This window comes from Streptomyces sp. NPDC004721 (assembly GCF_053601495.1).
In genome coordinates, this window is sequence record NZ_JBSGBZ010000030.1 from 1 (window position 1) to 102,590 (window position 102,590).

At 71.8% G+C, this 102,590-nt stretch carries 93 protein-coding genes, 2 tRNA genes and 1 pseudogene; 59 read left to right on the plus strand and 37 right to left on the minus strand.

What is annotated here, in order from left to right; translation table 11 throughout:
- Nucleotides 1-238 (plus strand): annotated as a pseudogene (locus ACWEK3_RS25675) (IS982 family transposase); the annotation flags it as partial.
- Nucleotides 239-426: 188 nt separating this feature from the next.
- Here the strand turns inward: ACWEK3_RS25675 and ACWEK3_RS25680 are convergent.
- The 3 genes from ACWEK3_RS25680 to ACWEK3_RS25690 all read right to left on the minus strand — a co-directional run bounded on the left by ACWEK3_RS25680 (nt 427) and on the right by ACWEK3_RS25690 (nt 2,421).
- Nucleotides 427-500, minus strand: a tRNA-Pro gene (locus ACWEK3_RS25680).
- 33 nt (nt 501-533) lie between these two features.
- Nucleotides 534-1,367 (minus strand): Pr6Pr family membrane protein, encoded by an 834-nt coding sequence (locus ACWEK3_RS25685; protein WP_453250674.1) that lies wholly within the window; start codon nt 1,365-1,367, stop codon nt 534-536.
- Nucleotides 1,368-1,494: 127 nt separating this feature from the next.
- Nucleotides 1,495-2,421: a metallophosphoesterase gene (locus tag ACWEK3_RS25690; protein ID WP_453250675.1), complete on the minus strand. Its 927-nt coding sequence runs from the start codon at nt 2,419-2,421 to the stop codon at nt 1,495-1,497.
- A gap of 151 nt (nt 2,422-2,572) precedes the next feature.
- Between ACWEK3_RS25690 and ACWEK3_RS25695 the strand changes: the two genes are divergently transcribed.
- On the plus strand, nt 2,573-3,037 hold the full coding sequence (locus ACWEK3_RS25695; RefSeq protein ID WP_390724546.1) for a GatB/YqeY domain-containing protein: 465 nt from the start codon (nt 2,573-2,575) through the stop codon (nt 3,035-3,037).
- 130 nt (nt 3,038-3,167) lie between these two features.
- On the opposite strand, the gene ACWEK3_RS25700 is transcribed toward ACWEK3_RS25695, so the two are convergent.
- Nucleotides 3,168-5,414 carry a transglycosylase domain-containing protein gene (locus ACWEK3_RS25700; protein WP_450539628.1) on the minus strand — a complete coding sequence of 749 codons (2,247 nt, stop codon included), beginning with the start codon at nt 5,412-5,414 and terminating at the stop codon, nt 3,168-3,170.
- Nucleotides 5,415-6,054: 640 nt separating this feature from the next.
- Between ACWEK3_RS25700 and ACWEK3_RS25705 the strand changes: the two genes are divergently transcribed.
- On the plus strand, nt 6,055-6,393 hold the full coding sequence (locus tag ACWEK3_RS25705) for a WhiB family transcriptional regulator (protein WP_172632898.1): 339 nt from the start codon (nt 6,055-6,057) through the stop codon (nt 6,391-6,393).
- Nucleotides 6,394-6,567: 174 nt separating this feature from the next.
- Here ACWEK3_RS25705 and ACWEK3_RS25710 read toward each other — a convergent pair whose 3' ends face one another.
- Both ACWEK3_RS25710 and ACWEK3_RS25715 read right to left on the minus strand, forming a co-directional pair.
- Nucleotides 6,568-7,944 carry an ArsA family ATPase gene (locus ACWEK3_RS25710; protein ID WP_376608529.1) on the minus strand — a complete coding sequence of 459 codons (1,377 nt, stop codon included), beginning with the start codon at nt 7,942-7,944 and terminating at the stop codon, nt 6,568-6,570.
- Complete coding sequence (locus ACWEK3_RS25715; protein WP_390724543.1) at nt 7,941-8,918, minus strand: ArsA family ATPase; 978 nt, start codon at nt 8,916-8,918, stop codon at nt 7,941-7,943. The genes ACWEK3_RS25710 and ACWEK3_RS25715 overlap by 4 nt, the downstream gene beginning before the upstream one ends.
- 106 nt (nt 8,919-9,024) lie before the next feature.
- On the opposite strand from ACWEK3_RS25715, the gene ACWEK3_RS25720 reads away from it, so the two are divergent.
- The 4 genes from ACWEK3_RS25720 to ACWEK3_RS25735 all read left to right on the plus strand — a co-directional run bounded on the left by ACWEK3_RS25720 (nt 9,025) and on the right by ACWEK3_RS25735 (nt 11,459).
- Nucleotides 9,025-9,183 carry a DUF4177 domain-containing protein gene (locus ACWEK3_RS25720; RefSeq protein WP_009189813.1) on the plus strand — a complete coding sequence of 53 codons (159 nt, stop codon included), beginning with the start codon at nt 9,025-9,027 and terminating at the stop codon, nt 9,181-9,183.
- Nucleotides 9,180-9,644, plus strand: coding sequence for a RidA family protein (locus tag ACWEK3_RS25725; protein ID WP_225076967.1), 465 nt, complete (start codon nt 9,180-9,182; stop codon nt 9,642-9,644). The genes ACWEK3_RS25720 and ACWEK3_RS25725 overlap by 4 nt, the downstream gene beginning before the upstream one ends.
- 71 nt (nt 9,645-9,715) lie before the next feature.
- Nucleotides 9,716-10,585, plus strand: a complete 870-nt coding sequence (locus ACWEK3_RS25730) for an NUDIX hydrolase (RefSeq protein ID WP_376397874.1) — start codon at nt 9,716-9,718, stop codon at nt 10,583-10,585.
- Between the two features lie 43 nt (nt 10,586-10,628).
- The gene (locus ACWEK3_RS25735; protein WP_450539634.1) at nt 10,629-11,459 is read left to right on the plus strand and encodes an MBL fold metallo-hydrolase; all 831 of its coding nucleotides are present in this window, start codon (nt 10,629-10,631) and stop codon (nt 11,457-11,459) included.
- Nucleotides 11,460-11,554: 95 nt separating this feature from the next.
- On the opposite strand, the gene ACWEK3_RS25740 is transcribed toward ACWEK3_RS25735, so the two are convergent.
- Entirely contained in the window at nt 11,555-12,229 is a 675-nt protein-coding gene (locus ACWEK3_RS25740) for a Crp/Fnr family transcriptional regulator (protein ID WP_100568471.1), read from the minus strand.
- 308 nt (nt 12,230-12,537) lie between these two features.
- On the opposite strand from ACWEK3_RS25740, the gene nth reads away from it, so the two are divergent.
- The 3 genes from nth to ACWEK3_RS25755 all read left to right on the plus strand — a co-directional run bounded on the left by nth (nt 12,538) and on the right by ACWEK3_RS25755 (nt 15,586).
- Nucleotides 12,538-13,500, plus strand: coding sequence for an endonuclease III (gene nth / locus ACWEK3_RS25745; protein ID WP_450539636.1), 963 nt, complete (start codon nt 12,538-12,540; stop codon nt 13,498-13,500).
- Nucleotides 13,501-13,582: 82 nt separating this feature from the next.
- Nucleotides 13,583-14,287 carry an NUDIX hydrolase gene (locus tag ACWEK3_RS25750; protein ID WP_225076963.1) on the plus strand — a complete coding sequence of 235 codons (705 nt, stop codon included), beginning with the start codon at nt 13,583-13,585 and terminating at the stop codon, nt 14,285-14,287.
- A gap of 99 nt (nt 14,288-14,386) precedes the next feature.
- On the plus strand, nt 14,387-15,586 hold the full coding sequence (locus ACWEK3_RS25755; RefSeq protein WP_450539638.1) for a MarP family serine protease: 1,200 nt from the start codon (nt 14,387-14,389) through the stop codon (nt 15,584-15,586).
- A gap of 21 nt (nt 15,587-15,607) precedes the next feature.
- Here ACWEK3_RS25755 and ACWEK3_RS25760 read toward each other — a convergent pair whose 3' ends face one another.
- From ACWEK3_RS25760 to ACWEK3_RS25785, 6 genes are all read right to left on the minus strand, one after another.
- Nucleotides 15,608-15,787, minus strand: a complete 180-nt coding sequence (locus ACWEK3_RS25760; RefSeq protein WP_361414150.1) for a hypothetical protein — start codon at nt 15,785-15,787, stop codon at nt 15,608-15,610.
- A gap of 127 nt (nt 15,788-15,914) precedes the next feature.
- Entirely contained in the window at nt 15,915-16,865 is a 951-nt protein-coding gene (locus tag ACWEK3_RS25765; protein WP_361414153.1) for an alpha/beta fold hydrolase, read from the minus strand.
- Nucleotides 16,862-17,356, minus strand: a complete 495-nt coding sequence (locus tag ACWEK3_RS25770; RefSeq protein ID WP_390724538.1) for a phage holin family protein — start codon at nt 17,354-17,356, stop codon at nt 16,862-16,864. Before ACWEK3_RS25770 ends, ACWEK3_RS25765 begins: the two co-directional genes overlap by 4 nt.
- A 121-nt stretch (nt 17,357-17,477) precedes the next feature.
- Nucleotides 17,478-18,920, minus strand: a complete 1,443-nt coding sequence (nhaA, locus tag ACWEK3_RS25775; protein WP_450539643.1) for a Na+/H+ antiporter NhaA — start codon at nt 18,918-18,920, stop codon at nt 17,478-17,480.
- Between the two features lie 222 nt (nt 18,921-19,142).
- Nucleotides 19,143-21,107: an acetate--CoA ligase gene (gene acs, locus ACWEK3_RS25780; protein WP_450539644.1), complete on the minus strand. Its 1,965-nt coding sequence runs from the start codon at nt 21,105-21,107 to the stop codon at nt 19,143-19,145.
- Between the two features lie 129 nt (nt 21,108-21,236).
- The gene (locus tag ACWEK3_RS25785) at nt 21,237-23,642 is read right to left on the minus strand and encodes a SulP family inorganic anion transporter (protein WP_453250676.1); all 2,406 of its coding nucleotides are present in this window, start codon (nt 23,640-23,642) and stop codon (nt 21,237-21,239) included.
- Between the two features lie 319 nt (nt 23,643-23,961).
- Between ACWEK3_RS25785 and ACWEK3_RS25790 the strand changes: the two genes are divergently transcribed.
- Entirely contained in the window at nt 23,962-25,224 is a 1,263-nt protein-coding gene (locus tag ACWEK3_RS25790; protein WP_453250677.1) for a hypothetical protein, read from the plus strand.
- A 6-nt stretch (nt 25,225-25,230) separates the two neighbouring features.
- Here the strand turns inward: ACWEK3_RS25790 and ACWEK3_RS25795 are convergent, their stop codons facing one another.
- The gene (locus ACWEK3_RS25795; RefSeq protein ID WP_450539650.1) at nt 25,231-26,211 is read right to left on the minus strand and encodes an ATP-binding protein; all 981 of its coding nucleotides are present in this window, start codon (nt 26,209-26,211) and stop codon (nt 25,231-25,233) included.
- Between the two features lie 100 nt (nt 26,212-26,311).
- Between ACWEK3_RS25795 and ACWEK3_RS25800 the strand changes: the two genes are divergently transcribed.
- Nucleotides 26,312-27,175, plus strand: coding sequence for an oxidoreductase (locus tag ACWEK3_RS25800; RefSeq protein WP_450539652.1), 864 nt, complete (start codon nt 26,312-26,314; stop codon nt 27,173-27,175).
- A gap of 370 nt (nt 27,176-27,545) precedes the next feature.
- Here the strand turns inward: ACWEK3_RS25800 and ACWEK3_RS25805 are convergent, their stop codons facing one another.
- Nucleotides 27,546-28,379: an HAD family hydrolase gene (locus ACWEK3_RS25805; RefSeq protein WP_453250678.1), complete on the minus strand. Its 834-nt coding sequence runs from the start codon at nt 28,377-28,379 to the stop codon at nt 27,546-27,548.
- Nucleotides 28,380-28,960: 581 nt separating this feature from the next.
- Between ACWEK3_RS25805 and ssd the strand changes: the two genes are divergently transcribed.
- The 7 genes from ssd (at nt 28,961) to ACWEK3_RS25840 (ending at nt 34,279) form a co-directional block, all read left to right on the plus strand.
- Nucleotides 28,961-30,064: a septum site-determining protein Ssd gene (gene ssd, locus ACWEK3_RS25810; protein ID WP_453250679.1), complete on the plus strand. Its 1,104-nt coding sequence runs from the start codon at nt 28,961-28,963 to the stop codon at nt 30,062-30,064.
- Nucleotides 30,065-30,150: 86 nt separating this feature from the next.
- Nucleotides 30,151-31,326, plus strand: a complete 1,176-nt coding sequence (locus ACWEK3_RS25815) for a TadA family conjugal transfer-associated ATPase (protein WP_450539657.1) — start codon at nt 30,151-30,153, stop codon at nt 31,324-31,326.
- Complete coding sequence (locus tag ACWEK3_RS25820; RefSeq protein WP_450539659.1) at nt 31,319-32,194, plus strand: type II secretion system F family protein; 876 nt, start codon at nt 31,319-31,321, stop codon at nt 32,192-32,194. Before ACWEK3_RS25815 ends, ACWEK3_RS25820 begins: the two co-directional genes overlap by 8 nt.
- 29 nt (nt 32,195-32,223) lie before the next feature.
- Complete coding sequence (locus tag ACWEK3_RS25825; RefSeq protein ID WP_450539660.1) at nt 32,224-32,991, plus strand: type II secretion system F family protein; 768 nt, start codon at nt 32,224-32,226, stop codon at nt 32,989-32,991.
- 116 nt (nt 32,992-33,107) lie between these two features.
- The gene (locus tag ACWEK3_RS25830; RefSeq protein WP_384174881.1) at nt 33,108-33,299 is read left to right on the plus strand and encodes a DUF4244 domain-containing protein; all 192 of its coding nucleotides are present in this window, start codon (nt 33,108-33,110) and stop codon (nt 33,297-33,299) included.
- Nucleotides 33,286-33,696 carry a TadE family type IV pilus minor pilin gene (locus ACWEK3_RS25835; RefSeq protein ID WP_453250680.1) on the plus strand — a complete coding sequence of 137 codons (411 nt, stop codon included), beginning with the start codon at nt 33,286-33,288 and terminating at the stop codon, nt 33,694-33,696. The genes ACWEK3_RS25830 and ACWEK3_RS25835 overlap by 14 nt, the downstream gene beginning before the upstream one ends.
- 16 nt (nt 33,697-33,712) lie before the next feature.
- Entirely contained in the window at nt 33,713-34,279 is a 567-nt protein-coding gene (locus tag ACWEK3_RS25840) for an Rv3654c family TadE-like protein (protein WP_453250681.1), read from the plus strand.
- Here ACWEK3_RS25840 and ACWEK3_RS25845 read toward each other — a convergent pair.
- Nucleotides 34,276-36,765 carry a DEAD/DEAH box helicase gene (locus ACWEK3_RS25845; protein ID WP_453250682.1) on the minus strand — a complete coding sequence of 830 codons (2,490 nt, stop codon included), beginning with the start codon at nt 36,763-36,765 and terminating at the stop codon, nt 34,276-34,278. The two genes, ACWEK3_RS25840 and ACWEK3_RS25845, sit on opposite strands and share 4 nt — an antisense overlap.
- A gap of 82 nt (nt 36,766-36,847) precedes the next feature.
- Here ACWEK3_RS25845 and bldG point away from each other — a divergent pair, with 82 nt between their 5' ends.
- The 14 genes from bldG (at nt 36,848) to ACWEK3_RS25915 (ending at nt 58,316) form a co-directional block, all read left to right on the plus strand.
- Nucleotides 36,848-37,189: an anti-sigma factor antagonist BldG gene (gene bldG / locus ACWEK3_RS25850; RefSeq protein WP_009189842.1), complete on the plus strand. Its 342-nt coding sequence runs from the start codon at nt 36,848-36,850 to the stop codon at nt 37,187-37,189.
- Between the two features lie 106 nt (nt 37,190-37,295).
- Nucleotides 37,296-37,727 carry an ATP-binding protein gene (locus ACWEK3_RS25855; RefSeq protein ID WP_450545575.1) on the plus strand — a complete coding sequence of 144 codons (432 nt, stop codon included), beginning with the start codon at nt 37,296-37,298 and terminating at the stop codon, nt 37,725-37,727.
- Between the two features lie 313 nt (nt 37,728-38,040).
- Entirely contained in the window at nt 38,041-40,446 is a 2,406-nt protein-coding gene (locus ACWEK3_RS25860) for a sodium-translocating pyrophosphatase (RefSeq protein WP_450545573.1), read from the plus strand.
- Nucleotides 40,447-40,637: 191 nt separating this feature from the next.
- Complete coding sequence (locus ACWEK3_RS25865) at nt 40,638-41,255, plus strand: small secreted protein (RefSeq protein WP_450545571.1); 618 nt, start codon at nt 40,638-40,640, stop codon at nt 41,253-41,255.
- Nucleotides 41,256-41,360: 105 nt separating this feature from the next.
- Entirely contained in the window at nt 41,361-42,914 is a 1,554-nt protein-coding gene (locus tag ACWEK3_RS25870; RefSeq protein ID WP_453250683.1) for a DUF7059 domain-containing protein, read from the plus strand.
- 323 nt (nt 42,915-43,237) lie between these two features.
- A complete protein-coding gene (locus tag ACWEK3_RS25875) occupies nt 43,238-43,435 on the plus strand; it encodes a hypothetical protein (RefSeq protein WP_453250684.1) in 198 nt (65 codons plus the stop codon).
- 248 nt (nt 43,436-43,683) lie between these two features.
- The gene (gene topA, locus ACWEK3_RS25880) at nt 43,684-46,518 is read left to right on the plus strand and encodes a type I DNA topoisomerase (RefSeq protein ID WP_453250685.1); all 2,835 of its coding nucleotides are present in this window, start codon (nt 43,684-43,686) and stop codon (nt 46,516-46,518) included.
- A gap of 124 nt (nt 46,519-46,642) precedes the next feature.
- Nucleotides 46,643-49,969: a dTMP kinase gene (tmk, locus tag ACWEK3_RS25885; RefSeq protein ID WP_453250686.1), complete on the plus strand. Its 3,327-nt coding sequence runs from the start codon at nt 46,643-46,645 to the stop codon at nt 49,967-49,969.
- A gap of 140 nt (nt 49,970-50,109) precedes the next feature.
- Nucleotides 50,110-51,315, plus strand: coding sequence for a DNA polymerase III subunit delta' (locus tag ACWEK3_RS25890; RefSeq protein ID WP_450545563.1), 1,206 nt, complete (start codon nt 50,110-50,112; stop codon nt 51,313-51,315).
- A 116-nt stretch (nt 51,316-51,431) separates the two neighbouring features.
- On the plus strand, nt 51,432-53,051 hold the full coding sequence (locus tag ACWEK3_RS25895) for an alpha/beta hydrolase (RefSeq protein WP_453250687.1): 1,620 nt from the start codon (nt 51,432-51,434) through the stop codon (nt 53,049-53,051).
- Nucleotides 53,052-53,168: 117 nt separating this feature from the next.
- Nucleotides 53,169-53,245, plus strand: a tRNA-Thr gene (locus ACWEK3_RS25900).
- Nucleotides 53,246-53,498: 253 nt separating this feature from the next.
- Nucleotides 53,499-55,805 carry a SpoIIE family protein phosphatase gene (locus ACWEK3_RS25905; protein WP_453250688.1) on the plus strand — a complete coding sequence of 769 codons (2,307 nt, stop codon included), beginning with the start codon at nt 53,499-53,501 and terminating at the stop codon, nt 55,803-55,805.
- Between the two features lie 175 nt (nt 55,806-55,980).
- On the plus strand, nt 55,981-57,150 hold the full coding sequence (locus ACWEK3_RS25910; protein ID WP_453250689.1) for a hypothetical protein: 1,170 nt from the start codon (nt 55,981-55,983) through the stop codon (nt 57,148-57,150).
- A 272-nt stretch (nt 57,151-57,422) separates the two neighbouring features.
- The gene (locus tag ACWEK3_RS25915) at nt 57,423-58,316 is read left to right on the plus strand and encodes a glycosyltransferase family 2 protein (RefSeq protein WP_453250690.1); all 894 of its coding nucleotides are present in this window, start codon (nt 57,423-57,425) and stop codon (nt 58,314-58,316) included.
- Nucleotides 58,317-58,437: 121 nt separating this feature from the next.
- Here the strand turns inward: ACWEK3_RS25915 and ACWEK3_RS25920 are convergent, their stop codons facing one another.
- Nucleotides 58,438-60,132 (minus strand): bifunctional 3'-5' exonuclease/DNA polymerase, encoded by a 1,695-nt coding sequence (locus tag ACWEK3_RS25920; protein WP_453250691.1) that lies wholly within the window; start codon nt 60,130-60,132, stop codon nt 58,438-58,440.
- 59 nt (nt 60,133-60,191) lie between these two features.
- Complete coding sequence (locus tag ACWEK3_RS25925; RefSeq protein WP_453250692.1) at nt 60,192-60,959, minus strand: Clp protease N-terminal domain-containing protein; 768 nt, start codon at nt 60,957-60,959, stop codon at nt 60,192-60,194.
- A gap of 125 nt (nt 60,960-61,084) precedes the next feature.
- Here ACWEK3_RS25925 and ACWEK3_RS25930 point away from each other — a divergent pair, with 125 nt between their 5' ends.
- On the plus strand, nt 61,085-62,206 hold the full coding sequence (locus tag ACWEK3_RS25930) for a DUF2786 domain-containing protein (protein ID WP_450546722.1): 1,122 nt from the start codon (nt 61,085-61,087) through the stop codon (nt 62,204-62,206).
- Nucleotides 62,207-62,216: 10 nt separating this feature from the next.
- On the opposite strand, the gene ACWEK3_RS25935 is transcribed toward ACWEK3_RS25930, so the two are convergent.
- From ACWEK3_RS25935 to rpmB, 4 genes are all read right to left on the minus strand, one after another.
- Nucleotides 62,217-62,750 carry a DUF4232 domain-containing protein gene (locus tag ACWEK3_RS25935; protein ID WP_390872781.1) on the minus strand — a complete coding sequence of 178 codons (534 nt, stop codon included), beginning with the start codon at nt 62,748-62,750 and terminating at the stop codon, nt 62,217-62,219.
- Nucleotides 62,751-62,839: 89 nt separating this feature from the next.
- Nucleotides 62,840-63,367, minus strand: coding sequence for a hypothetical protein (locus ACWEK3_RS25940; protein ID WP_453250693.1), 528 nt, complete (start codon nt 63,365-63,367; stop codon nt 62,840-62,842).
- A gap of 75 nt (nt 63,368-63,442) precedes the next feature.
- Entirely contained in the window at nt 63,443-63,748 is a 306-nt protein-coding gene (gene rpsN, locus ACWEK3_RS25945; RefSeq protein ID WP_453250694.1) for a 30S ribosomal protein S14, read from the minus strand.
- Between the two features lie 50 nt (nt 63,749-63,798).
- The gene (rpmB, locus tag ACWEK3_RS25950; RefSeq protein WP_450546719.1) at nt 63,799-64,035 is read right to left on the minus strand and encodes a 50S ribosomal protein L28; all 237 of its coding nucleotides are present in this window, start codon (nt 64,033-64,035) and stop codon (nt 63,799-63,801) included.
- A gap of 62 nt (nt 64,036-64,097) precedes the next feature.
- Here rpmB and rpmG point away from each other — a divergent pair, with 62 nt between their 5' ends.
- The 8 genes from rpmG to ACWEK3_RS25990 all read left to right on the plus strand — a co-directional run bounded on the left by rpmG (nt 64,098) and on the right by ACWEK3_RS25990 (nt 67,723).
- A complete protein-coding gene (gene rpmG / locus ACWEK3_RS25955; protein WP_122616828.1) occupies nt 64,098-64,262 on the plus strand; it encodes a 50S ribosomal protein L33 in 165 nt (54 codons plus the stop codon).
- Between the two features lie 8 nt (nt 64,263-64,270).
- Nucleotides 64,271-64,525 carry a type B 50S ribosomal protein L31 gene (locus ACWEK3_RS25960; RefSeq protein WP_450546718.1) on the plus strand — a complete coding sequence of 85 codons (255 nt, stop codon included), beginning with the start codon at nt 64,271-64,273 and terminating at the stop codon, nt 64,523-64,525.
- Nucleotides 64,522-65,706, plus strand: a complete 1,185-nt coding sequence (locus ACWEK3_RS25965) for a CobW family GTP-binding protein (RefSeq protein WP_450546717.1) — start codon at nt 64,522-64,524, stop codon at nt 65,704-65,706. The genes ACWEK3_RS25960 and ACWEK3_RS25965 overlap by 4 nt, the downstream gene beginning before the upstream one ends.
- A 4-nt stretch (nt 65,707-65,710) precedes the next feature.
- Entirely contained in the window at nt 65,711-65,944 is a 234-nt protein-coding gene (gene rpsR, locus ACWEK3_RS25970; protein WP_450546716.1) for a 30S ribosomal protein S18, read from the plus strand.
- Between the two features lie 82 nt (nt 65,945-66,026).
- Nucleotides 66,027-66,401, plus strand: a complete 375-nt coding sequence (locus tag ACWEK3_RS25975) for a VOC family protein (protein WP_376397984.1) — start codon at nt 66,027-66,029, stop codon at nt 66,399-66,401.
- A gap of 28 nt (nt 66,402-66,429) precedes the next feature.
- Nucleotides 66,430-66,777: an ArsR/SmtB family transcription factor gene (locus ACWEK3_RS25980; protein ID WP_365430422.1), complete on the plus strand. Its 348-nt coding sequence runs from the start codon at nt 66,430-66,432 to the stop codon at nt 66,775-66,777.
- A gap of 68 nt (nt 66,778-66,845) precedes the next feature.
- Nucleotides 66,846-67,310, plus strand: coding sequence for an SRPBCC family protein (locus ACWEK3_RS25985; RefSeq protein ID WP_453250695.1), 465 nt, complete (start codon nt 66,846-66,848; stop codon nt 67,308-67,310).
- Nucleotides 67,311-67,456: 146 nt separating this feature from the next.
- Nucleotides 67,457-67,723 (plus strand): DUF397 domain-containing protein, encoded by a 267-nt coding sequence (locus tag ACWEK3_RS25990; RefSeq protein WP_384444274.1) that lies wholly within the window; start codon nt 67,457-67,459, stop codon nt 67,721-67,723.
- A gap of 94 nt (nt 67,724-67,817) precedes the next feature.
- On the opposite strand, the gene ACWEK3_RS25995 is transcribed toward ACWEK3_RS25990, so the two are convergent.
- Nucleotides 67,818-68,303 (minus strand): ATP-binding protein, encoded by a 486-nt coding sequence (locus ACWEK3_RS25995; protein WP_450546714.1) that lies wholly within the window; start codon nt 68,301-68,303, stop codon nt 67,818-67,820.
- A 354-nt stretch (nt 68,304-68,657) separates the two neighbouring features.
- Here ACWEK3_RS25995 and ACWEK3_RS26000 point away from each other — a divergent pair, with 354 nt between their 5' ends.
- The 3 genes from ACWEK3_RS26000 (at nt 68,658) to ACWEK3_RS26010 (ending at nt 71,748) form a co-directional block, all read left to right on the plus strand.
- A complete protein-coding gene (locus ACWEK3_RS26000) occupies nt 68,658-69,482 on the plus strand; it encodes a helix-turn-helix domain-containing protein (RefSeq protein WP_453250702.1) in 825 nt (274 codons plus the stop codon).
- Nucleotides 69,483-69,629: 147 nt separating this feature from the next.
- The gene (locus ACWEK3_RS26005) at nt 69,630-71,090 is read left to right on the plus strand and encodes an aldehyde dehydrogenase family protein (protein ID WP_453250696.1); all 1,461 of its coding nucleotides are present in this window, start codon (nt 69,630-69,632) and stop codon (nt 71,088-71,090) included.
- A 16-nt stretch (nt 71,091-71,106) separates the two neighbouring features.
- Complete coding sequence (locus tag ACWEK3_RS26010) at nt 71,107-71,748, plus strand: PadR family transcriptional regulator (protein WP_361414253.1); 642 nt, start codon at nt 71,107-71,109, stop codon at nt 71,746-71,748.
- Nucleotides 71,749-71,774: 26 nt separating this feature from the next.
- Here ACWEK3_RS26010 and ACWEK3_RS26015 read toward each other — a convergent pair whose 3' ends face one another.
- Together ACWEK3_RS26015 and ACWEK3_RS26020 are read right to left on the minus strand one after the other, a co-directional pair.
- Nucleotides 71,775-73,187, minus strand: coding sequence for a glutamate decarboxylase (locus ACWEK3_RS26015; protein WP_450546712.1), 1,413 nt, complete (start codon nt 73,185-73,187; stop codon nt 71,775-71,777).
- 145 nt (nt 73,188-73,332) lie between these two features.
- A complete protein-coding gene (locus ACWEK3_RS26020) occupies nt 73,333-74,616 on the minus strand; it encodes an ion channel protein (RefSeq protein ID WP_453250697.1) in 1,284 nt (427 codons plus the stop codon).
- Between the two features lie 109 nt (nt 74,617-74,725).
- Here ACWEK3_RS26020 and ACWEK3_RS26025 point away from each other — a divergent pair, with 109 nt between their 5' ends.
- Nucleotides 74,726-75,487: a MerR family transcriptional regulator gene (locus ACWEK3_RS26025; RefSeq protein WP_450546074.1), complete on the plus strand. Its 762-nt coding sequence runs from the start codon at nt 74,726-74,728 to the stop codon at nt 75,485-75,487.
- A gap of 41 nt (nt 75,488-75,528) precedes the next feature.
- Here ACWEK3_RS26025 and ACWEK3_RS26030 read toward each other — a convergent pair whose 3' ends face one another.
- The gene (locus ACWEK3_RS26030) at nt 75,529-75,894 is read right to left on the minus strand and encodes a YbjQ family protein (protein ID WP_361414259.1); all 366 of its coding nucleotides are present in this window, start codon (nt 75,892-75,894) and stop codon (nt 75,529-75,531) included.
- 161 nt (nt 75,895-76,055) lie between these two features.
- Here ACWEK3_RS26030 and ACWEK3_RS26035 point away from each other — a divergent pair, with 161 nt between their 5' ends.
- Nucleotides 76,056-77,012: a DedA family protein gene (locus tag ACWEK3_RS26035; RefSeq protein ID WP_453250698.1), complete on the plus strand. Its 957-nt coding sequence runs from the start codon at nt 76,056-76,058 to the stop codon at nt 77,010-77,012.
- Nucleotides 77,013-77,035: 23 nt separating this feature from the next.
- Here ACWEK3_RS26035 and ACWEK3_RS26040 read toward each other — a convergent pair whose 3' ends face one another.
- On the minus strand, nt 77,036-78,775 hold the full coding sequence (locus ACWEK3_RS26040; protein ID WP_450546070.1) for a threonine/serine ThrE exporter family protein: 1,740 nt from the start codon (nt 78,773-78,775) through the stop codon (nt 77,036-77,038).
- A 120-nt stretch (nt 78,776-78,895) separates the two neighbouring features.
- Nucleotides 78,896-79,387: an inorganic diphosphatase gene (locus tag ACWEK3_RS26045; RefSeq protein WP_141366388.1), complete on the minus strand. Its 492-nt coding sequence runs from the start codon at nt 79,385-79,387 to the stop codon at nt 78,896-78,898.
- Between the two features lie 79 nt (nt 79,388-79,466).
- Here ACWEK3_RS26045 and dacB point away from each other — a divergent pair, with 79 nt between their 5' ends.
- The 6 genes from dacB to folE all read left to right on the plus strand — a co-directional run bounded on the left by dacB (nt 79,467) and on the right by folE (nt 87,311).
- Nucleotides 79,467-81,083 (plus strand): D-alanyl-D-alanine carboxypeptidase/D-alanyl-D-alanine endopeptidase, encoded by a 1,617-nt coding sequence (gene dacB, locus ACWEK3_RS26050; protein WP_450546068.1) that lies wholly within the window; start codon nt 79,467-79,469, stop codon nt 81,081-81,083.
- 102 nt (nt 81,084-81,185) lie between these two features.
- Nucleotides 81,186-82,334 (plus strand): zinc-dependent metalloprotease, encoded by a 1,149-nt coding sequence (locus tag ACWEK3_RS26055; protein WP_390724499.1) that lies wholly within the window; start codon nt 81,186-81,188, stop codon nt 82,332-82,334.
- 202 nt (nt 82,335-82,536) lie between these two features.
- Nucleotides 82,537-83,724: a tRNA lysidine(34) synthetase TilS gene (gene tilS, locus ACWEK3_RS26060; RefSeq protein ID WP_450546067.1), complete on the plus strand. Its 1,188-nt coding sequence runs from the start codon at nt 82,537-82,539 to the stop codon at nt 83,722-83,724.
- 76 nt (nt 83,725-83,800) lie between these two features.
- Nucleotides 83,801-84,361: a hypoxanthine phosphoribosyltransferase gene (hpt, locus tag ACWEK3_RS26065; RefSeq protein ID WP_361414339.1), complete on the plus strand. Its 561-nt coding sequence runs from the start codon at nt 83,801-83,803 to the stop codon at nt 84,359-84,361.
- Nucleotides 84,362-84,545: 184 nt separating this feature from the next.
- Complete coding sequence (gene ftsH / locus ACWEK3_RS26070) at nt 84,546-86,585, plus strand: ATP-dependent zinc metalloprotease FtsH (RefSeq protein ID WP_361414271.1); 2,040 nt, start codon at nt 84,546-84,548, stop codon at nt 86,583-86,585.
- A gap of 120 nt (nt 86,586-86,705) precedes the next feature.
- Nucleotides 86,706-87,311, plus strand: a complete 606-nt coding sequence (gene folE / locus ACWEK3_RS26075; protein ID WP_361414273.1) for a GTP cyclohydrolase I FolE — start codon at nt 86,706-86,708, stop codon at nt 87,309-87,311.
- Between the two features lie 56 nt (nt 87,312-87,367).
- Here the strand turns inward: folE and ACWEK3_RS26080 are convergent, their stop codons facing one another.
- From ACWEK3_RS26080 to ACWEK3_RS26105, 6 genes are all read right to left on the minus strand, one after another.
- On the minus strand, nt 87,368-87,856 hold the full coding sequence (locus ACWEK3_RS26080) for a DUF3180 domain-containing protein (protein ID WP_365425821.1): 489 nt from the start codon (nt 87,854-87,856) through the stop codon (nt 87,368-87,370).
- Nucleotides 87,857-87,921: 65 nt separating this feature from the next.
- Nucleotides 87,922-88,533, minus strand: coding sequence for a 2-amino-4-hydroxy-6-hydroxymethyldihydropteridine diphosphokinase (folK, locus tag ACWEK3_RS26085; RefSeq protein WP_450546064.1), 612 nt, complete (start codon nt 88,531-88,533; stop codon nt 87,922-87,924).
- Entirely contained in the window at nt 88,530-88,889 is a 360-nt protein-coding gene (folB, locus tag ACWEK3_RS26090) for a dihydroneopterin aldolase (RefSeq protein ID WP_141359598.1), read from the minus strand. The genes folK and folB overlap by 4 nt, the downstream gene beginning before the upstream one ends.
- A 248-nt stretch (nt 88,890-89,137) precedes the next feature.
- Nucleotides 89,138-89,641, minus strand: a complete 504-nt coding sequence (locus ACWEK3_RS26095) for a nuclear transport factor 2 family protein (protein ID WP_450546062.1) — start codon at nt 89,639-89,641, stop codon at nt 89,138-89,140.
- The gene (gene folP / locus ACWEK3_RS26100) at nt 89,638-90,594 is read right to left on the minus strand and encodes a dihydropteroate synthase (RefSeq protein WP_450546060.1); all 957 of its coding nucleotides are present in this window, start codon (nt 90,592-90,594) and stop codon (nt 89,638-89,640) included. Before folP ends, ACWEK3_RS26095 begins: the two co-directional genes overlap by 4 nt.
- 101 nt (nt 90,595-90,695) lie before the next feature.
- The gene (locus tag ACWEK3_RS26105; RefSeq protein ID WP_453250699.1) at nt 90,696-92,507 is read right to left on the minus strand and encodes a phosphatidylglycerol lysyltransferase domain-containing protein; all 1,812 of its coding nucleotides are present in this window, start codon (nt 92,505-92,507) and stop codon (nt 90,696-90,698) included.
- Between the two features lie 226 nt (nt 92,508-92,733).
- Between ACWEK3_RS26105 and ACWEK3_RS26110 the strand changes: the two genes are divergently transcribed.
- A complete protein-coding gene (locus ACWEK3_RS26110) occupies nt 92,734-93,861 on the plus strand; it encodes an alpha/beta hydrolase (protein ID WP_450546058.1) in 1,128 nt (375 codons plus the stop codon).
- 183 nt (nt 93,862-94,044) lie between these two features.
- On the plus strand, nt 94,045-95,391 hold the full coding sequence (locus ACWEK3_RS26115; protein ID WP_453250700.1) for a hypothetical protein: 1,347 nt from the start codon (nt 94,045-94,047) through the stop codon (nt 95,389-95,391).
- 99 nt (nt 95,392-95,490) lie between these two features.
- Here the strand turns inward: ACWEK3_RS26115 and ACWEK3_RS26120 are convergent, their stop codons facing one another.
- Nucleotides 95,491-96,828 carry a PH domain-containing protein gene (locus ACWEK3_RS26120; RefSeq protein WP_453250703.1) on the minus strand — a complete coding sequence of 446 codons (1,338 nt, stop codon included), beginning with the start codon at nt 96,826-96,828 and terminating at the stop codon, nt 95,491-95,493.
- Between the two features lie 98 nt (nt 96,829-96,926).
- Nucleotides 96,927-97,433, minus strand: coding sequence for a PH domain-containing protein (locus tag ACWEK3_RS26125; RefSeq protein ID WP_450546054.1), 507 nt, complete (start codon nt 97,431-97,433; stop codon nt 96,927-96,929).
- A 31-nt stretch (nt 97,434-97,464) separates the two neighbouring features.
- Here ACWEK3_RS26125 and ACWEK3_RS26130 point away from each other — a divergent pair, with 31 nt between their 5' ends.
- Complete coding sequence (locus ACWEK3_RS26130) at nt 97,465-98,616, plus strand: NADH-quinone oxidoreductase subunit D (RefSeq protein WP_450546052.1); 1,152 nt, start codon at nt 97,465-97,467, stop codon at nt 98,614-98,616.
- Here ACWEK3_RS26130 and ACWEK3_RS26135 read toward each other — a convergent pair.
- Entirely contained in the window at nt 98,581-99,561 is a 981-nt protein-coding gene (locus tag ACWEK3_RS26135) for an SAM-dependent methyltransferase (protein WP_453250704.1), read from the minus strand. The two genes, ACWEK3_RS26130 and ACWEK3_RS26135, sit on opposite strands and share 36 nt — an antisense overlap.
- A 267-nt stretch (nt 99,562-99,828) precedes the next feature.
- On the opposite strand from ACWEK3_RS26135, the gene ACWEK3_RS26140 reads away from it, so the two are divergent.
- The 3 genes from ACWEK3_RS26140 to ACWEK3_RS26150 all read left to right on the plus strand — a co-directional run bounded on the left by ACWEK3_RS26140 (nt 99,829) and on the right by ACWEK3_RS26150 (nt 102,504).
- Complete coding sequence (locus tag ACWEK3_RS26140) at nt 99,829-101,034, plus strand: sensor histidine kinase (RefSeq protein WP_450546050.1); 1,206 nt, start codon at nt 99,829-99,831, stop codon at nt 101,032-101,034.
- Nucleotides 101,035-101,131: 97 nt separating this feature from the next.
- On the plus strand, nt 101,132-101,803 hold the full coding sequence (locus ACWEK3_RS26145; RefSeq protein ID WP_361414295.1) for a response regulator transcription factor: 672 nt from the start codon (nt 101,132-101,134) through the stop codon (nt 101,801-101,803).
- 32 nt (nt 101,804-101,835) lie between these two features.
- Nucleotides 101,836-102,504 (plus strand): AAA family ATPase, encoded by a 669-nt coding sequence (locus ACWEK3_RS26150; RefSeq protein WP_453250701.1) that lies wholly within the window; start codon nt 101,836-101,838, stop codon nt 102,502-102,504.
- Nucleotides 102,505-102,590: the final 86 nt, after the last annotated feature.

Genomic DNA, 102,590 nt, shown 5'->3' on the forward strand with positions numbered 1-102,590 from the left:
CCGCAAGAAGGAAGTCATGCGGGCCGGCGAGCCGATGCTCAAGAAGGTCCGCCAGCTCATCGAGTCGGTCAACGACACCCTCAAAGGCCAGCTCGGCCTGGAACAACACGGCGCACGCACCGTCGAGGGCGTCGCGATCCGGGTCGCCCAGCGCGTCCTGGCCCTGGCTGCCGCCATCTGGCACAACTTCCAGACAGGCCAGGCGGTCAGCCGCTCACTGACCGCCTATGACCACTGACCGTATTCGGACAGACTCGTCTAGGAGGTCTACCGCAAGCAGATCCGCCCCGTGATCCAGACCGGCGCCGTGGTCATGGACGGCATCTTCAAGCGGGATCCGGAGCGGTAGTCACGCAGATGGACACGGAGACGAAACAGGTGAGGCACCTACCAATACTGGTAGGTGCCTCACCTGGTGTTTCACTGTCGGGGTGGCGGGATTTGAACCCACGACCTCTTCGTCCCGAACGAAGCGCGCTGCCAAGCTGCGCTACACCCCGATGTCGCTGCTTGTCGCGGCGACGACGTTTACTTTAGCCCACTGGTGGCCAGAGGCGAAATCCGGTTTTGGTGCGGCGGCGGATCGGGTTCGGGCGGGTGTGGTCGGCGGCTACGAGGAGGAGGGCCAGGGCGTAGAAGGCGAGGCCCAGGAGGAGGGCGTTGGCCAGGACGTGCTTGTAGCCGTGCTGGGAGACGTCCAGGAAGGGGTGGAGGTAGCGGTCGGGGGCGTCGGCGGGGAGCAGTTCGCCGCGAGTGAGGGAGAAGGCCAGGTAGGCCAGGGGGTAGAGCAGCCACGGTGCGGCCTGGCTCAGGTGGAGGCGGTCGGGCTCGGTGAGCAGGAGCCAGTCCAGGAGGGCGGCGGCCGGGGCCGCCGTCAGGAGGATCACGGTGGCCGCCTTCTGCCAGAGCGGGTGGGTGCCGGGCTCGCCCGTGATCGAGAACGCCGGCGATGTGCGGGCCAGGATCGCGTGGTGCACGAGGGCCGTGATCAGGGCGTAGAGCACGGTCGCTCCGGTCAGCGTGGCCGGCAGGGGCTGGCGGGCCGCCCGGGCCCTGCGGGCCGAGAGGAAGAGGACCAGCGCCAGGAGGATGTTGCTCTGGATCGCGAACACGCTCAGGACGCGCGCCGGGGAGCCGAGGTGCAGTTCCACGGCCACCGCGGCCGTGATCACCGCGGCGGTGATCAGGCGGTAGGCCGCCGCCCCGGGGTGGCGGGTGGGCGCCACGACGGCGGTCGGGGGGACGAAGGAGGAGGGCATCAGCTTGACGATGCCCGGGACTGCGGGAAGCTCCGGTATGTCCCGAGGTATGGAAGGCGTCGGAGGTATCTCCGGCACCTCGGGCAGTTCGGGGGTCTCGGCGGCCATGCCCTCACGGTAGGGAGGGCGGACATAGGGGGCGATTCGGGTAGCCCGTATGGGTTACGTGGGTTACGGATTGCCGTGCGGTGAGAAACCGCCGCCGCCCCGCCCCCAGGCCCGTACCGCTACCGCGTCACTCCCGCCCCACCAGCGTCAGCAGCGTCGCCTCCGGCGGGCAGGCGAAGCGGACCGGGGTGTAGCGGTTGGTGCCGCAGCCGGCCGAGACGTGCAGGTAGGACGTGCTGCCCTCGGCGGTGTGGGTGGACAGGCCCTTCACCCGGTCGGTGTCCAGGTCGCAGTTGGTGACCAGGGCGCCGTAGAAGGGGATGCAGAGCTGGCCGCCGTGGGTGTGGCCGGCCAGGATCAGGGGGTAGCCGTCGGCCGTGAAGGCGTCCAGGACGCGCAGGTACGGGGCGTGCACCACGCCCATCGAGAAGTCCGCCGCGGTGGACGGGTCGCCCGCCACCCTGGCGTAGCGGTCCCGCTTGATGTGCGGGTCGTCCAGGCCCGTCAGCTCCACCGAGAGGCCCTCGAGCTTCAGGGTGCCGCGCGTGTTCGTCAGGTTGAGCCAGCCGGCCGCGTCGAAGCCGTCCCGCAGGTCCTCCCACGGGTTGTGGATCACCCCGACGGCGGGCGCGTTGCCGTTCAGGCCGTGCCGGCCGCTCGCCTTCTCCAGCAGGTAGCGGGCGGGGTTGCGCAGCTTGGGGCCGTAGTAGTCGTTGGAGCCGAAGACGTACGCGCCCGGGAACTCCATCAGCGGGCCGAGGGCGTCGAGGACCTCCGGCACGCCTTCCGGGTCGGACAGGTTGTCGCCCGTGTTGATCACGAAGTCGGGGCGCAGTCCGGCGAGCGAGCGCAGCCAGCGCTGCTTCTTGCGCTGGCCGCCGACCATGTGGATGTCGGAGACCTGGAGGACACGCAGGGGGCGCATGCCGGAGGGCAGGACCGGGACCGTCACCCGCCTCAGGCGGAAGGAGCGGGCTTCGAACCCCGCCGAGTAGAGGAGACCGGCGGCCGCGACCGCCGTGATGCCCAGGGGTACTCCGTATCGCGCGCGCATGTGTCCATCGTCTCAGGCCCATGCCGTGCCGCGGAAATCGCCCGTGGGCCGCCACGGCGTCAACGCGCGGGCTCCGCTCGGGGATCGGCGTGCCGCCGGGCTCCGTAAACCGGCGCGCGGGAGCCTTGCCGTACCTGCGACAATCAAACTCATGACCACGCTCAAGTCGAAGCTGCACGATGACCTCAACGCCGCGATCAAGGCGCGTGACGAGCTCCGCTCCTCGACGCTCCGGCTGACGCTCGCCGCGATCACCAAGGAGGAGGTCGCGGGCAAGGAGAAGCGTGAGCTCTCCGACGACGAGGTCCTCAAGGTGATCACCAAGGAGGCCAAGAAGCGCCGGGAGGCGGCCGAGGCCTTCGCGCAGGGTGGTCGCGCCGAGTCGGCCGAGCGGGAGAAGGCGGAGGGCGAGGTGCTCGCCGCGTACCTGCCCAAGCAGCTGTCCGACGAGGAGCTGGACCGGATCGTCGCCCAGGCCGTGGAGGAGGCGAAGGCCGCCGGTGCGGAGGGGCCGCGGGCCATGGGCGCGGTCATGAAGATCGTGAACCCCAAGGTCGCGGGCCAGGCCGAGGGCGGCCGTGTCGCCGCCGCGGTCAAGAAGCTTCTGGCCGGCTGACCCGGCCGGTCCTCGGGGACGGACCCGGGTACGTACGACGAAGGAGCGCCGGCCATCCGCCGGCGCCCCTTCGCTGTGGCCGAGGTGCGGGACGGCATCCCCGCCGCCCGCCCGTCAGGCCACCTGCCCGTCAGCCGCGGCGTCCTCCGTTGCCGTTGCCCCGCGGTCCGCCGTTCTGGCCCTGGAAGAAGCCCTCCGGGATCGTGATGGACGGGTTCGGGAAGGGGTTGTTCCCGCCGTTGTCGCCCCCGTTCCCGTGCCCGTCTCCCCGGTCCCTGCCCTTGTGCTTGTCCTTATTCTTGTCCTTCTCGGGGTCCGGGATGTTCACGAGGTTGAAGGACGGGGCGTCCTTGCCCGCCAGCGCACCCGACATCATGTCGCGCCAGATGGGGCCGGGGACCTGGCCACCGAAGACCTTCTCATAGGGGGTGCCGCCGATGGTGATGTTGACCATGCGCCGCTCGTGCGCCGGGTCGCCGACCCAGACCGCGCCCGCCATGTTCGGCGTGTAGCCGACGAACCAGGCCGCGAAGCGGAAGTCCGTCGTACCGGTCTTGCCGGCGCTGGCACGGTCGCCGAGGCCGGCCTGCGTGCCCGTACCGTCCTCGACCACACCCTTCAGGAGCGTGTTGACCGTGTCGGCGGTGGTCTCCGACATCGCACGCGAGCACGTCGACTTCGGGACGGTCAGGGTCTTCTTCTGGTTGCCAGTGGTCTGAGTGATCGACTCTATGGCGATCGGTGTGCAGTACGTGCCGCGGGAGGCGAACGTGGCGTACGCGCTCGCCATGGTCAGCGGCGACACCTCCTGGGTGCCGAGCGCGATCGAGGGGTTCTGCTCGATCGGTGTGCCGTCCGCGCGCCGCACGCCCAGCTTGCCGGCCATGTTCTTCACCGGGCAGATGCCGATGTCGCTGATCAGCTGCACGTAGTAGGTGTTGACCGACTTGGCGGTCGCCTCCTTCATGCCGTACGGGCCGACCTCCGACTCGTTCTCGTTGGTGAGATCGAAGCCCTTCGTGTTCACCCAGTTCTTGCCGTCGCAGGCGGCGACCGGGCTCGGGTACGGCATCTTGTAAGGCGAGGAGTACTCCTGAGTCGCGGGCTTGCCGCCCTCGATGGCGGCCGCGGCCACGATCGGCTTGAACGTGGAACCGGGCTGGTAACCCGCGCCGCCGCCCATGGCCTTGTCCACCGAGAGGTTGATCTGGGTCTCGTTCTTGCCGAAGCCGTACGGACGCGACTGGCCCATGGCGAGGATCTTGCCGGTGCCGGGCTCGACGATGGTTGCGGCCGTGGCCACGGCGTCGCTCGCGTTGACGTGGTCGCGGACGGCCTTCCCCAGGGAATCCTGCGCCTGAGGGTCGAGCGTCGTGCGGATCGTCAGACCACCGCGGTTCCAGATCTTCGCCCGGTCCGTCCGGGTCTTACCGAACACCGGGTCGTTCATGAACACTTCGCGGACGTAGTCGCAGAAGAAGCCCGCGCCCTTGGTCGCCGTGATGCAGCCGTTGCGCGGCTGGGTGACCTTCAGGCCCAGCGGTTCCTTCTTGGCCTTGTCGGCCTCCGCCTGTGAGATGTCGCCGACACTGGCCATGCGCTGCAGGACGACGTTGCGCCGCTTGGTGGCCTCGGCCTCGTCGTTGACCGGGTCGTAGCGGCTCGGGGACTGGACGAGGCCGGCGAGAAGCGCCGCCTCGGGCAGGGTCAGGTCCTTGGCGTGCTTGGAGAAGTAGCGCTGGGAGGCGGCCTCGACGCCGTAGGCCTGCTGGCCGAAGAACGTGATGTTCAGGTAGTTCTCGAGGATCTTCTTCTTGCCCAGGTCCTGCTCGACCTGGATCGCGAACTTCAGTTCCTTGATCTTGCGGCCGATGGTCTGCTGGGTGGCCTCCGCGACCTTCGTCGGGTCGTCGCCGGCCTCCTCGACGAAGACGTTCTTCACGTACTGCTGGGTGAGCGTGGAGGCGCCCTGGGAGACCCCGCCGCTCTGCGCGTTCTTGTTGAGCGCGCGCAGCACGCCCTTCAGGTCGATCGCGCCGTGCTCGTAGAAGCGCGAGTCCTCGATCGCGACGAGCGCCTTCTGCATGTACGGCGAGATGTCCTTCAGCTGGACCACCGTACGGTCGCGGGAGTAGACCTGGGCGATCTGCTCGCCCTTGTTGTCCAGGATCGTGGTCCGCTGACTGAGCGGCGGACGCTTGAGGTTGGCCGGGATGTCGTCGAACCCCGTGGCCGATCCCTTGGCGGCCAGGCCCAGCGCGCCGGCCGCGGGCAGTGCGATGCCCGCCATCACGGCTCCCGCGAGCACACTGACACCGAGGAACTTGGCGGCCTGCTGCGTTGACGACAGACCACCGCCCGAGCGCTTCTTTGGCATGGGGGCAGCCTAATCCGTAGTGATGTGCGATCCGACGGAGCGGGGCTCCTCGGAATGTTCGAATACAGGATCGTGACATCCGAGGGTCGCCGGGCAGGCAACACCTCAACGCGCACGGTGACCTCGCGGGCGCAGTTCGCCACCCCGGCTGTCGAACACGGCCCCCGGTGCCGCGTGGGGCGTAGCAACGTGAGGCGTCTACGTTCTCATTCGCCGGACACGCGTATATGCCTTGGCCTAAGCTGCTCTCGACTGTCACAGCGGTGCGGCCACGTATCAGTACGTCCGGCAGCTCCGAAACGTTCTGGCTCCGCTCGACTTTTCTGGTCGGGTGGTCCGGGTGGTGTCGGGGCGCGCGGTCGGGGCGTGTGGGATGCGTGCCTGAATTCGCCCTGTGTGTCACCTGGTGTCCATTGCGGCACACCGTAACTGCCCTATTGCGCCCGGAATGTCGCGCATGTCGCCAGCTCACTCCCCCGGGTGATCTGCCGCTTACCCATAGTCCGTTCGGACCATTCAAGATTGGGCCCGCTGGGGGTGTTGCGCCGTGCCCACCTTCCGTAACGTCCTCAACTGGCGGCGGTGAATATGCCGCTGCCGCCGTGGGGGAGCCTCGATTTCGGGAGAGGACGGCGCCGGTATGGGCTGGGTAACCGACTGGAGTGCGCAGGCGGCCTGTCGCACTACCGATCCGGATGAACTGTTCGTTCAGGGAGCAGCGCAGAACAGGGCCAAGGCGGTGTGCACCGGATGCCCGGTTCGCACCGAATGTCTCGCCGACGCGCTCGACAACCGCGTCGAGTTCGGCGTCTGGGGGGGAATGACGGAGCGTGAGCGCCGCGCACTGCTGCGCCGGCGGCCGACCGTGACTTCCTGGCGCCGGCTGCTGGAGACCGCGCGCATGGAGTACGAGCGGGGCGCGGGACTGGTGTCCCTCGCCGACGACCAGGTGTACGAGGACTACGCGGCGGTGGGCTGAGGGGGCTGGCTGAGGCGTCGTCCTTTCTGGGCGGCGGGCCCTCCCTCCTGGGCGGTCTGCCTTCGGGGGCGGCTGAGCCGTCCCTCCTGGGCGGGCCGCGGTTGTCCGTGTGTTCGTGAGTCCGTGGCCGTCCCGCCGCGGGGAGGGGCTGCGGAAGCCCCCGGCGGGCGCGCGTCAGGCGCCCGGCTCGGGCAGCTCGCGGCGGTGTTCCGCGAGCCGGTTTCCGATGTCCCGCAGCCCCGTGAGGTCGTGTACGTCCCCGGGCAGCGCGGCCACTTCGGCCACTGCCACCTCGGGATGCAGGGCGGTGAAGCGGTCACGCGTGCGCTGCTCACGGGAGAGCAGCTGCATGCGCTCGGCATGCAGCCTCAGCAGGCCCGCGGTGACCTGGTCGACGGACGACTCCGGCTCGAAGTCGTCGTCGGCGGGCGCCTCGGGGTCCGCGGGAGGCGCACCGGAATCGGGATGAGCAGCGGGAGAGTCTGAACTTCCGTACGTTTCGGGAGAGTTACGAATTCCAGCTTTCCCGTCCCGCTGATCCACAATGCGGGACTCCTCAAGATTTTCCGCGGCGGCGAGCGCCCGCTCGGCCGACAGTTCACCGGCGCCGCTGCCGTGCACCCGGTTGAGCACCAGACCGGCCAGCGGCATCTTCTCCGCGGCCAGTCGCTCCACGAAGTACGCGGCCTCGCGCAGCGCGTCCCGCTCCGGGGCCGCGACCACCAGGAACGCGGTTCCCGGCGCCTGGAGCAGCTTGTACGTCGCGTCCGCGCGGGTGCGGAAGCCGCCGAAGGTCGTGTCCATCGCGGCCACGAACGTCTGGACGTCCTTGAGCAGTTGACCGCCCAGCAGCTTGCCGAGCGTGCCGGTCATCATCGACATCCCGACGTTCAGGAACTTCATCCCCGCGCGCCCGCCCAGCTTCGCCGGGGCCGTCAGCAGCCGGATCAGCCGGCCGTCGAGGAAGGAGCCGAGCCGCTTGGGCGCGTCCAGGAAGTCCAGGGCCGAGCGGGACGGCGGGGTGTCGACGACGATGAGGTCCCACTCGTCCCGGGCCCGCAGCTGGCCCAGCTTCTCCATCGCCATGTACTCCTGCGTGCCCGCGAAGCCGGCGGAGAGCGACTGGTAGAAGGGGTTGGCCAGGATCGCGGCCGCCCGCTCGGGGTCCGCGTGCGCTTCGACGACCTCGTCGAAGGTGCGCTTCATGTCGAGCATCATGGCGTGCAGCTCGCCCTCGCCCTCGGTGCCCTTCACCCGGCGCGGGACGTTGTCCAGGGAGTCGATGCCCATGGACTGGGCGAGCCGGCGGGCCGGGTCGATGGTCAGGACGACCACCTTGCGGCCGCGCTCGGCGGCGCGCAGGCCGAGGGCCGCCGCGGTGGTGGTCTTGCCGACCCCGCCCGAGCCGCAGCACACCACGATCCGGGTCGTCGGGTCGTCGAGCAGCGGGTCGACCTCGAGCGCGCGCGTGGGTGCCAGATGGCGGACGCCGTCGTGCGCGGGGGCGGAGGTGCGCGCGGTCTCCCGCGCGGGTGCCGGGTCCGGGCTCATGACATCCCCTGCTTCCGCAGCTCGGTCGCCAGTTCGTACAGGCCCGCCAGGTCCATGCCCTCGGCGAGCAGCGGCAGTTCGTGCAGGGGCAGACCCAGCTCGCTCAGCACCGACCGCTGCTCCTCCTCCAGCGTGTAACGCTCGGCGTACTCCTCGGCCTGCTCCAGCAGCGGACCCACCAGCCGCTCGGCGTTCTGACCGCGTTGTCCTCCGCCGAGCCCGGCGGAGGACAGCGACCGGGCGAGCGCGGTGCGGGAAGCGGTCCGTACGAGTTCCAGGTCGCCCGCGTCCAGCACCTGCGGGCGCTCCATGTTCACGATGATGCGCCCCACCGGCAGCCGGGCGGCACGCAGTTCGGCGATGCCGTCGACGGTCTCCTGGACCGGCATCTCCTCCAGCAGCGTCACCAGGTGCACGGCGGTCTCGGGCGACTTCAGCACCCGCATCACCGCCTGGGCCTGATTGTGTATCGGGCCGATCTTCGCCAGGCCCGCCACCTCGTCGTTGACGTTGAGGAAGCGGGTGATGCGCCCGGTGGGCGGCGCGTCCATGATGACGTAGTCGTAGATGAATTGTCCGTTGCGGTCCTTGCGCCGCACCGCCTCGCACGCCTTGCCGGTCAGCAGGACGTCCCTGAGCCCGGGAGCGATGGTGGTGGCGAAGTCGATGGCGCCGAGCTTCTTCAGAGCCCGGCCGGCACCGCCCAGCTTGTAGAACATCTGGAGGTAGTCCAGCAGGGCCAGTTCGGGGTCTATGGCCAGCGCGTACACCTCCCCGCCCCCGGGAGCGACGGCGATCTTCCGTTCCTCGTAGGGCAGCGCCTCCGTCTCGAAGAGCTGTGCGATGCCCTGCCGGCCCTCGACCTCGACGAGGAGCGTCCGCTTCCCCTTCGTGGCCAGGGCCAGCGCGAGGGCGGCGGCGACCGTCGTCTTTCCGGTCCCGCCCTTGCCGCTGACGACCTGGAGCCTGCTCACGTATTCGAGACTAACCAGTTCGCGCTCGGGTCACGCGGGAGGCTGTGGACAACCGGCGTCGTGGTCGCCCCGTGGCCCGCCGGCGGCAGCGGATACAGTCGGCCACATGACCAAGTGGGAATACGCAACCGTGCCGCTGCTCGTCCATGCCACGAAGCAGATTCTGGACACCTGGGGCGAGGACGGCTGGGAGCTCGTCCAGGTCGTGCCCGGACCGAACCCCGAGCAGCTGGTGGCCTACCTGAAGCGGGAGAAGCAGGCATGAGCGCGGTCGAGGCGAGGCTGGCGGAGCTGGGTCTGAGGCTGCCGGAGGTCGTGCCGCCGCTGGCCGCCTACCAGCCCGCGGTGCGGTCCGGCGTGTACGTCTACACCGCCGGCCAGCTGCCGATGGTGGACGGAAAGCTCCCGGTCACCGGCAAGGTGGGCCTGGAGGTCACCCCGGAGGAGGCCAAGGAGCTGGCGCGCACCTGTGCGCTGAACGCCCTGGCGGCCGTCAAGTCCGTCGCGGGCGACCTGGACCGTGTCGCGCGCGTGGTGAAGGTCGTGGGCTTCGTCGCCTCGGCGGCGGACTTCACCGGCCAGCCGGGCGTCGTCAACGGCGCCAGCGAGCTGCTGGCCGAGGTCCTCGGCGACAAGGGCGTGCACGCGCGCAGCGCGGTCGGTGTGGCGGTGCTGCCGCTGGACGCCCCCGTGGAGGTGGAGATCCAGGTCGAGCTGGAGCCGTAGGCGGAGCCCGGAACCGGCTCTGACCTCGGTCACCTCTCGAACATTCGCGCACCACGGGATAGCCTCCGCCCATGGCGAATGGGCAGTGGTTTCCCCCGGACTGGCCGGACCGTATCCGCGCGCTCGCGGACGGCAGCCTCACACCGGTCGCGCCGAAGCGCGCGGCCACCGTCATGCTCCTGAAGGAGACCGGTTCCGGCCCCGCGGTGCACATGCTGCGCAGACGCGCCTCCATGGCCTTCGCCGGAGGCGCGTACGCGTACCCGGGCGGTGGCGTCGACCCCCGTGACGACGACCACCACGTCCGCTGGGCGGGGCCCTCGCGCGCGTGGTGGGCCGACCGCCTCGGCGTCGACGAGAAGGCGGCCCAGGCGATCGTCTGCGCCGCCGTCCGCGAGACGTACGAGGAGGCCGGCGTCCTGCTCGCCGGCCCCGACGCGGACAGTGTCGTCGGCGACACCACGGGTGCCGACTGGGAGGCCGACCGCGCCGCCCTGGTCGCCCGTGAGCTGTCGTTCGCAGAGTTCCTGGACCGCAGGGGCCTGGTCCTGCGCTCGGACCTGCTGGGGGCCTGGACCCGCTGGATCACCCCCGAGTTCGAGTCCCGCCGCTACGACACCTGGTTCTTCGTGGCCGCGCTGCCCGAGGGCCAGCGCACCCGGAACGCCTCCACGGAGGCCGACCGCACGGTGTGGATCGCGCCCGCGGAGGCGGCGGCCGGGTACGACCGGGGCGAGCTGCTGATGATGCCGCCCACCATCGCCACCCTGCGCCAGCTGGTGCCCTGCGGCAGCCCCGCCGAGGCGCTCACCGCCGCGCGGTCCCGCGATCTGACCCCCGTGCTCGCGCGGGCCCGCCTGGTGGCCGGCGAGGTGGTCCTGACCTGGCCGGGGCATGACGAGTTCACCAAGCACATCCCGAGCGGCACGGCCCGCGCGTGAGCCGCCGCTCCCGCCCGGCCGACGTCGAGGAAGGCCCTCTCGCATGACGGACGCAGCAGCGCTACCAGGTCAGCCCCGGGGCGGTGTACTGGCCGGCCCCGCCACCGCGCGGGCCGTCAACGTCCTCGCGCCCAACGCGTCTCCCATGACCCTGGACGGCACCAACACCTGGATCGTCTCGGAGCCCGACTCCGACCTGGCCGTGGTGGTGGACCCCGGGCCGCTGGACGAGGGCCACCTGGCCCAGGTGGTCGCCGCCGCCGAGGAGGCGGGCAAGCGGATCGCGCTGACCCTGCTGACACACGGCCACCCCGACCACGCCGAGGGTGCCGCCCGCTTCGCCGAGCTGACCCGCACGCGTGTGCGTGCGCTCGATCCGGCCCTGCGGCTGGGCGACGAGGGCCTGGGCGCGGGTGACGTGATCAAGGTGGGCGGGCTGGAGCTGAGGGTCGTACCGACCCCCGGCCACACCGCCGACTCCCTCTGCTTCCACCTGCCGGCCGACCGCGCCGTGCTCACCGGCGACACGATCCTGGGCCGGGGCACGACCGTCGTCGCGCATCCCGACGGCCGTCTGGGCGACTACCTGGACTCGCTGCGGCGGCTCAGGTCCCTCACGGTCGACGACGGCGTCCACACGGTCCTGCCCGGCCACGGACCCGTCCTGGAGGACGCCCAGGGCGCCGTCGAGTTCTACCTCGCCCACCGGGCCCACCGGCTCGCCCAGGTCGAGACGGCCGTCGAGTCCGGCCACCGGACCCCGTCCCAGGTCGTCGCCCACGTGTACGCCGACGTGGACCGCTCCCTGTGGCCGGCGGCCGAGCTCTCGGTGCGCGCCCAGCTGGAGTACCTCCGGGAGCACGGTCTCATCTGACGGCCGACGACGAGCCCCGTCTTGCGGCCGACGACGAAGGCCCACGACGAGGGCCCCGTCCCGGCCGGGAACGGGGCCCACACGACCGCGACGGGTCAGCGCGAGCGCTTCGCGAGGCGCTCCACGTCCAGCAGGATCACCGCGCGGGCCTCCAGGCGGAGCCAGCCGCGCTGGGCGAAGTCGGCCAGGGCCTTGTTCACGGTCTCGCGGGAGGCGCCGACCAGCTGGGCCAGCTCCTCCTGGGTGAGGTCGTGCACCACGTGGATGCCCTCCTCGGACTGCACGCCGAAGCGGCGGGAGAGGTCCAGCAGAGCACGGGCGACACGGCCCGGGACATCGGAGAAGACCAGGTCCGACATCTGGTCGTTGGTCTTGCGCAGGCGCCGGGCGACGGCGCGCAGCAGGGCGCCGGCCACCTCGGGCCGTACGTTCAGCCAGGGCTGGAGGTCGCCGTGGCCGAGGGCCAGCATCTTGACCTCGGTCAGCGCGGTCGCGGTCGCGGTGCGCGGGCCCGGGTCGAACAGCGACAGTTCACCGATGAGCTCGCCGGGGCCCACGACGGCCAGCATGTTCTCGCGACCGTCCGGGGACGTGCGGTGCAGCTTGACCTTGCCTTCGGTGACCACGTAGAGCCGGTCGCCCGGGTCGCCCTCGTGGAACAACGAGTCGCCACGTGCGAGTGTCACCTCCGTCATGGAGGCGCGGAGCTCCGCGGCCTGCTCGTCGTCGAGCGCCGCGAAGAGCGGATTGCGCCGCAGAACGTCGTCCACGAGTTCTCTCCTTGTCGACCTGCTCAGAGGATCTTGCTCCCCCGTGTGCCAGGGGTCCGTGTTCCCCATTTTGCCGGACGGTCCAAACAGTGTGATCTGTCACAAGGATGCCGCACAGGTGTGCCCGTTTACGCGGCAGGGGGCCAATCGGGGTCCGATCTCGGGGGTCCGGAGCGGATGTCGGTGCTGGGCTTTAGGCTGGCCGGGTGTCCAAATCGCCGGTGAGAGCGCAGGCCGAGGGGGCTGGGCGGGTGGTTGTACGTGAGGATTCCGCTGTGGGCGAACAAGGGCCCGACGATGGAACGAACATGGCAAAAGCGGCGAAAAAGGCACCCGTGAAGAAGGCAGTACCTGCGAAGAAGGCAGCACCTCGGAAGAAGACGGCCCCCGCCAAGAAGGCCGTGGCCCCGAAGAAGGTGACGGTCGCGCCGAAGAAGGCCAGTGCCGCCGTCGAGAAGGTCGCGCCGGCGAAGACGCTCGCCGCGAAACCGCCGAAGAACGAGTCGCGCACGGCCCTGGTCCGCCGGGCCCGCCGTATCAACCGCGAGCTCGCCGAGGTGTACCCCTACGCCCACCCCGAGCTGGACTTCGAGAACCCCTTCCAGCTGCTGGTCGCCACGGTCCTGTCGGCCCAGACCACGGACCTGAGGGTCAACCAGACCACGCCCGCGCTGTTCGCCAGGTACCCCACCCCCGAGGACCTCGCCGCCGCGAACCCCGAGGAGGTCGAGGAGATCCTGCGGCCCACCGGCTTCTTCCGGGCCAAGACCAAGTCGGTGATAGGCCTGTCCAAGGCCCTGGCGGAGGAGTTCGGAGGCGAGGTCCCGGGGCGGTTGGAGGACCTCGTCAAGCTTCCCGGCGTCGGCCGCAAGACCGCCTTCGTGGTCCTCGGCAACGCCTTCGGCAGGCCCGGACTGACCGTGGACACGCACTTCCAGCGGCTGGTGCGGCGCTGGCAGTGGACCGAGGAAACCGACCCCGACAAGATCGAGGCCGCCGTCGCCGCTCTCTTCCCCAAGAGCGACTGGACGATGCTCTCGCACCACGTGATCTTCCACGGCCGCCGTATCTGCCACGCCCGCAAGCCCGCGTGCGGCGCCTGCCCGATCGCCCCGCTCTGCCCGGCCTACGGCGAGGGCGAGACGGACCCGGAGAAGGCGAAGAAGCTGCTCAAGTACGAGAAGGGCGGCTTCCCGGGCCAGCGCCTCAAGCCGCCGCAGTCCTACCTGGACGCGGGCGGCAGGCCGGCACCGCCGCTGGGGGCCGGATGACACCGGGGCCGGAGGACGCGGAACGATCTCGGTGCCGTCGGGCGTTGGACACGGCAGGACGGCGAGGGGAACGGGGGTGGCGATGACGCGGGCGAGTGAGGCGAGCGGGACGCAGGGCGGCTCGGTGGCGCTCAGCACGGAGGGGCTGCCCGGCTGGCTCGGGCCGGTCGTGCGCGTGGCCGAGACGGTCCGGCCGGTCCAGCTGAGCCGCTTCCTGCCGCCGGAGGACGGCGCGGGGCGCCAGTCCGCCGTCCTGATCCTCTTCGGTGAGGCCGAGCGCGGCCCCGAGCTGCTGCTCATGGAGCGGGCCGGCTCCCTGCGCTCGCACGCCGGCCAGCCGGCGTTCCCCGGCGGGGCGCTCGACCCCGAGGACGGCGACCCGCAGGGCGAGGGCCCGCTGCGGGCCGCGCTGCGCGAGGCCGAGGAGGAGACCGGGCTCGAGCCGGGCGGCGTCCAGCTGTTCGGCGCGCTGCCCCGGCTGTACATCCCGGTCAGCGGCTTCGTCGTCACACCCGTGCTCGGCTGGTGGCGCGAGCCCAGCCCGGTCGGTGTCGTCGACCCGGCGGAGACCGCACGCGTGTTCACCGTGCCCGTGGCGGATCTCACGAACCCCGACAACCGGGCCACGACCGTCCACCCCAGCGGCCATCAAGGTCCGGCATTCCTGGTCGAATCGGCCCTCGTGTGGGGCTTCACCGCCGGGATCATCGACCGCCTGCTCCACTACGCGGGCTGGGAGCGGCCCTGGGACCGCGGCAAGCAGGTCCCGCTCGACTGGCGGTCGTGACAGGGTGGGCACCGCGTCGGTGCTGCCGGGGGGCGGAACTCCAGGAGGACACAGGCCGACCTGGGGTGATCGAAACATGATGAGGCGAGGCTCGACGCGGTGAACATGCTGGACATCCTGCTGCTGATCGCCGCGGCGTGGTTCGCGGTCGTGGGCTACCGCCAGGGATTCGTCGTCGGCATCCTGTCGGTGATCGGCTTCCTGGGCGGCGGACTCCTCGCCGTGTACACGCTCCCGGTCATCTGGGACGCGATGACGGACAACACGCCGGTCAGCACCACCGCGGCCGTCGTCGCGATCATCGTCGTGATCGTCTGTGCCTCGGTCGGCCAGGCACTGACCACCCACCTCGGCAGCAAGCTGCGCGTGTACATCACCTGGTCCCCGGCCCGCGCCCTGGACGCGACCGGCGGTGCCCTGGTCAACGTCGTCGCCATGCTGCTGGTCGCCTGGCTGATCGGCTCGGCCCTCGGCGGGACGACGATACCGACGCTGGGCAAGGAGGTGCGCAACTCCCGGGTGCTGCTCGGGGTCTCCGAGGTGCTGCCCGCGCAGGCCGACACCTGGTTCGCGGACTTCACCTCCGTCCTCGCGCAGAACGGCTTCCCGCAGGTCTTCAGTCCGTTCGCCAACGAGCCCATCACCGATGTACAGCCCCCGGACCCAGCGCTGGCGAACAGCGCCGTGGCCCTGCGCGCCAAGCAGTCCGTCGTCAAGGTCATGGGCACCGCGCGCAGTTGCGGCAAGGTGCTGGAGGGCAGCGGCTTCGTCTTCGGAAACCGCCGCGTCATGACCAACGCGCACGTCGTGGGCGGGGTCGACGAACCCACCGTCCAGATAGGCGGCGAGGGACGGAAGTACGACGCCAAGGTCGTCCTGTACGACTGGCACCGCGACATCGCCGTGCTGGACGTGCCGGACCTGAAGGCGCCGGCCCTGAAGTTCACCGGCACGGACGCGCGCAGCGGCGACGGCGCGATCGTCGCCGGCTTCCCGGAGAACGGGTCGTACGACGTCCGTGCCGCGCGCGTGCGCGGCCGCATCACGGCCAGCGGCCCGGACATCTACCACCGCGGCACCGTGCGCCGTGACGTCTACTCGCTGTACACGACCGTGCGCCAGGGCAACTCCGGCGGCCCGCTGCTCACGACCGACGGCAGGGTGTACGGCGTGGTGTTCGCCAAGTCCCTCGACGACGCCGACACCGGCTACGCGCTCACGATCGACGAGATCCAGCAGGACATCGCGCAGGGGCGTACCGCGAACCAGCAGGTGGGCAGCGACGACTGCGCGCTGTAGGCCGTGCCGGCCGGTGCCGGGTCAGCCGCGGCTGTGACGCAGGCGTACCGAGACCCAGCGCGCTCGGCGGCGCAGGATGCGGGGAATGCCCACCCGTGGATCCGTGTCCGTCAGCGGCGGAGCTCCGCGCTGATGGGAGTTGGGACCGCTCACCGAACGGCGGGTGCCTGCTACGTCGTTGTAGTCGTGCGTCCAGCCCATACCGGGACGTCTGCCCCCGCCCCAAGGTCGATAACCGCCCGCGGACTCCCCAATTGGCCTATGCGCCGGGCAATTGGCAGTTCGCAGGACAGGTGTTCACGTTCGGATACCGGGCGCATCGTCCGGGTCACCGATCCGGTTCGGGGTCTTTCAGCCAGTTGACCAGCTCCGTCGAGAAGGCCACCGGATCCTCCTCGTGAGGGAAGTGGCCGAGGCCGTCGAAGAGGCGCCAGCGGTAGGGGGCTTCGACGTACTCGCCCGAGCCGGCCGCGCTGCGGGTGCGCTGGACAGGGTCGAGGGAGCCGTGCAGGTGCAGCGTCGGCACGCGCACGGGCCGCTTCATCCGGCGGTAGAACTGGATGCCGTCGGGCCGGGCCAGCGAGCGCACCAGCCAGCGGTACGGCTCGACGGAGCAGTGCGCCGTCGAGGGGATGCACATGGCGCGGCGGTACGTCTCCACCGCCTCGTCGTCCGGCAGCCGCGGCCCTGACCAGTCCCGTACGAGCCGGGCCACCAGGGCGCCGTTGTCGGCGGTGAGCTGCCGCTCGGGGATCCAGGGCCGCTGGAATCCCCAGATGTACGAATTCGCCGCCGTCTGCCGGACGTCCCCGAGCATCGCCGAACGCCAGCGCCTGGGGTGCGGCATCGAGGCGACCGCGAGCCGCCGTACCAGCTTGGGGCGCATCGCGGCCGCCGTCCACGCCAGGTAGCCGCCGAGGTCGTGGCCGACCAGCGCGGCGTCCGGCTCGCCGAGCGAGCGGACCACTCCGGTGATGTCGAGGGCGAGGTTGGCCGGGTCGTAACCGCGGGGCGTACGGTCGCTGCCGCCCACACCGCGCAGGTCCATCGCGACGGCCCGGAAACCGGCGTCGGCGAGGGCGACCAGCTGGTGCCGCCAGGTCCACCAGAACTGCGGGAAGCCGTGCAGCAGCAGGACCAGCGGTCCGTCGCCGAGCTCGGCGATGTGGAAGCGGGCGCCGTTGGCCGCGACGTCCCGGTGCGTCACCTTCCTGCCGCCGGGCAGGTCGATCCGGACGACCGGCGTCGATTGCGCCGAAGGGGTGGCGGGCTCCGTCATGAGGTCGAGCGTGCCACAGCCTCGATGGCCGCGGGGGAGCGGTCCTCCAGGGCGGCCGGCTCCGGGCGCGGGTGCGGCTTGGCGTTCTGGAGCACCCCGGCCGTCGCCTTCATGGACGCGGCGACCTTCTGCGGGCCCTGGCTCTTCTTCGTCTTCTTCCCGAGGAGCACACCGATCAGCGCCAGTACGCCGGCGATCAGGAAATTGGCCGCGAAGGAGAGCAGGAAGCAGAGGGCGAGGTTCCACTTGGTCCAGGTGTGAATGCCGTACGCCAGCGCGAAGTTGAGCATCGGCAGGGAGAACAGCAGCAGCGCACCGGCCAGGCCCAACACGCTGCCGCTGGCCGCGCCGCGCCTGACGTCCTTGCGCAACTGGGCCTTCGCCAGTGCGATCTCGTCGTGCACCAGGGCCGACATCTCGGTGGTCGCCGAGGCGAACAGCTGGCCGATGCTGCGTTCGGTGCCGACCGGGCTGCCGTCGGGTGCGCTCATCGCGGTTTTCCTCTCCTGCCTGACTTCGGACTGCGTTCCGTCCGGTCTCTGTCCGGCTGCTGTCAGTGCCTGACTTCTGCCCGACTGGGAACGCTCCTGTCATTTGTACCGTCCCGTCAGATCATGCCGGACCGCCGTCCTGCTCGCCTGCCCTGTCCGGCACTTCGGCAAGCCGCCCGTCCTGTTCGGCGGTCTTCGCCTCGGCGAGCCGGCGGTGCTCGGCGGCCTTCCGTTCGTGAATCTCGGCCATGCGCAGGTGGTAGGCGGGGTCGTCCTGCTCGTAGACGTCCGGGATGCCGTCGAGATCGTCGTCCCGCTCCTCGGACTCGCACAGCCTCCGGTACCGGGCGTTGCGGATCTTCAGCAGGACGGTCGCCAGAATCGCCGCGATGAGGGAGCCGGTGAGGACGGAGGCCTTGACCTCGTCGGTGAGCGCCGCGTCGCCGGTGAAGGCCAGTTCGCCGATGAGCAGGGAGACGGTGAAGCCGATCCCGGCGAGGGTCGCCACGGCGAACAGGTCGGCCCAGGCGAGGTCCTCGCTGAGCGACGCCCTGGTGAAGCGGGCGGTGAGCCAGGTCCCGCCGAAGATGCCGACCGTCTTGCCGACGACGAGTCCGAGGACGACGCCGAGTGTCTCGGGCCGGGTGAACACGTTGGCCAGCGCCCCGCCCGAGACGGAGACGCCCGCGCTGAACAAGGCGAACAGCGGCACCGCCAGACCGGCCGAGAGGGGCCGTACGCGGTGTTCGACGCGCTCGCCGGGGGAGGTCTTCTCGCCCTCGTGGGGGGCGCAGCGCAGCATCAGGCCCATCGCGACGCCCGCGATGGTGGCGTGTACGCCGCTGTTGTACATCAGCGCCCAGATGACCAGGGCGAGCGGCACGTACACGTACCAGCCGCGCACGCCCTTGCGCAGCAGCAGCCAGAAGACGACGAGGCCGGCCGCCGCGCCGCCGAGCGCGGCGAAGTTCAGGTTTCCGGTGAAGAAGACGGCGATGATCAGGATCGCGAACAGGTCGTCGACGACGGCGAGTGTCAGCAGGAAGGCGCGCAGGGCGCTGGGCAGCGAGGTGCCGATGACCGCGAGCACGGCGAGCGCGAAGGCGATGTCCGTCGCGGTCGGCACCGCCCAGCCGCCGAGCGAGCCGTCCGAGACGAGGTTGGTCAGGGCGTAGACGACGGCCGGTGCCGCCATGCCGCACAGCGCGGCGATCACCGGCAGGATCGCGGCTCTGGCGTCCTTGAGGTCTCCGGCGACGAGTTCGCGCTTGAGCTCGATCCCGGCGACGAAGAAGAAGACGGCGAGCAGTCCGTCGGCGGCCCAGTGCTCCACGGAGAGGTTCAGGCCGAGGGAGGCGGGGCCGAGGTGGAAGTGTCCGACGCTCTCGTAGCTGCCGCGCAGGCCGGGGATGTTCGCCCAGAGCAAGGCGGCGACCGCAGCGAGCAGGAGGATCACACCACCGACGGTCTCGGTGCGCAGCGCGTCCGCCACGAAGTTCCGCTCGGGCAGGGACAGACGTCCGAGGAACTTGCGGGCTGGGGTGTCGGTGCGGGGCGCGGCCACGGGAACCTCCGGTCGGTGGGCATGACGGATCACATGCCGACCAGACTTCCCGGCGCACCTGAGGGATTTTTCCGTTGTGTTGTCCCGCCCACCTTACCCAAGGCGGGGCCGAGCAGGTCCCGGTGTCCGCCCGGGATGCGGAAGGGGCACCCGGCGCGTGTCCCGCCGAGTGCCCCTTGAAGGCCGTACTCAGTCCTCGTCCGTCTTCCGGGCGTTCCCCGCTCAGTCCTCGCTGGGCGACGCGGGGAGCTTGGCCTGGATGAGGTCCATGACGGCGGAGTCGGTCAGCGTCGTGACGTCTCCGAGCTGCCGGTTCTCCGCCACGTCGCGCAGCAGGCGCCGCATGATCTTCCCGGAGCGGGTCTTCGGCAGCTCCGCCACCGGCAGGATCCGCTTGGGCTTGGCGATCGGGCCGAGCGTCGAGCCGACGTGGTTGCGCAGCTCGGCGGCCAGGTCCTCGGTCTCGGTGACCGCGCCGCGCAGGATCACGAAGGCGACGATCGCCTGTCCGGTCGTCTCGTCCGCCGCGCCGACCACGGCCGCCTCGGCGACCGAGGGGTGGGAGACGAGGGCGGACTCGACCTCGGTGGTGGAGATGTTGTGCCCGGACACGAGCATCACGTCGTCGACGCGGCCGAGCAGCCAGATGTCGCCGTCGTCGTCCTTCTTGGCGCCGTCACCGGCGAAGTACCGGCCTTCGAACCGCGACCAGTAGGTGTCGATGAACCGCTGGTCGTCGCCCCAGATGGTGCGCAGCATCGACGGCCACGGCTCGGTGAGCACCAGGTAGCCGCCGCCGCCGTTGGACACCTCGTTGGCCTCGTCGTCCACCACGGTGGCGGAGATGCCGGGCAGCGGCCGCTGGGCCGAGCCGGGCTTGGCGGCGGTCACACCCGGCAGCGGGGAGATCATGATTCCGCCGGTCTCGGTCTGCCACCACGTGTCGACGACCGGGGTGCGGTCGCCGCCGATGTTCTTGCGGTACCAGATCCACGCCTCCGGGTTGATCGGCTCGCCGACCGAGCCGAGGATGCGCAGGGAGGACAGGTCGAACTTCGCGGGGATGTCGTCGCCCCACTTCATGAACGTACGGATCGCGGTCGGCGCCGTGTAGAGGATCGTGACGCCGTACTTCTGCACGATCTCCCAGAAGCGACCCTGGTGCGGGGTGTCCGGCGTGCCCTCGTACATCACCTGCGTCGCGCCGTTGGCCAGCGGCCCGTACACGATGTACGAGTGGCCGGTGACCCAGCCGACGTCGGCGGTGCACCAGAACACGTCGGTCTCCGGCTTGAGGTCGAAGACCGCCCAGTGCGTGTACGCCACCTGCGTGAGGTAGCCGCCGGAGGTGTGCAGGATGCCCTTCGGCTTCCCCGTCGTGCCCGAGGTGTAGAGGATGAACAGCGGGTGCTCCGCCTCGAACGCCTCCGGCGTGTGCTCGGCGGACTGCCGGTCGACGATCTCGTGCCACCACAGGTCCCTGCCCTCGGTCCAGTCGACCTCCTGGCCGGTGCGGCGGACCACGACCACGTGGTCGACGTTGTCCACGCGCTCGACCGCCTCGTCGACGGCCGGCTTGAGCGCCGACGGCTTGCCGCGCCGGTAACCGCCGTCGGCGGTGATGACGACCCTGGCGTCGGCGTCCTGGATGCGGGTGGCGAGCGCGTCCGCGGAGAAGCCGCCGAAGACCACCGAGTGCGTGGCACCGATCCTGGCGCAGGCCAGCATCGCGACCGCGGTCTCCGGGATCATCGGCATGTAGATCGCGACTCGGTCGCCCTTCCGGACGCCGAGTTCGAGCAGTGCGTTCGCGGCCCTGGACACCTCGTCCTTGAGCTCGGCGTAGGTGAGGGCGCGGTGGTCGCCGGGCTCACCCTCGAAGTGGATCGCGACGCGGTCGCCGTGCCCGGCCTCCACATGCCGGTCGACGCAGTTGTACGCCACGTTGAGAGTGCCGTCCTTGAACCACTTGGCGAACGGCGGGTTCGACCAGTCGAGCGTCTCGGTCGGCTCCACGGCCCAGGTCAGCCGGCGGGCCTGCTCGGCCCAGAATCCCAGCCGGTCGGCCTTGGCCTGCTCGTACGCGTCCGCCGTGACGTTGGCGTTCGCGGCCAGGTCGGCGGGCGGCGCGAAACGTCGCTCCTCCTTCAGGAGGTTGGAGAGTGAAGAACGCTCGTTGTCTGCCATCGTCGCACACCGTCCCAGTGGTTTAGACCAATCAATGTGCCCGATTCTCCGAGGGCCCCAGGGTGTCGGTCAACCCCCTCATCCTGACACCCGCTCATCCACGGGTCACGCACGACGATCGCCTGAGGTTCACTCCTGGAATGCTTTCTCGCTGAGAGTGCCTGACGTGTCGCTCAATGTGAGGGATGGTGCCGTCGCCTGCGGAGTCTCCGTCGCTTCGACCCGGGTGAAGGTCTCCTCGCCGTCCGCCCCCGTGAGCAGGTACGCCTCGGCCTCGCCCACGTGGAAGTACATCCCGTGCAGCTCCAGCGCCCCTTCCCGCAGGGCGCGGGCCACCGAGTCGTGGGCGCGCAGGTGCTCCAGCTGCTGGACCACGTTGGTGAGGCACAGCCGCTCGACCGCGTCGGCGGGCGGCCGTCCGGCCGGCCGGGGGCCGGGGCGGCCGTCGTCCGCCATCCGCTCCAGACTGGGCAGCCCGTGCCGCAGCCACCGTCCGAGCGGCGTAGGAGTGTGTCCGGAGCCGGAGCCGGAGCCGGTGCCTGAGGCGAAGTCAGGGCCCGAGGCGAGGAGGGCCTGCATGGCCCCGCACCCGGAGTGGCCGCACACCGTGATGGAGCGCACACCGAGCACGTCCACCGCGTACTCCACGGCCGCCGCCACCGAGTCGTCGTCGCCCTGCCCGGGCGGCGGCACGAGGTTGCCCACGTTCCGCACGACGAAGAGGTCGCCGGGACCACTGGAAGTGATCATCGACGTGACCAGTCGCGAGTCGGCGCAGGTGAGGAAGAGTTGGGACGGGCGCTGTCCCTCCCGCGCCAGCCGCGCCAGTTCCTCGCGCACCAGGGGAGCCGTGCTGTGCTGGAACGCGCGGATGCCGTGCGCCAGCCGGTGGCCGCGGTCGCCGGGTGCCGTGCTCCCGCACTGGTGGTTGCGCCACGGCGTCCAGGGCCGGCAGCGGCACCGGGCGCCGTCCGGCGCGGCGGGCTCGGCGATGCGGACTCCGGCACGACGGCCGGTGAGTTCGACCGAGCCGCCCTGCGCGGTGTGCGTCCGCTGCCAGTCCTGCAGTGCCTCGTACGCCGCGTGATCCATGAACGAGCCGTCCAGCCGGACGACTACCGCGGCTCCCGGCGGCACGAGGTGCAGGGCCCGGCTGAGCCGCGGCACCGCGAGGAACGTCAACTGCCCTCGTACATGGACGTGATGGACTCCTTTCCGCTCTTCGTGCGTGATGCGGGTGCGGGTGAGGCGGCGCAGGGCGACGGCGACGGCCACGGCGATGCCGAGGGCCACGCCCTGGAGGACGCCGAGGGCCGCCACGCCGAGGGCGGTGGCGGCGTACACCGGCACCTCCTGGTGGCGGGTCACCGTGCGGATGTGGTGCGGGGACACCATCTGGATGCCGACGGCCATCACCAGGGCGGCGAGCGAGGCGAGCGGGACGAACTCCAGCACCGGGACCATCAGCAGCGCGGCGATCACTACGAGAGCGCCGTGCAGCATCGTGGAGTTCCGGCTCACGGCACCCGCGCGCACATTCGCCGTACTCCGCACGGCCACCCCGGCGACCGGCAGGCCGCCGAGCGCGCCGGAGACGACGTTGGCGGCGCCCTGGCCGAGCAGTTCCCGGTCCAGGTCCGAGCGGCCGGCCCGGGTGGCCGGCCCGGCGCGGCCCGCGACCAGCTTGTCCACGGCGACCGCGCCGAGCAGCGACTGCACGCTGCACACCAGCGTGGTGCCGAGCACTGCGGCGACGAGCCCGAGCACCTGCCCCTGGGGCAGTCCGGCCAGGGCGTGGCTGCGCCAGGCCGGCAGATCGACCCTGGGCAGCACCAGCCCGGTGAGGGAGGCGACGGCGGTGGCCGCGGTGACGGCGACGAGCGCGGCCGGCACCCTGCCCAGCAGGCGCCCCGCCCGGCCGGGCAGGCGTGGCCAGGTCAGCAGCACCGCCAGGGTCAGTGCGCTCACGGCGAGGGCCGCCGGGTCGAGGCCGGTCAACTGGGCGGGCAGGGCGCGGAGGTTGTCGAGCACGGAGCTCTGCGGGCTGCCGCCGAGGACGATGTGCACCTGGGCGACGGCGATGGTCACCCCGATCCCGGCGAGCATGCCGTGCACGACGGCGGGACTGACGGCGAGCGCGCCGCGGGCCACGCGCAGGCAGCCGAGGGCGAGTTGGGCGAGACCGGCGAGAACGGTGACGGCGCAGGTCGTACGCCATCCGTAGCGCTGGATCAGATCGGCGGTGACGACGGTGAGTCCGGCGGCCGGGCCGCTGACCTGGAGCGGTGAGCCGCCGAGCCGTCCGGCGACGAGTCCGCCCACCGCTGCGGCCACGAGGCCGGCCCGTAGCGGGGCGCCGGTGGCCAGGGCGATACCGAGGGAGAGGGGCAGGGCGATCAGGAAGACCGCGACGGAGGCCGACAGGTCGGCCCCCGCGAGGCGGAGGCGACGCGGTCGCCGGGGCGGGCTGTGCGGCGGGTGGGAACGCTCTGTGCGGGCGGACTTCGCGGTGTGGGGCGGGACGCAGGCCGGCATGTTTCCCGTCTCCTCGGGGTGGCGCGGTCGCGGAACTTTCGGCTGACTCGACTTTCGGCTGACTCAGCGGGACTGAACGGGAACGGCGAAATCAGCGCTGAGTAAAGCGATCGTAATGCCGAGTAAAGGCCATGCCTGAATTGTCAACTCAAATGGGGCAGCAAATCACCTCGTTGAGTGAAGTGAGATTTTTATTGGCTTGTCATACTAATTCCTTCTTCCGTCCATGCGATCTTGACGGCGTTGTCGGCCCGTCCGGCACACCACCAGCACACGCCGTCCCGGCGTCGGACGAGAGAAGGAAGAAGGTGGGCGAAACATGGCCGCCACCCAGAGGATCGCCGCGGGCGTCGCCGTCGCCGCGCTCTGCGCCTCGTCGCTCGCCGGTTGCGCGAGCGGCCCCGAGGCGCCCAGGCGGGGCGCGCCAGGCGCCCCGCAGAAGGGCCCGCAACTGCCCGGGAACATCGTCCGCCTGATCGGCGACGGGTCCACCGCGTACACCGGAGCGCAGCCGCACCTGGCCAGACCGGAGCGGCTCAAGGCCGGCGAGAAGCCACCTCAGTTCGTCGTGTTCTCCTGGGACGGGGCGGGGGAGGACAGCCAGAAGCTGTTCTCCCGCTTCCGCGAGGTCGCCAAGGCCAACAACGCGACCATGACCTACTTCCTCAGCGGCGTGTACCTGCTCCCGCAGGGGAAGCGGGACCTGTACCGCCCGCCGCGGCACGCCCCGGGCAGCTCCGAGATCGGCTTCAACGACGCCCAGGGCATCGCCGACACGGTCGAGCAGGCGCGTCTGGCGTGGCTGGAGGGCAATGAGATCGGCACGCACTTCAACGGTCACTTCTGCGGCCTCGACGGCGGGGTCGGAAAGTGGTCGGTCGACGAGTGGAAGAGCGAGATCGCCCAGGCCAAGCAGTTCGTGAAGTCCTGGAAGACCAACACCGGCATGAAGAACACCGCTTCGCTGCCCTTCGACTACGACAAGGAACTCGTCGGCGGCCGCACCCCGTGCCTGGAGGGCCAGAAGAACTTCGTCAAGGCGGCGAGCCAACTGGGCTTCCGCTACGACAGCAGCGGTGTCAACAACCAGGTGTGGCCCAAGAGGCGGGACGGCCTGTGGGACCTGTCGATGCAGCTGGTGCCCTTCCCCGGGCACACCGACGAGCAACTGGCCATGGACTACAGCTTCATGGTCAACCAGTCCGGCACGCAGACCCAGGGCGACCCCGCCAAGTTCGGCTACTGGGGCAACCAGATGCGCCACGGTCTGCTCAAGGGCTTCTACCGGGCCTACGACGGCAACCGGGCCCCGCTGGTGATCGGCAACCACTTCGAGTCCTGGAACGGCGGCACCTACATGCGCGCCGTCGAGGACGTCGTGAAGGAGGTGTGCGACAAGCCCGACGTGCGCTGTGTCTCCTTTCGGCAGCTGGCCGACTGGCTGGACGCCCAGGACCCACGGACCCTCGCCGAGCTGCGGACCCTCAAGGTCGGCGAGGCCCCGCCGCGGGGCTGGGCGTCCTTCCTGCCGAGCCACCCGGCCCCGGCCCCCAAGGGCGTACCCGGGGCGCCCAAGCCGTAGCGGTGCTCACGCCGGGGCGGTGACACCCTCGCCGAGGACGAAGCCGGGGTCGATCTGCGCCGCGAGGTCGGCCCCGGTCCGCTCGTTTCCCCACGAGGCGGCGTTCTTCAGGTGGAAGTGCACCATCTGGCGGGTGTAGCGGTTCCAGTCGCGCAGCTCGTACGTGGCGTCGGCGGCGACCTGGAGCAGGCGCAGCGCGCGGCGGTTGGCGTCCTCCAGGAACTCGAACCGGGGCGGCCGGCCCTTCTCCATGGCGCGCACCCAGTCGGAGTGCCCGATGGTCACGAGCAGGTCGTCCCCGACCTCGGCGCGCAGGAAGTCGAGGTCGTCCTGGCCCTGCACCTTGTTGCCGACGACGCGCAGGACGACCCCGTAGTCGCGGGCGTACTCCTTGTACTGGCGGTAGACGGAGACCCCCTTCCGGGTCGGCTCGGCGACCAGGAACGTGATGTCGAAGCGGGTGAACATGCCGGAGGCGAAGGAGTCCGAGCCCGCCGTCATGTCGACCACGGCGTACTCGTCGCGGCTGTCCACCAGGTGGTTCAGGAACAGCTCCACCGCCCCGGTCTTGGAGTGGTAGCAGGCGACCCCCAGGTCGGCGTCCGTGAAGGGGCCGGTGACCATCAAACGCGCGGCATCGCTGCCGAGTTCCACCGGGTGCGCGCAGGCGTCGTAGAGCGGGTTGTCCTCGCACAGGCGCAGCAGGCGCGAGCCCTCGCCCGGCGGGGTCGTCTTGATCATCGTCTCGGTGGAGGCGATGCGCGGGTTGGTGCCGCGCAGGTAGTCCTTGATCAGCGGCAGCCGGTCGCCCATCGCCGGCAGCGCGGCGGCCTGCGCCTCCTCCAGGCCGAGCGCGGCCCCCAGGTGCTGGTTGATGTCGGCGTCGATCGCGACGACGGGCGCGCCGGTGGCCGCGAGATGGCGGATGAACAGGGAGGACAGAGTGGTCTTGCCGCTGCCGCCCTTTCCGACGAAAGCAATTTTCATGTTCACGAAGCGTAGAGCCCTGATTGCTCAGCGTGGAGGGGTGCGTGAAGAAGACCACTCCTTCGTGGGGCGGGGTGCCCGGGCCCGTAGGGTCGTACTCATGAGTACGACAGGAGCGGCCGCCGATCCTCCCCCAAGCTCTCGAACGAGCGCGAGCAGGGAGGACCCCCTTGCGGCCCTGGGTGCGCTGCCCGGTGTGGCCGAGTCCGTGGAGTCCGTGCGCAAGGCCGTGGACCGCCTGTACGGGCACCGGGTCATGCGGCGCCGGAGCAACGAGATCACCTCCGAGGCGGCGCTGCGCGGTGCGCGCGGCTCCGCGGCGCTGTCCGGTGCGGACTGGGCCCTGGAGGAGGTGCGCCGGCGCTCCGACTTCAGCGGCGACGACGAGGCGCGGGTGATGGGCGCCGCTCTGAGGCTGACGGCCGAGGCCGGCCAACTGCTGTCCATCTGGCGGCAGTCGCCCCTGCGGGTGCTGGCCAGGCTGCATCTTGTGGCCGCCGCGAGCCAGGAGGACGCGGTCGGACGGCCGCGTCAGGAGGGTGAGGACGTCGGCGAGCCACTGATCGAGCTGGCGCCGCCGAGCGCCGCAGAGGTGTCCGGACGCCTGGAGGGACTGTCGGAGCTGATCATCGCCGGCAGCTCCGCGCCCGCCCTGGTGACGGCGGCCGTGGTGCACGGCGAACTCCTGGCGCTGCGCCCCTTCGTCTCTCACAACGGCCTGGTCGCCCGGACGGCCGAGCGCATCGTCCTGGTCGGCAGCGGTCTCGACCCCAAGTCGGTCTGCCCCGCCGAGGTCGGCCACGCCGAACTGGGCCGCGCGGCCTACCTGGCCGCCCTCGACGGCTATGTCTCCGGCACCCCGGAGGGCATGGCGGCCTGGATCACCCACTGCGCAAGGGCGGTTGAGCTGGGTGCGCGCGAGTCCACGGCAGTGTGCGAGGCGCTCCAGCGCGGGGCGGCGTGACGGCCCCGGACACAGGGTTGCGGCGGTACGAGAATTCGTACCGCCGCTGGCATGACCACCGAGTTACCAAGCGTCCTCGATATGTCGCCCATCAGGTCGGGATCTTTGCCCGTCACCTGGTGCGGCTGGCCCGTAATCGACGGGTCGACGTCGCGTGGGTGCTCCGTGTTCATGCTCGGTCCGTGGGGCCAATTGAGCTTTAAGGGTGATCCTTTCGGATGTCCTTTGGTCTCGCGGGCCGTCGAGTCCTTTGTACTGCAAGCCGGGAGTAAGCGGAACCCCTGGCTGCACTTCTTTACTTTCAGGTTCAAACAGGAGCTAAAAGGGCGCGCGAGTGCCGCGCGGGTTTTTCCGGCGGCCGGGCGGCGGATCAGGCGATCGAGTTCCGGCGCCGGCTCGTGTACCAGACGAGCCCCGCGGTGGCCGCCGCCGCGCCTATGGCCGCCGCCGCGACCAGGGCCGGACGCGGCGGTACGGAGAACGCGGGCCGCCGTTGCTTGAGCCGCACCGGCCGGTGGAAGTCGAGAATCGGCCACGCGCGCGCGACGGCCTCCCGGCGCAGCGCCCGGTCCGGGTTCACGGCGTGCGGATGCCCGACCGACTCCAGCATCGGCAGGTCGGTCACCGAGTCGCTGTAGGCGTAGCAGCGGCTGAGGTCGTACCCCTCGGACTCGGCCAGGTCGCGGATCGCCTCCGCCTTGGTCGGGCCGTAGGCGTAGTACTCCACCTCGCCGGTGAAGCAGCCGTCCTCCCCCACCACCATCCGGGTGGCCACCACGCGGTCCGCGCCCAGCAGTTCGCCGATCGGCTCGACCACCTCCGCGCCCGACGTGGACACGATGACCACGTCGCGGCCGGCGGTGTGGTGCTCCTCGATGAGGGACGCGGCCTCGTCGTAGATGATCGGGTCGATCAGGTCGTGCAGCGTCTCGGCGACGATCTCCTTGACCTGCCGCACGTTCCAGCCGCGGCACAGCGCGGACAGATACTCGCGCATGCGCTCCATCTGGTCGTGGTCGGCGCCGCCGGCGAGGAAGACGAACTGGGCGTACGCCGTTCGCAACACGGCCCTGCGGTTGATCAGTCCGCCTTGGTAGAAGGACTTGCTGAAGGTGAGCGTGCTCGACTTCGCAATGACCGTCTTGTCCAGATCGAAGAAGGCCGCTGTGCGGGGCAAGGAGTGGTTTTCCACGCCCCTGAGCATAGGGGCAGCCCATTCGGCGTAAGGTGGGCGCGTGGGTTTGCCTGAGAGGGCTCTCGGGTACACCATGGAAGTCACGGATCGTTCGCGACCGTGCCAACCCGGTCCGACTCCTCCCCCCCCGAGTCGGCCGTGGAGACGACCCCCGCTCTCCCCCCCGGCGGGGGTCGTCGCATGTCCGGGTGGGTTTCTCCCTTTCTGTCCGTGGTTGCCGCGCCGGATCGGCCGCACCGCGCGGGTTTCAAGAGATTTCCATGATCCGTCACGTTGTGTAGTGGTGGCGCTGCTCTGTGGAAGTCGTACGGGAACCAGTACAGGGGTCACCGGTATGGGTGATGGCGATATTCACAGCCATCGAGTTGTCCACAGTTTTTGACCAAGATCCACACGATTTCCCGGATCACTGCACCCTGATTCCGACGCGCACCGTTCCCGGCGAGTTCATGGCCGGTTCCGATTGTCCGGGCGCGTGCGGCCGGTTCGTATCGGCTGCCCAAAGGAAGGCCGGTCGCCGGTTCTTCTCACGTTCGGGATTCGCGGGGCCGCACGGGCCGCGCGCAAGAAGCAGCGAAGGGGGTTCGACCGTGGCCGGAACCGTCACACACGATCCACCGCCCGATGCCGGAGGGCTCCAGGGCAGACCACTGATCGTCACCGAGGACGCCGGGCTTCTCGACGACCTGCTGCGCCTGTGCGCGGCGGCCGGCGCCACACCCGAGGTCCACCACGGCCTGCCCGAGCGCAGAGGCGGCTGGGAGGCGGCGCCGCTGGTGCTGGTCGGCGACGACGCCGCCCGGCGGGTGCGCGGGGCGGCGCGCCGGCGCGGAGTGGTGCTGGTCGGCCGCGACCAGGACGACTCCGGGATCTGGCGGCGCGCCATCGAGATCGGCGCCGATCACGTGCTGGTGCTGCCCGACGGCGAGCAGTGGCTGGTCGACCGCATCGCCGACGTCGCCGAGGGCGTCGGCCGTCCCGCGCTCACCGTGGGCGTCATCGGCGGCCGCGGCGGAGCGGGCGCGTCCACGCTGGCCTGCGCGCTCGCCGTCACCGCCGCGCGGGCGGGCCTGCGCACCCTGCTCGTGGACGCCGATCCGCTGGGCGGCGGCCTCGACGTCCTGCTGGGCGGGGAGACGGCCGAGGGGCTGCGCTGGCCGGCGTTCGCCGCCTCGCGCGGGAGAGTCGGCGGCGGCGCCCTGGAGGAGTCGCTGCCCGAACTGCACTCGCTGCGCGTGCTCAGCTGGGACCGCGGCGACTGCGTGGCCGTCCCGCCGCAGGCCGTCCGGGCGGTGCTGGCCGCCGCCCGGCGGCGCGGCGGTGCCGTGGTGGTCGACCTTCCCCGCCGCGTCGACGAGGGGGTCGCCGAGGCCCTCGCCCAGATCGACCTCGGCCTGCTCGTGGTCCCCGCCGAGCTGCGCGCCGTGGCGGCCGCGGCACGCGTGGCGTCCGCGGTCGGCATGGTCCTGCGCGATCTGCGGGTGGCGGTCCGGGGGCCGTACGCGCCCGGGCTCGACGACCGTGAGGTGGCCCGGCTGCTCGGTCTGCCGCTGGCGGGCGAGGTTCCCGCGGAGTCCGCGTTGCGGCGCTCCGGCGAGGGCAGGACCCCGCCCGGGGCGGTGGCGCGCGGACCGCTCGCCCGCTTCTGCACCGCCTTCTGGGAGCGGGCGCTGATCGAGGCGGCCGCCGCATGAGGACGGTTGCCGAACACCTGCGAACGGACCTGCGGACGGCCCCGGTGGATGCGCCCCGCGAGCCCGCGCCTGCCAACGGATCCCGGATGCCCGCGGAGTTGCTGGACGGTGTACGGCAGTGGCTCGCCGAGAGCGGGGCCGAGCCGACGCCCGCGCGCGTCGCGCAGGCCTTGCGCGAACAGGGCCGTGTGCTCGGGGACGCCGAAGTGCTCGGCGCGGCCGAGCAGTTGCGCTCCGAGCTGATCGGTAGCGGTCCGCTGGAGCCGTTGCTGGCCGATCCGTCGGTGACCGACGTCCTCGTGTCGGCCCCGGACCGGGTGTGGGTGGACCGGGGCGGCGGACTGGAGCGGACCGCCGTCGCCTTCCCCGACGCGGCGGCCGTACGGCGCCTCGCACAGCGCCTGGCCGCCGTGGCGGGCCGCCGGCTGGACGACGCCCGGCCATGGGTGGACGCCCGGCTGCCCGACGGCACCCGGCTGCACGCGGTCCTGCCTCCCGTCGCAGTCGGTTGCACCTGCCTGTCCCTGCGGGTCGTACGGCCGCGCGCGTTCACGCTGGAGGAACTGGTCGCGGCGGGCACGGTGCCGCCCGGCGGGGACCGCGTGCTGCGGGCGCTGATCGAGGCCCGGCTGTCCTTCCTCATCAGCGGGGGGACCGGAACCGGCAAGACCACGCTGCTCAGCGCGCTGCTCGGGCTGGCCGGACCGGGCGAGCGGATCGTCCTCGCCGAGGACTCCGCGGAGCTGCGACCCGACCATCCGCACGTCGTCCGCCTGGAGGCCAGGCCCGCCAACCAGGAGGGCGCGGGCCTGGTCACCCTCGAGGACCTGGTGCGGCAGGCACTGCGGATGCGGCCGGACCGACTGGTCGTGGGCGAGGTGCGCGGCGGCGAGGTGGTCCATCTGCTGGCCGCGCTGAACACCGGCCACGAGGGCGGATGCGGCACGGTCCACGCCAACGCGGCGGCGGACGTCCCCGCCCGGCTGGAGGCGCTGGGCACCGCCGCAGGGCTCGACCGGGCGGCGCTGCACAGCCAGTTGGCGGCCGCGCTGTCGGTGGTGCTGCACCTCGTGCGGGACCGCTCCGGGCGGCGGCGGATCGCCGAGGTGCGGGTGCTGGAGCGGGACGCGTCGGGACTGGTGCGGACCGTGCCGGCGCTGCGCTGGGGCGCGGAGGCGTTCGTGGCGGAACGGGGGTGGGAGCGGCTGCGGGGGCTGCTTCGGACGGAGAGCGGGAGAGGGGGCGACGACCGCCATGGATGAGGGGTTCTCGGGCTCGGCCTGCGTGGCCGCGGGCGCGGTGTGTGCCGGGGCGGCCGTGTGGCTGCTGGGCGGCCGGCAGTCCGCGGCACGGCGGGCGCGGTCGCTGCTCGCCGGCGGCGGGCCGGAGGGCACGGGGCCGCCGCTCTCGGGCCGGGTCCTTCGCGGACTGGCCCAGGTTCGAGGGCGGTTGCACGCCGAGTGGTGGGCGCCGGCCGCCGGGATGGTGCTCGCGGTGCTGGGTGCCTCGGTGCTGCCGGTCGTCGCGGGGGCGGTCGGGGTGCCGCTGCTGCGCCGTACCCGGCTTGCCCGGGCGGCGCGCCGACGGCAGGAGCGGCGGGCGGACGCGGTGATCGCCCTGTGCGGGGCGTTCGCCGGAGAGGTGCGGGCCGGGCGGCAACCGGGCGAGGCGCTGCTGTGCGCCGCGCGGGACTCGGGTGGGCTCGGCGACGCCCAGGCGGCGGTGCTGGCGGCGGCCCGGTTCGGCGGCGACGTGCCCGCGGCGCTCGCCGCGGCGGCCCGGCAGCCGGGCGCCGAGGGCCTGCGCGGCCTCGCGGCCTGCTGGCGGGTGGCGGTGGACCAGGGCGCAGGCCTGGCGGCCGGGCTGGACCGGCTCGAAGGCGCGCTGCGGGTGGAGCGCGACCAACGCGCCGATCTGCGGGCCCAGCTGTCGGGTGCCAGGGCCACGGCCGTCATGCTCGCCGGCTTGCCGGTCCTCGGACTCCTGCTGGGCACGGCCATGGGAGCCGATCCCTTGCGGGTGCTGCTGCACACGGGAGCGGGACTGGGCTGCCTGGCCATCGGTGGCGTGCTGGAGGGCGCGGGGCTGTGGTGGGCCCTGCGGATCGTGCGAGGGGCGGAGGCGATGTGAGCGCGGGTGGTGTTGTCCACAGGTTGGGGATGGTCGCGGGGGTGGCGGTGCTCCTGTGGCTGTCGGTGAGATGGCTGGCGGCGATGGGCCGGGAGCGGAGCGCGCGGCGGCGGATGGCCGCGCTGCTGGGGACGGAACGTTCGGCGGAAGAGGCATGGCGCTCGCGCTCACGGCTCCTCGCGGCCGGTGCCGTGCGGCGGTGGCTGCCGGCGGTGGGCGTGGCCGGGGCCGGGTGGGTGCTGGTCGGCGGGCTCACCGGGCTCGCGCTCGGGCTGGCCGGGGCGGCCGGGATGTGGCAGTGGCGGCGGCGTACGGCCGGCCGCCCCGAAGCGGAGTCCGGCGCGGCCGAAGCCGCCCGTCAACTCCCGCTCGCGGCCGACCTGCTGGCGGCCTGCATCGCGGCCGGTGCCGGTCCGGTGATCGCCGCCCAGGCCGTCGGGGAGGCCCTGGGCGGCCCCGTCGGGGACGCACTGGCCCGGGGCGCCGCCCAGGTGCGGCTCGGCGGGCAGCCGGCCGACGCCTGGCGCGGACTCGCCTCGATACCGGGTGCCGCGGCCCTGGCACGGCTGCTGGAGCGGGCCGACGAGTCGGGCCTTCCCGCCGCCGGACCGGTGGCCCGGCTCGCGGCCGATGTCCGCGCCGACCGGGCGCGCACCGCGACGGCCCGGGCGCGCCGGGCGGCCGTGCTGGTCACCGCGCCGGTGGGGCTGTGCTTCCTGCCCGCCTTCGTCGCGGTGGGCGTGCTGCCCGTGCTGATCGGCCTCGCGGGCGGAGTGCTGAGCGGAGGTGGTGGCTGAGGCACCGGCGGAACGGATACGGGAGCAGCGAGTCGAGAACCAGCAGACAACCAGCGGACAACAGCCAACTGACAGACAACAGCAAACCAACAGACCAAGGCCTTACGGGGGTTGAGATGTACGGAAAGGTGTGGGCACGGCTGCGTGCCCTGGCGCGCAGGGACGCGGGAATGGTGACGTCCGAGTACGCGATGGGGATCATCGCGGCGGTGGCGTTCGCCGTGCTGCTGTACGAGGTGGTGACGAGCGGCCAGGTCAAGACGGAGTTGCAGAACATCGTGAAGCGAGCGCTCAGTGCGCGGATGTGAACGGGCACGGGCGCACCGGGCCGAACGGCAAGACGCCGACGCGGGGTTCGTGACGGCGGAGGCGGCCATGGTCCTGCCCGTGCTGGTGCTGGTGGTGACGACGCTGGTCTGGGTCCTGCTGGTCGTGCTCGCGCAGATCCAGTGCGTGGACGCGGCCCGGGCAGGGGCCCGGGCCGCCGCCCGCCAGGACCCGGACGGTGCGGTCACCCGAGTGACCCGGGACGTGGCACCGCACGGGGCGAAGGTCACGGTGACCCGCCGGGGAGACCACGTGCACGTGGTCGTCGTGGCCGACCCGCCGGGCCTGGGGGTGCTGCCTTTCCGGCTGAGGGAGGAGGCCGTGGCGGAGGCGGAGGACATGCTCGGGACGCGCGCACAGCGGGGGACGGGGACATGAAGCGGAGGACGGGGACATGAGGTGCCGCATTCCGGTTCTCCGCGGCTTTCGTCGCCTCATCGGTGGCGGACGTGGCGGACGCCGTCGGTCCGACCGCGGTTCCGCCACCGTGTGGAGCGTCGGGGCGATCGCCCTGCTCTGCGTGGTGTTCGGCATCGGTCTCGCCCTGGGGCAGGCGGTGGTCGACCGGCACCGAGCGGCCGGGGCCGCCGACCTCGCGGCGCTGGCGGCGGCGGGCCACTGGGCGGAGGGCGGTGCCGCCGCGTGCGCCCGGGCGGACGAGGTGGCCCGGGCACAGGGCACCCGGCTCGTCCGGTGCGCCATCGTGGGCGACACCTCGGACGTCACGGCGGCGGCGGAACGGGGACCCTTCACCGCGGCGGTGAGGGCGAGAGCGGGGCCGACGGCCCAGGCAGACGCCCCGGTGGGCCCGGCGGGGCCGGTGGGGCCCGGGGAGCCCACGGCAGGGTCTGTAGGGCCTGGAGGGCCCATGGCAGGGTCTACGGCCTCCGCGGGATCCATAGCGGGGGCTACGGCTTCCACAGGGCCCATGGCGCCCGTGCCTTTCACCCGCGTGGGCTAAGCCTCCGCATCCATCTCCGCCTCCGCCTGCATCTCCGCCTCCGGGGCCGCCTTCAGCAGCACCGTCAGCAGGCGCACGGCCCCCCTCTTGTGCAGCGGGTCGTTGCCGTTGCCGCACTTGGGGGACTGGATGCAGGACGGGCAGCCGGAGTCGCACTCGCAGGAGGCGATGGCCTCGCGGGTGGCCGAGAGCCAGGCGCGCGCGGTGTGGAAGGCGCGTTCGGCGAAGCCCGCGCCGCCCGGATGGCCGTCGTAGACGAAGACCGTGGGTTGCAGGGTGTCGGGGTGCATCGGGACGGAGACGCCGCCGATGTCCCAGCGGTCGCAGGTCGCGAACAGGGGCAGCATGCCGATCGACGCGTGCTCGGCGGCGTGGAGGGCGCCACCGAGGATCTCCGGGTTGATCCGGGCCTCGTCGAGCTGGTCCTCGGTGACCGTCCACCACACCGCGCGGGTGCGCAGCGTACGAGGAGGGAGGTCGAGCTTCGTCTCGCCGAGCACTTCACCGGTGATGACACGTCTGCGCAGGAAGGAGACCACCTGGTTGGTGACCTCGACGGAGCCGTAGCACAGGCGGCCGTCGCCCCAGGGCACCTCGACGTCCGTCTCCAGGACGGAGATCGCCGTCGTGTCGCGGGCGACCGTCGTGTACGGCGGGGCGGCCTCCTCGACCAGGGCGACCGAGTCGTCCAGATCGAGGGAGCGCACCAGGTACGTACGGCCCTGGTGCAGATGGACCGCGCCCTCGTGGACCGTCGTGTGCGCGGCGCCCGCGTCGACCGTGCCGAGCAGCCGGCCGGTGCCGGCCTCGACGATCTGCACCGGTCGTCCGCCCTCGCCGCGGATGTCGGTGAGGTCCGCGGCCCGCTCCCGGCGGGTCCAGTGCCAGGCCTTCGTCCGGCGGCGCAGCAGCTTCGCGGCCTCCAGCTGCGGCAGCAGCTCCGCGCAGGCCGGGCCGAACAGTTCGGTGTCCTCCTCGGTGAGCGGAAGCTCGGCGGCGGCCGCGCACAGGTGCGGGGCGAGGACGTAGGGGTTGTCGGGGTCGAGGACTGTGGACTCGACCGGCTGGTCGAACAGGGCCTCGGGGTGGTGGACGAGGAAGGTGTCCAGCGGGTCGTCGCGGGCGACCAACACCGCCAGGGCGCCCTGACCGGAGCGCCCCGCGCGGCCCGCCTGCTGCCACAGGGAGGCGCGGGTGCCCGGGTATCCGGCGATCAGCACGGCGTCCAGGCCGGACACGTCCACGCCCAGCTCCAGGGCCGTCGTGGCGGCCAGGCCCAGGAGCTCGCCGGAGTGCAGGGCGCGTTCGAGTGCGCGGCGCTCCTCGGGCAGGTAGCCGCCCCGGTAGGCCGCGACGCGCCGGGACAGCGGCCGGTCGATCTCGGCCAGCCGCTCCTGGGCGATCACCGAGATCAGCTCGGCGCCGCGCCGGGACCGTACGAAGGCGACCGAGCGCACGCCCTGGAGGGTGAGGTCGGTCAGCAGGTCGGCCGTCTCGGCGGTGGCGGTGCGCCGGACGGGCGCGCCCCGTTCGCCCCGCAGCTCGGTCAGCGGGGGCTCCCAGAGGGCGAACACCAGTTCACCGCGGGGCGAGGCGTCGTCGGCCACCTCCACCACGGGCAGCCCCGTGAGGCGGCGCGCGGCCACAGCGGGCTGCGCGGCGGTCGCCGAGGCCAGCAGGAAGACCGGAGAGGCACCGTAGCGCGCGCACAGCCGGCGAAGGCGGCGCAGGACCTGGGCGACGTGGGAGCCGAAGACGCCCCGGTAGGTGTGGCATTCGTCGACGACCACGTACTTCAGGGCGCGCAGGAAGGAGGACCAGCGCGGGTGGGAGGGCAGGATCCCGCGGTGCAGCATGTCGGGGTTGGTCAGCACGTGGTTGGCGTACTGGCGGATCCACTCGCGTTCCTCGGGCGGGGTGTCGCCGTCGTACACCGCGGGGCGTACGGCCTTGCCCAGGGGCCGGGCGAGTTCCTTCACCGCACGGCACTGGTCGGCCGCGAGGGCCTTGGTGGGGGCCAGGTACAGGGCGGTGGCGCCGCGGCCGTTGGCCGCCTCGGAACCGTCCAGCAACGTCGAGAGCACCGGGACGAGGTAGGCCAGCGACTTGCCGGACGCGGTGCCCGTGGCGACGACGACGGAGTCGCCGTCCAGGGCGTGTTCCGCGGCGCGCGCCTGGTGCGCCCACGGGTGCTCGATCCCGCACGCCTGGACCGCCGCGATCACCTCCGGCCGAATCCGGTCGGGCCAGACGGCATGGCGCCCCGCGCGCGGGGGCAAGTGCTCCGTATGAGTGATGCGCGCAGCCCGGCTCTGCCCCGCGGCGAGCCGGTCGAGAACCGCGCCCGGCGCCAGGCGGGTTGCGGGGCCGGCCGGGGATCGATCGGATCGGTGATTCTTGGCCATCGGCACCGAGTCTGTCACCGACGTGCAGGACAATGGGACCAAGGCGTCGTGCACGCCTGCCGGTAAGTGATTGAATGCCATCGCGGCTGGCGAACCGTCCCGGGGGCTTCAAGCCGAGGTGTCCTGAGGGGCGACCGCTCGATAGCAAGGTGCTGGAGGATCCGTGGACCTGTCCCTGTCGACCCGTACCGTCGGCGATCGTACGGTCGTCGAGGTCGGTGGCGAAATCGACGTATATACCGCGCCCAAGCTGCGCGAGCAGCTGGTCGAGCTGGTGAACGACGGGAATTTCCACCTCGTCGTCGACATGGAGGGCGTGGACTTCCTCGACTCCACCGGGCTCGGCGTGCTGGTCGGTGGCCTGAAGCGCGTGCGTGCCCACGAGGGCTCGCTGCGCCTGGTGTGCAACCAGGAGCGCATTCTCAAGATCTTCCGTATCACCGGTCTCACCAAGGTGTTCCCGATCCACACCTCGGTGGACGAAGCGGTGGCGGCGACAGACTGACCACCGGCCCCGGCCAGGTGACCGGGGCGGAAGAGCCCAAACGGGGGGCCGGGCATTTCGGCGGCCCGGTCCTCCTACAGCACGCCCGTAGCTCCGAGGGGGATGCATGGCCACCGTCGAACTCCGTTTCAGCGCGCTGCCCGAACACGTCAGGACCGCCCGTCTGGTGGCGGCAGCGGTGGCGCGCAGGGCCGGAGTGGACGAGGCCGTCCTCGACGAGGTCAGACTCGCCGTCGGCGAGGCCTGTTCCCGGGCCGTGGGGCTGCATCGCAACAGCGGGATCTCGGCACCGGTGAAGGTGATGCTGACCGAGGAGGAGAAGCAGTTCTCCATCGAGGTCGGCGACGAGGCCCGGCACGCGCCGTACCACGCCGGGGACGCCCCGGGCGCGGCGGACGAGGCGGAGACCGAAGAGGACGAGATGGGCCTCGCGGTCATCAGCGGCCTCGTCGACGACGTGGAGGTTTCGGCAGGGGAGCACGGCGGGTTGATCAAGATGACCTGGCCGACCACACCGCCGGTCGCGACGCTTCCCTGACGCACCTCACCCGTTCGGCGCACCACACGAGGGCCCTGCTTCGCAGGGCCCTTCTTGTTGCACGGCCGCCTCCACCAGGTACATTTGAATTCGTGAATGAATTCACGACCGGTCGGCAGATCATTTGATCAAGCAGTGATCGAGGGTCAATGGTTTTGAACCGTTACCTCTTTCGGGTTCCGTGGCGTGACGTCGATCATTTGCTGAAGAGCAGGTGAAGGGCAATTCGGTTTGCCGCGCTCTGTTTTGATCAGGTTCCGCTACCTACAATCCGTCCACATCTTGAGCTCAGCCCAAGCGTCAAGGAGGACGAATGGCGGGGCTTTCTACCCCTCATCAGTTGGGCCACCCCACAACCTTCGCAGCTGCAGTGCTGACCAACGACAATCGGATCATCGTGGCGGCCATCGCGGCCGTCGCGCTGGCCGCTCTCGTGGTCGCAGGCGTCCTGGTGCGCCAGGTGCTCGCGGCGGGCGAAGGTACCAGCAGCATGAAGGAGATCGCTGAAGCGGTCCAGGAAGGCGCGAACGCCTATCTGGGCCGCCAGTTGCGCACGCTCGGCGTATTCGCCGTGGTCGTGTTCTTCCTGCTCATGCTGCTGCCCGCGGACGACTGGAATCAGCGCGCCGGACGATCGGTGTTCTTCCTGATCGGAGCCGCCTTCTCGGCGGCCACCGGCTATATCGGCATGTGGCTCGCCGTGCGCAGCAATGTACGTGTCGCCGCGGCGGCCCGTGAAGCGACCCCTGCGGAGGGTGAGCCGGAAAAGGATCTCACCGCCGTCTCGCACAAGGCAATGAAGATCGCATTTCGCACCGGCGGCGTCGTCGGCATGTTCACGGTGGGGCTCGGCCTGCTCGGCGCCTCCTGTGTGGTGCTGGTGTACGCGGCCGACGCGCCGAAGGTCCTGGAGGGCTTCGGCCTCGGTGCCGCGCTGATCGCGATGTTCATGCGTGTGGGCGGCGGCATCTTCACCAAGGCCGCCGACGTCGGCGCCGACCTGGTCGGCAAGGTCGAGCAGGGCATTCCGGAGGACGATCCGCGCAATGCCGCGACCATCGCCGACAACGTGGGCGACAACGTCGGCGACTGCGCGGGCATGGCGGCCGACCTCTTCGAGTCGTACGCCGTCACGCTGGTCGCCGCGCTGATCCTCGGCAAGGCGGCCTTCGGCAACGACGGGCTCGCCTTCCCGCTGCTCGTGCCGGCCATCGGTGTGATCACCGCCATGATCGGGATCTTCGCGGTGGCGCCGCGCCGCGCCGACCGCAGCGGCATGAGCGCGATCAACCGCGGTTTCTTCATCTCCGCGGTGATCTCACTCGCCCTGGTCGCGGCCGCCGTCTTCGTCTATCTGCCGTCGTCGTACGCCGGTCTCACCGGTGTCACCGACGCGGCGATCAGGGGCAAGGACGGCGACCCGCGGATCCTCGCCCTGGTCGCGGTGGGGATCGGCATCCTGCTGGCCGCCGTGATCCAGCAGCTCACCGGCTACTTCACCGAGACCAACCGGCGTCCGGTCAGAGACATCGGCAAGACCTCGCTCACCGGTCCGGCCACCGTCGTCCTCGCCGGTGTCTCCGTGGGTCTGGAGTCCGCGGTCTACACCGCCCTGCTGATCGGCCTCAGCGTGTACGGGGCCTTCCTGCTCGGCGGTACGTCGATCATGCTGGCGCTGTTCGCGGTGGCGCTGGCCGGCACCGGACTGCTCACCACGGTCGGCGTGATCGTCGCCATGGACACCTTCGGCCCGGTCTCCGACAACGCCCAGGGCATCGCCGAGATGTCCGGCGACGTCGAGGGCGCGGGCGCCCAGGTGCTCACCAACCTGGACGCGGTGGGCAACACCACCAAGGCCATCACCAAGGGCATCGCCATCGCCACCGCCGTTCTCGCGGCCTCGGCGCTCTTCGGGTCGTACCGGGACGCCATCACCACGGGCGCGCGCGACGTCGGGGAGAAGCTGACCGGTTCGGGTGCGCCGATGACCCTGATCATGGACATCTCGCAGCCCAACAACCTGGTCGGCCTCATCGCCGGCGCGGCGGTCGTCTTCCTGTTCTCGGGGCTGGCGATCAACGCGGTGTCCCGGTCGGCGGGTTCGGTGGTGTACGAGGTGCGCCGGCAGTTCCGTGAGAAGCCCGGCATCATGGACTTCAGCGAGAAGCCGGAGTACGGCAAGGTCGTCGACATCTGCACCAAGGACGCCCTGCGCGAGCTCGCCACACCCGGGCTGCTCGCCGTCATGGCGCCCATCTTCATCGGGTTCACGCTCGGGGTCGGTGCGCTCGGCTCCTATCTCGCGGGCGCGATCGGCGCGGGCACGCTGATGGCGGTGTTCCTCGCCAACTCCGGTGGCGCCTGGGACAACGCCAAGAAGCTGGTCGAGGACGGCAACCACGGCGGCAAGGGCAGCGAGGCCCACGCGGCCACGGTGATCGGGGACACGGTCGGCGATCCCTTCAAGGACACCGCCGGCCCCGCGATCAACCCGCTGCTCAAGGTGATGAACCTGGTGTCGCTGCTCATCGCGCCCGCGGTCATCAAGTTCTCCTACGGCAGCGACAAGAGCCTCGGCGTACGGATCGTGATCGCGGTCCTGTCGCTGGCCGTGATCGTCGGCGCGGTCTACATCTCCAAGCGGCGTGGTATCGCCGTGGGCGACGACGACAACGCCGAACGGGTTTCCAAGTCGGCCGATCCCGCGGTGGTTTCGTAGGCGGTCTCATCCCGGGCCCAGCTCAGGAGACGGGCGGGCGGCGCGTACGACGCGTCGCCCGCCCGCCGTGTGTGCGGATGCTCTCCGTGAGCCTTCTCTCGCTTGGTGCAAATGGTCGCAAGACACCACACAAGGGGCGACCGACTCCCGGGTGTGGCCGACACGGCGTGTATGTTCCGGGGCCGAGAGCCATGGAAGGGACCAACCCGGTGAACAAGAAGCTCGCGGCCGCACTGTCCGGCGGTGCGGTACTCGTACTGGCACTGACGGGCTGCACCAGCAGCGCTGCCGACAGCAAGAACGACGCGCTGAACACCTGGGCCAAGCAGGTGTGCGACGCGGTGCAGCCGCAGGCGAAGAAGATCGAGGCCGCCAACGCCGCCATCCAGAAGGAGACCTCGGACAACAGCGAGCCGGCCCAGGTCCAGAAGACCGACGCGCAGGCGTTCCAGGACATGGCCGACGCCTACAGGGCCATCGGCCAGGCCGTGAACACCGCCGGCGCACCCGAGGTCGACAACGGCCGGAAGAAGCAGCAGGACGCGGTCAAGGAGCTCAACGGCCTGGCGGCCTCGTACACCTCGCTGAAGCAGCAGGTGGACAAGCTCGACACCAAGGACCAGGCCAAGTTCGCGGACGGCCTCAAGGAGGTCGCCACCCGGCTGGACAAGCTGAGCCGGACCGGGAGCGACGCGCTGAAGAACCTCGAGGAGGGCGACGTCGGCAGGGCGATGGCCCAGCAGCCGAGTTGCAAGTCCGCGTCCGCCACCCCGTCCACCTCGGGCTCGTCCCCGGCGACGAGCGGCTGACGCACGCAGGCAGGCGCTCGGACAGGCACGCAGAGACGCATGCGGGCACGCGGGCAGACACACGCAGGCACACGCGCGCGTGCGCTGTCGGAGTGAGCCGACACAATGGGGGGCGTGAGTGACACCAGCCTGCCCGCACTGCCCGCCTCCGACCGACCGGACGTCGCCGCCCGGCTCCGGGACGCCCTGCTCGGCGCCTCCTTCACCGCCGACGGACTGCTGGAGCTGCTCGGCGCGCCCGCGTACGCGGCGCTGGCGCGCGCCGAGACAGTGCCCGCGCTCCGGGCCACGCGCGGCGACACGCCGCTGCAACTGCTGGTCCGGCTGTTCCTGCTCCAGCAGCCGGTGCCGTACGCGCGCGTGGCGGGAGTCCTGCCCGTCGAGGCGTGCCTGGAGACCGGCTGGCTGGTGCGTGCCGGCGCGGACGAGGTCGCCGCGACCGTGGACGTCCGGCCGTACGGCGGACTCGACGGCGAGGACTGGTTCATCGTGTCCGACCTGGGCTGCGCGGTGGGCGGCGCGGGCGGGATCGGCAGCCGCGACGAGGGCGTCGTCCTCGGGGTCGGCGGCGCCTCCACGACGCTGGCCGGCATCACGGTCCGCGCACCGGTCGGCTCCGCGCTCGACCTCGGCACCGGCTCCGGCATCCAAGCGCTGCACGCCGGCCGGCATGCCACGCGCGTGACCGCGACCGACATCAACCCGCGCGCGCTGCACATCACTGCCCTGACGCTCGCGCTGTCCGGCGCGCGGGCCGCCGATCTGCGCCAGGGCTCGCTGTTCGAACCGGTCCACGACGACGAGCGGTTCGACCTGATCGTGTCGAACCCGCCCTTCGTGATCTCCCCGGGCGCCCGGCTGACGTACCGCGACGGCGGGATGAGCGGAGACGATCTGTGCCGCACGCTCGTTCAAGAGGCGGGCGACCGCCTGAACGAGGGCGGGTTCGCGCAGTTCCTCGCCAACTGGCAGCACGTCGAAGGGGAGGACTGGCAGGACAGGCTCAGGTCATGGGTGCCCCGCGGATGCGACGCGTGGATCGTCCAGCGCGAGGTGCAGGACGTCACGCAGTACGCCGAGCTGTGGCTGAGGGACGCGGGCGACCACCGTGGCGACGCCGCGGAGTATCAGGCGCGGTACGACGCCTGGCTGGAGGAGTTCGAGGCGCGCAAGGTCAGGGCCGTGGGCTTCGGCTGGATCACGCTGCGCAAGGCAGGTTCCGCGACGCCCTCGATCACCGTGGAGGAGTGGCCGCACCCGGTGGAGCAGCCGCTCGGCGACACCGTCCGGGCGCACTTCGCCCGCGTCGACTATCTGCGGGACCACGACGACGCGGCCCTGCTCGACGGTCACTTCCGGCTCGTGCGTGAGGTGGTCCAGGAGCAGGTCGGGCTGCCCGGCGCCGAGGACCCCGAGCACGTCGTGCTGCGCCAGAACCGCGGGATGCGCCGGGCCACCACGGTGGACACGGTGGGCGCCGGCTTCGCCGGTGTCTGCGACGGCACGCTGAGCGCCGGCCGCATCCTGGACGCCATCGCCCAGTTGATGGGCGAGAGCCCGCTCCTCCTGCGCGACCGCACTCCGGCCCAGATCCGCCTGCTGGTGGAGCAGGGCTTCATCGAACCGGCGCAGAAATCGGTGGAGGAACCGGCTCGGTGACCGGTTCACGCGACCGATGAGGCCCGTGCGCCCCTGAGCGCTCGCCGGGCCCACAGGTGCTACTGGGGCGGTGGCGCGTTCTCGTCGTTCTCGGGGCGTGTGGGCCGTTTCGACGGTGCTCCGGCAAGGTTTTCGATCTTTGCCGGGACCGAGCCGGAAAAACGCGGGAAAAAAGCGGAGAGCTTGATTCCCGTCACCTCGCGAAGGCGTGGGAGCGCTGCCCCGGGAGCGGGTCGGCTCCTGTTCACCGCGGGTTGGTGTCGTCGTCGCCCGCGGGTGTCAGCCTCCCGTACCGGGGCATCCGGGGACCGGAGGGGACGTACATGGAGAGCGGGCCGGCGATCTTCGCGGGAACGGTGTTCTCCCTGTTCGGAACGGCTTTGCTGGGCTGGGCGGCGGTCCGGGTCCGGCACCGGGAACCCGTCGCCCACGGCCTGCCCCGCACCGCGTCGGCGACCGTCGCGACCCTGACTGCGGTCGCCGCCCTGACCGTCGGCGTGTGGTGCTTCGGGCGCCTGTGACGGCCGGCGCTCCTGTCCGGTCTCCGTAACTGAGAAATCACCCTCCGCATCAGCCCGAACAGCCTGGTGAGCAGTCCGGGCGGCAGGAAGGGGGGTAGTCGGGTTACCGTTCGAGTGGCCGTTGCGGGCTTTTCCCGTTTGACACGGGGGCGGGATGTACCGTCACACTCCGCAGCGTCACCACCACCCGACCCCCGGGAAATCAAGGCCTGGGGAGGCTCAAGCGTCGACCGGAGAGAAGAGCGAAGTTGTCCCCGACCAGCGAGACCGCACAGGGCGGCCGCCGACTCGTCATCGTCGAGTCGCCTGCCAAGGCGAAGACGATCAAGGGCTACCTCGGCCCCGGCTACATCGTCGAGGCGAGCGTCGGGCACATCCGCGACCTTCCCAACGGTGCCGCGGAGGTACCCGAGAAGTACACCGGCGAGGTCCGCCGCCTCGGTGTGGACGTGGAACACGACTTCCAGCCGATCTATGTCGTCAACGCGGACAAGAAGGCTCAGGTCAAGAAGCTCAAGGATCTGCTGAAGGACTCCGACGAGCTCTTCCTCGCCACCGATGAGGACCGCGAGGGCGAGGCCATCGCCTGGCATCTCCAGGAGGTGCTCAAGCCGAAGATCCCGGTCAAGCGGATGGTCTTCCACGAGATCACCAAGGACGCCATCCGGGAGGCGGTCGCCAACCCGCGCCAGCTCAACCAGCGGCTGGTCGACGCCCAGGAGACCCGGCGCATCCTCGACCGCCTCTACGGCTACGAGGTCTCGCCCGTGCTGTGGAAGAAGGTCATGCCGCGGCTTTCGGCGGGCCGGGTCCAGTCCGTCGCGACACGGCTCGTGGTCGAGCGGGAGCGCGAGCGCATGGCGTTCCGCTCCGCCGAGTACTGGGACCTGACCGGCACCTTCGCAACCGGCCGGGCGGGTGACGCGAGCGACCCGTCGTCGCTGGTCGCCCGTCTGCAGACCGTCGACGGCAGGCGGGTCGCGCAGGGCCGCGACTTCGACTCCCTGGGACAGCTCAAGAGCCCGAACATCCTCCACCTCGACGAGGCGACCGCCCGCGCCCTGGCCGCCGCCCTGGAGGACACCCGCTTCTCCGTCCGGTCCGTCGAGTCCAAGCCGTACCGCCGCTCGCCGTACGCGCCGTTCCGTACGACGACGCTCCAGCAGGAGGCCAGCCGCAAGCTCGGCTTCGGCGCGAAGGCGACGATGCAGATCGCCCAGAAGCTGTACGAGAACGGCTACATCACGTACATGCGTACGGACTCCACGACCCTGAGCGACACGGCGATCGCCGCCGCCCGCGCCCAGGTCACCCACCTGTACGGCGCCGACTACCTGCCGCCGCAGCCCCGTACGTACGCCGGGAAGGTCAAGAACGCGCAGGAGGCGCACGAGGCGATCCGTCCTTCGGGTGATCGTTTCCGCACGCCCGCCGAGACCGGTCTGACCGGCGACCAGTTCAAGCTCTACGAGCTGATCTGGAAGCGGACGGTCGCCTCCCAGATGAAGGACGCGACCGGGAACAGCGTGACCGTGCGGATCGGCGGCGCCGCGGCCGACGGCCGGGACGTCGAGTTCAGCGCGTCCGGCAAGACGATCACCTTCCACGGCTTCCTCAAGGCGTACGTCGAGGGCGCCGACGACCCCAACGCCGAGCTCGACGACCGCGAGCGCCGGCTGCCCCAGGTCGGCGAGGGCGACGCGCTCACGGCCGAGGAGATCACGGTCGACGGCCACGCCACCAAGCCTCCGGCCCGCTACACCGAGGCCAGCCTGGTCAAGGAGCTGGAGGAGCGGGAGATCGGCCGCCCGTCGACGTACGCGTCGATCATCGGCACGATCCTCGACCGCGGCTACGTCTTCAAGAAGGGCACGGCCCTGGTGCCGTCCTTCCTGTCCTTCGCCGTGGTCAACCTCCTGGAGAAGCACTTCGGGCGGCTCGTCGACTACGACTTCACCGCCAAGATGGAGGACGACCTCGACCGCATCGCGCGCGGCGAGGCGAAGGCCGTGCCGTGGCTGAAGCGCTTCTACTTCGGCGAGGGCACCGGCCACGGCGGCGCCGCCGAGGCCGGCAACGGCGACGGGGACCACCTCGGCGGGCTCAAGGAACTGGTGACCGACCTGGGCGCGATCGACGCGCGCGAGGTGTCGTCGTTCCCCGTGGGCAACGACATCGTGTTGCGGGTCGGGCGCTTCGGCCCGTACATCGAGCGCGGCGAGAAGGAAACCGAGCAGCACCAGCGCGCCGACATCCCGGCCGACCTGGCCCCGGACGAGCTGACCGTCGAGCTGGCCGAGAAGCTGCTGGCCGAGCCCAGCGGCGATGTCGAGCTGGGCACCGACCCGGCCAGCGGCCACACGATCGTCGCCAAGAAGGGCCGCTACGGGCCCTACGTCACCGAGGTGCTCCCCGAGGGCACCCCGAAGACCGGCAAGAACGCGGTCAAGCCCCGTACGGCCTCGCTGTTCAAGTCGATGTCCCTGGACACCGTCACCCTGGACGACGCCCTGAAGCTGATGTCGCTGCCGCGCGTCGTCGGCGCCGACGCCGACGGCCAGGAGATCACCGCGCAGAACGGCCGCTACGGCCCGTACCTGAAGAAGGGCACGGACTCGCGCTCGCTCCAGTCCGAGGACCAGCTCTTCACGATCACGCTGGAGGAGGCGCAGGCGATCTACGCCCAGCCCAAGCAGCGGGGCCGCGCGGCCGCCAAGCCGCCGCTGAAGGAGCTCGGCCAGGACCCCGTCAGCGGCAAGCCGGTCGTGGTGAAGGACGGCCGCTTCGGCCCGTACGTCACCGACGGAGAGACCAACGCGACCCTGCGCTCCGGCGACAGCGTCGAGGAGATCACTCCGGAGCGCGGTTTCGAGCTCCTCGCGGAGAAGCGCGCCAAGGCCCCGGCCAAGAAGACCGCGAAGAAGGCCGCCGCCAAGAAGACGACGGCGAAGAAGACGGCGTCCACGGCCGCGAAGAAGACCGCGGCGAAGAAGACGACCACCGCCAAGAAGACCACCGCGAAGAAGACCACCGCGAAGAAGACCACCGCGAAGGCGACGGCCGCCAAGGCGGCGGAGGACTGATCGCACCGCGGATCCCTCGCGGCTCCTTTGCGAAAGGCACGCCCCGGCATCACTTTGGTGTCGGGGCGTGCGCACGTCCGGACGGTCACTCCATGCTGTCGGTGGGTCCCGATAGGCTGAACGCATGACGCGAGCCGAGCAGCCAACGGCCCACACCTCCGCACCCGACGACGCCCTCATGGCCGATTCCCGCGAGCGCGCCGTCCGCGCCCTGCTGCGCCGGCCGCAGCTGCGGCGGCTGTGGAGCGCCCAACTGGTGGGAGGCGCCGGGGACACCCTCGCACTCCTGGTCCTGGTCGTCCTCGCCCTCCAGGCGGCGGTCGCCGCGGGCCCCTTCGGCGGTGGCTACCGGGGCGTGGCCTTCGCAGTGGCGACGGTCTTCGGAACGCGCATCCTGGCGACGCTGCTCTTCGGAGCGGTCCTCCTCGGACCCCTCACCTCGCTCACCTCCCAGGAGGGACCGCTCGACCGGCGCTGGACCATGGTCGGCGCCGACGGTCTGCGCGCCGCCCTGCTGATCGTCGCGCCCCTGTGGATCGACTGGACGCCGGACGACGCCCTGGCCTTGCTCCTGGTCACCGTCTTCGTGACCGGGGTCGCCGAGCGTTTCTGGAGCGTGTGCCGGGAGGGCGCGGCCCCCGCGCTGCTGCCCGCACCGCCCCCGGAGGGCGCCACGGTGCGCCCGCTGCCGGACCACATGGACGCCCTGCGCCGCCTGTCGCTGCGGACCACCTTCCTGGCGGTCCCGCTGGCGGCCGCCGCCCTGGTCGCCGCCTCCCTGCTCAACAACCTCCTGGGCACCGGCATCGCCTGGTTCGACCAGCACCAGGCGGCCCTCGGCGCGTACGTCGCGGCCGGCCTGTTCGCCGCGTCCCTGTCCGTGCTGACCTACCTGGAACTGCCCGGCACCCGCACCCCGCGCCCGCGTTCGCCGCTGGAGGGGCTGCGCCGCCCGAAGACGGGCTCCGGCGTCGACAAGGGCCGCACGGGTGCCGTTCCGCTGCTCGTGCTCGCCTGCGCGTCCGTCGCCGGGGCGATCGCCGCCGCGGTCGCCGTCTGCGTGCTGCACGCCACGGACCTGCGCGGCGGCCCGGTGCTGTACGGGCTGGCGGTGCTCGCCCTGACCGGCGGGGTCGCCGTCGGCATCCGTACGGCGCCGAAGGCGCTGGTCTCCCTGTCGCGGCGGCGGCTGCTGGCCCTGACGATCGCGCTCACCGGCGTCGCCCTGCTCGCCGCCGGGCTGGTCCCCGACGTCACCACGGTCCTGCTGATCCTCGCGCTGGCCGGAGTCAGCGCGGGCGCCGCCGCCAACACCGGGCACACGCTGCTCGACCAGGAGGCCGAGGACTACCGCAAGCCGCGCATGACCGAGCACCTGCACGCGGTGGTACGGGTCTTCGTGGCGCTCGGTGCCGTGCTCGCCCCCGTGGTCGCGGCCGGGATCGGCCCGCACCGGCTCGAGGACGGGCGGTTCGTGTTCGCGCACGGCGGCGCCGCGTTCACGCTGATGCTGGTCGGCGCGCTGCTCCTGCCGGTGGCCGCGCTGGTCCTCGCCAAGGTCGACGACCGCTCCGGCGTACCGCTGCGACAGGACCTCGTCGACGCCCTGCGGGGCGGCGACGACCCGGTGACGGCCCCCGCCGAGTCCGGATTCTTCATCGCCCTCGAAGGCGGCGACGGCGCCGGCAAGTCCACGCAGGCCGAGGCGCTCGCCGACTGGATCAGGTCCAAGGGCCACGAGGTCGTCCTGACCCGCGAGCCGGGCGCCACTCCCGTGGGCAAGCGGCTGCGCTCGATCCTGCTGGACGTGTCCTCGCAGGGCCTGTCCCACCGCGCGGAGGCGCTGCTGTACGCCGCCGACCGCGCGGAGCACGTCGACACGGTCGTACGGCCCGCGCTGAAGCGGGGCGCCGTCGTGATCACCGACCGGTACATCGACTCCTCCGTCGCCTACCAGGGCGCGGGCCGCGACCTGTCCCCGACGGAGATCGCGCGGATCTCCCGCTGGGCGACGAATGGTCTTGTGCCGCATCTGACGGTCCTGCTGGACGTCTCGCCGGAGACCGCCCGTGAGCGGTTCACGGAGGCTCCCGACCGTCTGGAGTCGGAGCCGGCCGAGTTCCACGCGCGCGTGCGGTCCGGTTTCCTGGCGCTGGCCGCCGCCGACCCCGGCCGTTACCTCGTGGTGGACGCCGGGCAGGAGCCCGAGGCGGTGACCACGGTCGTCCGGCACCGGCTCGACCAGATGCTGCCGCTGTCCGAGGCCGAGCTGAAGGCGCAGGAGGAAGCGCGGAGGAAGGCCGAGGAGGAGGCGCGCCGCAAGGCGGAGGAGGAGGCCCGGCGCAAGGCCGAGGAGGAGCGCCTGGAGCGCGAGCGCCAGGAGCAGCTGGCGCGGCTGCGCGCCGAGGAGGAGGAGCGCAAGCGGCGCGAGCTGGAGGAGGCGCAGCGGCGCGAGGCCGAGCGGCAGGCCGAGGAGGCCCGGCAGCGCGCCGAGGAGGCCCGGCGCAAGGCCGAGGAGGAACAGGCCCGGCTGCTCGCGGAGGAGCGGGCACGGGCGGAGGCCGAGGCGCGCCGCAAGGCCGAGGAGGAGCAGCGGCGCCGGCAGGCCGAGGAGGAGGAGCGGCTGCGCGCCGAGGCCGAGGCGCGGCGGCTGGAGAAGCAGCGCAAGGCCGAGGAGGCCCTGTTGCGGGCGGAGGAGGCCCGGCGGGCGGCGGAGCAGGCCGCGGCCACCGCGCAGTCGGGTCCGCGCCGGTCCACGGAGCCGACGGCCGCGGCGGTGCCGCTGGGGGAGGTGACCGTGCCGACGCCGCTGGTGACGCCGACGAACGCGTCGGGCGGGCCCGCGGACGAGACGGCGGTGCTGCCGCCGGTGCGGGACGAGCGGGGGAGCGGTAAGCCGCCGGGCGAGGGTTCCGATCAGGGGTCGGGCCGGGGCTTGAGCGAGGGCTCCCGTGGGACGTCGCGCGGGTCGGCGGAGCCGGGGCCGCGGACGGCGGGCGAGTCCGAGTCCGAGGTGACCGCGAAGCTGCCGAAGCCCGTGGTTCCGCCGGGGACCGCCGACGAGACGGCCGTACTGCCGCCCGTCCCGCCGGGGGCCGCGGACGAGACCGCCGTACTGCCCGCTTTCACGCCGGGCGCCGCGGACGAGACGGCGGTCCTGCCTCCGGTCCGTGGGGAGGACCCAGCGGACCGGGTTCCGCCCGGTTTCTTCCGGGACGAGCGTGGCGGGCGGTCGCCGGCCGCGCGGCCCGACCAGGGCGACGACCGTACGCGGGAGCTGCCCCAGGTCGACGCCGAGTCGGTCGCCCGGCGGCGGCCGCGGCCGGACTGGGCCGAGGAGACGCCGCTCGACGATCTGCCGACCTTGGCGGACGAGCTGCTGGGCCCGCGCGAGGACGGCAAGGGGCTCGACGACGGCGACGGCGGCCGGGGGCGGGGCCGGCGGCCCTGAGCCGTCGGACGGGCGCCAATCGGGGTGATCGGGGCGACGGTGCGCCTGCCGATTCGGGCGAGGCCGCCCGCCGTGTTGTCAGTGGTGCCCCGCACAATGGATCCCGCAGCACGAACCATGACGAAAGGGCGGCGTGACCCATGAGCGTGTGGGACGACCTCGTCGGGCAGGAGAAGGTCAGCGAACAGCTGAGCGCCGCTGCCCGGGACGCCGACGCCCTGGTCACCGCGGCCGCCACGGACGCGCCGCCGCCCGAGGCGTCGAAGATGACGCACGCGTGGCTGTTCACGGGACCGCCCGGCGCGGGGATCACGCAGATGGCGAGGGCCTTCGCCGCCGCCCTCCAGTGCGTGAGCCCCGACCGCGCCCTCGGCGGCGTCCCCGGCTGCGGATTCTGCGACGGCTGCCATACGGCGCTGGTCGGCACCCACGCCGACGTCAACACGGTCGCCGCCGTGGGTACACAGATCCTCGCCGACGACATGCGGGACACCGTGCGCAAGTCGTTCACCGCCCCGGCGACCGGCCGCTGGCAGGTGATCCTCGTGGAGGACGCCGAGCGGCTGAACGAGAAGTCCGCCAACGCCGTGCTGAAGGCCGTCGAGGAACCCGCCCCGCGCACGGTCTGGCTGCTGTGCGCCCCCTCGGTCGAGGACGTCCTGCCCACGATCCGCTCCCGCTGCCGCCATGTGAACCTGCGCACGCCGTCGGTGGACGCCGTCGCCGACATGCTCGTACGCCGGGAGGGCGTCGAACCCGCCGTCGCCGCCGCCGCGGCCCGCGCCACCCAGGGCCACATCGACCGGGCCCGCCGCCTGGCCACCGACCCGGCCGCACGCGAACGCCGCACCTCCGTCCTGAGGCTCCCGCTGCGCGTGGACGAGATAGGCGGCTGCCTCCGGGCGGCCCAGGAACTGGTCGACGCGGCGGCGGACGACGCCAAGGCACTCGCGGAGGAGAGGGACGCCAAGGAGTCCGAGGAGCTGAAGGCGGCGCTGGGCGCGGCCCAGGGCGGCCGGCTGCCCCGCGGTACGGCGGGCGTGATGAAGGACCTGGAGGACAAGCAGAAGCGCCGCCGCAGCCGCACCCAGCGCGACAGCCTCGACCTCGCCCTGACCGACCTCACCGGCCTCTACCGCGATGTCCTGGCCCTCCAGCTCGGCTCCCGCGTGGCCATCGCCAACGCGGACGTCGAGGACACCCTGGAGCGCCTCGCCCGCGGCAGCTCGCCCGAGTCCACCCTGCGTCGCATAGAGGCGATCGCCGCCTGCCGCGACGCGCTCGACCGCAACGTGGCCCCGCTCCTGGCGGTGGAGGCGATGACGATGGCCCTGAGGGCGGGCTGACGAGTACGCCGAGTGCGCCGAGAACACCGAGGCCACCGGCGTCGACGGCGTCACTCGTACGGGGAACGCCCCGCACGTAACGCACTCATCCGATCGCGGAGAGTTACGCTCGCTGGATGCACATCAGGCGCGCCCTTCGTCCGAACAGCAGCAGAGGCCCCCGGCCCCGAACCCCCCTCCGCGCGGCCCGCGCGGGCGGCACCCTCCTGGCGGCCGCCGCCCTGCTGGTCTCGGCCTGCTCCCCCGGCACCACGCAGCGCCGGACCGAGCCCGCGGCGGACGCGGCGCTGGCCGCGCTGCCGCGGGCCACGCCCCCCATCCTGTCGCCGTACTACGAGCAGAAGCCGGCCTGGCGCAGCTGCGGGGTGTCCGGCTTCGAGTGCACGACGGTCAAGGCGCCGCTCGACTACGACCGGCCCGACGCGGGCGACGTCCGGCTGGCCGTGGCCCGCAAGAAGGCGTCCGGCCCGGGCAAGCGGCTCGGCTCGCTCCTGCTGAACCCGGGCGGACCGGGCGGCGCGGCCGTCGCCTATCTCCAGCACTACGCCGGTGTCGGGTACCCGGCCGAGATCAGCGCCCGCTACGACCTGGTCGCGACGGACCCACGCGGGGTCTCCCGCAGCGAGTCCGTGCAGTGTCTCGACGACCGGGACATGGACACGTACACACAGACCGACTTCACGCCCGACGACAGCAAGGAGACCGACGCGCTCGTCGCCGCGTACCGCAAGTTCGCGGAGGGCTGCGGCGCACGCGACGCCCGCCTGCTGCGGCACGTCTCCACCATGGAGGCGGCACGCGACATGGACATCGTGCGCGCGGTGCTGGGCGACGGGAAGCTGAACTACGTCGGTGCCTCGTACGGGACGTTCCTCGGGGCCACGTACGCCGGCCTGTTCCCGGACCGCGTCGGCCGCCTGGTCCTGGACGGGGCGATGGACCCCTCGCTGTCGGCGCGCCAGATGAACCTGGACCAGACGGCGGGCTTCGAGGCGGCCTTCCAGTCGTTCGCGAAGGACTGCGTACAGCAGAGCGACTGCCCGCTCGGCGGCCGCGGCGCGACGCCGAAGCAGGTCGGCGACCAGCTCGCCGCCTTCTTCCGCAGACTCGACGCCCGGTCGATCCCCGCCGGTGCCACCGGCGGCCGCCGTCTCGGCGAGTCCCTCGCCACCACCGGGGTCATCGCGGCGATGTACGACCAGGCGGCCTGGCCGCAACTGCGCTCGGCGCTGGCGTCGGCGATGAAGCAGAACGACGGCTCCGCCCTGCTGGCCCTCTCCGACAGCTACTACGAACGCGACTCCGGCGGCCACTACAGCAACCTGATGTACGCCAACGCCGCCGTGAACTGCCTGGACCTGCCGGCCCCCTTCGCCGCCCCCGAGCAGGTGGAGGAATACCTCCCCGCCTTCGAGAAGGCCTCCCCGGTCTTCGGCCGCGGCCTCGCCTGGAACACGCTGAACTGCGCGTACTGGCCGGTGAAGCCCACCGGCCGGGCCCACCGCATCGAGGCCAAGGGCGCGGCCCCCATCGTGGTCGTCGGCACCACCCGCGACCCGGCGACCCCCTACCGCTGGGCCCAGTCCCTGTCCCGCCAGCTCTTCTCGGCCCGCCTGCTGACCTACGACGGCGACGGCCACACCGCCTACCGCCGCGGCAGCCGCTGCATCGACTCCGAGATCAACACCTACCTTCTCCAGGGCACCCCTCCGGCGAACGGAAAGCGCTGCTCGTAACCACAGCGCCCCACTCCGGCGCCCCGGCCCCAGGGGCGCCCCGGGGCGTGTGCGAAGCACCCCCGGGAACTGTGTAGACTTACCGAAGTTGCCGATCGCATCATGATGCGGCAGCGCGCCGCTTTAGCTCAGATGGCCAGAGCAACGCACTCGTAATGCGTAGGTCTCGGGTTCGAATCCCGAAAGCGGCTCCATCCGAAGGACCAGCTGGGAACATTCCCAGCTGGTCCTTCGTCGTTCCGTGGTTCCCGGCCGAGTTCGCCGCCGCGACGGGCAGGCGTACTTTTGAAATCAGGCAAGGGTGACTCCCCGGTCGGAACGTCCAGGCCTCGGTGGAAGCCACGAGGGCGCATGCGAGATCTTCGGGCGGCCTGGCGGCCCCGGGCCAAGGCCCTGGACCACGGATCCGAGCGGGGTGCGTACTCACACAGCAGGCGCGGAGGGGTCATGGCCGAGCTCGGTAAGGCGGGCAGCCCGCCGAACCCTGCCACGGTGCTGCGCGAGCCCTCACGGCTGGCCGCGGTGGACGCCGTCCGCGCGGTCGACGAGCTGACCAGGGACGCCTTCGCCCGGTCCGTGTGCCTGGCCGTACGGCTGCTGGACACCCGAATGGCCCTGATCAGTCTGGCCGGGGCGGACCGGCAGTTCATCAGGGGCGGGGTCGGCCGAGCCGTACCGCGGCACGGGGAGCAGGAGCGGGTCGACTGGGGCTTCTGCTCCGAGGTGGTGGTGTCCGGCCGACCGCTGGTCATCGACGATGTGCGGAGCGACTCCGCACACCGGTCCGACCGCGCGGTCGCCGCCACCGGCATGCGCGCGTACCTGGGCGTGCCGCTGCTGCTGGAGGAGCTGTCGGTCGGCGCGCTGTACGTGATCGACACCCGGCCGCGGCTGTGGGACAAGGAGCAGCGGCGCGCCCTGGAGCAACTGGGCGCCTCGGTGATGAGCGAGATCGGGTTGCGGCTGGACGCGGCCGAACGCGGTCGGCTCTACGAGCAGGCCGCCGCCGCCGCCGTGGTCGAGCACAGACGGTCCCAGCAGTTGCAGGACCTGGCCCGGGCCGGTCTGCGGATCAATGCCGCGCCCTCACTGGACTACGCCCTCCAGACGGTCACCGAGGAGGCCAGGTCGCTGGTGGGCACGCACCAGTCGGTCACCAGCATGACCACGAACCTCCGCTGGGCCCAGGCGATCAACGCGGTCTCCCTGTCGGACAAGTACGGCGAGTACCGCTTCTTCGACGCGCCCCCGGTCGGAGAGGGGATCTATGTCCTGGTGTGCAAGGACAACCGGCCGATGCGGATGACCCAGGACGAGCTGGAGGCCCATCCGGCCTGGCGGGGCTTCGGCTCCTACGCCGCCGTTCATCCGCCGATGCGCGGTTGGCTGGCCGTCCCGCTGATCGGCACCGACGGTCGCAACCTGGGTCTGATCCAGCTTTCCGACAAGCAGGACGGCAGCGACTTCACGGCCGACGACGAGGCGATCCTCGTCCAGCTCGCCCAGCTGGCCTCCGCGAGCATCGAGAAGGCCGCGGCGCTGGAGAACCAGTACGAGATCGCTCGTACCCTGCAGAGCAGTCTGCTGCCGCAGCAACTGCCCGAGCACTCGGCGGTGTCGGCCGCCTCCCGGTACCTGCCCGCCGCACCCCGCGCCGGGGTCGGCGGCGACTGGTTCGACGTGATCGGACTCTCCGGTGCCCGGGTCGCGCTGGTGGTCGGGGACGTGGTCGGCCACGGCATCCACGCCGCCGCGGCCATGGGCAGGCTGCGTACGGCCGTGCGCACCCTCGCCGATGTCGATCCCACCCCGGAGGAGCTGCTCACCCGGTTGGACGACCTGGTGAGCCGGCAGTCCGCGGAGTCGGGCGCCGAAGACGGCGCCGACCCGGCACGCGGAGGCGCCGTGGACGTCGGAACCACCTGCCTGTACGCGGTGTACGACCCGGTGGCCGGGCGTTGCTCCCTGGCCGGTGCCGGCCATCCGGTGCCCATCATCGTGGCCCCGGACGGCAGCGCCGACTTCCTCGACCTGCCCTCCGGGCCGCCGCTCGGTGTCGGCGGCGTGCCGTTCGAGACGGTGGAGTTGGAGGTGCCGGAGGGCAGCCTGCTCGCCTTCTACACCGACGGACTGGTCGAATCCCGGCAGCGCGACCTGGAAGCGGGGCTGGAAGAACTGCGCGAGGCACTGACCGAGCCGTGCGCCTCGCTGGAAGCGCTGTGCGACCACGTGGTCAAGACGCTGCTGCCCGAGCCCCCGGCCGACGACGCGGCACTGCTGCTGGTCCGGCCGCACGCCCTGGACGAGACGCGGGTCGCCACCTGGGACATCGCCGCGGAACCGGCCGAAGTGGCCCGGATCCGCGCTCGGACCGCCAGCCTGCTGGCGACCTGGGGCCTGGAGGAGATCGGCTTCGTGACCGAGCTGGTGGTGAGCGAGCTGGTCACCAACGCGATCCGGTACGGCCAGCCCCCCATACAGATGCGGCTCATCTACGACCGGACGATCATCTGCGAGGTCTCCGACGCCAGCAGTACCGCCCCGCATCTGCACCAGGCCCGCATCTTCGACGAGGGCGGACGCGGCCTGATGCTGGTCGCCCGGCTCACCCAGCGCTGGGGCACCCGCCACGCCCGCGACGGCAAGACCATCTGGTGCGAGCAGGCCCTGCCGGTGGAGGGTCTGCCGGTGGAGGGCCTGGCCGTGGAGGGCCTGTCTCTGGACGACCTGCTGCCGTCCGACTCGGAGCTGTGACCCCGCCTTCCGAGCCGGAGCAGTGACCCTGCCTTTCGTGTCGTCTCCTGGATCCCGGGGGTCGGCGAGCGCCCGGTCGGGCCGCCTGCCGTGATCCGCATGTGATCGGGGAGCCGTAGTGTCACCGCCCGGCTGTGGGATGCGCGGAAGGCGCGGACAAGGGCGGGGGACGGTCATGACGTATCGGCGCGCGGCGATACCGGCGCTGGTCGGGGGTCTGCTGATCACGGCGTTGCTGTGGTGGGCGGGGGCGAGCGTGCAGGCGCTGCACCTGGCGGGCACCGCCGACGCGATCGGCGGCCGGACCGCCGCCGAACTCGAACACTGGCTCACCCCCTGGTCGTACGACCCTCCGAACGTCGTGCGGTTCGGTGCCGGGGCGTCCGACTGGGGCAACGGCACGCCTGAGCCGGACGGAGCGCGCTACCTGGTGCTTCACCACACCGCGATGCAGATCCGCTTCGGCGCGGTGTTCGCCTTCTTCGTGCCCGGCGCGCTGCACCTGGTCCGCAGGCTGCCGCCGGTGCACGGCCGGCTGCCCGCCACGCTGCTCGCGGTGTGGGCCTGGGGCCTGGTGGCGGGGACCCTGGCGGTGGCCGTCTCCGCGCCGTGGCTGATCGCCTCGCAGGGGCGCGGCAGTTACCGCTTCCTGCCCCAGTTGGCGGGCACGATCTCGTCCGGGCGGCAGATCCTGGTGGTGACCGCGCTGGTCGCGGCGGTGGGGACGGTGTTCGCGGCCCGGATCACCGCGAAGGGCGCCGGTCCGCTGCCGCGGCAGGCCGTCCCGGCGCGCGCCGCCCGCCTTTCCGCCACTGCCGGAACCGCGATCATCGCGCTGTCCCTGGTCGTCCTCTCGTACCAGTCGGTGGCAGCCGCCATCCAGAGGTTCGACCCGGTCGGTGGGCTGTTCGCCGAGCCGGGTGAGCTGCTGCGCGAGTGGCTGCTGCTCGGCGGCTGGGCGGGACCGGCGGGCGCGCCGTTCGGCGACTGGTTCCTGCACCGGCTGCCCGACGTACTGCTGCTCGTGGTGGTGTGGTGGGCGCTGCGGTGGCTGCCCGTGCTGTTGACCCGGGCCACCGTCCCGGCGATGGCGGTCGGCGCGGTGTGCGCGACCGTCCTCGGGCTGCTGGCGAGCCAGCCGCTGCGGATGGCGACGGACGGGGCGGGCCTGCGCTGGGGGTTGACGTACCTGTCCGCGGGCCTCGGGGACGGCGTTCCCGCCGCCCTGACCTGCGGTCTGGTGGCGGGAGTCGTGGCCGCCACGACGCTGCGGCTGACCGTGTCCGGCCATGCCGACGACGTCCCCGAAGCCGCACCCTCCGCCGAGAGCCCCGCCCACCCCTGAGAGGCCTGCGGCTGAACCGGATCTCCCGGGCATCTTTCGCCGGACAACACCGACCGGGTGACCGCACGGAATTTCGCGGACATCACCCGGGCGGCTGACGGACTCACGGCATGGCGTGCGTTTTTCGTACCGGTTCCGGGAGGGTTGCGGTGAGGCGGGGGTAAGAGGCCGCAAAGTGAGGTGGCGTCAGAGCAACCGGCGCCGCCCGGGCGACATCCTGGTGAACGAGGGGCGCCGTGCGGGCGCCGTTGTCGTCGGATGGGATGAGGGCCGTGGTGGAGCCGAGGATCGCGGTCGCGGTGGTGACCATGGGCAACCGGCCTGCCGAGGTCGACGCCCTGCTGGAGTCCGTGGCCAAGCAGGATCTCGCGCCCGCGCGCATCGTGATCGTCGGTAACGGGTGCCGGCTGCCCGAGTTCGCCCGCCGGCTGTCCCTGCCCGGTGAGGTCACGGCGGTCGATCTCGACGAGAACCTCGGCTGCCCCGGCGGGCGCAACGCCGCCCTGGCCCGGCTGCGGGAGTTCGGGGACGTCGACGTGGTCGTGGAGCTGGACGACGACGGGCTCCTGGTCGACGCCGACGTACTGCGCCGGGTACGGGATCTGTACGCCGCCGACCCGCGCCTCGGCATCGTCGGCTTCCGCATCGCCGACGAGTGCGGCGAGACCCAGCAGCGGCACGTACCGCGGATCGGCGGATCGGACCCGATGCGGGGCGGGTACGTCACCGGGTTCCTCGGCGGCGGGCACGCGCTGCGGATGGCGATGCTGGAGCAGACCGGGGACTGGCCCGCGGAGTTCTTCTTCGCGCACGAGGAGACCGACCTGGCCTGGCGTGCCGCCGATGCCGGTTGGAAGATCCTCTACGCGCCGGAGCTGCTCCTGCGGCATCCGAAGACCTCGCCCGCCCGGCACGCGATCTACTACCGGGTCACCGCCCGCAACCGGGTCTGGCTGGTCCGGCGGCGGCTGCCGCTCCCGCTCATCCCGGTGCACCTCGGCGTGTGGACGCTGCTCACCCTGGCGCGGACCCGTTCGCTCGCCGGGCTGCGGGCCTGGTTCGGCGGGTTCGTGGAGGGGCTGCGCGAGCCGGCGGGGGAGCGGCGACCCATGCGCTGGCGGACCGTGTGGCGGCTGACCCGGCTCGGCCGCCCGCCGGTCGTCTGACCCGGCCCGACCCCCGTCCGGCTCACCGGACCGCCGCCGCTGACACGGGTACGAGCCGGTCCGGCCCACCGGAACACGGCCGCCGGGGTCCGTGCGGGGTCCGCTCGCGGCCCGGGGCCGCTCACTTCGCGTCGGAGTAGCACTCCACCACCGCCGTCGTGAACGGAAACCGCACCGGGGTCTCGCCGAACGTCAGCCGCCCCGCCACCTCCGCGGCCCGCCGGATCGCCTCGACGACCGTGTCCGCCTCCTCCTTCGGGCAGTGCACGATCACCTCGTCGTGCTGGAAGAAGACCAGCTCGGCCGCCATGTCCCGGCAGGTGCGGCGCAGCGCCGCGAGCAGCAGCAGGGCCCAGTCGGCGGCGCTGCCCTGTACGACGAAGTTGCGGGCGAAGCGGCCTCGGGCGCGGGAGTTGGTGGAGGCGTACCCCGGCATCCAGCCCTGATCGGCGGGTGGCGCGGCGGCCGGGTCCTCCTGCGGGAGGCCCGCCTCCCCGGTCGCGTCCTCGGTCGTCCCGGCGGCCGGGGGACACGTGCGGCCCAGCCAGGTCCGTACGAGCCGGCCCTCCTCACCGGCCCGCGCGGCCTCGTCGACGTACGCCACCGCCTTCGGGAAGCGGCGTCTGAGGGCGGCGAGGTTCTTCAGGCCGTCGCCGGAGGTCTGCCCGTAGACCGCCCCGAGCACGGCGAGTTTCGCCTGGGCGCGGTCGCCGGAGAAGGCCCGGTCGGACACCGACTGGTAGAGGTCGGCGTCCCGGCCCGCCACCTCCATCAGCCCCGGGTCGCGGGAGATCGCCGCCAGCACCCGCGGCTCCATCTGGGCGGCGTCGGCCACGACAAGGCGCCAGCCGGGGTCGGCCACGACGGCCCGGCGGATGACCTTGGGGATCTGAAGGGCGCCCCCGCCGTTGGTCACCCAGCGGCCGGTGACCGTGCCGCCGGCGAGGAACTCCGGCCTGAACCGCCCCTCCCGCACCCAGTCCTGGAGCCAGGACCAGCCGTGGGCGACCCAGATCCGGTACAGCCTCTTGTACTCCAGCAGGGGTTCGACGGCCGGGTGGTCGACGGACCTGAGCTCCCAGCGGCGGGTGGACTTCACCCTGATCCCGGCCCGGGCGAAGGCCTTGACCACGTCGGCGGGCAGATCCGGCCGTACCCGGTGGCCGAAGGCAGCGGACACCTCGTCCGCGAGTTCGGCCAGGCGGCGGGGCTCGCCGCCACCCGCGTACCGCTCGCCGAGCAGTTCGTGCAGCACCTCGCGGTGCACGTCCGCGCGCCAGGGCAGGCCCGCGCGGTTCATCTCGGCCGCCACCAGCGTGCCCGCCGACTCGGCTGCGGTCAGCAGGCGCATGCGGTCGGGATGCTCGGCTCGCTCGTGCCGCCGCTGCTGCTCGGCGTAGACCGTGATCAGGTCCGCCAGCGGCAGACGCACGCCCTGCGGTTCGAAGAGCGAGGACTGCGCGCCGGGTTCGGCGGACCGGTGCGGCGGGTCCGGCGGTACGGGGCCGCCGCGCAGCCTGGCCAGGGCGGCGGCGGCCGAGCGGGGCTCGCCGTGGCGCCCCTCGTGGCCGAGGAGGAGCGTCTCGGCGTCCTCGATGTCGTAGCACCGCTCCACCCGTACGCCCGCGGCGAGCAGGCGTGGATAGACCTCTGCGGTGGACCGCCACACCCATCGTGTGACGTTCGGTCTGCCGCGGACCGCCTCCGCGAGGTCGGCGGCACGGTGCACCGGACCGGAGGGCAGGCCGTCCCGGCCGAGGGGGGCGACCTCGGCGCCGCCGTCCTCGGCCGGTGCCAGAGCCCACCGGTCGGTCATGTCGGCGAGTGTCGCAGGCGGGTCTGACAACGGCTCCGGCCCGCTGCTCGGGAGTGCGGTCAGCCGTCCTGTCCGCCGTCGTGCGGCTCCTGGTCCTCGTCCTGCCGGGCGCGGTCCTTCACCAGCTCCGCCAAGGCCGCCGCGACGTACTCCTCGGTGCGTGTCTTGTCCAGGCCCAGGCCGCTGAGGACGCCCTCGCCGTTCTCCAGCTCCAGCAGGGCCAGCAGGATGTGCTCGGTGCCGATGTAGTTGTGGCCGAGGCGCAGGGCCTCGCGGAAGGTGAGTTCCAGGGCTTTCTTGGCGGCCGAGCCGTACGGGACCAGCTCGGGAGCGGCGGCGGACGCGGGCGGCAGGGCGGCGGTCGCGGCCTCGCGGACGGCGTCCAGGGTGACGCCCTGGGCCTTGACGGCCTGCGCGGCCATGGCCTCCGGTTCGGTGAGCAGCCCGAGGACCAGGTGCGCGGGCGTTCCCTCGGCGCTCCCGGCGGCCTTGGCCTCCTCATGGGCGGCCATGACCACCTTGCGGGCGCGGGGCGTGTAGCGGCTGAAGCCCTGGCTGGGGTCGAGGTCGGCCGACTCCTTGGGCACGAACCGCTTCTGCGCGGCCTGCCGGGTGACGCCCATGCTCCTGCCGATGTCGGTCCAGGAGGCGCCGGAGCGGCGGGCCTGGTCGACGAAGTGCCCGATGAGGTGGTCCGCCACCTCGCCGAGGTGCTCGCCGGCGAGTACGGCGTCCTGGAGCTGTTCGAGGGGTTCCTGGTGGACCTTCTTGATGGCCGAGATGAGGTCGTCCAGACGGACGCTCGACCTGATGGTGGGGTTCGTCATGTGTCAACCGTAGGTTGCGCCTCTGGGAGTGTCAACCCGAAGTTGACACTCATGGAAATGCTCTGCGGCGGGTTTGTCCACAGGGTGTGGACAGAGTCGCGCGCGCCTCATGGCAGGATCGAGCGGTGAGTACGTCCAGCACCGTCGACCGGGCCTTCCGTGCCGCCCTGTATGCACCCTCCGACGACGCCCTCGACACCGGCGCCTCCCTGCTGGCGGCCGATCCCGCGGCGGACGCCGAACTCTCCCGGCGCGGGCAGGAGTTCGTGGCGACGGCGTGGCAGCGCGGCTGGCAGCCCGCCGATGTCGCCCGGATCGTGCGGCGGGAGCTCGACGAGGTCCATGTGCGGCTGCTCGCGGCGCTCGTCCGCGCACAGGCGGCCGACGACCGGCCGCGCGGCCCGCGCTGGGCCGCCCAGCTCGACGGACTGCCGCCCGGGGAACCGCCCCGCGCCGACCGTTTCTCGGATGCCACCGCCGTCCTGGAGCTCTACCGCCTGCTGCTGCGGCTCCCCGCGCTCGAACCTCTGGACGAGCCCGCGCCCGTGCCCCGGACCGAGTCCCGCATGCTCACCCGGATCCGGGCGCTGCTCGCCAAGGCGGAGGCGACCGGGTATCCGGAGGAGGCGGAGGCGCTGAGCGCGAAGGCGCAGGAACTGATGGCGCGGCACAGCGTCGACGAGGCGCTGCTCGCCGCCCGCGCCCCGTCGCCCGACGCACCCGGCGCCTGCCGGATCGGTGTCGAGCCGCCGTACGAGCAGGCCAAGGCCGTGCTGCTGGACGCCGTCGCCACCGCGAACCGCTGCCGCGCCGTGTGGAACGAGGCCCTCGCGTTCTCCACCGTCGTCGGCTTCGAGGCCGACCTGGAAGCGGTCGAGCTGCTCTACGCCTCCCTGCTGGTCCAGGCCACGACGGCGATGACCAGGGCGGAGGCCGCCCAGCGAGCGGGCGGGCGCAAGCGGACCAAGACCTTCCGGCAGTCCTTCCTCGCCGCCTACGCCCACCGCGCCGGCGCCCGCCTGGAGGCCGCCGCCGAGACCCAGGTGACCGCGGACCTGCTGCCCGTCCTGGCGAGCCGGGACGTCGCGGTCACCGGCCGCGTGGACCGCTTGTTCCCGGAGACGACCACCACCCGGCTGCGCGGGGTGAGCGACACGGCGGGGTGGACGGAGGGCGCCCGGGCGGCGGACCGGGCCCAGGTGAAGTCCCGCCCGCCACTCGGCGGGCGTGCCGCGCCACCCGCGTGAACGGCGCCGGTCAGTCGCCGGCTTGCTGAAGGGCGGTCACCGACGCGTCCGGGTCGCCCACGTTCTTCCTGCCCTGGACCGGGCCGTAGGACCACGGGAAATCCTGGCTGTCGGAAGCTCCGGGCAGGCTGAGCTTCAGTGAGGTCACCGCGAGGCTCTTGGCGTCGGCCTCCTTGCCCCGCACGTAGGTGAGGGTGAAGGACGCCGTGTCGTCCTTGGCGAGAGTGAGCTTCTGAGGCTTGCCGGACGTGTCCTGCGGGACGGCCGCCGTGACCTTGCCGGCGGACAGGGTGACGCCCGGGAAGCCCTCCAGGGTGCACCGCGCACCCCGGTTGGTGACGGTGACGGGCACATTGCCCGTGTCCCCGGCAGCGGGCGCGGCGTTGGCCGGACCGACCTGAACCCCGACCTCGCTGATCCGGCAGGCCGTGCTGCCGGTTTTCTTGTCCCCGGAGCCGGTGCCGCTGCCCCCGCTGTCGCAGGCGGTGAGCAGGAGGGCCGCGGCGAGGGCGGTGACGGTGATCGGAATCGGAATGGCGCGCATGAACTGGTCCCTTGGATCGTGACGATGCCCGAGGATCATCACGCACGAGCAGGCGGCGCGGTTGCCCGCCCCGCGATCGGCTCCGCGCGTCAGGAGCCCAGGCTCGCCGTCGGCAGGCCCGACGGTAGTGCCCCGCCCGCCGACCGGGTGTACGTCTCCGTGCCGAGACCACCCTCCCAGGTAACGCGGAGCGTGGTCTTGTTGACGGAGTCCACCGTGCCGGTCGTACGGGCCTTGCACGCGTCGAGGCGGATCACATGCCTCGTGCCCTCCTCGACCGCCGTGCCTGTGCAGATGGTCCGGTCGGTCGAGAAGAGCGCGGCCTGCCTGCCGGTGACGATCAGGACCACGGCCTTGCCGCCGGTGGTGGCGAGCCAACTTCCCTCCACGCCATCCCCCTTGGCGGTCGGCCCGCCCGTACCGGCCGCGCCGCCGCTGTCATCGTCGCTCGCGGTCGCGCTCGCGCCCGGGGTGGCGGATGGTTTGTCCGTGGTGCCGGAGCCGCCGCTGTCGCACCCGGTGAGGGCGAGCGCGCCGAGCAGGACCGCGGCCGCGATCCGCGTCGCCGCGCCCGTCCCGGTCGCCGCCGCCTTGGCCGCCCTGATCGCCGCAGTCATCGGAAAGCCCCCAAGCTCTGACCGGTCGGCCGCCCGGCGGCCGGTACGACCGCAGCAAGCTATCAGGACCGGTCCCTACCAGGAGGCCTTTCGGACCCCGGGCAGATGCCCGGCGTGTGCCTGCGCCCTCAGGCTCACCCGGGACAGGCCGAAGGTGCGCAGGTAACCACGCGGCCGGCCGTCGGTCTGGTCGCGATTGCGTACGCGCGTGGCGCTCGCGTCCCGCGGCTGCCCGCGCAACTCCCGCTCGGCGGCGAGTCGTTCGTCCGGCGTCGAGGACGGCCTTCGGATGGTCTCCTTCAGCTCGGCACGGCGGGCGGCGTACCGCTCGACGATCTGCCGCCGCTTCTCGTTCTTCGCGATCTTGCTCTTCTTCGCCATGGTGTCTCCCTGTTCTTCGTTCTTCAGGTTCCTCGGGTGACTCCGGTTCCTCAGACCTTCACCCCGCGCGCGCGGATGCGCGCCACGGCTGCCTCGACGCCGATCGTGTCGACGGTTTTGACCGCCTTCGCGCTCAGCCGCAGCCGCACGTGGCGGCCCTCGCCCGGCAGCCAGTAGCGCTTGGTCTGGATGTTCGGGTCGAAGCGGCGGGACGTCCGCCGGTGGGAGTGCGAGATGTGGTTGCCGAAGCCGGGCCGGGCGCCGGTCAGCATGCAGTGGGCGGACACGGGTGACGCACCTCTCCTCGATCGGTGATGTAAATGGAATTCATTTTCAGTAGCATAGCGGCATGGCACGCAACGAACTCCGCCCGGTCGTCAAACTCCGGTCCACCGCAGGGACCGGCTTCACCTACGTCACCCGCAAGAACCGCCGCAACGACCCGGACCGGCTGACCCTGCGCAAGTACGACCCGGTCGCCGGCCGGCACGTCGACTTCCGAGAGGAGCGCTGAGGTCCGCCGTGCGCAACGGAATCCACCCGGCCTACGGTCCCGTCGTCTTCCGTGACCGCGCCGCGAAGCACGCCTTCCTCACTCGCTCGACGATGACCAGCGAGAAGACGATCGAGTGGGAGGACGGCCGCACCTACCCCGTCGTCGACGTCGAGATCTCGAACGTCAGCCACCCCTTCTACACCGGCACCGCCCGCGTCCTGGACACCGCCGGGCGCGTGGAGCGCTTCGAGCGCCGGTACGGGAAGCGGGGCGGGGCGTGAGTCTGTCGGTGGTGATCGTCGGCGGGCTGCACGCCGACGCCCGGAAGGCGGCAGTCGCGCGTCTCCTCGCCGAGGTGCCCGGGAGCGTCGCGCTCCACCATGACCTGGCGACGGCCCCCGCGGGCATGGTCGTGCGGACCGTCCGGGACACCTCCGGAGTGCTGTCCCGCGGCGAGACGCCCCTGGTCAACGACTGCGCGTGCTGCGCGCTGCGTGAGGACCTGGTGCCGGAGCTGCGCGGGATCGCCGCCGCCGGACACGCCCCGCTCGCGGTGGTCGAGCTGTGGGACTCCGTGGAGCCCAAGGCGATGGCCGAGGTGGTGGTGGCCGGCGGGCTCACCGTCACCGGCGTGGTCACCGCCGTCGACCCGGCCCTCGTCCTGCCGTACCTCGGCAACGGCGACGATCTGTCCGACGGCGGGCTCGCCGCGGCCGCCACCGACCAGCGGACCGTCGCCGACACCTTCGCCCGGCAGCTGGAGTACGCGTCCGTGCTCGCCGTCGCCGACTCCCCGGAGGCCGACGACGAGGACCGCGAACTGCTGGCACAACTGCACCCGACGGCCCGCCGGGCCCCGATCGGCCACGGCGACCCGGCGGGCGCCACCCCCGCCCCGGCACGTACGCCGGAGACCGCTCCGCGTTCGGAGCTGGTCCGCGCCGCCCTCGCCGGATTCGACGTCGAGGCGGCCGCGGCGGCCCAGCACCCGGCGTGCGCGCTGCTGCCCGCCGAGGCCGACGCGCACGGTGTCTCGACGCTGGTCTGGCGCCGCCACCGTCCCTTCCACCCGGAGCGGCTGTACGCGGCACTGGAGGACCTGACCTGCGCCGCCGCGCGCAGCCGGGGCCGGTTCTGGCTGGCCGACCGGCCCGACACGCTCCTCCACTGGGACGCCGCCGGTGGCGCGCTGTGCGTGGAGGGCGCGGGCCCGTGGCTCGCCGCCCTGCCGGACGCGGCCTGGGACCTGGTCCCGCCGGTGCGCCGGGCCGCCGCCGCACTGGACTGGCACCCGGAGCACGGCGACCGCTGCCAGCACCTCGTCTTCACGTCCCCCGGTCTCGACCGCGACGGCCTCGAACGGCTGCTGGAGTCCTGCCTGCTGACCGACGCCGAGTACGCCGCCGGGCGCGAGGCCTGGAGGGGCCTGGCGTCCGCCTTCGACACCCTCCTGGAGGTCTGACCCGATGCCCCGCAAGAGCGACCGCAAGCCCGCCAAGACCCGCCCCAACCCGTTGGAACAGGCCGGGATCTCGTACATCGACTACAAGGACACCGATCTGCTGCGGAGGTTCGTCTCCGACCGCGGCAAGATCCGCAGCCGCCGGGTCACCCGGGTCACGGCCCAGCAGCAGCGGCTGCTGGCGCGGGCGATCAAGAACGCGCGGGAGATGGCACTGCTGCCGTACTCCGCACGCTGACCCGGGCGGCGGCGCACACGGCAACAGGTAGGAGATTCCCTACGGTTGACGCGTAGGGAATCTCCTACCTAATCTCGTTCGCATGAACATCACTCACGCCTCCTTCGTCACCCTCCCCGTCGGCGACCAGGACCGCGCACTGCGCTTCTACACGGACGTCCTCGGCTTCGAGACCGTCGCCGACCGGGACATGCCCCAGGGCCGCTGGCTCCAGGTGGCACCCGCCGGCGCGCAGACGGTCTTCACGCTCTCCGGGCCGGGGATGGGGGGTTTCGAGCCCGGATCGGCACGGGGGATCATGTTGGTCACGACCGATGTCGACGCCGACTGCGCGCGGCTCGCGCAGGCGGGGGTCTCCGTGCAGGGCCCGGACGAGCTGCCCTGGGGCCGCATGGCCTCCTTCACGGACCCCGACGGCAACGGTCTGATGCTGTTGACCGAGAAGGAAGGTTTCTGACCGCCGCCATGAACGGGACGAGCACCCTATGAAGGGGACGGGTACCGCCGCGGAGGACCGCGTCTTCGCCGCGCTCGCCAACGCCACCCGCCGCGAGGTGCTGCGGCTGCTGCGCGAGGAGGGACCCCAGCCCGTCCAGGACCTGGCCGACCGCTTCGCCATGCGTCGCCCCAGCCTCTCGGAACACCTCAAGGTGCTCCGGGAGGCCGGCCTCGTCTCCGAGCAGCGCTCCGGACGGCAGCGCATCTACCGCCTGGAGGCGGCCCCGCTGGCCGAGGTGCAGGACTGGCTCCACCCGTACGAGCGGTTCTGGCGCGGCCGGATGAAGGAACTCGGCGCGCTGCTGGACCGTATGCCCGACGACGACCGCACCTGAGCCCCGATCCTTGCGGTGACCGCACCGGGGCGTCGGCCCCCACGACGACCACACAGGCACGACCGCACATGAGTACCGACCACGACGACGACCTCACCACGATCCGCGTCGACCAGTTCTACCCGCACCCGCCGGCCAAGGTCTGGCGGGCCCTCACCGAGCCCTCGCTGCTCGCGCAGTGGCAGATGCCGGGTGCCGCGGACTTCCGCCTCCAGGTCGGCCACCGCTACCGGATGACCTCCGTCCCGCGGCCCATCTCCAACTTCTCCGGCGTCGTCGACGTGGAGGTTCTCGCCTACGACGCCGAGCGGATGCTGGCCGTCCGGTGGAGGGACGCCGGTCCGGCCAATCCCGCGGACTGGACGCTCACATGGACGTTGGAACAGGAAGGCCGCGGGACGCGTCTCTTCCTGGTGCACGACGGATTCGATCCGGACGACCCGGCACAGATGATGGCGCGGAAGATCATGGACGGGGGTTGGCGCTCGCATGTCCTGTGCGTTCTGGGGCAGACGCTCGAGCGGCTCGGGTGAGGCGGAATCAGGGCTGTAACCGCTGAACCACTCCCCGTGCACGTGCATCTGCTCATGCATCTGCATGTTGAACAGGGCTATGATCCCGATCAGTTGACCGATGCATCAATGGCCACACCAGCCAGTGCACCACCGGGGAGCGACCTGTGGACCACGACGTTGAGGGCGGGTACGGGGGCGACGTGTACAACGGCATGGCGGCCGCGCGGCTGCACGGAGTGGCCTGGCAGAAGAGCCGGCACAGCAACTCGCAGGGCTCCTGCGTGGAGTTCGCGCGGCTGCCGGGCGGAGATGTGGCGGTGCGCAACTCCCGCTTCCCCGACGGTCCCGCGCTCGTCTACACGCGCGCGGAGATCGAGGCGATGCTGCTGGGCGCCAAGGACGGGGAGTTCGACCACCTGATAGCGGGCTGACGTGGCCTCGAAGCAGGTGCGCGACTCGGTGCGATCGGTGCGCGACACGGGGTAACGCGCGTAGAACCGTGGCGTCGAAAAGGGCTTCGGTGCGTCATTCGGCGGGTGGCAGCCGGAAGAGCGCCCAGACCACCTTGCCGTTCAGGGTGCCGGTCAGTGGGTGCCAGCCCCAGCTGTCGCTGAAGGAGTCGACCAGGAAGAGGCCGCGGCCCGACTCCGCCGAGAAGTCGTCCGTCTCACGGGCGACCGGGCTCTCCCGGCTGGGGTCGCGCACCGCGCACACCAGTCGCCCGGTCCACTGCAGCAGGTGCAGCCGCACGGGCGAATCGTGGTCGCACGAGTGCGCCGACGACGCCGAGGGCGCCGGCAGGCCGTGCCGCAGGGCGTTGGTGACCAGCTCGGAGACCACCAGGCAGACGTCGTCGAACCGGTCGCCCAGCTCCCACCGGTCGAGCGTCGTGCGGGTGAACTGCCTTGCCTCACGCACCGCTTCGTAGCGGGCGGCCAGTGCGCAGGAGGCGGCGCTGGACACGGCCGCGGGATCCAGCGGGGGAAGGCCCTGCCGTAACGGCTCGAGCATGGTCGATCCATTCGTCCCCATGCGAGGCACTCCCGGTAATCCGCGGTCGTTGCGATGCAGCGGTGGCGCACGACCATGGTTTCGGATGCGTACAGCAGATGCAAGGGCAGATGCACGTGCACGCGACCGAATTGGACCTTCCCGTACCGCTTACTGGCCATTTTTTCCGCCATCTTCTCGTCATCCGCCGGTCTCCTGCCCGGTTGCCGCCGTGCGGATTCCTTGATCTCTTTCCGTTTCCGTAATCACGCGAGTACAGCTCGGAGTGAATTAGTGGCAGACTTCGGGCCTTGAAGACGGTTGGGGAGGCTGGCGAACGTGAGCGCGGGAGAGCCCGGATCGGTGGTGCGGCGCATGCTGCTCGGCTCGCAACTCAGGCGGCTGCGCGAAGCGCGTGGGATCACGCGCGAGGCGGCCGGGTACTCGATCCGCGCCTCGGAATCGAAGATCAGCCGGATGGAGTTGGGCCGGGTGAGCTTCAAGACCCGAGACGTGGAAGACCTGTTGACCCTGTACGGCATCACGGACGAGGCCGAGCGCACCTCGCTGCTCTCCCTCGCCAAGGAGGCCAACGTCGCGGGCTGGTGGCACAGTTACTCCGACGTCCTGCCCAGCTGGTTCCCCACCTATGTGGGACTGGAGGGCGCGGCGTCGCTGATCCGCGTCTACGAGGTGCAGTTCGTGCACGGGCTGCTGCAGACCGAGGCGTACGCGCGGGCGGTGGTCCGGCGCGGTATGCAGGGCGCGAGCGAGGCCGACGTGGAGCGGCGGGTGGCGCTGCGCATGGAGCGGCAGAAGCACCTCGTCTCGGAGAACGCGCCCGACCTCCACATCGTCCTCGACGAGGCCGCCCTGCGCCGGCCCTACGGCGACCGCGACGTGATGCGCGGGCAGTTGCAGCACCTGATCGAGATCTCGGAGCAGCCCAACGTACGGCTTCAGGTCATGCCGTTCAGCTTCGGCGGGCACGCCGGCGAGTCCGGCGCCTTCACCATCCTCAGCTTCCCCGAGTCCGACCTGTCGGACGTGGTCTACCTGGAGCAGCTCACCAGCGCCCTCTACCTGGACAAGCCCGAGGACGTCGCCCAGTACGAGAGGACGCTGGAGGAAATCCAGCACGACGGACCCGGCCCCGGCGAGAGCCGCGACCTGCTGCGCGGGCTGCTCCAGCTCACCTAGGGAAAACCCCTCGGAAACCTGCAGGGGCCCCCAACTCCGTTCGGTCGCAAGTACGATGACGCGTGATCAGACCGTGAAGAAGTGATCGGGGGTTGATCGGGCTCCGACTGCTTCGACCGTCTCGACAGCAGGGGATCGAGGGAGCACATGTCGTCCTACTTCACCGACTTGGCCCAGCAGTACATCGACGGCGAATGGCGCCCCGGGACCGGCTCCTGGGACATCATCGACTTCAACCCGTACGACGGGGAGAAGCTGGCCTCGATCACCATAGCCACGGTCGACGAGGTGGATCAGGCCTACCGCGCGGCCGCCCGCGCCCAGAAGGAGTGGGCCGCGACCAACGCCTACGCCCGCCGGGCCGTCTTCGAGAAGGCGCTGCGGCTGGTCGAGGAGCGGGAGTCGGAGATCGCCGACGCGATCATCGCAGAGCTCGGCGGCACCCGTCTGAAGGCCGCTTTCGAGCTGCACCTCGCCAAGGAGTTCCTGCGCGAGTCGACCCGCCTGGCGCTGCGCCCCGAGGGCAAGATCCTGCCGTCCCCGGTCGACGGCAAGGAGAACCGCGTCTACCGGGTGCCGGTCGGTGTCGTGGGCGTCATCAGCCCCTTCAACTTCCCGTTCCTGCTGTCGCTGAAGTCGGTCGCCCCGGCGCTCGCCCTCGGCAACGGCGTGGTGCTCAAGCCGCACCAGAACACCCCGGTCACCGGAGGCTCCCTGGTCGCGAAGATCTTCGAGGACGCGGGTCTGCCTGGCGGTCTGCTCAACGTCGTCATCACGGACATCGCCGAGATCGGCGACGCGTTCATCGAGCACCCCGTCCCCAAGGTCATCTCCTTCACCGGCTCCGACAAGGTCGGCCGGCACGTCGCCACCGTCTGCGCCTCCCACTTCAAGCGCTCGGTCCTGGAACTCGGCGGCAACAGCGCGGTCGTGGTCCTGGACGACGCCGACCTCGACTACGCGGTCGACGCGGCCGTCTTCAGCCGGTACGTCCACCAGGGCCAGGTCTGCATGGCCGCCAACCGGATCATGGTGGACCGCTCGGTGGCCGAGGAGTTCACCGCGAAGTTCGTCGCCAAGGTGAGGTCGCTGAAGGTCGGCGACCCGCGCGACCCGGACACCGTCATCGGCCCGGTGATCAACTCCACCCAGGCGAACGCGGTGTCGGGCGCCGTCGAGCAGGCGATCGCCGAGGGGGCCACGGCCCTGCTGCGCGGCACCACCACCGACAACCTCGTCGAGCCGTCGGTCCTGACGGACCTGCCCGCCGACTCCTCCCTGCTCCGTCAGGAGGTCTTCGGCCCGGTCGCCTTCGTCATCCCGTTCGACGGCGAGGAGGAGGCGGTCCGGATCGTCAACGACACCCCGTACGGCCTCAGCGGTGCCGTCCACACGGCGGACGTCGAGCGGGGCGTGGCCTTCGCCAAGCAGATCGACACCGGCATGTTCCACGTGAACGACGGCACCGTCCACGACGAGCCGCTCGTCCCCTTCGGCGGCGAGAAGCACTCCGGCGTCGGCCGCCTGAACGGCGAGACGACCCCGGACGCCTTCACCACACTGAAGTGGATCTCGGTACAGCACGGCCGGAGCGGGTTCCCGTTCTAGCCCTAACCTGGAGCCCATGTCAGCGATCCGTCTCCTCGTGCTGGGCGCCGTCCGCCAGCACGGGCGGGCCCACGGTTACCAGGTGCGGGGCGACCTGGAGTACTGGGGCGCGCACGAGTGGTCCAACGCCAAGCCCGGCTCGATCTACCACGCCCTGAAGCAGATGGCCGGGCAAGGGCTGCTGCAAGCGCACGAGACCGCCCCGTCCACGGCCGGCGGCCCGCCCCGCACGGAGTACGAGATCACCGATGCCGGCACCGAGGAGTACTTCCGGCTGCTGCGGGAGGCCCTGGTCTCCTACGGTCAGAAGGCGGACGTCCAGTCCGCGGCCATCGGCTTCCTCGTGGACCTGCCCAGGGCCGAGGCGATCGCCCTGCTGGAGGAGCGGATCCGGCGGATCGAGCAGTGGCGGACGTCCGTCACCGAGCACTACGTCCCCGAGGACGGCCCAGAACAGCTCGGCCACATCGGCGAGATCATGAACCTGTGGGTCCACACGGCCGACTCCGACGCCGCGTGGACCCGGGGACTGATCGGCCGCCTGGAACGCGGCGCCTACACCTTCGCCGGCGAGGGCGAGCCGTTCGTCGGCGTCCTGGCCGAGGGCGAGCGCAACCCGTACGCGACGGGCGAGCGCCATCCGGAGGACGACCGCTGAGCCCAACGTGATCCGAACGAGAGGCCCTAGTGGTGGAAGCCGGTGGCCGCGTTCTTGTCCCGGATCAGCGGGTGCGGCTGGCGGCGCAGTTCGGGCAGCAGACGCTTCAGGTCCTCGAGGAACAGCTCGGCGAGGTCCGCCGAGAACCCGTTGCGGCAGACCACGCGCAGGACGGACAGGTCCTCCCGGTTCGGCGGGAAGGTGTACGCGGGCACCAGCCAGCCGTTCTCGCGCAGCCGCCGGGAGACGTCGAAGACGTCGAAGGCCTGGACCTCCGGCGCCGTGGTGAGGGCGAACACCGGCAACTGGTCGCCGCGGGTCAGCAGCCGGAAGTCGCCGAGCGCCTCGATCCGTTCGGCGAGGTGGCGGGCCACGTCCCGGGTGCTCTGCTGCACCATCCGGTAGCCCTCGCGGCCCAGCCGCAGGAACGAGTAGTACTGGGCGACCACCTGCGCGCCGGGCCGGGAGAAGTTCAGCGCGAAGGTCGGCATGTCGCCGCCCAGGTAGTTGACCCGGAAGACCAGCTCCTCGGGCAGCGCCTGCTGGTCCCGCCACAGTGCCCAGCCGACGCCCGGGTACACCAGCCCGTACTTGTGCCCCGAGGTGTTGATCGAGGCCACCCTCGGGAGCCGGAAGTCCCAGACCAGGTCCTCGTCGAGGAAGGGCGCGATCATGCCGCCCGAGGCGCCGTCGACGTGCACCGGGATGTCCAGTCCCGTGCGCTCCTGGAGGGCGTCCAGGGCCGCGCACAGGTCGGCGATCGGCTCGTAGGAGCCGTCGAAGGTGGAGCCCAGGATGCCGACGACCCCGATGGTGTTCTCGTCGCACAGCTCGGCGGCGGCCCGCGGGTCGAGGTGGTAGCGGTCGCCCTCCATGGGCACCTGGCGGGCCTCGACCTCCCAGAAGTTGCAGAACTTCTCCCAGCACACCTGGACGTTGACGCCCATGACGAGGTTCGGGCGCGCGTCTCGGCCGGGGTAGCGGTCGGCGTTGCGCTGCGCCCAGCGCCGCTTCAGCGCCATCCCGGCGAGCATGCACGCCTCGCTCGACCCGGTCGTCGAACAGCCCACGGCGGCCGAGGGATCCGGCGCGTTCCACAGGTCGGCGAGCATCGCCACACAGCGCCGCTCCAGTTCGGCGGTGCGCGGGTACTCGTCCTTGTCGATCATGTTCTTGTCGCGGCACTCGTTCATCAGGACACCGGCCTGCGGCTCCATCCAGGTCGAGACGAACGTGGCCAGGTTCAGCCGGGAGTTGCCGTCCAGCATCAGCTCGTCGTGCACGAGCTGGTAAGCCGTCGAGGGCGGCAGGGGCGCGTCGGCGAGCCGGTGCTTGGGCGGTGCCTCGGCCATCTCGACGGCCGGATTCGCCTCCCCGTAGAAGGGGTTGACGGACAGGGGGCGCTCGTCGGGCTTCTCGTGTCCTTGGTGCAGCGGCATGGGCTGTCTCCTACGGGATCTACGGGATCGAGGCGATCGATGGGTTTTAGGGGTGGCGGGTTCCAGGGGCCGGGGGTGTTCGAGGGGCCGGGAGCGGGGGAGCGGAGTCGGGGGAGTCGTCGTGCGCGCGGGGCGCGAGGGCCGGTCAGCGGATCGCCTTGCCGTCCTTCCCGAGCTGCATCAGCGGCCTGCCGGTCACCAGCAGCCAGGCCGGCAGCGAGGCGGCGCACAGCAGGGCGAGGATGGTCGGAGAGGACACGAGGACCGCGGCCGTGAACAGGCTCACCCAGCCCTGCCGGGTGACGGCCAGGAGCATGCCCAGTACGCCCGCCGTCACGCCGAGCGACTCGGGCACGGCGGGCACGAGGGCGTGCGCGGTCAGCCCGAACGCGGCGCCGATGAACACGGACGGGAAGATCCGCCCGCCGCGGAACCCGCAGGACGCGGCGACGAGCAGCGCGGCCAGCTTCACCACGGTCATGGTCGCGAACTGCCCCGCCGTCCAGGCGCCGGGGTCGCGGGTCAGCTCCGTGACCTCCGACAGCCCCTTGAAGAGCGTGAGGGGACCGCCCAGCGCCGCCAGCAGGCCGAGGACGAGCCCACCGGCGGGAAGCGCCAGCATCGGGTGCCCGAGCCGGGAGAAGGCGCGGTGGACGTAGGGGAAGGCGTACACGGCGAGCAGGCCGAGCAGCGCGGCCGCGGAGGCGATCGCCAGCGCGGCCAGGAGGTCGCCCCCGTGCGGCCGGCCGAGGGGAGGAAGGCCCAGGTCGAAGGTGGGGCGGGAGACCAGCGCGGTCGTCATGGCGCCCGCGGTCCCGGCGGCCAGCGGCGCGAAGAGGCTGTCCCACAGCGCTCCTTTCGTCGGCCGCCCGGCCAGCGCCTCGGAGATGACGAGCGCGGCGGCCACCGGGGTGCCGAACAGGGCGCCGATCGTCGCCGCCTCCGCCAGCACCGGCCACAGCGCGTCCGGCAGCCGGGGCAGCAGCCGACGGCCCAGCGCCAACGCCAGCGCCACGTTCGCCATGATGATGGGGTTCTCGGGGCCGAGACTCGGCCCGCCGGCCAGCATCAGCATGGCGGCCACCAGCAGCCCCGGCAGCACGCCCGGCGCCACCGGGGCAGCCGTCAGGCCCAGCGTCACCGGGTCCGGGCCCGCGTGCCCCGGCGCCCTCCACACCACGAGCCCCACCAGGACGCCGGTCGCGGTGAGCACGACCAGCATCCACACCACCGAGTAGCGCCCGATGCCCAGGGCATCGGGCAGGCTCTCCCACAAAACCGCCTGTAACTGCTCCGCCAGCCCGCTCACCAGCAGGAACAGCAGACTGGAGCCGACCCCGACGGCCAGTGCGGGCAGGAGCTGCGGCAGCAGGGCGCGGGCCGGGGTCGCCGGGGCGGTCGGTGCCTGCTGTGCGGTGTCCTGGGCCACGGGCTCACGATAAGCGGACGAAAGCGACACAACATCCGGAGCGAAACACGCTTGCACCTCACGTGGCGTGAGGAGCCACCGTGGACCGCGTACCGAGAAAGGAGCGGAAGTGAGCTACTCCGTGGGACAGGTCGCCGGATTCGCCGGAGTGACGGTGCGCACCCTGCACCACTACGACGACATCGGCCTGCTCGTCCCGGGCGAGCGCAGCCACGCGGGTCACCGGCGCTACGGCGACGCGGATCTCGACCGGCTGCAGCAGATCCTGTTCTACCGGGAGCTCGGCTTCCCGCTCGAGGAGGTCGCGGCCCTGCTCGACGACCCGGAGGCGGACCCCGGCGTGCACCTGCGCCGCCGGCACGAGCTGCTGACCGCCCGGATCGAGAAGCTGAAGAAGATGGCCGCGGCCGTGGAGAAGGCCATGGAGGCACGCAGGATGGGCATCGATCTCACGCCGGAGGAGCGGTTCGAGGTCTTCGGCGACCACGACCCCGAGCAGTACGCAGACGAGGTCCGGCAGCGCTGGGGCGACACCGAGGCCTACCGGCAGTCCCAGCGCCGTACCGCCTCGTACACCAAGGAGGACTGGAAGCGGCTCACCGAGGAGCAGGACGCGATCCACCGGCGCATGGCGGCGCTGCTCGACGCGGGCACGCCGGCCGGCTCCGAGGCCGCCATGGACGTGGCCGAGGAACACCGCCGGTTCATCTCCGGCAGCTACTACGACTGCGGGCACGAGATGCACACCTGCCTGGCGCAGATGTACGTCGCCGACCCGCGCTTCACCGCGACCTACGAGAAGATCCGGCCGGGCCTGGCCGCGTACCTGCGCGAGGCGATCCTCGCCAACGCCGAGCGGCACACCGCGTAGGAGCCCGGGGGCCCGGGGCGTAGCCCCCGGGCCCCCGCCGGTCACTCCCGGGCCAGGACCACGGCCGTGCCGTAGGCGCACACCTCCGTGCCGACGTCCGCCGCCTCGGTCACGTCGAAGCGGAAGGCCAGCACCGCGTTGGCGCCCCGCGCGCGTGCCTGCTCGACGAGCCGCTCCATGGCCTGGTTGCGGGTCTGCACCAGCGTCTTGGTGAGCCCCTTCAGCTCACCGCCGATCATCGACTTCAGACCCGCTCCGATCTGGCTGCCCAGATGCCGCGAGCGGACCGTCAGCCCGAAGACCTCGCCGATGACCTTCTCCACCCGGTGACCGGGTACGTCGTTCGTGGTCACGACCAGCACGTCCGGCTGGGGCTCCTGGCCGCCGCCGAATTCATCGATGTTCATGGCGCACAGCTTGGCGTGAGCGGACCGCGCAGCGCCATCCCCGGGGCACCCGTGGAACCTCGGGCGTATACCTTGCGTTGGTAGCTTTGTGCGGCACCGCACGAGGCCCCGCCTCGACACCTCGACGCCGTACACCCCATCCCCCTCAGGAGTCCGGAACCGTGACGACGCTTGCCCTCGGCCCGAGTTGGCTGGATCCGAACCACCTGCTCAACTCGTTCGGCATCTGGGGCCTGCTCCTCATCGTCTTCGCCGAGTCGGGTCTGCTCATCGGCTTCTTCCTGCCGGGTGACTCGCTGCTGTTCACCTGCGGCCTGCTGATCACGTCCAAGCAGCTGGACTTCCCGCTGTGGGGTGCCATCGGCCTGATCTGCCTCGCCGCGATTCTGGGCGACCAGGCGGGCTACATGTTCGGCAAGAAGGTCGGGCCGTCGCTCTTCAACCGGCCCGACTCGCGCCTGTTCAAGCAGGAGAACGTCACCAAGGCGCACGAGTTCTTCGAGAAGTACGGCCCGAAGTCCCTGGTCCTGGCCCGCTTCGTGCCCATCGTGCGCACGTTCACGCCGATCATCGCGGGCGTCAGCGGTATGCGGTACCGCTCGTTCCTGATCTTCAACATCATCGGCGGTGTGCTGTGGGGCGCGGGTGTGACGCTCCTCGGCTCCTGGCTGGGCAACATCGGCTTCGTCAAGAACAACATCGAGGCGATCCTCATCCTGATCGTCCTCGTCTCGGTGGTCCCGATCATCATCGAGTTCCTGCGCGCCCGCTCCAAGGCCAAGAACGCCCCCGAGGAGCCGGCCGCCCCCGACCAGCAGCCCGCCGCCCCGTACCAGCAGCAGTTCCAGCAGCCGGTCATGGACGACGCCACGACCCGCCTGCGCCGCATCGAGCCGCCGCACCACGAGCCCCCGCACCAGTACGGCGACCGGAACCACGCCCCCCAGCAGGAGCAGCAGCAGTACGGCTACGGCCAGCAGCACGCGCAGCCGTACCCGCAGCAGCAGGCGTACCCGCAGCAGCAGCCGTATCCGCAGCAGTCCTACGGCGAGCAGCAGGGCGACTACGACGAGAACCCGCAGTACCCGGACAACGGCGGCTACTACCGCGCCCCGTAGGGCGTGCCGGCCGGATCCGCGGGTCAGAACCCGCGGGTCCGCTTCGCGGCCCGGCGCCCCGCGGCGGAGGCGGCGCCCGGCATCCTGAGGAACAGCCGGGAGATCTCCGAGCCGAGGTTCACCCCGATCGCGATGGCCATGGCGAGCGACACCGCCTTGGCCAGCGACACCAGTCCCTTGTCGACGTGGTTCTGCGCGATCGACAGCAGGCCGAAGTACGTCGCCGAACCCGGTAGCAGCGGCCCGATCGCGGCGGTCGTGTACGGCAGCGCGGAGGCGAACCGGTAGCGGGACAGCAACTGCCCGAACAGGCCCACCAGGCCCGCCGCCACGGCCGTGGACGCCACCGGGGAGATGTTGCCGACGTCGTGCATGGCGCCGTACACCGACCACGCGACACCGCCGTTGAGCGTCACCAGCAGCACGGTGGACCGCTCCTGCTGCAGCAGCACGGCGAAGGTCAGCGACAGCAGCATCGCGGCGACGATCTGGAGCACCGGCCGTCGGCTCATGGCGAGCGCGGCGTCCGGATCGAGCGCGGCGCCCAGCTTCACACCGAAGTACAGGACCAGCAGGACGCCGGTGACGATGCCGACGAAGAAGTACATGACCTCCAGCAGGCGCGCGGAGGCGGTGATGTAGAAGCCGGTCAGCCCGTCCTGCACGCCCGCCACCAGCGCCCGCCCCGGCAGCAGCGCGAACAGTCCACCGGTGATGACGGCGGCCGCCTTCACGTCGACGTGCGCCACGGTGAGCGCGACGCCGAGCGCGGCGGGCGGCATCGCCGCGACCGTGAACTGGTAGAACTCCGGCAGCCCGCGCCCCGCGCACAGCCACGCGAGCCGGTCGCCGAGCATCGCGCCGAGCGCCGCGGCCACGAAGACGATCAGGTCACCGCCGACCAGGACGGAGGCCGTGCCGGCGAGCAGCCCGGCGGCCGCGGTCAGCGCCCAGCCGGGGTAGGGGTGCCGGTTGCGGCGGATCTCCGCCAGCCGCCGGTAGGCCTCCTCCAGGGAGAGGTGGTTCTCCGGGTCGCTCAGGTCGTCGACGAGCCGGAAGACGGCCGCCAGGCGCGTGTAGTCGGTGCCCCGGCGGCGTACCGTCCTCGACGCCGTCACGGGGTCGTCGACCAGGGACGGCTGGTGGGAGATCGACAGCAGGGTGAAGGTGACGGTCGGCTCGCAGCGGTCCAGGCCGTAGGAGCGGCAGACCGCGAACATCGCCGCCTCCACGTCCTCGGCGCCCTCACCGCCCGCGAGCAGCAGCTCGCCGATACGCAGGGTCAGGTCGAGCACGCGCGGGACGGCCGGGCCGCCCTCGTCCGCCTTCTGCACCGGTTCGGGCGCCGGCCGCTCGGCCACCGGCATGCGCAGCATGGTGCGCATCCGGTCCTGCCAGGGGACGTCCTTGTGCAGGTCGATCGCCGGGATGCCGCCCGCCGGGGTGAAGGCGGGCGGGGCCTGGCGGGCGCTGTAGGTCTTCGGCGTGCTGAACGCGGACCCCTCCGGCTCCACGGCCGCCGGCGACGTGACGTCGAGCCCGTCCGGCACGGCGAACTCGGACGTGGCCTCCGGCTCGGTTCCCGCCCTGAGCGCCGCCAGCCCCTCGGGCACGGCGAACTCGGATGTCGTGGACGACTCCCCGTCGGTCGCCGGTACGACCGGAATCACCTGGGTCGCCTGGGTCACCGAGGGCCCGGCGGGAACTCTGAACGCACTCCGCGCCTCGTCCGACTGCGGCTTGCGGTCCTCCGCGTCCGTCACTGAGTAATGCTCCCTGAACGAAACCTTCCGTCAGGCTCAGTATGCGCAGACGGACGTACAGGTACGCGAACGGCCGCACCGCCCCCGTGGGGATGGTGCGGCCCGTGGGACGCGCGGGGCTCAGTGACCGCCGTGCTCCTGGAAACGCTTGATGGAACGCTCGATCTCCGCCTCGGCGTCGGTGCGGCCCACCCAGTCGGCGCCCTCGACGGACTTGCCGGGCTCCAGGTCCTTGTAGACCTCGAAGAAGTGCTGGATCTCCAGGCGGTCGAACTCCGACACGTGGTGGATGTCCCGGAGGTGCTCCACCCGCGGGTCGGACGCCGGCACGCACAGCAGCTTGTCGTCGCCGCCGGCCTCGTCGGTCATCCGGAACATGCCGATCGCGCGGCACTTGATGAGGCAGCCGGGGAAGGTCGGCTCGTCCAGGATGACCAGCGCGTCCAGCGGATCGCCGTCCTCGCCGAGGGTGTTCTCGACGAAGCCGTAGTCGGCCGGGTAGCTGGTCGAGGTGAAGAGTCGACGGTCCAGGCGGATACGACCGGTCTCGTGGTCCACCTCGTACTTGTTCCGCGAACCCTTCGGGATCTCGATCGTGACGTCGAACTCCACCGGTGGCTCCTCCATGATCAGCACATAGTTCTGGTGATTAAGTGTCCCTCACGCAGGTGTGTGATCGCGAAAGGGGCTGGTGGTCGTGCCGGAGCTGAGAGCCTGGCGGGCCGCGAGACCGCGCCTGGCCCGTCTCGCACGGGCCGCACGGCCGCGGCTCGTACGGGCCGCGCAGGCCGTGAAACCGCGGGTCGCACGGCTCACAGGGGCCGCCGGTTCGCGGCTCGCGAAGCCGATGACCTGGCAGTACACCGCGGGTGCCGCCACGGCCGGGCTGGTGCTCGCCGCCGGTGTGGTGACCGCCGCCGGGCCCTGGGACTCCTCCGGCCAGCGTACGGCCGAGCGGGACCGGGCCGCGGCACTGGGGCGCACGGGTGGCGCAGATCACGGCCACCGGACCGGTATGCCGGATCCGTCCCGTACATCCGACGCGTCCGGGTCTGGGGCCGACGACTGGGCGAAGCCCGCGCCCAGCGCCGTGCCGGTGCTCGTGGGCCTCGGCGGCTCCGGCGACCCGGCGCGGCCCGCGTCGGACGCCTCGGCCGTCGCGGCCGCCCTGGACCCGCTGCTGGGAGACTCCGCCCTCGGCACCCGCCATGCCGCGGCCGTCGTCGACGTCACCAGCGGCGAGCGGATCTACGGCCAGAGCGCCGGCGACCCGCTCGTCCCCGCCTCCACCACCAAGATCGCCACCGCCGTCGCCGCGCTGTCCGCCCTCGGCTCCGACCACCGGCTCACCACCCGCGCCGCCCTGGAGCCCGGCACCGGGAAACTCGTCCTGATCGGGGGCGGCGACCCCACGCTCACCGCCCGCAAGGACGCCGGGAACCTGGCGAGCCTGCGCACCCTCGCCGCCAACACGGCGACCGCGCTGACCAAGCGTGGCGTGACCGACGTGACGCTCTCCCACGACACCACCCTGTACGCCGGTCCCCTCCTGCACCCCATCGGCGTGAACGACAACCTCGCCCCGGTCAGCGCCCTGATGACCGACGAGGCCCGCACCGACGGCTCGACCAGCGGCCCGGCCCCGCGCGTGGCCGACCCGGCGGCGGACGCCGCCCGCGCCTTCGCCGACCTGCTCTCCGGACACGGCATCCGGACCACGGTCGCCGGTCCCGCCAAGGCGTCCGGCCGCGCGGAGACCGTGGCCGCCGTCTCCTCGCCCGCGCTGTCGAGCCTGGTCGAACGGATGCTCACCAACAGCGACAACGACATCGCCGAGGCCCTGGCCCGCCAGACGGCCGCCGCGACGGGCGGGCGGCCGGACTTCGACGGGGGCGCCGCCGCGATCGCCGCCCAGCTGAGGAAACTCGGCCTGCCCCTGGCGGGCGCCGACTTCCACGACGGCAGCGGGCTCAACCGCGCCGACCGGCTCACCGCGGACCTGCTCACGGCCCTGCTGGCCAAGGCTGCCGATCCGGCCGATCCCGGCCTCCGCCCGGTCCTCACCGGCCTCCCGGTCGCCGGCTTCACCGGCACCCTGACCAGCCGCTACGCGGACGGCGCGGCCGGGCTCGTACGGGCGAAGACGGGCACGCTGACGGGCGTCAACACCCTCGCGGGCACGGTCGTCGCCCGCAACGGCCACCTGCTGGCCTTCGCCTTCCTCGCGGAGAACACCACCGGCCCGGAAGCTGCCCAGTCGGCCCTCGACCACGCGGTCACGACCCTGGCCACCTGCGCCTGCGACTGAGACCCGCCCGCCGACGCCGCTCCGGCCCCCCGGATCCACAAAGGGCATCCCCACCAGCGCCATGGCCTGCCCCCAGCGGCAGTGCTCACGTACCGTTGACACATGACGAGCATCGGTGGTGCTGCAACTCCCGGGATGGTCGACTGGAATCTCGCGGTCGCGACCGCGACCCGGCTGGTACGGCCGGGTCCCGAGGTGAGCCGGGACGAGGCCCGGGCCGTCGTCGCGGAACTGCGCCGGCACGCCAAGGCGTCCGAGGGACACGTCCGCGGGTTCACCCGCCTGGGCACCCACGAGGCCCACGACACCCCCGTTCTCGTGGTCGACCGCCCCGGCTGGGTGCGGGCGAACGTCGCCGGGTTCCGCGAGATCCTCAAACCGCTCCTGGACAAGATGCAGGAGCGGCGCGGCGGCACCCCCGGCGGCGCGGTCCTCGGCGCCGTCGGCGGCAAGGTCACCGGCGTGGAACTCGGGATGCTGCTGTCCTTCCTCGCCTCCCGCGTCCTCGGCCAGTACGAGACCTTCGCCCCCGCCACCCGCGACCTGCCGGCCGGCGGGCCCCCCGACTCGCCCGGTGGCGGCGGCCGGCTGCTGCTCGTCGCCCCCAACATCGTTCACGTCGAGCGCGAACTCGACGTCGACCCGCACGACTTCCGACTGTGGGTGTGCCTGCACGAGGAGACGCACCGCACGCAGTTCACCGCCGTGCCCTGGCTGCGCGACCACCTCGAGGGCGAGATCCAGTCCTTCCTCGCGGAGACGGACGTCGACCCCATGGCTCTCCTGGAGCGCATCCGCGAGGCCGCCCAGTCGCTGGCCGGCGGCCGCCCCGAGGGCGAGGAGGCCGACGGCGGCCACTCCCTGGTCGAGATGGTCCAGACCCCGGCCCAGCGCGAGATCCTCGGCCGCCTCACCGCCGTGATGTCCCTCCTGGAGGGCCACGCCGACTACGTGATGGACGGCGTCGGCCCGGACGTCGTACCGACCGTGGCGGAGATCCGCGAGAAGTTCCAGCAGCGTCGCGCCAAGGGCGCCTCCCGCCTGGACATGGCCCTGCGCAAGCTGCTCGGCCTGGACGCCAAGCTGCGGCAGTACCGCGACGGCGAGCGCTTCGTGCGCGCGGTCGTCGAGCAGGTCGGCATGGACGGCTTCAACCGGGTGTGGACCTCGCCCAACACCCTCCCCACCAAGGCGGAGATCTCCAAGCCCGCGGACTGGATCGCACGGGTGCACCGCAGGGCCGAACCGTGACCGCAAGCGCGAGGGCCGGGAAAAGCGCGTCGCTGGATCCGGCCCACGGCAGGCGAACGCCACTTCAATCACTCGTCCGAGGGACCGTGAGCCATGCGTAGGCGTGCAATGCTCGGGGAACGGCCTGTTTCTGTCACCATCGACGCACTCTGAGTGACCGATATCGGGCTCACCCCCGAAGACTCCGTGAAGGGAACCGGACATGGGTCCCCATCCTGCGGTCGCGGCGATACGCCTGGCGGTACGCCGCGTCCTCCACGACATCCTCGACGAACAGCTCTCGCCCCACCCCGCGCAGGCGCCCGCGCCCGCTCGGTCGGGCCCCTTGCCCGCGCGGCTCCCCGGGCAGCCCCCGCTCGGCGCGCCGACGCCGGGCCCTGCCCGGGGGACCGCCCCGCAGGCCTCCCACGGCTCGCCGGCCCCGCAGGCCGCATCGCCTGCCGCCCAGGACACACCGGCCCCCCGCGAGCGTCCGCCGTCGCCGCTCGTGCTCGTGGCCTGCTCCGGCGGCGCCGACTCCATGGCGCTCGCCTCCGCCCTCGCCTTCGAGGCCCCCAAACTCGGCATCCGGGCCGGCGGCGTCACCGTCGACCACGGCCTGCAAGCCGGCTCCGACCTGCGCGCCGAGGAGGTCGCCCAGCGGCTGCGCGGACTGGGCCTGGACCCGGTCGAGGCCGTCTCCGTCACCGTCGGCCGCGGGGGCGGGCCCGAAGCCGCCGCCCGCGACGCCCGCTACGCCGCCCTCGACGCCGCCGCCGAACGCCACGGCGCCCACGCCGTCCTGCTCGGCCACACCCGCGACGACCAGGCCGAGACGGTGCTCCTCGGCCTCGCCCGCGGCTCCGGCATCCGCTCCCTGTCGGGAATGGCCGCGGTCTCGGGGGCCGGCGGCCGTTACCGCCGCCCCTTCCTGGACATCGACCGGCAGACCGCCCGCAAGGGCTGCATGGTCCAGTCCCTGCCCGTCTGGGACGACCCGCACAACACCGACCCGGCCTACACCCGCTCCCGGCTGCGCCACGAAGGCCTCCCGGCCCTGGAGAAGGCCCTCGGCAAGGGCATCGTGGAGGCCCTCGCGCGCACCGCCCAGCTCTCCCGCGACGACGCCGACGCCCTCGACGCCTGGGCCGGCCAGGCCGAGGCCACCGTCCGCGACGACGCCGGCCGCCTGGAGTGCGCCAAGCTGTACGCCCTGCCCCCCGCCGTACGCCGTCGCATCCTGCGCCGTGCCGCCATCGACGCCGGTGCTCCGGCCGGTTCGCTGTTCGCCCGGCACATCGAGGAAGTCGACCGGCTGATCACCGGTTGGCGCGGTCAGAAGGCCATCAACCTGCCCGGCAGGGTGGTCGCCCAGCGGCAGGGTGGCAGACTGGTGATTCGGCAAGGCTGAATCGGGACCCTTCGGCCGGCCCGCTGACGCGGAGTCCGGAGGAGGACCGTCAACGCCGGTGAGACGACCGAAAGTGATGCGGGTGGACGCGAAAGACATGGGTGCCGACCTCGAGAAGGTACTCATCACCAAGGAAGAGATCGACGCGAAGCTGGCCGAGCTGGCCGCGAAGATCGACGCGGAGTACGCGGGCAAGGACCTGCTGATCGTCGGCGTCCTCAAGGGCGCGGTGATGGTCATGGCGGACCTCGCCCGGGCGCTGTCCACCCCCGTCACCATGGACTGGATGGCCGTGTCCTCGTACGGCGCGGGCACCCAGTCCTCCGGCGTCGTGCGCATCCTCAAGGACCTCGACACCGACATCAAGGGCAGGCACGTCCTGATTGTCGAGGACATCATCGACTCCGGCCTGACCCTCTCCTGGCTGATCTCCAACCTCGGCTCCCGGGAGCCCGCCTCCCTGAAGGTGTGCACGCTGCTGCGCAAGCCCGAGGCCGCGAAGGTCGCCATCGACGTGGAGTGGGTCGGTTTCGACATCCCCAGCGAGTTCGTCGTCGGCTATGGCCTGGACTACGCCGAGAAGTACCGGAACCTGCCGTTCGTCGGTACGCTCGCTCCTCACGTCTACGGCGGCTGACCCCTCAGGGCTCAAGCGCGGTACGTGATCGGGAACCCCGGCGGCACCGAAGCCGTTGGAGCAAGCAGACGGGTACGTCCGCCCTACAGAGCGGCTTCGAGCCCCCATGCTGGGGTACCGTCAGAAGAACTGTCTTATCAAACTCACTGTGGCAGGAGGGACGGGGCGGCACCGCTCCGTATGGATGGACGTGAAGCGATACTTCCGTGGGCCGGTCATGTGGATCGTGCTGGCCGTCCTTGCCGTGGTCGTGTTGATGAATGTCGTCGGTCAGTCCGGCGGCTACAAGACGGTGGACACGGGCAAGGTCGTAGCGGCGATCAATGACAACAGGGTCCAGCAGGCCAAGCTGACCACGGGCGACGAGCAGACCATCAAGGTCGAGCTCAAGGACGGCCAGAAGGTCGACGGCAGCTCGAAGATCCAGGCGAGCTACATCGGCGACCAGGGCGTGACCATCGCCAACACGCTGCAGACCAAGTACCAGGACAAGCAGATCCCGAAGGGCTACACGGTCTCGCCGTCGAAGCAGAGCCCCTTCGTCGGCATCCTGCTCTCCCTGCTCCCCTTCGTTCTCATCGTGGTCGTCTTCCTGTTCCTGATGAACCAGATGCAGGGCGGCGGCTCCCGGGTCATGAACTTCGGCAAGTCCAAGGCCAAGCTCATCACCAAGGACACCCCGAAGACGACGTTCTCGGACGTGGCGGGCGCGGACGAGGCCGTCGAGGAGCTCCACGAGATCAAGGAGTTCCTCCAGGAGCCGGCCAAGTTCCAGGCCGTCGGGGCGAAGATCCCCAAGGGCGTGCTGCTCTACGGCCCGCCCGGCACCGGCAAGACCCTGCTGGCGCGTGCCGTCGCGGGCGAGGCCGGCGTCCCGTTCTACTCGATCTCCGGTTCCGACTTCGTCGAGATGTTCGTCGGCGTCGGTGCCTCCCGGGTCCGCGACCTGTTCGAGCAGGCCAAGGCGAACGCGCCGGCGATCGTCTTCGTCGACGAGATCGACGCGGTCGGCCGTCACCGCGGTGCCGGCCTCGGCGGCGGTCACGACGAGCGCGAGCAGACGCTGAACCAGCTGCTGGTCGAGATGGACGGCTTCGACGTCAAGGGCGGCGTGATCCTGATCGCGGCCACCAACCGGCCCGACATCCTCGACCCGGCGCTGCTGCGTCCGGGCCGGTTCGACCGCCAGATCGCCGTGGACCGCCCCGACATGCAGGGCCGTCTGGAGATCCTGAAGGTCCATCAGAAGGGCAAGCCGGTCGCGCCCGACGTCGACCTGTCCGCCGTCGCCCGCCGCACCCCCGGCTTCACGGGTGCCGATCTGTCCAACGTCCTGAACGAGGCCGCGCTGCTCACGGCCCGCAGCGACAAGAAGCTGGTCGACAACCACATGCTGGACGAGGCGATCGACCGCGTGGTCGCCGGCCCGCAGAAGCGGACCCGGATCATGTCGGACAAGGAGAAGAAGATCACCGCGTACCACGAGGGCGGTCACGCCCTGGTCGCGGCGGCCTCGCCGAACTCCGACCCGGTCCACAAGATCACGATCCTGTCCCGCGGCCGGGCCCTCGGCTACACGATGGTCCTGCCCGACGAGGACAAGTACTCCACGACCCGCAACGAGATGCTGGACCAGCTCGCCTACATGCTGGGCGGTCGCGCGGCCGAGGAGCTGGTCTTCCACGACCCGACCACGGGCGCGGCGAACGACATCGAGAAGGCCACCACCACGGCCCGCGCGATGGTCACCCAGTACGGCATGACCGAGCGTCTTGGCGCGATCAAGTTCGGCGGCGACAACACCGAGCCGTTCCTCGGACGTGAGATGGCTCACCAGCGCGACTACTCGGAAGAGGTCGCCGCGCTGGTGGACGAGGAAGTCAAGAAGCTCATCGAGAACGCGCACAACGAGGCCTGGGAGATCCTGGTCGAGAACCGCGACGTCCTCGACAACCTCGTCCTGGCCCTCCTGGAGAAGGAGACCCTGGGCAAGGAGGAGATCGCCGAGATCTTCGCCCCGATCGTCAAGCGGCCGCCTCGGCCCGCCTGGACCGGCTCCTCCCGCCGCACCCCGTCCACCCGCCCGCCGGTGCTCTCCCCGAAGGAGCTCGCGCTGACGAACGGGGCCAACGGCTCGACGGCGGCGATCAGCACCGTCAAGTCCACGGCGACGGAACCCGCCCCGGCCACGGAGCAGGTGCCGGAGGACCGTCCGGACAACTGACCGGAGCCCGCTCCGGACGCCCGACGGCCCCGGAATGCATGCCGCGCCCCCCAGGTTCTAGCCTGGGGGGCGCGGCATTTCGCATGTCCGCAGATCAGACACACAGGAACGAGGCTTCACATGACCGACCCCGTGACGCTGGACGGCGAGGGCTCCCTCGGTGAGTTCGACGAGAAGCGCGCCGAGAACGCCGTACGCGAACTCCTCATCGCGGTCGGCGAGGACCCGGACCGTGAAGGCCTGCGGGAGACTCCGGCACGGGTGGCCCGGGCGTACAAGGAGATATTCGCGGGACTGTGGCAGCAGCCCGAGGACGTGCTGACGACGACGTTCGACCTGGGGCACGACGAGATGGTGCTGGTCAAGGACATCGAGGTGTTCTCGACCTGCGAGCACCACCTCGTGCCGTTCCGCGGTGTCGCGCACGTCGGCTACATCCCGTCCACCAGCGGGAAGATCACGGGTCTTTCGAAGCTGGCCCGGCTCGTGGACGTCTACGCCCGCCGCCCGCAGGTGCAGGAGCGGCTCACCACTCAGATCGCGGACTCGCTGATGGAGATCCTGGAGCCGCGCGGGGTGATCGTCGTGGTGGAGTGCGAGCATATGTGCATGTCGATGCGGGGCATCCGCAAGCCCGGCGCGAAGACCATCACCTCGGCCGTGCGCGGTCAGTTGCGTGACGCGGCGACGCGGAACGAGGCGATGAGCCTCATCATGGCGCGCTGACGCGGACGGCGCCCGGCCGCGCCCGCTCGGTCACCCGCGTACGCCGCCCGTCGGGCTCAAGCGGTCGGTTCCGCCCCCGGCGGGTTCTGGTCGTCGTCCTCCGGGAGTTTGCAGACCCGTTCGAGGAACAGGGCGGCCGCTATCACCGCGATGCCGGCGAGGACCGAGAAGCCGGCGTAGACGGCCTGGTCGCGGCGGGCCGGGATGTCGAGGAGTTCCAGCAGGGCGACGCCCGTGCCGCCGTACATGCCGGCGACGAGGGCGGCGACCAGGGCGCTGGCCTGGCCGAAGACGACCGCGCGGGCGGCCATCATGGGGTCGACGCCCTTGGCGCCGGGCCGGCGCTCGCGCTGGGCCTTCAGCCGGGCCCGCAGGGAGAGCGCCGTGGACAGGAGGACCGCGGCGATCAGGGCGAGGACGATGGGGGCGGCCAGCGGGACGCCGGGGAGCGTCCCCACCGCGTTCCACAGCCGGGCGCCCGCCCAGGACAGCACTCCGGCGACGACGAACACGCCTGCCAGCACCCTGATATGCAGCTCTCTCACGGTGTCCCTTCAGCTCCCCCGGACCGGGGCCGGTCGCAGACCTTGCGTCGCCCTGACCTTAACGACTACTCGGGCAGCCGGAGTTCCAGGTCCGCCCGGGGCTCGGCGCCCTCCCGGGTGAGCGCGGTCAGCAGATCGGCCACCGCGCCCCGGCCCGGGAGCTGTGCGTCAGGGTCCACGTCGTACCACGGGGCGAGGACGAACGCGCGTTCGTGGGCGCGCGGGTGAGGGAGTGTGAGGAGCGGATCGTCGGAGACGGTCTCCGCGTAGGCGACGATGTCGACGTCGAGAGTGCGCGGCCCCCAGCGCTCGTCGCGGACCCGGCTGAAGGCCTCCTCGACGGCGTGGGCGCGCTCCAGCAGCGAGGACGGCGGCAGCGTGGTCTTGAGGATCACCACCGCGTTGAGGTACGACGGCTGGCTGCCGGGCTCGACGCCCCACGGCTCCGTCTCGTAGACCGGGGAGACGGCCTTGACGCGGACGCCGGGCGTGTCCTCCAGGGCGTCGACGGCCCCCTGGAGGGTCTCCAGGCGGTTGCCGAGGTTGGAGCCGATCGAGATCACGGCTCGCTTGGGGTTCTGCAGCGTGGTGTCCGCGGCGTCGACCTTCTCGACGACCGAGGCGGGCACCGGCTGGACGGTCGGGTCGGTGGGCCCTTTGGTGAAAGGCGCGTTCATACTCGGCTCCGGGTGATGGTGACGGTCACGTCGTCGAAGGGAACGGTGATCGGGGCGTCCGGCTTGTGGACGCAGACCTCGACCTCCAGGACCCCGTCGTGCTTCAGACAGACCTGGGCGATGCGCTCGGCGAGCGTCTCGATGAGGTTCACGGGCTCGCCCTCCACCACGGCCACGACCTCCTCGGCCACGATGCCGTAGTGCACGGTCTTCGCCAGGTCGTCGTCGGCCGCGGCCGGCCGGGTGTCGACTCCCAGGACGATGTCCACGAGGAAGGTCTGGCCCTCCTCGCGTTCCTTGGGGAACACACCGTGGTGCCCGCGGGCCCTCAGGCCGCGCAGCGCGACACGATCCACGCGAATCACTCCTGCAATCGTCGGCGGCGACCGGTCCCTGCCGCGTGCGGGCGGCACACCGGCCTGGCACGAATCTACCTGCGGGCACTGACGGAGCCGGGCCGCGGGGAGGCGGGGGCGCCCGGGCCCGGCAGGTTTCACCGTGTGTTTCCCCTGGAGAACCCGGTTGCTCACGGACCGGTGGGCGGCCCTTTTCCCGAAGTCCGTGATTCCGGCCACTCCGCGTTCCTGCTCCAGCGCCTACCCACTCAGGCGGGCGTGTCGTCGTCCTCGCCACCGTCGTTTTCGGCCAGAACGGGAGAGGCGTGGTGCGACCAGAGTTTCCACCCGGGACCGGTGCGACGGAACACGTTGGTGGCGACTACGAGCTGTCCCACCAGCGGGCCGAGTTCGCCGCCGGCCGCGGGGGCGGGGCCGCCGCTGAGGATGTTCTCGGTACAGGTCACCAGGGCGGTGTCACCGGTCACCGAGACGTGCACGTCGGTCAGGAAGAACTGGATGTAGTCGGTGTTCGCCATGATCAGCGCGTAGGAGCGCAGCACTTCCCCGCGTCCGGTGAGCACCGGCCAGCCGGGGTGCACGCACGAGATCACGCCGGTGTCGGCCGGGTCGTGGTACTCCTCGTCGACGCCCAGGTCGGAGGGGGTGAGCCAGAGCGCGGACAACTCATCGAAGTCGCCCCGCTCCAGGGCCTCGTAGTAGGCGGTGTTCGCGGCCTCCACCTGTTCGACGTCGGTGTGGGGCGCGCTCACCGCTCTCCTTCGGCGGGGCCGTGCGCACCACGTCTGCCGTCCGCCTGCCCGTCATCGGAGGGGTGCGCGCGGTCCTCCGGTGCGCTCGCGGGGGTGCGTGCCTCTTCCACGGCGCGGGCGACGCGTACCGCGTCCGCCGTCGCGCGGACCTCGTGGACGCGCACGGCCCAGGCGCCGGCGTGCGCGGCGAGGGCGGAGACGGCGGCGGTGGCGGCGTCGCGCTCGCGCGCGGGCGGGGGCGCGCCCTCCGGGCCGGCCAGCACCCGCCCGAGGAACCGCTTGCGGGAGGCGGCGACCAGCACGGGGTGGCCGAGCCCGCGCAGGCGGTCGAGGTGTGCCAGGAGCGTGAGGTCGTGCCCGGCCTCCTTGGAGAAGCCGAGACCGGGGTCGACGACGACGCGGTCGGCGGCGATCCCGCCCTCCAGGACGGCCTCCACGCGCGCGTGGAGCTCATCGACGACCTCGGAGACGACGTCCTCGTACACCCCGCGGACGTTGCCGCCCTCCAGAAAGCCGCGCCAGTGCATCACGACGAAGGGGGCGCCCGCGTCCGCGACCACGGGGATCATGGCGGGGTCCGCGAGGCCGCCGCTGACGTCGTTGACGAGGGCGGCGCCGGCCGCGAGGGCCTGCTCGGCGACGCGGGCGCGCATGGTGTCGACGGAGATCGTGACGCCCTCGGCGGCGAGGCCGCGCACCACGGGGATGACCCGCCGCAGTTCCTCGCCCTCGTCGACGCGGGTGGCGCCGGGCCGGGTGGACTCGCCGCCGACGTCGATCAGGTCCGCGCCTTGGGCGACCAGGTCCAGGCCGTGCTTGACGGCGATGGTCGTGTCGAACCAGCGGCCTCCGTCGGAGAAGGAGTCGGGGGTCACGTTCACGACCCCCATGACCGCGCACCGGCCCCACGTCGGAAGGCCCGCCACGCGGCCGCGCCCGCTGAAGTTGCTCATACGTTCAGCGTAGGCCCCGTCCCCGGCCCCCTCGTGCTGTGGCCCGGACGGAACCTCCCTGTGCTGGAGGGGGTGGGAGGTCCGCCCGGGCCGGTCCGGGGTCATGCCGCGCGCACGTCCCCTTCCGCCACCGAGTGCGCGCAGGGGCTCTGGGTGGCGGAGCGGCGGCGCAGGAAGCGCGGCAGCGGCAGGGCGAGGTCGACGAAGCCCTCGGCCTGCATGGCGGCGAAGCCGATGCGGGGCAGGTCCGAGGAGGCGCGGTAGACGACGAACCGCGGCTCCCAGCGGGGCTGGAACTTGGCGTTGAACTTGTACAGCGACTCGATCTGGAACCAGCGGGAGAGGAAGACCAGCAGCCCGCGCCAGGCGCGCAGCACCGGGCCCGCGCCGATCTTCTCGCCCCGCGCCAGCGCCGAGCGGAACATCGCGAAGTTCAGGGATATGCGGGTGATGCCGAGCTTGGGGGCGGCCTGGAGCGCCGCCACGATCAGCAGTTCGTTCATGCCGGGGTCGGCCGAGCGGTCGCGCCGCATCAGGTCCAGGGACACGCCGTCCCCGCCCCACGGCACGAAGTGCAGGATCGCCTTCAGATCGCCGTACTCGCCCGGCTCCGCGTCCTGCTTGTGGGCGGTGGCGATGAGGCACTCGCCGTCGGCCGGGTCGCCGATCCGGCCGAGCGCCATGGAGAAGCCGCGTTCGGTGTCGGTGCCGCGCCAGTCCTCGGCGGCCCGCCGGATGCGCTCCAGCTCGGTGCCGCCGAGGTCACGGATGCGCCGCACCCGGGTTTCGTAGCCGGCTCGCTCGATGCGCTTGACCATCTGGCGGACGTTGCGCATCGCGCGTCCGGCGAGCGAGAAATCCGCGACGTCGACCACCGCCTCGTCGCCCAGTTCCAGGGCGTCCAGACCGGTCTCCCGGGTCCACACCTCGCCGCCGGTCTCGGAGCAGCCCATCACGGCGGGCGTCCAGGAGTGGGCCTTGGCCTCGTCCATGAAGCGCTCGATGGCGCCCGGCCAGGCCTCGACGTCGCCGATGGGGTCGCCACTGGCGAGCATCACGCCGGAGACGACGCGGTACGTCACCGCCGCCTTGCCGCTGGGGGAGAACACGACCGCCTTGTCGCGGCGCAGCGCGAAGTGGCCGAGGGAGTCGCGGCCGCCGTGCCGGGCCAGCAGCTCGCGCAGCCGGGTCTCGTCCTCCTCGGTCAGACGCGACGCCGGGTGCTCGGGCCGGAAGGCCAGGTAGGCGGTGGTGACGGCGGTGAGCCAGCCGAGGGCGCCGAGGGAGAAGGCGACCGTCCAGGAAGTGTTGCCCTGGTAGTCCACCGGGCCCTCGAAGCCGATCAGGCCGTAGACGACGTGGGTCAGCCGGTCCGCCACGCTGGGGTCGCCGACCATGCGGTGCGTGTGCACGCTGACGATGATCATGCCCAGGGCCAGCGAGCCGGCGCTCATCAGGACGAAGTTGGCCAGCGCCCGCCAGCGGCTGCGCGGGTCCGGCAGCGCGGCGAACTCGCCGCGGTGGATCAGCAGTGGCGCGAGCAGCGCCAGCGAGATGACCACCCCGACGATCGAGTGCCGGTAGACGAACTCCGCCGCCGCACCGGCAGGCAGCAGGACCACGGCCGCGCGCCAGGCCCGGCGCTTGCGCCGCTTCAGGCCGTGCGCGAGCAGCAGCAACAGCACGCCCACGCTGAGCGAGAGCGCCGCGGCGAACGGGCCGAACGAGCCCGGCAGCACTTCGGCCAGGGCGTGCATGCGACTGTGCCGGAAGCGCGGGAAGACCCCCGCGGCGATGTCCAGGAGACCGACGACCGCGCAGGCCCTGCCGACCAGTACGGGGACGGCCTCGGGGCGCGGGCCGCGGAGTATGCGCCGCATCCTGCTCGATCGGTCCGGAACCCCGTCCGACATTTCCCCATCTACCCTGACAGACATCGCATCCCATAGTTCTGCGAGAGACCTTGAATCCGGTGCCGATCCGGGCATCCGGCGACATTGCGCCCTCTAGGACGGTGTCTCGGGGAGAGAGGTTCACTCCCCAACGGAAAGTCGGGTCAAAGGGCAGGGAAAGCCCGGGGCAAGCCCACGCGAGGAAGCGTCGGCGGCCCTGGGCGGGAAGCGCAGGCGGGAAAAGCCCATGGGTCTCATGAGCAACAAAGTGCTGGTACTGGCGATCCTCTGCGCCGTGCTGCTGTTCGTCGGCACGGTGTGGTTCTGGCCGAGTCTGGCCCGCGGTACCTGGCGCGCGGTGACCGGACGCGTCGGCATGCTGCTGGCCACGCAGGTGGCGATCTTCGCCTGCGTCGGACTCGCCGCCAACCAGGCATTCGGCTTCTACGCCAGCTGGGCGGATCTGTTCGGGCAGGAGAACGCGCCCGGAGTTGTCATGGACAACTCGGCACACGGCCGCACCGGCGGACCCCTCCAGGTGATCGGCACCCAGCAGGTGCGGCTGGGCAACGGCGACCGGCCGGACGTCTCCGGCCAGATCCAGAAGGTCAGCATCGTGGGCCGTACGACGCACCTCGCCGCGCCCGCGTTCGTCTACCTGCCCCCGGAGTACTTCCAGCCGCAGTACCGGACCCGTACCTTCCCGGCGGCCGTGGTTCTCACCGGCTACCCGGGCACCGCGCAGTCGCTGGTCAGCAAGCTGCGCTACCCGCACACCGCGCAGGAACTCGCCAGGACCGGGCGGATGCAGCCGATGATCCTGGTGATGCTGCGGCCCTCGGTGGCGCCGCCGCGTGACACGGAGTGCGTGGACGTCCCGGGCGGCCCGCAGACCGAGTCGTTCTTCGCCAGGGATCTGCCGGACGCGGTTCTCGCGCACTACCGGGTCGGAAAGAAACCGGGCAGCTGGGGCATCGTCGGCGACTCCACGGGCGGTTACTGCGCGCTGAAACTCGCCCTGCACCATCCCGAGGTGTATGCCGCGGGCGCGGGCCTGTCCCCGTACTACAAGGCGCCCACCGACCCGACCACAGGTGATCTTTTTCAGGGGGACAAGAATCTGCGGAACCGTGCCGATCTGATGTGGAGCATCAAGCACCTGAAGGCGCCCGACACTTCGCTGCTCGTCACCAGCAGCAAGCTCGGCGAGACCAACTACAGGTCGACGCTCAGGTTCATCGACGCGGTGAAGGCGACGAACAGGACGCGGATCGCGTCCATCATCCTCGACAGCGGCGGCCACAACTTCAACACCTGGCGACGCGAGATCCCGGCGACGCTGCAGTGGATGAGCGGCCTGCTCGGCGACCGCTGAAAATGATCTTGCCGAAACGACGGCGGAAGTGAAGGAAGGCGACTGGCCGGAGCAACGGAAGGCGAGGGAAGAAGCGGAGGAAAACGCGGCCGGAACTCCCTCTGACGCATGAAGGTTTCGTTATGGCTGTCTTTTTGCGGGGCGGCCCGGCATGATTCGCGTACGCGCGGTAAGTTTCTGGCCATGCCACGTGGACGTCACCGCCATTCCCCACCCCTGCACAGGCTGTTGCCTTCCTCGGCGATCGCCGGCGTCGCTGTCGTCTGCGCCCTTGGTCCCTGGGCGTTCACGGACGCGGTGGTGCTGCGGTTGCTCGCCGGGACCGCCGCGGTGACCGCTGTTCTCGGCGCGTTCGTCATGCGCCGCTGGGACGCGCAGGCCGGACGGCGGGTAGCCGACCTCACGCGCGCGCGTGCGAGCGACGAGTGGCGATTCGAGGAACGGGTCGCCGAACTCGAGACCGACCTCGAGGAGTCGCGTGAACTGCGCGGCCGCCTCGAGCAGAAGCTGCGCGCCAAGCGCGCGGAGCTCGCGGGGCTGCGCAACGAGCACGCGTCGCTGCTGCGGCGGTACGCCACGGCGGAGACCGAGCGCGCGAGCGCGCTGGAGGGCCGCCGCCTGCTGGAGATCGAGTCCGGCTCCGAGATGCTCGCGCTGCCCGCCGCGCCGACGGCCGCTCCGGACGCCGCGGTCACGGAGACGCACGAGTCCGCGGCCCCCGCGACCGGGCCCACCGGGAAGAAGCCGGGGTCCGCGGCCGCCGCCGTGTTCTCCCCGGAGGGGTCCGAGCTGTACCTGCGTGCTGAGGCCGCGCTGTCGCGGCTGGGCAAGGGCGGCGCCCGGGCGGCGGGGACGGACGAGGCCGCGAAGGCGGGCTCCTCCGAGGAAGCTGACACGACGTCGGAGACCGACCCGTGGGAGACGGCCGTGACGACGGACGGCGACGCCGACCCGGATCCCGCGCGGGAGGCCGGGACGGGCGAGACACCCGAGCACGCGACCGCCACGACCGAGACGACAGAGGCAGTCGAGGCGACCGAGACGGCCGGCCCGAGTGACCCCGCCGAGGCGACCGGGGTGGCCGAAGCCGTCGCACCCGCCGGATCCGCCGGACCCACCGACCGGTCCACCGCCGCCGATCCGGGCGAGCAGGCCGCACCGGCCCCCTCCGCCGCGGCGATCGAGCCGGCCAAGGCCGCGCCACAACTGCCCTCCGGGCACTTCACCGTGCCGACCGCGGTGGCCGTCGTACCGGCCGCGCCCGTGCGGCGCCCGCTGGTCGAGGGCGGATTCGACTTCTTCGGCACGAAGAAGGACGCGGCGGACACCGAGCCGGGCACCGTCCGGAACGACGACCTCGCCGACGTCGTGGGCCAGGAGGCGCTCGCCCTGCACAAGGCGGAGGCCGAGTCCCAGTACAAGCCGGCCGACGCCGACGCGCCGGCCGCCGGCCGTCAGATCATCGACCTGACGGCCCACGACGAGACGGAGCGGATCGACCTTCCGGGGCTGCGCACCGCGGCCTCCTGACGGTCGCTTCCCCCGTCACGCCACACCACGTCACACCGCGACGCCGGGCGCCCGCCCGGCGTCGCACTCATGTCATCCACCGGGCCTGTCGTCCACCGGTCAGGTCATCCACCGGTCCGGTCCTGCGCTCCAGCGTCCCGTGCGCGACCTCTCCGCCTGGGCCCGCAGCAGCCGGGCGGCATCCTGAGCGTCCCGCAGGCGGGCCGTGACGGTCTTGTCGGCCCCGTTGTCCACGTGCACGCCGGCGAGGCCCCACACGCGCTGCCAGGGCCCCTGCCGCAGCCGTACGCTCTGCACCTTCGCGTGCGGCACCAGCGCGAGCCGGCGCCGCAGCAGTCCGTGCCGCGCGGCGAACACCGCGTCGGTGACGACGATTCCGTGCCCGCGCCACCACACCGGCGCGCACCACCGGGCGCGCCGCGGCGGCCGGAGCAGGTCGGCGGCCTGCGGCACCGTCACCCCGGGCAGGACCCGGGCGATCACCGACTCGGCGACCTCCCGCGGAGCGACCGGCAGCAGCACGGAGTTCGACGACCCGGCGACGTCCAGCTCGACCCGCACCCAGCCGCGCCACCGCCACAACAGCGGTTCCACGATCCGCACGGTCTGCACCCGCCCCGGCGGCACCGTCTCGTGCGTGCGGTCCAGCAGTCCCCGGTCGATCCGCAGCCCGTCGGGCGATTCGCTCACCAGCCAGTCGTACTCGGCGGCGAAGCGTCCCGCGCTGTTCGCCACGGCGCTGCCGAGCAGTGGCAGGACGGCGGCGAGCACCGTCCACGGGCTGTGGGTGGCCAGCCACAGCAGCGGCGGTACGACGGCCGCGGCGACCAGCGATCCCCAGGTCGCGCCGGTCAGCAGCAGCGAGACGGCGATCACGCGCCCGGGTACGCGGACCACTTCCCGCGCGGGTGCCTCGCCGACCTCGTGTGCCGTCTCGGGCGCGAACCCGGCCGCGCGCGCGAGCAGTTCGGCGCGCAGCGTCCGGGCCTCCTCCTCGCCGAGGAAGGCGAGTTCGTCCTTCTTGTCCGTCCCTATGACGTCGATTTTCAGCTTGGCCACGCCCGCGATCCGTGCGAGCAGCGGCCGGGTGACGTCGACGGCCTGGATCCGCTCCAGCCGGATGTGCGCGGTGCGGCGGAAGAACAGCCCGGTACGGATGCGCAGTTCGGCGCCGGTCACCGCGTAGTGCGTGAACCACCAGGACAGGAAGCCGTAGAGGGCGGCCACGGGTATGACGACCGCGAGCCCGATCAGCAGCGTGGTGGTCGTCAGCCGCGTCAGGTGCCGCTGCGCCTGGTCGGGGTCGTGCACGGCCCAGCCCGTGAGTACGGCGACCGGCGCCCACGCCCGTCTCAGGGGCGTGACGGGATGCAGCCGCCGCTCGGTCACGGGCCGCCCGTCGCGTACGGCCGCGTCGCTCACGGCTTTCTCGGACATGTCCCCGTCGCTCACGGCCTCATCGGGTACGGCTTCTCCGCGCAGGGCTTCTCCGCGTACGGCCTCTTCGCGTATGGCCTCTTCGTCCTCCGCCGCCGTCACAGCCCCGCCGATCGTGCCTCGCCGAGTTCGGTGAGCCGGTCGCGCAGCCGTTCCGCCTCGGCCGGGTCGAGGCCGGGGATGGTCGCGTCGGTCGCGGCGGCGGCCGTGTGCAGTTGCACGGTGGCCAGCCCGAAGTGCCGCTCGACGGGCCCGGAGGTGACCTCGACCAGCTGCATCCGCCCGTAGGGCACGACGGTCTCCCCGCGCCACAGCACGCCCCGGCTGATCAGCAGGTCGTCGGCGCGCTCGGTGTAGCGCCACGAGCGCCAGTTGCGGCCGAGCAGCACCCAGCCCCACGCCAGCACCGCCAGCGGCAGCAGTGCGAACGCCGACCAGGCGGGACCGGCCAGCAGGCCCGGCAGCAGCCCCGCGGCCAGAGCGAACAGGCCCATCCACACCACCAGTAGCAGCCGGCGCATCCGCAGCAGACCGCGCGGCAGCGCCCTCCACGCCGGCCCGCTCTCGGCCGCCGCCCGTTCGTCCTCCGGGATCCCCGTTTCCATGGGGCAAGCGTACGTACGAGAGACTGTGTCCATGACTCCCACGACGGAGACCACGGTCGGGATCGGCGGCGCCGCGGAGAGCACCGACATGGTGCTCAACATCGGGCCCCAGCACCCGTCCACGCACGGTGTTCTGCGGCTGAAGCTGGTGCTGGACGGCGAGCGCATCATGCGCGCCGAGCCGGTGATCGGCTATATGCACCGCGGCGCGGAGAAGCTGTTCGAGGCACGGGACTACCGCCAGATCGTCATGCTGGCCAACCGCCACGACTGGCTGTCGGCCTTCTCGAACGAGCTGGGCGTCGTCCTCGCCGTGGAGCGGATGCTCGGCATGGAGGTGCCCGCGCGCGCGGTGTGGACGCGCACCCTGCTCGCCGAGCTGAACCGGGTGCTCAACCACCTGATGTTCCTCGGCTCCTACCCGCTGGAGCTGGGCGGCATCACCCCGGTCTTCTACGCGTTCCGGGAGCGCGAGGTCCTCCAGAACGTCATGGAGGAGGTCTCCGGCGGCCGGATGCACTACATGTTCAACCGGGTCGGCGGCCTGAAGGAGGACCTGCCGGCCGGCTGGGCCACGCGCGCGCGTGCCGCGGTCGCCGATGTGCGCTCGCGCATGGACGTCTTCGACGACCTGGTGCTCGGCAACGAGATCTTCCGGGGCCGCACCCGGGGCGTGGGCGTCCTCTCGCCGCGGGTCGTGCACGCCTACGGCGTGAGCGGTCCCATCGCGCGCGCCTCGGGCGTCGACTTCGACCTGCGCCGCGACGAGCCGTACCTGGCGTACGGAGAGGTGCAGGACACCCTGAAGGTGGTCACCCGGCAGGAGGGCGACTGCCTGGCCCGCTTCGAGTGCCTGCTGGAGCAGACCCACAACGCACTGGACCTCGCCGACGCCTGTCTGGACCGGCTGGCCGAGCTGCCGCCCGGCCCGATCAACCAGCGGCTGCCGAAGGTCCTCAAGGCACCCGAGGGGCACACGTACGCGTGGACCGAGAACCCGCTCGGGATCAACGGCTACTACCTGGTCAGCAAGGGGGAGAAGACCCCGTACCGGCTGAAGCTGCGCTCGGCGTCGTACAACAACATCCAGGCGCTCACCGAACTGCTGCCGGGCACGCTCGTGGCGGACATGGTGGCCATCCTGGGGTCAATGTTCTTCGTGGTCGGGGACATCGACAAGTAGGGCCGCCGCGTCCGCCTCCGCGAGGCCGACGGGCTGGACCAGCCAGCCGAAGTCGCCGAGCCCGCCCGCCGCGGTGAGTTCGGCGGCCTCCCCGGCGCGCGCGAGGGCGCGTACGTACTCCGAGGGGCGCGTGGAGGCGAGAGCGAGCGAGGGGCGCGCGCCGGTGACTCCCAGGGCGTGCAGGGCCTCGCGCTGGGTCAGCAGCCGGGCGCCCGGAGGCGCGCACGCGGCGCACGCGTCCAGCGCGACGTGCGCCGTGATGTCGCACGACCCGTCCGGCACCGGCGCCGTCTCCCGGCCCTCCCGGAAGCCGGCGAGCGTTCCGAAGGGCGGTCGCGCGCCGGCGGTGTGCGCGTAGTCGACGGCGACCGCGAGGCCCCGTTCGACGTGCGAGACCGCGTCGGCCCAGGCGGCGTCGCGGGGCAGCCCGATCTCCGCGCGCAGGCCCTGCTCGGCGGGCAGCGGCCACCACCGGGCCAGCCACCTCGCCTGTGCCCCCGACACCGGCTCCCCGAGCCGTTCCGCGCCGTCCCGCCGGACCAGGACCCGCCGGGGTACGCCCGCGGAGTCCACCTCCGCGACCTCCAGCGGCACGTTGTCCAGCCACTCGTTGGCGAACAGCAGCCCGGTGATCCCCCGCGGGGCCTGCCCCGACCATGCGATCCGGTCGTCCAGGCCCTCCGGCCGGGCGGCGATCTCGACCGCGTGCACGCGCGTGCGTGCCGCCACGTCCGCAGGCAGCGCGGCGAGCACGCCCGCGGCCAGCTCGCCCCGCCCGGCCGCCATGTCGACGAAGTCGAGCGCCGCAGGGCGGCCCAGCGCCCGGTCGACCCGGCACAGCAGCCGCGCCACGGCCACCGCGAACAGCGGCGAGGCGTGCACGGACGTACGGAAGTGACCGGCCGGGCCCTCGGGCCGCCGGTAGAAGCCGTCCGGCCCGTACAGGGCCTCCTCGGTCGCCGCCCGCCAGCCGCGCCACTGCTCGGCCCGGCCCTCCGCCGCGCTCTGCGCCGTGGTGCGCCGAGTGCTGTCGGCCGTGGTGCGCGCGGTGCTGTCCGCCGTGTCGTCCGCCACCCCGACAGACTAGGGTCCGTCCGGCGGAGTGAGGCGCACAAGTGATCACTGCCTCCACCTTGGGGAGTACGAGGGGGCCGTGCGGATCGGCCCTTCGGCTGACCCCCGCACCTGTGCCGCTTCCCTACTCTGGGTTACGTGCAGCGCCTCTATGACTTCCTCCGCAGGCACCCGATGTGGGTGGACGGCTCCTGGGCCCTCATCCTCCTCGGGCTTTCCGGCGTGAGCGTGTCGAGCATCAACGGGGCGCCCGGCCACCACGGTTCGGTCGGCGCGGCCCTGGCGCTGTCCTTCGTGCTGTGCGTGGTCGTCGCACTGCGCCGCCGGGTGCCGGAGAAGATGCTGGTGCTGGCGGGCGCGGCGGGTGTGGCGCAGCTCGTCCTGGACGTCGAGACGATGGTCGCCAACTTCGCCATGCTGGTGATCATCTACACGGTCGCCGCGATAGGCGCCCGCTGGGCCTCCCGGTTCGCCCTGGTCGGCGGGCTGTGCGCGGCGACCCTCGCGCAGATGCGCTGGCCGCAGCACGACGCGAGCGCCCTGGGCAACGTCGCGATAACCGTCTTCCAGACGGTGCCGTTCGCCCTCGCCTGGGTGCTCGGCGACTCCATGCGCACCCGGCGCGCCTACTTCGCGCAGCTGGAGGAGCGCGCCGCCCGTCTGGAGAAGGAACGCGAGGCGCAGTCCAAGGTCGCGGTCGCCGCCGAGCGCGCCCGGATCGCGCGCGAGCTGCACGACGTGGTCGCGCACAACGTGTCGGTGATGGTGGTGCAGGCCGACGGCGCCGCCTACGTCCTGGACGCCGCGCCCGACCAGGCCAAGAAGGCCCTGGAGACGATCTCCTCCACCGGCCGCCAGGCCCTCGCCGAGATGCGCCGCCTGCTGGGCGTGCTGCGCACCGGCGAGCATCAGGAGAGCGGCGAGTACGTGCCGCAGCCCGACGTCGACCAGATCGAGGACCTCGTCGAGCAGTGCCGGGGCTCCGGACTGCCCGTCGACTTCAGGATCGAGGGCACACCGCGCCCGCTGCCCAGCGGGGTCGAGCTCACCGCGTACCGCATCGTGCAGGAGGCCCTCACCAACACCCGCAAGCACGGCGGGCCGAACACGGGCGCGAGCGTGCGCCTGGTCTACTTCGACGACGGCCTCGGACTGCTCGTCGAGGACGACGGCAAGGGCGCGCCGCACGAGCTGTACGAGGAGGGCGGCGCCGACGGCGATGGGCACGGCCTGATCGGCATGCGCGAACGCGTCGGCATGGTGGGCGGCACCCTGGACGCGGGTCCGCGCCCCGGCGGAGGCTTCCGCATCAGCGCCCTGCTGCCGCTCAAACCGGTGCACTGACGCCGGCGCACACCCCGCCGGCACCTGTCACACACCCGCCCGATCTGCTGACGACGAACGGACCCGAACCGCCGATGACGAACGGAAGAGGACCCCGATGACGATCCGCGTGATGCTCGTGGACGACCAGGTGCTGCTGCGCACCGGATTCCGGATGGTGCTCGCCGCCCAGCCGGACATGGAGGTCGTCGCGGAGGCGGGCGACGGCGTCGAGGCCCTCCAGGTGCTGCGCGCCACCGCCGTCGACGTGGTGCTGATGGACGTGCGCATGCCGAAGCTGGACGGTGTGGAGGCCACCCGCCGCATCTGCTCCGAGCCCGACCCGCCGAAGGTGCTCATCCTGACCACCTTCGACCTCGACGAGTACGCCTTCTCCGGACTGAAGGCGGGCGCCTCCGGGTTCATGCTCAAGGACGTGCCGCCCGGCGACCTGCTCGCCGCGATCCGCTCCGTGCACAGCGGTGACGCCGTCGTCGCGCCCTCCACCACCCGCCGGCTGCTCGACCGGTTCGCCCCGATGCTGCCCACGGCCGGCAAGAAGCCGCAGCACAAGGAGCTCCAGCGGCTCACCGAGCGTGAGCGCGAGGTCATGGTCCTGGTCGCGCAGGGCATGTCGAACGGCGAGATCGCCGCCCGGCTGGTGCTGTCCGAGGCGACGGTGAAGACCCACGTGGGCCGCATCCTGACCAAGCTGGGGCTGAGGGACCGGGTGCAGGTGGTGGTCCTGGCCTACGAGACGGGACTCGTCCGGGCCGGCGGACACGGCTGAACGGCGTACGCGGCCGTCGGTAGGGTCTGCGCATGCTCCTGTGGATCAACGGCCCCTTCGGGGGCGGCAAGACACAGACCGCACACGAGATCCAGCGCCGTCTGCCCGGCAGCGTCGTCTGCGATCCCGAGCATGCCGGGTTCGGCCTGCGCCGCATGCTGCCACCCGAACTGCGCGCGGACTTCAGGGACTTGGCGGCCTGGAGGCAAGGGGTGGTGGAAGTCCTGGACCTGGCCCTCACCCGGCACGAGGGGGTCGTGATCGCCCCCATGACCGTCACGGACTCCGGCCAGTTCGCCGAGACCGTCGGGCGGCTGCGCGAACTGGGCCACGATGTACGGCACTTCGCACTCCTCGCGGAACGCGAGACCGTTCTGAAGCGGCTGCGGGAGCGCGGGTTCGGGCACCTCGTCGGGTATGTCGCCGGGAGGAACTCCGCTCTGGGCCGGGAGAGCTGGGCCGTTCAGCAGCTCGACGGCTGCCTCGAGCGGCTGCGCGAGCCGGAGTTCGCCGAGCACCTGTGGACCGACCACTCGACCGTGCCGAAGACCGCGGACCGGATCGCCGTCCTGGCCGGCCTCACGCTGCGGCCCAACACCGAGGGCCCGCTGCGGACACGGCTGCGGCAGGCGAAGGTCGGCGTCCGGCACATCCGGTTCGACGGGCCCCGCCGCACGCCCGACCCCGGCTCCGGTGACTAGTGCTGCGACCGGAAAGGTTTGCCGAGCCGGTTGACCGTGACGATCGAGTTGACCTCCTGGCCGCCCTCCGGCAGGTACTCGTTCTG

Coding starts and splice junctions, on each gene's coding strand:
- ACWEK3_RS25685 (WP_453250674.1), bottom strand. CDS start 1,367: ATGGCCGCCGAGACCCCCGAACTGCCCGAGGTGCCGGAGATACCTCCG.
- ACWEK3_RS25690 (WP_453250675.1), bottom strand. CDS start 2,421: ATGCGCGCGCGATACGGAGTACCCCTGGGCATCACGGCGGTCGCGGCC.
- ACWEK3_RS25695 (WP_390724546.1), top strand. CDS start 2,573: ATGACCACGCTCAAGTCGAAGCTGCACGATGACCTCAACGCCGCGATC.
- ACWEK3_RS25700 (WP_450539628.1), bottom strand. CDS start 5,414: ATGCCAAAGAAGCGCTCGGGCGGTGGTCTGTCGTCAACGCAGCAGGCC.
- ACWEK3_RS25705 (WP_172632898.1), top strand. CDS start 6,055: ATGGGCTGGGTAACCGACTGGAGTGCGCAGGCGGCCTGTCGCACTACC.
- ACWEK3_RS25710 (WP_376608529.1), bottom strand. CDS start 7,944: ATGAGCCCGGACCCGGCACCCGCGCGGGAGACCGCGCGCACCTCCGCC.
- ACWEK3_RS25720 (WP_009189813.1), top strand. CDS start 9,025: ATGACCAAGTGGGAATACGCAACCGTGCCGCTGCTCGTCCATGCCACG.
- ACWEK3_RS25725 (WP_225076967.1), top strand. CDS start 9,180: ATGAGCGCGGTCGAGGCGAGGCTGGCGGAGCTGGGTCTGAGGCTGCCG.
- ACWEK3_RS25730 (WP_376397874.1), top strand. CDS start 9,716: ATGGCGAATGGGCAGTGGTTTCCCCCGGACTGGCCGGACCGTATCCGC.
- ACWEK3_RS25735 (WP_450539634.1), top strand. CDS start 10,629: ATGACGGACGCAGCAGCGCTACCAGGTCAGCCCCGGGGCGGTGTACTG.
- nth (WP_450539636.1), top strand. CDS start 12,538: ATGGCAAAAGCGGCGAAAAAGGCACCCGTGAAGAAGGCAGTACCTGCG.
- ACWEK3_RS25750 (WP_225076963.1), top strand. CDS start 13,583: ATGACGCGGGCGAGTGAGGCGAGCGGGACGCAGGGCGGCTCGGTGGCG.
- ACWEK3_RS25760 (WP_361414150.1), bottom strand. CDS start 15,787: ATGGGCTGGACGCACGACTACAACGACGTAGCAGGCACCCGCCGTTCG.
- ACWEK3_RS25765 (WP_361414153.1), bottom strand. CDS start 16,865: ATGACGGAGCCCGCCACCCCTTCGGCGCAATCGACGCCGGTCGTCCGG.
- ACWEK3_RS25770 (WP_390724538.1), bottom strand. CDS start 17,356: ATGAGCGCACCCGACGGCAGCCCGGTCGGCACCGAACGCAGCATCGGC.
- acs (WP_450539644.1), bottom strand. CDS start 21,107: ATGGCAGACAACGAGCGTTCTTCACTCTCCAACCTCCTGAAGGAGGAG.
- ACWEK3_RS25785 (WP_453250676.1), bottom strand. CDS start 23,642: ATGCCGGCCTGCGTCCCGCCCCACACCGCGAAGTCCGCCCGCACAGAG.
- ACWEK3_RS25790 (WP_453250677.1), top strand. CDS start 23,962: ATGGCCGCCACCCAGAGGATCGCCGCGGGCGTCGCCGTCGCCGCGCTC.
- ACWEK3_RS25795 (WP_450539650.1), bottom strand. CDS start 26,211: ATGAAAATTGCTTTCGTCGGAAAGGGCGGCAGCGGCAAGACCACTCTG.
- ACWEK3_RS25800 (WP_450539652.1), top strand. CDS start 26,312: ATGAGTACGACAGGAGCGGCCGCCGATCCTCCCCCAAGCTCTCGAACG.
- ACWEK3_RS25805 (WP_453250678.1), bottom strand. CDS start 28,379: ATGCTCAGGGGCGTGGAAAACCACTCCTTGCCCCGCACAGCGGCCTTC.
- ACWEK3_RS25815 (WP_450539657.1), top strand. CDS start 30,151: ATGCCCGCGGAGTTGCTGGACGGTGTACGGCAGTGGCTCGCCGAGAGC.
- ACWEK3_RS25820 (WP_450539659.1), top strand. CDS start 31,319: ATGGATGAGGGGTTCTCGGGCTCGGCCTGCGTGGCCGCGGGCGCGGTG.
- ACWEK3_RS25825 (WP_450539660.1), top strand. CDS start 32,224: ATGGTCGCGGGGGTGGCGGTGCTCCTGTGGCTGTCGGTGAGATGGCTG.
- ACWEK3_RS25830 (WP_384174881.1), top strand. CDS start 33,108: ATGTACGGAAAGGTGTGGGCACGGCTGCGTGCCCTGGCGCGCAGGGAC.
- ACWEK3_RS25840 (WP_453250681.1), top strand. CDS start 33,713: ATGAGGTGCCGCATTCCGGTTCTCCGCGGCTTTCGTCGCCTCATCGGT.
- ACWEK3_RS25845 (WP_453250682.1), bottom strand. CDS start 36,765: ATGGCATTCAATCACTTACCGGCAGGCGTGCACGACGCCTTGGTCCCA.
- ACWEK3_RS25855 (WP_450545575.1), top strand. CDS start 37,296: ATGGCCACCGTCGAACTCCGTTTCAGCGCGCTGCCCGAACACGTCAGG.
- ACWEK3_RS25860 (WP_450545573.1), top strand. CDS start 38,041: ATGGCGGGGCTTTCTACCCCTCATCAGTTGGGCCACCCCACAACCTTC.
- ACWEK3_RS25865 (WP_450545571.1), top strand. CDS start 40,638: ATGGAAGGGACCAACCCGGTGAACAAGAAGCTCGCGGCCGCACTGTCC.
- ACWEK3_RS25870 (WP_453250683.1), top strand. CDS start 41,361: ATGGGGGGCGTGAGTGACACCAGCCTGCCCGCACTGCCCGCCTCCGAC.
- ACWEK3_RS25875 (WP_453250684.1), top strand. CDS start 43,238: ATGGAGAGCGGGCCGGCGATCTTCGCGGGAACGGTGTTCTCCCTGTTC.
- tmk (WP_453250686.1), top strand. CDS start 46,643: ATGACGCGAGCCGAGCAGCCAACGGCCCACACCTCCGCACCCGACGAC.
- ACWEK3_RS25890 (WP_450545563.1), top strand. CDS start 50,110: ATGAGCGTGTGGGACGACCTCGTCGGGCAGGAGAAGGTCAGCGAACAG.
- ACWEK3_RS25895 (WP_453250687.1), top strand. CDS start 51,432: ATGCACATCAGGCGCGCCCTTCGTCCGAACAGCAGCAGAGGCCCCCGG.
- ACWEK3_RS25905 (WP_453250688.1), top strand. CDS start 53,499: ATGGCCGAGCTCGGTAAGGCGGGCAGCCCGCCGAACCCTGCCACGGTG.
- ACWEK3_RS25910 (WP_453250689.1), top strand. CDS start 55,981: ATGACGTATCGGCGCGCGGCGATACCGGCGCTGGTCGGGGGTCTGCTG.
- ACWEK3_RS25920 (WP_453250691.1), bottom strand. CDS start 60,132: ATGACCGACCGGTGGGCTCTGGCACCGGCCGAGGACGGCGGCGCCGAG.
- ACWEK3_RS25925 (WP_453250692.1), bottom strand. CDS start 60,959: ATGACGAACCCCACCATCAGGTCGAGCGTCCGTCTGGACGACCTCATC.
- ACWEK3_RS25935 (WP_390872781.1), bottom strand. CDS start 62,750: ATGCGCGCCATTCCGATTCCGATCACCGTCACCGCCCTCGCCGCGGCC.
- ACWEK3_RS25940 (WP_453250693.1), bottom strand. CDS start 63,367: ATGACTGCGGCGATCAGGGCGGCCAAGGCGGCGGCGACCGGGACGGGC.
- rpsN (WP_453250694.1), bottom strand. CDS start 63,748: ATGGCGAAGAAGAGCAAGATCGCGAAGAACGAGAAGCGGCGGCAGATC.
- rpmG (WP_122616828.1), top strand. CDS start 64,098: ATGGCACGCAACGAACTCCGCCCGGTCGTCAAACTCCGGTCCACCGCA.
- rpsR (WP_450546716.1), top strand. CDS start 65,711: ATGCCCCGCAAGAGCGACCGCAAGCCCGCCAAGACCCGCCCCAACCCG.
- ACWEK3_RS25975 (WP_376397984.1), top strand. CDS start 66,027: ATGAACATCACTCACGCCTCCTTCGTCACCCTCCCCGTCGGCGACCAG.
- ACWEK3_RS25980 (WP_365430422.1), top strand. CDS start 66,430: ATGAAGGGGACGGGTACCGCCGCGGAGGACCGCGTCTTCGCCGCGCTC.
- ACWEK3_RS25985 (WP_453250695.1), top strand. CDS start 66,846: ATGAGTACCGACCACGACGACGACCTCACCACGATCCGCGTCGACCAG.
- ACWEK3_RS25995 (WP_450546714.1), bottom strand. CDS start 68,303: ATGCTCGAGCCGTTACGGCAGGGCCTTCCCCCGCTGGATCCCGCGGCC.
- ACWEK3_RS26000 (WP_453250702.1), top strand. CDS start 68,658: ATGCTGCTCGGCTCGCAACTCAGGCGGCTGCGCGAAGCGCGTGGGATC.
- ACWEK3_RS26005 (WP_453250696.1), top strand. CDS start 69,630: ATGTCGTCCTACTTCACCGACTTGGCCCAGCAGTACATCGACGGCGAA.
- ACWEK3_RS26010 (WP_361414253.1), top strand. CDS start 71,107: ATGTCAGCGATCCGTCTCCTCGTGCTGGGCGCCGTCCGCCAGCACGGG.
- ACWEK3_RS26015 (WP_450546712.1), bottom strand. CDS start 73,187: ATGCCGCTGCACCAAGGACACGAGAAGCCCGACGAGCGCCCCCTGTCC.
- ACWEK3_RS26030 (WP_361414259.1), bottom strand. CDS start 75,894: ATGAACATCGATGAATTCGGCGGCGGCCAGGAGCCCCAGCCGGACGTG.
- ACWEK3_RS26055 (WP_390724499.1), top strand. CDS start 81,186: ATGACGAGCATCGGTGGTGCTGCAACTCCCGGGATGGTCGACTGGAAT.
- tilS (WP_450546067.1), top strand. CDS start 82,537: ATGGGTCCCCATCCTGCGGTCGCGGCGATACGCCTGGCGGTACGCCGC.
- hpt (WP_361414339.1), top strand. CDS start 83,801: ATGCGGGTGGACGCGAAAGACATGGGTGCCGACCTCGAGAAGGTACTC.
- ftsH (WP_361414271.1), top strand. CDS start 84,546: ATGGACGTGAAGCGATACTTCCGTGGGCCGGTCATGTGGATCGTGCTG.
- folE (WP_361414273.1), top strand. CDS start 86,706: ATGACCGACCCCGTGACGCTGGACGGCGAGGGCTCCCTCGGTGAGTTC.
- folK (WP_450546064.1), bottom strand. CDS start 88,533: ATGAACGCGCCTTTCACCAAAGGGCCCACCGACCCGACCGTCCAGCCG.
- folP (WP_450546060.1), bottom strand. CDS start 90,594: ATGAGCAACTTCAGCGGGCGCGGCCGCGTGGCGGGCCTTCCGACGTGG.
- ACWEK3_RS26105 (WP_453250699.1), bottom strand. CDS start 92,507: ATGTCGGACGGGGTTCCGGACCGATCGAGCAGGATGCGGCGCATACTC.
- ACWEK3_RS26110 (WP_450546058.1), top strand. CDS start 92,734: ATGGGTCTCATGAGCAACAAAGTGCTGGTACTGGCGATCCTCTGCGCC.
- ACWEK3_RS26115 (WP_453250700.1), top strand. CDS start 94,045: ATGCCACGTGGACGTCACCGCCATTCCCCACCCCTGCACAGGCTGTTG.
- ACWEK3_RS26120 (WP_453250703.1), bottom strand. CDS start 96,828: ATGTCCGAGAAAGCCGTGAGCGACGCGGCCGTACGCGACGGGCGGCCC.
- ACWEK3_RS26125 (WP_450546054.1), bottom strand. CDS start 97,433: ATGGAAACGGGGATCCCGGAGGACGAACGGGCGGCGGCCGAGAGCGGG.
- ACWEK3_RS26130 (WP_450546052.1), top strand. CDS start 97,465: ATGACTCCCACGACGGAGACCACGGTCGGGATCGGCGGCGCCGCGGAG.
- ACWEK3_RS26145 (WP_361414295.1), top strand. CDS start 101,132: ATGACGATCCGCGTGATGCTCGTGGACGACCAGGTGCTGCTGCGCACC.
- ACWEK3_RS26150 (WP_453250701.1), top strand. CDS start 101,836: ATGCTCCTGTGGATCAACGGCCCCTTCGGGGGCGGCAAGACACAGACC.